A 115,343-nucleotide genomic window follows, 5' to 3' on the forward strand; every position below is an offset into this window, starting at 1 on the left:
GGACATCGCCAGGCTTTAAATATCGTTACCCGTACTACGTGTAACAACATCCTCAGTGTACTAATCTGACGATGACAATTTGTGGAGAGATGGCTGAGTGGTTGAAAGCACCGGTCTTGAAAACCGGCATACGTTAATAGCGTATCTAGGGTTCAAATCCCTATCTCTCCGCCACTATCTAAAACCCCAGTCGAAAGACTGGGGTTTTCTCGTTTTGGCTTCCGCTTAATCACATCTCACAAGCTTGAGTGTACTTGTTCGCTAGGACTCGGACTTCAAAAGCCCGCTGAATGATCAGCGGGCTTTTTACATATGGAGCAATCATAGAAGCGTACGTTCGCTAGTAATGGGTCAACCCGTAATACTGTTGGTATATAGCTTCGGTTTCACCACTGTCTTGCATTTCGTGCAGTGTTTGTTCAAGTTGCCGAGCTTTTGACTCACCCAAACTGATCGTTGTCGGAAAGTTTGTTGGGCTCAGCGGCTTTGATGAGTCAAAGCTGTCATTTTCTTGCTCAGTAATATATGGAGAGTTTTTGGAAAAGCCTAAATAGGTCGGCTTTACGCCTCCACAGCAATTGAGGTGGGTTTTAATCCCCTTCGGTTTATTTTGCTTAAGGTAGTAGTCAAGCGAGGCTCGGTTATAAATATAAAAGTCGCCACGTTTTTTCATTAGCAACTGCACCGCTCTATCTATGGTCATATCGGCTTCAGTATATCGATGAACATTCTCCACATTGCGGACAAAGTCGGGTGAACCCAAAGATTGTAAGACGGTGGCTCCGGATAGCTGCGTCAGTTTTTCTACCTCTGGATAGCCAGCTAGTGAAATACCTATCTCACCGCCTGGTAGACCGTTATCAATAAAGTAGGTGTATTTTGCTCGGGTTGGGTTGAAGCTAAAGCCAAGATAAAAATCGATTTGTCCTTTCTCTAATTGTTTGAGAATGCGTTTTTTGGGGCCTCTAACGATATTTAACTGACAACCAATCTTTCGGGCAGCCGTTGTATAGAGCTGTAGATACAAACCGGAATTATCGGGCGCGGCGGCGATAAGAGGCGGTCTTTCATTGGTTCTATAGCCCATAGTTAGTGTGCACGAAAAGCTCGGAAATGAGCTGAGAGCCGCCACTAACGATGATGAGTAAATGAAGAGTTTGTTATGCATGCGCGCCTCCCATTCTTTAAATCTTAGTCGAGTGGGTATAAAAAAGCCGACCATTTAGGTCGGCTAAAGGTTAATTCATACTAGTGATTAAGCGCGTTTCGCTGCAAGTTCTTTTAGCGCTTGCTTCTCTTGCTCAGAGATAAATGCGAGCTCAAGGCCATTAATTTGCGCTTGACGAATTTGATCTTGAGATAAACCTGCTTGAGGCGCTGCGACTTCGTATTCGTAAGGCAGTTCAATACCTTCTACAGCTGGGTCGTCCGTATTTAGACACGCTAATACGCCGTGATCTAAGAACTGTTTAAGTGGGTGGTTAGCCAGAGACTCCACTGTACTGGTTTGGAAGTTTGAGGTTAGGCACGATTCAATACCAATACGATGTTGTGCTAAGTAATCCATCAGTTTTGGATCGTGAATCGCTTTTACGCCGTGACCAATACGTGTCGCACCAAGTTGTTGGATTGCTTGCCACATGCTTTCTGCACCCGCTGCTTCACCCGCGTGTACTGTGACGTTCAAGCCAGCATCTTTCACTTGCGCGAAGTGTTTTACAAAACGGTCTCCAGGTTGGCCCAGTTCATCACCTGCAAGGTCAACTGCTACGATGTGGTCTTTTTGCGTAAGGATGGCATCCAGTTCCTGCTGACATGCGTCTGTACCGAACGTACGGCTCATAATACCAATCAGGTTAGCCTTGATGCCAAAATCACGAACACCCGCCTGCACGCCATCAACAACTGCTTCTACAACGCCTTCGACAGGTAGCTTGTGTTTCATTGCCATGTAGTATGGAGAAAAACGCAACTCTGCATAGTCAATTTGAGCGTTGAGTGCATCTTCAACGTTTTCATACGCGACGCGGCGACAAGCGTCTAGATCACCAAGAACCGCTACGCCCCAATCTAGCTTAGATAGAAAGGCAACAAGAGAAGGCTCCGCTTCAACAATCTGAACATGTGGAGTGAGAGACTCAACATCATAAGCAGGCAGTGCAACGCCAAATTTCTGGCCAAGATCTAAGATGGTTTGCGTACGGATGTTACCGTCAAGGTGACGGTGCAAATCAGTAAGAGGTAGGTTCTTAGTTATCATTATGGGTATTCCGATCAGATGAATTGAGCTAAGTATAAGAATCAATAACAGGACTGTCAGTACGCAAAGGATAGAAAATCAACGATTAACGTTGGTTTTTATTTCATGTTAACTAAATTTGTTGGCCAGTCGTGGTACGGAACAGGGCGACTATAAAGGAAGCCTTGACCGAGGGGACAAGCGAGCTGAGAAAGCAATTGGGCTTGCTCTTCGGTTTCAATTCCTTCAGCAACAATTTCGACTCGCATGCTTTTGGTCATGTTGATCACCGCAGCCACAATGGAAGTATCCAAGTTGCCTTTATTGAGGCTGTTGACGAACGTGCGGTCAATCTTGAGGCAATCAAATGGCAGTTTGTGTAGATAGGCGAGTGAGCTATAACCTGTACCAAAGTCATCGATAGCGATTTTTACGCCGAGCTGGCGAATCGTCTGCATATTTTGCAGGGTAATCGGGTCGTTATCGACAATGCGTGACTCTGTGATCTCTAAGGTTAGATTGCGAGCGGGCAGTCCTGACTGTTGCAAGATGTCTTGTAAAGTCACTATGAAACTCGGTTGTGAGAGCTGTTTCACTGATAGGTTGACGTGCATGTGGAAGTTTTCATCCCACTTCCCCTCGCGCATCCCTTTGATTGTGTCATTGCACGCTTGGTTAAGTATCTGTTCACCAATTTGCCCAATAAGGCCGCTTTCTTCGGCAATCGAGATGAACTCCAGCGGAGGTATCATTCCCGATATCGGCGATAACCAGCGGGCCAAGGCTTCTGCACCGACGACTCTGCCGCTGTTGAGGTCAACGATTGGTTGATAGAAAGGCACAAACTCATTGTGTTCAATGGCATCTTTAATTTTCGCCACCATCAAAGTGCGATTGCGAGAAATGTCTGCCATTTCAGGGCTATAACGGCTAATTTGTGTCGAATCTTGTTTGGCATTACTCAGCGCAATGCTGCCATTGCGGAGCCATAATGTCATATTGTGCTCAGGACAACAGTCGACAATACCGACAGATATATTGACGATGACATTATCTTTTTCCATTACAAATGGAGACGCAAATACCTGCAGGATACGGTTGGCCGTTGCGGTATTTTGTTCAACCGTTTGTGGATTGGGGAGATAAACCGCGAACTCATCACCGCCAATACGAGCCAAATAAGCCTCGTCAGGAAATAGCGAACGTAGTCGTTGGGCGATGATAATGAGCAGTTGGTCCCCTTTGTGGTGACCGAGACTATCATTGATATACCTAAATTTGTTGATCCCAATAAGCAGCATGCTGCCGTTCAGTTCAGTCAGGTTATCGCAGGTCTCTATCAACCCTTCTCGGCTGTAGAGTTTAGTCAGTGAATCATGCAGCAGTTGGTTACGCAGCGCTCGGAAAGAGGCTTTGAGGTTGTTGGCCATTTCGTTAAACGCAGACACCAGCATCGTGGTCTCATAGATATGGCCCGGCTTAGGCATTGCGCTATCCCAGTCCCCTTTAGCTAAATGCTTAGAGGCTTCCACAGTTGAGGTGATGGGTTTGACGATTCGGTTCAGGGCAAAAAAGCCGAGAATGATACCGATCGCGCTAATGATAATACCGATCAACCAGCTGTTTCTTTGGTTTGCTGGCAGTTCGCCGAGCAAATCAGCTTCGGATATCGCGACACCGATCCGCCAGTTAAGCCCATATTGGTCTGTGTACGGAGTTAAATGATTGAAGTAACGTTCGCCATCTAAGTCGATAGAGAAACGCTGAGTCCCTTGTTGATTGAAAATACGCTGTTGGCTTGCGTGTATCGCGCTGGTCTGAACTACTGGGTTGGCGCTTTCACTCGCCAGTAAGCGATCTCCTTTAGGACTGAGCGGGGTTCCCCAAGAAACGACGCTCCCGCCTGTAGAGTGCGCAACCAAACGCTCTTGGTCGTCGATGAGGTAAATCATTGCACTCGATTGGGATTGGATCTCTTTGAGGAAAGCGTTGAAGGTATCGATTTTCACATCGGTGACCATCACCCCCTGAAACTCTTGTTGCTGAAACACAGGCGTCAACGCGGAAAGGGTGATCTCTTGTCGCTCGTCCGCGTTGGCGTAAATCGAAGACCATATTGGTGCTCGCGACTGTGCCACTGGCACATACCATGGTCGTTTTCGCGGGTCGTAGTTACTAATAATCGAGCGAACGTCTTTGCTGATTTGGGAACCACGGAAGATGATCAGTTCACCTTTGGTTCGGTCATCTTTGACCATCAAAGTCAGCTCTTTGTTGGCTTCCTTTCGCAAACCAATATATTCACCATTAATACCACCAAAGCCGATCACGTCAAGCTGCGGAATGGTAGTGTATAAGTCGCTAAAACTGGCAAAAAGATATTGCTCTATCGGTTGGGTATCACCGGGGGTGTAGAAGTGGTTAAATCCCACATTGTGGCTGAGTGACAAGCTAGCTTGAAAAGGCTTCTGTAGATATTGATTTAGTTCTAGGGTGACATTTTCCGTGATCGAGCCGAGTTGTTTGTTGCTGATATCGACGACCATCGCTTCATAGCTCTGTTTTTGAAACGCGATAATGACACCCATCGTAATGATAAAAATCATCACGAAGGGGATTATGACTGCGGTTCTGAGCGTGATCTGTTTAGTCGATAACATACATTCGCTTCTACTCGTCGATTGTTGTCAGTAGTGTTTCACTTATTGACACCACTATCACTCGCATCCTTTTCCAGAGTCAATCCGCGAAAGGCATAGTTGAGATCATATCCCCAATCTAACGGAACCTAGCCGGCTAATAGAGTTCTTTCAATTTACGCGTTAGCGTGTTTCGTCCCCAGCCTAGAACTTTCGCAGCATCTTGTTTATGACCGTTGGTGTGTTCCAGAGCGGCTTCTAAAAGTATACGTTCAAATTCAGGAAGTGCGTAAGAAAGTAATTCGGTATCTCCTTGAGACAACGAGTTTTTCGCCCAGCTCGCCAGTTGTTTCTGCCAAGTGCTACCTTCAGAAAATCCGTGCTTCGCTTTCTCTTCTAACAGCTCTGGTGGCAGGTCGCTCGGCAGTATTTCGCTACCGCTGGCCATGACAGTAAGCCAACGGCAGATGTTTTCTAGTTGGCGTACGTTACCCGGCCAATCTAACCGATTAAGGATTTCTACTGTCGATGAGTGGAGAGTTTTCACATCGACGCCCAACTCTTCTGATGCCAAGGCGAGAAAATGCAGCGTCAGCTTTTCTATATCTTGCTTGCGTTCGCGCAGCGCAGGAATGTGGATACGGATGACATTAAGACGGTGGAATAAATCTTCACGAAAGTCGCCTTTATGTACCAGTTTCTCTAAGTTTTGGTGCGTTGCTGCCACAATACGTACGTCAACTTTGATCGGCGAATGACCACCGACACGATAAAATTGACCGTCGGCCAGCACCCGTAAGAGACGGGTTTGGATGTCGAGTGGCATATCACCGATCTCATCCAAAAACAGTGTGCCACCGTTGGCCTGTTCAAAACGCCCTTGTCTAACACTATTGGCGCCAGTGAACGCGCCTTTTTCGTGGCCAAACAGTTCAGACTCAATCAAATCTTTGGGAATCGCCGCCATGTTGAGGGCAATAAACGGCTTGCTGGCTCTTGGACTGTGGCGGTGCAATGCGTGGGCAACCAACTCTTTACCTGTACCGGATTCACCGTTGATCAGCACCGAAATGGACGAGCGGGACAATCGGCCGATAGCGCGAAACACTTCTTGCATGGCTGGCGCTTCACCGATGATTTCAGGTGCATTGTACTCACCCTGCCCAGAAATCGACTGTTCGCGCTTTTGTTCGTGGCTGTGGGTGATGGCGCGCTCAACCAGCGTTAAGGTCTCGTCTACGTCAAATGGCTTGGGTAGATATTCAAACGCCCCTTTTTGATAGGCGTTAACCGCCGCATCGAGATCCGAGTGAGCAGTCATAATGATGACTGGGAGATCAGGAGAGCGCTCATGCACTTGTTTCAGTAGTTCAATGCCATCGATGCCTGGCATACGAATATCGGACACCAACACATCTGGACTCTCGCGTTCCAGAGCCAGTAGTACGCTTTCGGCATCGGCGAACGTTTCACATTTTATGTTTGCCGAAGAGAGGGTTTTCTCGATCACCCAGCGAATGGAGCTGTCGTCGTCTACCACCCATACGTATCCTTTGCTCATAACGTTGTCCTCACAGCAATGCGTTTAATTTTTATTGAATTGGCAGGTAAATAGTGAAAATGGTTCGGCCAGACCAACTTTCAACGTCGATTTTGCCCTGATGCTGGTCGATAAGGTTTTGGGCAATAGACAGCCCAAGCCCGGTTCCGCCTTCGCGGCCACTGACCATAGGGTAAAACAAGGTATCTTGTAGGTCGGCTGGAATGCCTGGGCCGTTATCAATGATCTCGACTCTCGCCGCGAGTTTGCAGCGTTGACCATGGATATTGGCTTGATGCACCGTTCTGGTGCGTATGATTATTTTGCCATTTTCTTGTGCTTGTAATATTTGCCCTGCGTTGCTGACGATATTCAGCAGCGCTTGTTCGATTTGGTCTGCATCCATCAGAAAGTCTGGCAAGCTTGGGTCGTAGTCGCGTTCGATGATCACCGATTGGCTCACTTCTAACTCAACTAATTGACGTACTTTTTCCAGAATCAGATGCAGGTTTTCGTATTTTTTCTTGCCCGGTTTTTGCGGCCCTAGCAGGCGGTCAACCAACGAGCGCAGTCGGTCTGCCTGTTCGATGATGATTTGTGTGTATTCGGTTAAGGATTGGTCTGGCAGCATCCGCTCTAACAGTTGCGCCGCGCCACGTAAACCGCCAAGCGGGTTTTTGATTTCGTGGGCTAGGCCGCGAACCAACAGTTTGGCTGCTTGCTGCTGGGCATGTTGATTGAGTTCTTGAGATAAGCGGCGCTGTTGACCAATTTTTCGCATCTCAACTAACAGCATCAGCTCTTTGTTCCATGAGATAGGGCTGACTGTCACCTCTAACATCAACGGTTTACCATCGACGACAAAGGTGACGTCGCTGTCGGTAATGCTTTGACCACTTTGCAGCGGTTGAGAGAGCAGGGCGAGATCCAAAGACGCGTGTTGGATCAGGTTCGACAGTGGTTGATTGACGATGCGTTTTGAACTTTGCGAGAACACTTGCTCTGCAGCGGGATTGGCATAGCGGACCTGCAGCGATTCGTTCATGATAAGAATCGCTGTGACCTGATGGTTTAAAATAATGTTATTGAGCTCGCTACTCACAAGTTACCCCTCATCCTTGACCTTAAAATGTGCAATGCACCATTTTGGTGCGGGGACAATTTTAAGTATGGCGCAATCTCGCGGGTAGCAGAAGAAAAAACTCCTTTAAATCTCGGCTTTTTACTGAGATGTGGCTTTTTTCTGTATTGCTCGCTGAAGATGCACCGTTATAGGACTGGATGATGCAATAAGCTTGCCGTCTTTAATTGCTTGAACTACAAAGGAATGGCTTCCTCGGTCAATGTTCTTGAGCTCCCAAAGAGGCTGGTTTGTTGGTGCACCGTAGCGTTTATTGTCCATCACCAACTGCAGTGTTTCTCCGATAGCCAGTTTTCGGTTAACTTCGGCTTGGATGGTAATCATGCCTGCGTTGCTGCGTAAGGCTTGGTCATGTTGAGGGGAAATAATATCTACGACCAATGGCCCAACTGATTCAGGTTTGGCTTCGGCGCTATTATTCTTATCAGCATCGACCGCTTGTGGTGCGTCAAATTTAGGTGGCGGGGCTGGTCGCTCGTGATCCGGCAGTTGAATCGCTTTCACTTTGCCACTCGACGGGTTGTCACTAAAGTGCACCACACCGTTGTCATCCACCCACGAATAGACAGTTTGAGCGATAGCGACAGGCGCTTGGAGCACGAATAGAAAAACAAGTTGTTGATGCCATTTCATGAGAATCTCCTAGTATTAGAGAGTTGAACAATACTAGCTCCATGAAATGCAACGAGAAACACGAAAAAGGCCCGCCTGCGAGGCGAGCCTTATTATTATGTAACGTGGTTAAACTTTGTACACTCGGTATGGTTATACAGAGTAGTAAAGTTCAAACTCAAGTGGGTGAGTCGCCATGTTGATGCGCTCAACGTCTTTTGACTTAAGTGCGATGTAAGAATCGATAAAGTCATCAGAGAATACGCCGCCAGCTGTTAGGAACTCACGATCTTCGTTTAGTGCATTCAGAGCTACTTCTAGAGACTCAGCCACTTTTGGAATCTCAGCTGCTTCTTCAGCAGGAAGGTCGTAAAGGTCTTTATCCATCGCTTCGCCTGGGTGGATCTTGTTCTTAATACCGTCAAGACCAGCCATTAGTAGAGAAGCAAACGCTAGGTATGGGTTCGCTGCTGGATCTGGGAAGCGAGCTTCGATACGGCGTGCTTTCGGGCTTGGTACCACTGGGATACGGATTGAAGCAGAACGGTTACGTGCTGAGTAAGCTAGCATAACTGGCGCTTCGAAGCCTGGTACAAGACGCTTGTACGAGTTTGTTGATGGGTTAGCAAACGCGTTGATTGCGCGAGCGTGCTTGATGATACCGCCGATGTAGTAAAGAGCAGTTTCAGATAAGCCGCCGTACTTGTCACCTGCGAATAGGTTTACACCGTCTTTCGCTAGAGATTGGTGAACGTGCATACCAGAACCGTTGTCACCAACAAGTGGCTTAGGCATGAATGTCGCTGTCTTACCAAATGCGTGAGCAACGTTATGTACAACGTACTTGTAGATTTGGATTTCGTCAGCTTTCGTTGTTAGCGTGTTGAAACGAGTTGCGATTTCGTTCTGACCAGCAGTTGCCACTTCGTGGTGGTGCGCTTCAACCACTAGGCCCATTTCTTCCATGATTAGACACATTGCAGAACGGATGTCTTGAGAAGAGTCAACTGGAGCTACTGGGAAGTAACCACCTTTAACGCCAGGACGGTGACCTTTGTTACCACCTTCGATTTCGCTGCCTGTGTTCCACGCTGCTTCTACGTCGTCGATCTTAAAGAAAGAACCCGACATGTCGTTTGAGTACTTAACGTCGTCAAATAGGAAGAACTCTGGCTCTGGACCAACAAGAACAGTGTCTGCGATACCAGTTGCGCGCATGTAGTCTTCAGCGCGTTTAGCGATAGAGCGTGGGTCACGGTCGTAACCTTGCATAGTTGCAGGTTCTAGGATGTCACAACGCACGTTTAGCGTTGCATCTTCAGTGAATGGGTCAAGAACTGCAGAGGCAGCGTCTGGCATCATTACCATGTCTGACTCGTTGATACCTTTCCAGCCAGCAACTGAAGAACCATCGAACATCTTACCTTCTTCGAAGAAGTCTGCGTCGATCTGGTGAGCAGGGATAGAGATGTGTTGCTCTTTACCTTTGGTATCAGTAAAGCGTAGGTCAACAAACTTAACTTCGTTTTCTTGGATCAGCGATAGAACGTTTTCTACTGACATGTTGGATAACCTCCAGTGTTATTAAAGCGGTGATGGCGTGATTCTTAATCTAATCTTAAGTACCAGCATTGATTAATTTCTTTTCAATCGTGTTAATCGATGCTGAAAATACTAAAGCCAAAACCGTGCCAAAAAAATTAATCCATTAATTTCAAAGAATTAGTGGCTTGGGCATTAATCTGGTGCAAACATTTGCACCAAAATGATCTACGTTTGCACTTATTTGGTGCATTATTAAGTGGGCGCACCAAATTAAGACAAGATCGAACATCATTCAGCCTAGTTTTCGTAAGATTGTCAATTGAGTTTTAAACAGATGAAATGGCTTATTGCGCTGTATCAAGTTGTCCTGAGTGTAAAATCAACGGAACAGATCACATATTTCTAGGTTTTTCGCCAAAATCTGGTACATTATGGCCGTTTTTTTAATCAAAAAAGTCCCTTCATATAGAAGGAGCTTCTTATATCGAGTGAATCAAATCCATGGCTACTCCACAGATTGATAAATTAAGAAATATCGCGATCATCGCGCACGTTGACCACGGTAAAACTACACTGGTTGATAAACTGCTACAACAATCAGGTACTCTAGAGTCTCGCGGCGAAGCTGAAGAGCGAGTCATGGACTCAAACGACATCGAAAAAGAACGTGGTATTACCATTCTTGCTAAGAACACTGCGATCAACTGGAACGATTACCGCATCAACATCGTAGATACTCCGGGACACGCGGACTTCGGTGGTGAAGTAGAACGTATCATGTCGATGGTAGACTCTGTACTACTTATCGTTGACGCGGTTGATGGCCCAATGCCACAAACACGTTTCGTAACGCAAAAAGCATTTGCACACGGTCTTAAGCCAATCGTTGTAATCAACAAGATTGACCGCCCTGGCGCGCGTCCTGATTGGGTTATGGACCAAGTGTTCGACCTATTCGACAACCTAGGCGCAACAGATGACCAGCTAGACTTTAAAGTGGTTTACGCATCAGCACTTAACGGTTGGGCTTCTCTAGAAGAAGGCGAAACTGGCGAGAACATGGAACCACTATTCCAAACTATCGTTGACGTTGTTGACGCACCAAATGTTGACCTTGATGGTCCACTACAAATGCAAGTTTCTCAGCTAGATTACAGCTCTTACGTGGGTGTTATCGGTGTAGCTCGTGTAACTCGTGGTAGCGTTAAAGCAAACCAACAGGTAACCATTATTGGTGCTGACGGTAAAACTCGCAACGGTAAAGTGGGTACAGTCATGGGCTACCTTGGCCTAGAGCGTCACGAAGTTGAGCAAGCGAACGCAGGTGATATCATCGCAATCACTGGTCTTGGTGAGCTAAAAATCTCTGACACTATCTGTGCACAAAACGCAGTAGAAGCGCTTCCACCACTGTCTGTTGATGAACCAACAGTAACGATGACGTTCCAAGTAAACACGTCTCCATTCGCGGGTAAAGAAGGTAAGTTCGTAACGTCACGTAACATCCTTGAGCGTCTAGAGAAGGAACTGGTACACAACGTTGCGCTACGCGTTGAGCAAACAGACGACCCAGACAAATTCCGCGTATCAGGCCGTGGTGAACTTCACCTATCTATCCTGATCGAAAACATGCGTCGTGAAGGCTTCGAACTAGCAGTATCTCGTCCAGAAGTAATCATCAAAGAAGAAGATGGTCAGCTAATGGAACCGTTCGAAACAGTAACTATCGACGTAATGGAAGAGCACCAAGGCGGCATCATGGAGAACATCGGCCTACGTAAAGGTGAGCTGAAAGACATGTCTCCAGACGGTAAAGGCCGTGTACGTATGGACTTCGAAATGCCATCTCGTGGTCTGATCGGTTTCCAAACGGAATTCATGACACTGACTTCTGGTTCTGGTCTTCTTTACCATACGTTCGATCGCTACGCGCCACACAAAGGCGGTAACATCGGTCAACGTGTGAATGGTGTACTAATCGCGAACGCGATGGGTAAAGCGCTAACTAACGCGCTGTTCAACCTGCAAGAACGTGGTCGTCTATTTATCGGTCACGGTGTTGAAGTTTACGAAGGTATGGTTATCGGTATTCATAGCCGTGACAACGACCTAACGGTAAACGCACTGAAAGGTAAGCAGCTAACTAACGTTCGTGCATCTGGTACAGATGACGCACAGGTTCTTACTCCGCCAATCAAGATGACTCTTGAGCAAGCACTAGAATTCATCGATGATGATGAGCTAGTAGAAGTAACACCTGAAAGCATCCGTATTCGTAAGAAGTTCCTAACGGAAAGCGATCGTAAACGCGCGTCTCGTTCAGCGAAGTAATTTTTTCGCGATAGCGAAATAGAATAAAAAAGCCCCGAGTTACGCTCGGGGCTTTTGTGTTTTTACAAAGGAAAGATATGCAGCCAATCATTATTACCGGCGGTCCGGGAGCGGGGAAAACGACGTTACTTAATGCACTGGGTGAGCAGGGGTATGCGACGTTTGCAGAAGGCTCTCGAACCTTGATTGAACAGCAAAGCCGACTCAAGGATGGGGTATTGCCGTGGACTGATTTACCGCGATTTGCCCAGCTGTGTCTTGATCTCATGGCAGAGCAAAAACGTCGAGCACTTGATCACCAAGTGGCGTTTATGGACCGCGCAATCCCTGACATCGTCGCTTATCTGCGAGTGGGTGGCTGCGAAGTGCCACAAGCGTTTATTTCTGGCAGTGCTGGCTACCATCGACAAGTGTTTGCCTGTGCGCCTGAAGCATCGATCTATGTTCAAGATGAAGTTCGCCCACATAGCTTTGAGGAAGCGCAGCACATTCATCAATTGCTGGTGGAGAGTTACACTGAGCTAGGTTATCAAGTAGTGGATGTGCCGTGGGGAAGTGTTACCGAGCGGGTGGCATTTATCCGCGAGCACTGGCTAGCGAAGCAATGCTGAGTGACTAAACCTCCTCGAATGAGGAGGTCAGCCAAAGTTGATTATTTTTGATTCAGTTTTTGTAGGAACTTGTCTGATTCGGCGATTGCCGCGTTCATTTGCTTAATCGCGTACTGAATATCTTGTTCTAAGTTTGAAAATTCGCCTTGGAGCGCACCAACCGCACTCGCGTTTAGGTTATGCTTTAAATACAAAGTGTTGTCACGAAGCGTATTGAGTACTGGCGTCATTTTCTGTTCAGCGCGTTTCATCGCTTTGAGCATGGTGTTGTATGAAGTACGGGTCTCACGCAGTTTCTGTTCGCTCGCACGACGTAATGAGCGGTTGGTGTAGAGATCGAGTTCGTCTTGCCACTCGTCGAACAGTGCTTCAGACACATCCTCAATGGCGGCGATACGCTCGCGCACTTCTTCTGCAGCACTTTCACTGTCTTGGTATTTGTCGTTGATCTTGTTGTAGACGCTTTCCAGTTCTCCACCGTCGAATTGAGTTAGGGCTGAAAGTGCTTCGAGCGCGCTGCTAAACTCTTGTTGAGCCTCTTGTTGTGACTCTTTGGCTTCTTCAACGCGGTCTACCATGATGTCTCGTTTGTGGTAGCCTACTTGTTCCATTGCAGAATAATAGGCGGATTGACAACCTGTTAGGGTAAAAATGGATAATACCAAAGCCAGTAAGTACGGCATGAATGAGTCCTTTTCTTTAGAATTATGGTGCTAGGATGACCGAGTCGTTTGGGAGTTACAAGTTGAAATTTGAGCAAATGGGTAAGCAAGGACTTGCCTTTGGACAATATCTTTTGACTAGGATGGCGCATGACCGTGTGAACGTGAACGCCGGCTACTTGGCCTACATCAGTTTGCTCTCACTCGTACCTATGATGACGGTGTTGCTGTCGGTGTTATCTTCCTTCCCAGTGTTTAGTAATGTTGGCGATGTCATTCAGGACTTCCTGATCACCCATTTTGTTCCCGCCGCAGGTGATGCGGTGAAGAGTGCCTTATTCGATTTTATCGCCAATACCGGCAAGATGACTGCGGTGGGCGGTGCATTTTTGTTTGTTGCTGCACTGATGCTGATTTCCAACATCGATAAAAACCTGAACTATATTTGGCGAGTAAAGAAAAAGCGCCGCGCGGTGTTTTCGTTTTCGATGTATTGGATGGTGCTGACTCTCGGCCCGATATTGGTCGGAGCAAGTATCGTCGCGACCTCTTACATCACGTCGTTAAAAATCCTCGAAAGCAACACCATTTCGAGTGCGTTTGAGTTCTTCCTACGATGGCTACCATTCTTACTCTCATTTTCGGCGTTTGTCGGTTTGTATTTGTTGGTGCCAAACAAGAAAGTCTATTTTTCCCATGCGGTGGTTGGTGCGATTATCGCCGCGCTGCTGTTCGAAGCGAGCAAGAAAGGCTTTGCCCTATATATCACCGAGTTTCCTTCTTATCAGTTAATTTACGGCGCTTTGGCGGCGATTCCGATTCTGTTTGTTTGGGTCTATTTGTGTTGGTTGATTGTGTTGATCGGTGCGGAAGTGACCGCCGCGCTGGGCGAGAAAGAGCACTGGCGCGCAACCGAAGAAGAAGTGGTAAAATGCTCACCACAAACATCCCAAATAGAGAAAGGAAGTCAAAGTGATAGCACTGATCCAGAGAGTAAGTGAGGCAGCAGTACGCGTAGATGGTGAAGTGGTAGGAGAGATCGACAAAGGCCTACTTGTTCTACTGGGTGTGGAAAAGGACGATGATGAAGCCAAGTCAAAACGCTTGGTTGAACGTGTTACGACTTACCGTGTTTTCGAAGATGACGAAGGTAAGATGAACCTAAATGTGCAACAAGTCGGTGGTAAAGTTTTGGTGGTGTCGCAGTTCACATTGCCTGCCGATACTAAGAAAGGGACTCGCGCGGGTTTTTCACGCGGCGCGCACCCAAGTGAGGCCGAGCGCCTATATGAACACTTTGCTGACTTGTGCCAAACTGTATTGCCAACCGAACGCGGCCGTTTTGCCGCCGATATGAAAGTCTCTTTGGTTAATGATGGACCAGTGACGTTTTGGTTGCAGGTTTAGCACCGTTATCACAGTAATAATTTGGACATATTAGTATCAACGAGCGACAGTAAGCTCTGAGATGAAATACTGCTGCTAAATGGATATTTGGTGGCAGTGATAAAAAGGAATTTTATGTTTAAGCTGATCACTCCAAAAACGGATAACCAACTTAACAAGTATTATCACTTTCGCTGGCAGATGCTGCGCGAGCCTTGGCGCATGCCGCTGGGCTCGGAACGTGACGAATATGACCCGATGAGCTTCCATCGCATGATTGTCGACGGGCGTGGACGTCCAATGGCGATCGGCCGCTTGTATATCACGCCGGACAATGAAGGCCAAATTCGCTACATGGCGGTAAAAGGCTCTCGCCGTAATAAAGGGATGGGTTCTTTAGTGCTGGTGGCGCTCGAGTCGTTAGCGCGTCAGGAAGGCGTTAAGCGATTAGTATGTAACGCGCGCGAAGATGCAATCTCGTTCTATGAAAAGAATGGCTTTGAGCGCCGTGGTGAGCTGACCGACGAACGTGGTCCGGTGCGCCACCAACAAATGGTCAAGCCGCTAGACCCGATGGCTAATGTCTTGCGTAAGCCAGAATGGTGCGCCGAACTGCAAGAGCGCTGGGAAAATCAAATCCCAATCAGCGACAAGATGGGTATCAAAATCAACCAATATACTGGCTACCAGTTTGAGTGTTGCGCTCAGCTGAACCCTAACCTCAATCCTCACAATACGCTATTTGCAGGTTCGGCGTTCACGCTGGCAACGTTAACTGGCTGGGGTATGACTTGGCTGCTGCTCAAAGAGCGTAACTTGCAAGGCGATATTGTTTTGGCTGATAGTCAGATTCGCTACCGCCATCCTGTGATGCAAAACCCAGTCGCGGCGACTTCTTTAGATGGGATCAGTGGTGACTTAGACCGTTTAGCGTCGGGGCGTAAAGCTCGAATTGTTATTCACGTCACCATCTACAGTGGCGATGCTGCCGCAGTGGAGTTCGTCGGCACTTATATGTTGATCCCTGATTACAAATCTAAGTTAGACGGTGAGTTGACCGTGTGATCGTGGCTTGCAGGTGGGGAGACATTTGGCTCGGGGCAAACGTGGCTAATGACATTGGTTAAGTCGAAAATCTCTGACCACAACTGTTGGCACTCTTGGTTGATATTCAGAATCAAGGTGCCAAATTGCGGTTTGGTTAAATCAAGCTGGCCAACCAGCGCGCCCTTCTCTGCCTGAGACTGGATACGAATTCGGCCTCGATCAGCGTTGACTTCAATCACTTCCAGAGGCCATGGCTGCGTAAAGCTTACCTCCCCATCGGCACTTTTAGCATCGATCATGCCTTGACGGATTTGCGCTTTGACCTGGCCTGACGCGCTGTGCGCCAGCATAGAGTAATCGCCAGATAGGCCTGAAAGGTCGAGCTCTATTTCCGCCAGTCCGCTTAATGAGAATGGTAAACGCGATTGAATCCATGCTTGTTCCAGTGGAATGCCGTCACCATGCAGGGAAAACGCCCACGGTGCGCTGAGTGTGGTCTGGTCCCATTTGCCATTGGCTTCGATATAGCCTGAAGGAAGGGGAAGAAACGCGCGCTCTAAACGGACATCGCCTTGCTGTGACGAAGCGCGAATCATCGCCTGAGTCGTCAATAGCTGGTCCAAGCTGGCATTGTTGGCAGTCACCTCTAAGTGGCCGTTAAAGAAACCCGCTTTACCGCCTTTTATCAGCGAAAGCTGCTCACCTTCGATATTCACACCGGATAACTGCCAATAGGGTTTACGCTCAATTTGGATGATTTGGCCGTTGTTTACATCCAGCTCATCAATCGACAAGGTGTTCAACGACTGCGCCGCCTGATGCAGCGAGCTTACCAACTCAGAGGTGTTCTCTAGCCATTTAATCCCAGACATACGCAGCTGTTTGAGCTGAACATCAGACGGTGAGATCCGCCCCTCCAACTGAATACGGCCTTCTTTAAAGTCTGCATCGAATTCGTCAAACGTGATTCCCTTGTCGCTAACCGCCAGTTTGGCTGTTGGAGCAATGAGCTGTAAATCCTGATAAGTCACGCTGTCGGCGTTAAATGACAAATAGCCTTGCTGCTGTTGCCAGAGCGAGCGTTCAAGGGAGAGGTTTTCCAGCGACGCATCAAGCTGTTCAAAGCGCCAACCAGCGTAGTCAAAACTGCTGCTGAGAATATCTAAGCTGTTGATGTGAGTAATAGGCAAGCTGAGTGAGTCTAAGGTGGTTAGCAGTTGTTCTGCCGGTGTTGCGCTGGTCAGTTGCAGTTGGTTGACGGTGACATTGACCAACGACCAGCCGCTTTGATATTGCTCTGCCTGACCAGAAACGTTCGCCCCGCGCCAATTGAAAGACATGCCGTAAAGGGTGCTGTCAGCGGCTTGGTATTTAGCGTCAATCAACAAGTCGTCTAGCGCTTCACCACGGGTGTAGAGCTGTTTTGCCGAAAGTTGAATGTCACCATACGGGAGAGTTTGTTCGTCATCTTGCCAAACGGGCTGTTTGACTTGAAGGCTGACGCCGCGCGCAGACCACTCGTGGCTTGAGACGTCGACGTAATCGAGTGCTAGATGGTTCAGATAGAAAGGTTTGAGCAGCGTTAAGTCAAAGTGCTGCAGGTCGATATTGGCCCCTTCGATCAGCATGGAGTCAAACGCAACTTTGCCGCTATTGATTAAATACGGATTCAGCCACAGCGTGAGTTTGGGGATTCTTACGTTACGTCGCTCGGATTGGATTTCGACGTCATCGAGCTCCAACTGGAGCGGTGGAGTATAGCGAACCTTCTGGGTGACGAGGTGATACGGCGTTAGGTGTTTGAAAAGTAGGTTGATGGTGTCTGTCGCGTAGCGGGTTTGTAGCAAGGCAAACAGAGAGAGCGCACTTAAGCTAAGCAAGGCAACAACCATGATCGTACTCAGCAGCAATATTCTCTTCAAAACTAAGACCTTCCTGAATTCCCGTTCGCTTGCGATGTTCTAACTACCAGATACAGAGTCAGTTTGCTTAGCTTGAAACATTTTGCACACAGAGGCAACAAAAAGCCCCTCAAAAGAGGGGCTTAGATAGCTATTTGAAGCCGATGTCACTAATCAAGCTGAGGACCAGCCGCAACGAGTGATTTACCTTCTTCGTTGTCGGTGTACTTATCAAAGTTGTTGATAAAGCGAGTTGCTAGGTCTTTTGCTTTGCTTTCCCATTGTAGTGGGTCAACGTAAGTGTCACGTGGGTCAAGGATAGTTGGGTCTACATCGTGCAGTGCAGTCGGAACTTCTAGGTTGAAGATAGGGATATGTTTGGTTTCCGCTTCTTCAATTGAACCGTCTAGGATTGCGTCGATGATGCCGCGCGTATCTTGGATAGAGATACGTTTGCCGCTGCCGTTCCAGCCTGTGTTGACTAGGTAAGCTTGCGCGCCTGCTGCTTCCATACGTTTAACCAGTACTTCTGCGTACTTGGTTGGGTGTAGCGTTAGGAACGCTGCGCCAAAACATGCAGAGAAGGTTGGCGTTGGCTCGGTAATGCCACGCTCAGTACCCGCTAGTTTTGCAGTAAAACCAGATAGGAAGTGGTACTTCGTTTGTTCTGGAGTTAGTTTCGATACTGGCGGTAGAACACCGAATGCGTCCGCTGACAAGAAGATCACTTTGTTCGCGTGACCGCCTTTCGATACTGGCTTAACGATGTTTTCGATGTGCTCAATTGGGTAAGACACGCGAGTGTTTTCTGTTTTTGAACCATCGTCAAAATCGATTGTGCCGTCTGAAAGTACCGTTACGTTTTCTAGCAGCGCATCACGACGGATTGCGTTGTAGATGTCTGGTTCTGCTTCTTTCGATAGCTTGATGGTTTTCGCGTAACAACCACCTTCGAAGTTGAATACGCCGTCGTCATCCCAGCCGTGCTCGTCATCACCGATAAGTGCACGTTTTGGATCGGTAGATAGCGTGGTTTTACCTGTACCAGATAGGCCGAAGAAGATCGCAACGTCGCCGTCTTTGCCCATGTTGGCACTACAGTGCATTGACGCGATACCTTTTAGCGGCAAGAAGTAGTTCATCATCGCGAACATACCTTTCTTCATTTCACCGCCGTACCAAGTACCACCGATAAGCTGAGTGCGCTCAGTCAGGTTAAACACCGTGAAGTTTTCAGAGTTAAGACCGTGCTCTTTCCACTTCTTGTTGGTGCATTTCGCGCCGTTCATTACGACGAAATCTGGTTCGAATGTTTCAAGTTCCGCTTCTGTTGGGCGGATGAACATGTTTTTCACGAAGTGTGCTTGCCATGCAACCTCAGTAATGACACGGATGCTTAGGCGAGTATCAGGGTTAGCACCACAGTAACCATCGATAACAAACACACGTTTGCCCGAAAGCTGCTCTGTTACCTGCTCTTTCAGGTCGTTCCAAATCTCTTGTGAGATCGGTTTGTTGTCGTTTTTCACCGCGTCTGATGTCCACCACATGTGTTCTTCAGTGGTGGCATCTTTCACGATGTACTTATCTTTTGGTGAGCGGCCAGTAAAAATACCGGTATCCACAGCGACTGCGCCAAGGTTTGTGACGACGCCTTTTTCGTAACCTTCTAGCTCAGGGCGCGTTTCTTCCTCAAACAACACTTCGTAACTTGGGTTACGAATAACCTCTTTTACGTTGTGTAGCCCGTGTTTAGTAAGGTCAATTGTTGCCGCTTTTGTATGTTCCATAACGGTCATTGGGTGCTCCTTATCGGAAATATTTTGTAGGGATTTTGTAAGTATCTTTTTATTTTTGTCTGCTCACCATGCTAGCAATGGGTCTAAGTTAAAACAGGGATATAGCTCAAAAAATACCCGTGCTTATTATGGGGCTTTAAGCGACGCATCACATATTGGCTCGATTAGTGTATCGTGCACGCAAAGCTTTGCGCTAGAGCAAAACGGTTATTAATTGATTAAAATTAACCAGTTGTTTTATTACAGGAGAGGCTAGGTATAGCAAGGGTTGGATCACAAAAAAGCCAGCATTGTGCTGGCTTTTTGACGGGTAAATTACGTGCTTGATAAACTATGTGAATTAATGCAGCGTTTTATTGCTTGGAGTTGCCTGTTCAAACAGCTCAGCCACGTCAGATTCGTCGAACGAATAATTCGTGCCGCAGTAATCACAATGTAAAGAAATTGAGCCAGACTCGCTCAACATGTCATTTACTTCCGCTCGATCAAGGGTCACGATCGCCGCGCCGCTACGCTCACGAGAGCAACCACAATGGAACTCAACTTGCTGAGGTTCGAACAAGCGTACCTTGTCTTGGTTGTACAGACGGTACAACAGCTCGTTCGCTTCTAGGGTGAACAGCTCTTCATCTTTCACTGTGCTGGTTAGCTGCTCAAGGTGCTCGAAATCTTCCGCCGTGCCGGTGCCATCTGGCATAACCTGAATAAGCATACCTGCTGCGTGCGCTTTGCCTTCGTGTTCGCCAGTACGAATCCAAAGGCGAGTTTTTAACTGCTCAGATTTTTCGAAGTAGCCTTCCAGAATCTCAACTAGGCTATCGCCTTCAAGACCGACGATACCTTGGTAACGTTCGCCCTGTTTAGGCTCGATAGTGATCACTAGGTAACCTTTACCCATCATGTCATGAATGTTTGCGTCGTCAGCGATATCGCCTTCCCAACGCGCCACACCACGTACTTGCTGGTTATTGTCACCGTTAATTACGACCAGTGATACCGGACCGTCACCTTGCAGCTGCAGGGTGATTGAACCTTCAAACTTCAGCGTTGCAGTTAGCAGTGTCGTCGAGACAAGTAGCTCACCTAGCAGGTTTTTTAGGGCTGCTGGGTATTCCTTGCTAGTGATAATACGTTGGTATGCTTCATCCAATTGCACCAACTCGCCACGTACTGATAGGTCTTCAAAAAGGTAGCGGTTTAATACATTGTTTGCCATGGAGTTTATTCCTAGTACGTCTGGTACTTATTGATGTTTAAATTTGATGATGTCGCGACGCTGCTTTTTATCTGGACGACGATCAGGGCTAGGGTTGTGAGCGTGGAGTTTACGTCGTGTGGCGTTTTCCTCGCGCTTAGCAATGCTTTCAGTCGTCTCTTTATAGAGCGTCTGAGCTTCAGGTGCACCACGACGTTGATCAGAAATCTTTTCGATAACAATGGTTTTCTCTTCATTGCCTTGGCGAAGAGTGATAACTGCACCGAGCTCGACCGCCTTACTCGGCTTACTACGCTGGCCATTATAGTGGACTTTGCCACCATCGACCATATTTCGCGCAATTGAGCGTGTTTTATAGAAACGTGCAGCCCATAACCACTTATCGAGTCTGACCGCTTCTGTTTGGGAACTCATAGTGGAAAATGACCTCTAATGAATCTAGCTAGATTAATGCTGTTGTAAAAATGGTGACAGGATGTCCATTTTTCAAGCGAGATTATCAAATTTATCATTTGCCTAGTGGTTCTGACACTGTTAAGTGTTTAGCTTGATTGATATTTTGCTACAATGCTCTGCTACACTTTTTATTAATATTTACCATATTATTGGGCGCAAACGAGAAGGAAACTCAGTGAAGCAGCAAAGCGTAAGCGCACTGTATAAATTGGGCGAATCGGTAAAGGAAATTCGAGTTCAGCAGCGAGTCAGTTCTGTTGTGGCTGTGGTGTTGCTGGTTTTAAGTGCTTGGATTTTAGGCCAGTTGGTTTGGCAGCCTTTTATGACCGAATCAATCAATCCTTGGCAGCCAACGGTATCGGCAAAAAATTCCTCTCAATCCAGTTCATCCTTTGACCTTGCTGAAGTGCAAAACGGTCATCTTTTTGGTCAGTATCAAGAGCAGCGCGTAGTGGTTGAAAAACCGAAAGTGGAAGACGCGCCAAAAAGTCGCCTTAACGTTGTTCTTGTTGGGGTCGTGACAAGTACCAATGCAAATAAAAGTCTAGCGGTGATCGCCAATCGCGGTCAGCAAGCGACGTACGGCATCGGTGAAGTGATTGAAGGAACCCGAGCGAAATTGTATCAGGTGCAAACCGACCGCGTGATTATTGATAATGCTGGGCGTAACGAGACCGTGATGCTGGAAGGGTTGAAATACACCCAACCTCAAGCGCTTCCAGAGTCTAAGCCTCTCGCTCGTGAAGCTCAGGTATCAACAGATAAACTCGACCAAATTCGTGACGAGATTCGCCAAGACTCGAAGCAAGTGTTCCAGTACGTGCGTATGTCTCAAGTGAAGAACGATGGTGAAGTCGCAGGCTATCGTCTCACTCCGGGTAAAGACCCGATCTTATTTGAGTCAGTTGGCCTACAGCCAGGTGACATAGCGACACAGATTAATGGATTAGATTTAAAAGACTCAGCGACGATGGGCGTTATTTTCCAATCCTTGTCCGAAATGACTGAGTTAACTCTAACGGTTGAGCGCGATGGCCAGCCGTACGAGATATATATTGAATTATAGATAGCCGCGTTAATCGCTATCTTAATGAGGAGTAAAGTGTGAATCATTGGCTCAAAAAAAGCGTATGGCTTTTGGCAGGAAGCTTATTAACTTCGCCTAGCTTAGTCACGGCTAATGAATTTAGTGCAAGCTTTAAAGGCACTGATATTCAAGAGTTTATCAACATTGTTGGCCGCAACTTAGAAAAGACCATCATTGTTGACCCGTCCGTTCGTGGCAAAGTCGATGTTCGTAGTTACGACATGCTTACCGAAGAGCAGTACTACAGTTTCTTTTTGAACGTTCTTGAGGTCTACGGTTATGCGGTTGTCGAAATGGGCAACGGCGTGATTAAAGTCGTGAAGTCAAAAGACGCGAAAACATCGGCTATTCCGGTTGTCGGTGACGGCAAAGTGCAAGGTGACGCAGTGGTCACGCGCGTTGTGGCGGTCAAAAACGTATCGGTACGTGAACTCTCTCCTCTCCTACGTCAACTGAATGATAACGCTGGTGCGGGTAACGTTGTGCACTATGACCCGGCGAATATCATCTTGATCACTGGCCGTGCGGCGGTGGTAAACCGCTTAGCGGACATCATTAAGCGAGTTGACCAAGCCGGCGACAAATCGATTGAAGTAGTAGACCTCGCGAATGCTTCCGCGGCAGAAATGGTGCGAATTGTTGAAGCGCTGAGCAAAACCGACGCCAAAACCACCCCTGAATTTCTTCAGCCTAAGCTGGTGGCAGACGAGCGTACCAACGCAATTTTGATTTCTGGTGACCCTCAAGTGCGTCAGCGTCTGCGCAAGTTGATTAAACAGCTTGACGTTGAAATGGCGTCAAAAGGCAACAACCGCGTGGTGTATCTCAAGTACGCAAAGGCGGAAGACTTAGTCGATGTGCTGAAAGGGGTGTCGGATAACCTGCAAGCAGAGAAAACGCAAGGCGGGAATGTTGCGACGGCCAAGCGTGGTGAAGTGATGATCGCGGCGCATCCAGAAACCAACGCGCTCGTATTGACGGCGCCGCCAGATATCATGATCGCACTGCAAGACGTGATCGGTCAGTTGGATATTCGCCGAGCGCAGGTACTGATTGAAGCACTGATCGTCGAAATGGCCGAGGGTGACGGTATCAACCTTGGCGTACAGTGGGGCTCGTTGGAAACGGGGGCGGTGATCCAGTACAGCAACACCGGAGCACCAATCGGTCAGGTAATGGTGGGTCTGGAAGAAGCCGACGATCAAACCAGCACTGAATACTACACTGATAACAACGGCAACCGCGTACCTTACTCTGTGACTGAATCGGGTGACTACTCGACGCTGGCTTCCGCTCTTTCGGGTGTTAACGGTGCAGCATTGAGCCTTGTGATGGGTGACTGGACCGCATTACTTAGCGCGGTCGCAACTGACTCCAACTCAAACATTCTTTCTTCTCCGAGCATCACAGTGATGGATAACGGCGAAGCATCATTTATTGTTGGTGAGGAAGTGCCGGTTATTACGGGTTCTACCGCAGGTTCTAATAACGACAACCCATTCCAAACCGTTGACCGTAAAGAAGTCGGTATCAAACTGAAAGTGGTACCGCAGATCAACGAAGGTAACTCGGTCCAACTGGATATTGAGCAAGAAGTGTCAAACGTACTGGGTGCGAACGGCGCGGTTGACGTACGTTTCGCTAAGCGTCAGCTCAATACCTCGGTCATGGTCGAAGACGGTCAGATGATTGTGTTAGGCGGTCTGATTGATGAGCGTGCGCTGGAAAGTGAATCGAAAGTACCGCTATTGGGTGATATTCCGGTGCTTGGTCACCTATTTAAATCGACCAGCACTCAGGTTGAAAAGAAAAACCTGATGGTATTTATCAAGCCAACCATCATTCGCGATGGCGTGACCGCAGATGGTATCACACAGCGTAAATACAACTTCATCCGTGCTGAGCAGCTATATAAAGCCGATCAGGGCCTGAAGTTAATGGATAATGAACATATCCCGGTACTACCGCGCTTTGGCGATGATATCCGTCACCCAGCAGAAATTCAGGCATTCCTAGACCAAATGGACGAGCAGTAATGGCAATCGATGTAGCAACTTCATTTCGTCGCCTGCCGTTTGGCTTCGCTAACCGCTTTAATTTGGTATTAGAGCAAGCGGAAGACGGTTTGGTGTTGTCCTATGTCGCGCCATTGGCAGTACCCGCATTACTCGAAGTGCAGCGGATTGTTGGCAGCGGTTTTGCGGTTAACGAAATCGACAAAGACACCTTTGAAAAAAAACTGACCGAAGCGTATCAGCGCGACTCATCAGAGGCGCGCCAGTTGATGGAAGACTTGGGTGCAGACAGTGATGACTTTTTCTCACTGGCAGAAGACTTACCGCAAAACGAAGACTTACTTGAATCAGACGACGACGCGCCAATCATCAAGCTAATTAATGCAATGCTTGGCGAAGCGATCAAAGAAGGCGCGTCTGATATCCATATCGAGACGTTCGAAAAGTCATTGATGATTCGTTTCCGCATCGACGGTGTGCTGCGAGACGTGTTATCACCAAGTCGTAAGCTAGCCCCGTTGCTGGTCTCGCGCGTGAAAGTTATGGCGAGGCTGGATATTGCAGAAAAACGCGTCCCTCAAGATGGGCGTATTTCGTTGCGTATTGGTGGCCGCGCGGTCGATGTGCGTGTATCGACCATGCCGTCTTCACACGGTGAGCGTGTAGTAATGCGTCTGTTGGATAAGAACGCGACGCGCCTAGATTTACACAGTTTGGGGATGACCCAAGCCAACCATGACAGTTTCCGTTCGATGATCAGTCGCCCTCACGGGATTATCCTCGTGACCGGTCCGACGGGCTCGGGTAAATCGACCACGCTGTACGCGGGTCTGCAAGAGCTTAATAGCAACGAGCGCAATATTCTTACCGTCGAAGACCCGATTGAATTTGATATCGATGGTATCGGCCAGACCCAAGTGAACCCAAAAGTAGACATGACGTTTGCGCGCGGTCTGAGGGCGATTCTTCGTCAAGACCCGGATGTGGTGATGGTCGGTGAGATCCGTGACTTGGAAACTGCACAGATCGCGGTTCAAGCCTCGTTGACGGGTCACTTAGTCATGTCGACCTTACACACCAATACCGCTATCGGCGCGGTGACGCGTCTGCGTGATATGGGCATTGAGCCTTTCCTAATTTCTTCATCTTTACTCGGCGTGTTGGCGCAGCGTTTGGTGCGCACATTATGCCGCGATTGTAAGCAGCCTTACGAAGCCGATAAAGAAACCAAGAAACTGTTCAACGTTTCGCAGGATGAGCGACTGACTTTATACCGAGCGCACGGGTGTGAAAAGTGTAACCAAAAAGGTTACCGAGGCCGTACTGGTATCCACGAGCTACTGATCGTTGATGAGCAGGTGCAAGAGCTGGTCCATAGCGAAGCCGGTGAGCAAGCGATCGAGAGAGCAATTCGACAGAACACACCGAGTATTCGTGATGACGGTTTGTCGAAGGTGCTCACTGGCGTGACTTCTCTTGAAGAAGTCTTGCGAGTAACCAAGGAAAGCTAATGGCGGCGTTTGAATTCAAAGCGTTAAACGCAAAAGGTCGAACCCAGAAAGGCGTTATCGAAGGAGATAATGCTCGTCAGGTGCGCTTGCGCCTAAAAGAGCAAGGCTTGGTGCCGGTTGAAGTAACCGAAACACGGCAGAAATCCAACAGCCAGTCCTCGAATACTAACAAAGGCTTTAAACGTGGGATCAGTACGCCAGATTTGGCGCTGATTACCCGTCAATTAGCCACGCTAGTTCAGTCGGGGATGCCGCTGGAAGAGTGCTTAAGAGCCGTGTCTGAACAGTCAGATAAGCCCCGCATTCGTAGCATGATGTTGGCAGTTCGCTCCAAAGTGGTCGAAGGTTACACCCTTGCGGACAGTTTGGCGGATTACTCGCACATCTTCGATGACTTGTTCCGTTCGATGGTGTCGGCGGGGGAAAAATCCGGCCATTTAGACTCAGTGCTAGAGCGTTTAGCCGACTACGCAGAGAATCGGCAAAAATTACGCTCTAAGTTACAACAGGCGATGATCTACCCTGTGGTGCTGGTGGTGTTTGCGGTCGGTATTGTCGCCTTTCTACTTGCTGCTGTGGTGCCAAAGATTGTCGGCCAGTTTGTCCAAATGGGGCAGGAACTTCCGCAGTCAACGCAGTTCTTATTATCGTCCAGTGAGTTTATCCAGAACTGGGGGATCCAATTGCTTTTGGCGATCATCGCTTTGATTTACGGTATCAAGACGCTGCTTAAATCACCGGATATCCGCTTGAAATGGGACCGTAAAGTGGTGTCGATGCCGCTGATTGGTAAGATTTCCCGCGGGCTGAACACCTCACGATTTGCGCGCACATTATCGATTTGTACCTCGAGTGCGATCCCGATTTTAGACGGCATGAAAGTGGCGGTCGACGTAATGTCGAACCATTTTGTTAAGCAGCAGGTGATGACGGCGCGAGAAAATGTACGCGAAGGGGCGAGTCTGAGAAAAGCTTTGGATCAGACCAAACTGTTCCCACCGATGATGCTGCATATGATTGCCAGTGGTGAGCAGAGTGGTGAGTTAGAAAGTATGCTCACCCGCGCGGCAGATAATCAGGATGCGAACTTTGAGTCGACGATCAACATCGCCTTGGGTATTTTTACTCCGGCTCTGATCGCGTTGATGGCGGGTTTGGTGCTGTTCATCGTAATGGCGACCCTGATGCCAATTTTAGAAATGAATAATTTAATGAGTGGCTAAGGCGGTTAGCCTGAAACGCTCATCGTTAGTTTGTGGTTTGGAGAGAATAATGAAAATTAAAATGAAGAAACAATCTGGTTTTACCCTGTTAGAAGTCATGGTTGTGGTTGTTATCTTGGGGATTTTGGCGAGCTTTGTTGTACCTAACTTGCTGGGTAACAAAGAAAAAGCGGACCAACAAAAAGCGATTACTGACATCGTTGCTTTGGAAAATGCGTTGGATATGTACAAGCTGGACAACAGCGTGTACCCAACTACAGACCAAGGTCTGGATGCTTTGGTAACTAAGCCATCGAGTCCAGAACCACGCAATTACCGTGAAGGCGGCTACATTAAGCGTCTGCCAAACGACCCATGGGGTAACGACTACCAATACCTAAGCCCTGGCGATAAAGGGTCGATTGATATCTTTACCCTAGGTGCGGATGGTCAAGAGGGTGGCGAAGGTGCCAACGCTGATATCGGTAACTGGAATATTCAAGATTTCCAATAATCCATTTCTCGGACGTAGGGGCGGCTTTGGTCGCCTCATACATATGACGCCTAAGCAAAAGGGTTTTACCCTACTCGAGATCCTGTTGGTATTGGTGCTGTTGTCGGTTGCCTCCGTGGCGGTGATCGCCACCCTACCACAGAAAACGTCTGATGAAGCCAAGCAACAAGCGGTGGCGTTATACCATCGTCTGCAGCTTTTGAACGAAGAAGCGATTTTGAGCGGTAAAGACTACGGTGCTCGTTTTGACCAAAAGCGTGCCAGCTATCAGTTGTTGGCGTTAGGTGAAGAGGGATGGCAAGCGTTAGACGATGAACAATTACCAGAGCAGGTCACGTTACCCGACGGTTTGGCGCTCACGATGCAATTGGGGGGTAACGTTTGGAAAGACGAAGACCGCTTGTTTAATCCCGGTAGTTTGTTTGATGACGAGATGTTTGCCGAGTTAGAAGCCGAGAATAAAGTGCTGCCACCACAGGTATTTATTATGTCGAGTGGTGAAATTACCCCATTCTCTATTGCCATTTATCCGCAGAACTTGAGTGCGGACGAAGACGCGTGGCGTGTAGTGGCAAAAGAAAATGGCGACATCATTCTTCTCGCCCCAGGAGAGAGTGATGAGCAAGCGTAGGTCAGGTTTTACGTTATTAGAAGTACTGGTGGCGTTGGCGATTTTTGCCACGGCGGCGATCGCGGTGATTCGCTCGGTCAGCCAGCATATCAATACGCTGAGTTATCTCGAGGAAAAGACCTTCGCTTCGATGGTTGCTGACAACCAAATGGCCAAGGTCATGCTTTCTGAACGTAAGCCAACTAAAGTGAAGGGCAAAGAAGAACTGGCAGGACGTGAATGGTATTGGTCGGTAGAACCGGTCGATACCGCTGGTAACTTGCTGCAAGGTTTTGATGTCAAAGTCGCGGCGGAAGAAAAAGGCGCTTCGATCGTTACGGTAAGAAGTTATGTGGCGAAATAGAACCAGCCAGAAAGGCTTTACTCTGATCGAAGTCTTGGTGGCGATTGCTATCTTCGCCAGTCTCAGTGTCGGCGCGTATCAGGTACTCAACCAGGTACAGCGCAGTAACGAGCTTTCTTTAGAACGCAGTGAGCGACTAAAAAGTTTGCAGCGCGCACTGGTGTTTTTGAACAACGACTTTCGTCAAATGGTGCTGCGACAAACGCGTACCAATGGTGAAGAACCGTCGACGCAGTTGTTGCAATGGCAAGACTACCTGCTGGATTCAGACGCTAAAGGCGTGATGTTTGCTCGGGCTGGTTGGCACAATCCGGAGCAGCAATTTCCGCGTGGTGAAGTGACCAAAGTGGGTTATCGCCTCAAAGACCAACGCCTTGAACGACTGTGGTGGCGTTATCCGGACACACCAGCGGGGCAAGCACCGATCGTGATGCCACTGCTTAATGACGTCAAAGAGATCTCGATGCGTTTTTTTGATGGTAAAGAGTGGAAAGCTCAATGGGAAGCCCCCAATCAGCTGCCTAGCGCGGTATCGGTCGAGTTGGAGTTGGCCGATTATGGAAAAATTGAGCGCATTTACCTGATTTCTGGCGGCGCGTTAAAGATCAGCGAGGTGGGCGATGACGAGGGCTAAACCTCAACGCGGTGTGGCGTTAATCGTCGTATTGCTGCTTCTGGCGGTGATGGTCAGTCTTGCGGCCAGCATGGCAGACCGATTGTTCGGCCAGTTTAAGCGTGCATCGAATCAGCTTAACTATCAGCAAGCGTATTGGTACAGCATCGGTGTGGAAGCGTTGGCGAAAGTGGCAATTGAACAGAGCTACGAAGACTCAGACACTATTAATCTTTCGCAGCCTTGGGCGTTGGAAGAACAAACCTACCCATTGGATTATGGAACGCTGAAAGGTCAGATTCGAGATAAACAGGCGTGTTTTAACCTCAATGCTCTAGTGGCGGAAACCCCAAGCGCGGGTTCAGACCGATTGCCGTTTCTGGTCGAAACGCTGCAAAACCTGATGGAAGAGTTGGAGATCGACAACCATCAAGCAGAGGAAGCGTCGCAGTCGCTGTGGGAATACGTTGATATCAACAACTCGGTAGATTCAGTGTCAGGGGTGGAAGACAGCTATTACGAATCGATGTCACCGGCATATCTCGCGGCAAATACGTTGTTGGCCGATAGCTCGGAGCTTAGGGCGGTCAATCAGGTCTCCGGAGAAGTGATGACCAAGATCGCGCCGTATGTTTGCGCTTTGCCGACGACAGAGTTTCGCGTCAACGTGAACACGCTCCAGCCAGAGCAGGCGGAGTTGCTCAGCGCGCTGCTGCAACCGCACCTGAGTGCGCAGCAAGCCAAAGATATTTTGCAAAACCGTCCTTATGACGGGTGGGGTAATGTCGATGATTTCTTACGGGAAGGGGCGCTGGCCAATCTTGAACCTGACGTGCTACAGCCAATAAAAAGCTATTTGGCGGTAGACAGCTTATATTTTGAATTAGACGCAGAGATATTGGTGGACCAATCAAGGGTCCGCATCCGTAGTTTAATATTTAGTAATAATCGCAAGAACGCAACGGTAGTCAGCCGTCGCTTTGGAGGTATCGGTGAACGAGTTTCTGATCGTTCGACTGAGCAATGATACAAGCTCGGCCATTCAGTGGATTGTCTGGTCAGAACAGCAAAAGGAAGTGATTGCTTGTGGCGAACTGGCTGATTGGGATGCTGTGCCAGAGTTAGCCGCTTACGCCGAAAATCGCCGAACGTTAGTTTTGCTTTCTGCGTCTAGCTTAGTGTTGACTGAGGTAGAGATTCCAGCCGGCGCAAGCCGCCAATTTGAAGGCATGCTGCCATTTTTGCTGGAAGACGACTTAGCTCAAGATGTTGAACAACTGCATTTCTCTGTGCTGCACAAGGCATCGGGGCGCGCTCAAGTATGCGCCGCGGATAGTCACTGGGTGGAGACAGTACTGCAGACATTACACGCTGTCGGTTGTCAGGTGCAAAAAGTCCTACCGGATGTGTTGGCGTTACCCGAGCATTCAGGGATCAGCGCGGTTGAACTCGACGGGCAATGGTTGCTGAAAAAGAACGCTTACAGCGGTATCTCAATACCGAGTGAATGGCTGGCGATGATCGCCCAATCCGAGTGGGTCAAAGAGGGTGAAGAGTACTTACCTCTCAATGCTTATACTGCACTTCCTGAACTGGAGTTGGCCGAGGGTCAACAGTGGCAAAATGTTGAGCCGCAGCTTGTGATGCAAATGCTCGCCGAGCAGGCGGTCAGCAGTAAAATCAACCTGCTAACCGGCAGCTTTAAGCCTAAATCGTCGATTCTGCGTTACTGGAAAGTGTGGCAAAAAGCGGCGATCGCGGCGGTGGTGTTACTTGCGGTGATGATGATAGATAACGTACTGAAAATTAATCAGTATGAATCCCAAGCTCAAGCGTATCGCGCCGAGAGTGAGCGAATTTTCCGTCAGACTCTGTTTGGCAAGAATAAGATTCCTACCGTGAGCTACCTAAAACGCGAAATGGAGCGTGAAGCGGAGCGATTGTCGGGCAATGGTGGCGATGAGTCGCTACTGAAATGGATGGAAGGTTTACCGGCATTACTAAAGCAAGTTCCGACCCTTAATCTGACCAGCTTCAAGTTTGATGGCCCGCGTGGCGAAGTGAGGTTACAGGCACAAAGCTCTGATTTCCAAACGTTTGAAAAAGCGCGCGAAATACTGGCGTCTAAGTTCGTCGTCGAGCAAGGTCAGTTAAACCGTTCAGGGCAGCTAGTCAATGGCTCCTTTGTGTTGAAGCCATTGTGAGGTAGAGAAGATGAATTCATTAATGATGTCGCTGCAAAACTGGTGGAGTCAGATTAGCGCTCGCGAGCAACGTTTGGTCGTAGTGTGCGCGGTGTTGCTTGTGCTTGGTACGCTTTATTGGGGTGTCATTCAGCCGGTCTCACAGCGTGCTGAAAACGCGCAATTACGCATCCAAAGCGAGAAACAACTGCTCAGTTGGGTTCAGGACAAAGCCGACGAGATTGCCTCTTTACGTGGTCAGAACGGTCAGGTGATTTCAAACACACCGATGAATCAGGCCATCTCGTCAACCGCTGGACGCTTTGGCGTCGAGCTGATTCGCGTTCAACCGCGTGACGAGCAACTGCAAGTCTGGATCACGCCACTGCCTTTTAACCGTTTGGTTGAGTGGATGAGCTTTCTGCAGGACACGCATGGCATTTCTGTAACGTTTCTGGATATCGATAAAGGTGACCAAAGCGGTGTGGTAGAAGTTAAGCGATTGCAATTCACTAAGGGGTAATTGGGTGAAGAAAATCATTGTATTGAGTTTTGGTTTGCTGGTGGTATTCGTGGTTAGCGCCATTGCTCATCTTCCCGCGCAATTAGTGGTGAATAACGCGCCGCTACCCGCCCAACTGACATTGACGGGAGTGCAGGGTACGGTTTGGCAAGGCAGTGCTACCAATGTTCGTTGGCAGTCGATGAACTTAGGTCAGCTTCATTGGTCGTTAGCGCCAGCCAAACTGCTCACGGGCGCGGCCGAAGCCCAAGTTCGCTTTGGTCAAGGTAGCGATATGCAGCTAACCGGACGTGGCACGGTTGGATACCAATTTTCGGGGACGCCGTATTTAGAAAATGTCGTCGCGTCGATGCCAGTGGAAGAGATTATCCAGCGCGCACCAAACATGCCGATTCCTTTGGCGCTTGATGGTCGTGTGGAGTTGATGGTCAAACAGCTCAATTATGCAGCGCCTTTCTGCTCGAGTGCAGAGGGCAGCGTGGTGTGGAATACCGATAAAGTCGGCACACCGCTAGCGGATTTGACCGTCGGTCCTGTGATTGCAGACTTTACCTGTACCGACAGTACGATTAATTTGAACGCGTCGCAGCAGAGTGCTCAGGTGGAAAGTGCAGCAGAAGTGACTCTACAACCGAACTTTAGCTACCAGAGCAAAGGTTGGTTTAAGCCGAGTGGAGAGTTCCCGGCGTCATTGACTGAGCAACTACGTTGGTTGCCTGATCCCGATTCTTCTGGCCGTTACTCGTTTAACTACAACGGCCGACTGTAAAATCAAAGCGGGGTTATCTGCTGATAACCCCGTTTTGCTATTTCATCGCTGGGAAGCTGATTTGCACCCTCAACCCGCCACCGCTACGGTTGTTGACCACCACCGAGCCACTGTGCTGGCTGATGATACGTTTTACGATTGTCAGGCCTAACCCTGTCCCTTCACTGCCTCGCGCGGTGTCTCCACGGGTAAATGGCGCAAATAGCTTACCGATCTGGCTTTGTTCGATGCCCGGGCCATTATCTTCCACGCACACCCACACCAGTTTACTGTCGGCGGTAATCCCGGTGCTGACTTTGACCCAACCATTGCCGTAACGCAGCGCGTTAACCACCAAGTTGCTCACCGCCCGCTTAATCGAGATTGGGCTACCGAGCGTCATTTTCATCGGCTGGTGGAGTTCGGTTTCGATTTTAACCTCGTAGCCACCTTCAGACAGCGCAACGTCATTGGCGATCTCGTTGAGGTCGACTTCGACAAACGACTGTTTGTTGACCGGCTTGAGGTAGTCCATAAACTGGCTGATGATCTCGTTGCACTCTTCGGTATCGCTGATGATTCCCTCGGCCAGATAGCTGTCTTCAGGTGACATCATTTCCGTTGCGAGGCGAATTCGAGTCAGCGGGGTACGTAAATCATGGCTGATCCCGGCCATCAGCAGCGCGCGGTCTTCTTCCAGCGCTTGAATCCCTTTTGACATTTGGTTGAACGCGCGTGTCACAGAGCGAATCTCAGATGCCCCTTGTTCTGGTAACGGTGGTGGAATTTCTCCTCGGCCAACGCCCTTAGCGGCCTTTTCAAGCGCGATCAGCGGACGATTCTGTAAGCGGATGAACAGCCAACCGCCGGCGATGATCAGCAGCGCCATGATCAAACTGTTGCGAAACAGCGGCGCAAAGTCTTCTTCTTGCAATTCTGAAAGTGGAATGCGCAGTAGCGAGCCTGGCATGGCGTCGATCTTCATCCATAAAATGTAACTCTCAGAACCAAGCATCATCCGCACGTGCGTTGTGGAGCCTAACTCGTTGCTCATCTCCTCACTCATCAAGTCAATCGGTACCGCGTGATAAAACTCTTCCGCGATTTCGCTGTCTTCGCTGTGAATCGTCACGCCAAGCTGCTCAAGAACGCGGCGACGCAACGGACCATCCATATCCAGACCGTCTTCTAGGTTTGCCGAGTCGCTGAGCATCAGGTTGATCTCGTGGCCGAGAATCTTATTGAACTGCTGCAAACTTGGCATCACGGCGTAGTTGAACACCGCGTAATACGAGTAGACCTGACTGGCAATCAGTAGCGTGAGAAAAATGAAGATGGATTGAGTAAATGAGCTGCGAATGCGCATATCAGCAACCTTGATAACGGTAAAAACAAAAAGTGCGAGACCATGTCTCGCACCCTAGCATAATTCTGATTAGGCTTCTTTGCCGTCTGGGACGAAAACATAACCTAAGCCCCACACGGTTTGGATGTAGCGTGGCTTGCTTGGGTCAACCTCCAGCATCCGACGTAGGCGAGAGATTTGAACGTCAATCGAGCGCTCCATTGCCGAGTATTCGCGGCCACGCGCCATGTTCATCAACTTATCACGTGACATCGGTTCGCGAGCGTTGGTCACCAGTGCTTTGAGCACCGCGAACTCGCCAGAGGTCAGTGGCATCGGCTCGTCACCACGGAACATTTCGCGTGTGCCTAAGTTCAAACGGAACTCACCAAACTCCACCACCTGCTCTTCGCTGCTTGGTGCGCCAGGCAGTTCGGTGGTTTGACGGCGTAGTACCGCTTTAATGCGAGCCAGCAGTTCACGCGGGTTGAACGGTTTTGGTAAGTAGTCGTCAGCGCCAACTTCAAGGCCAACAATGCGGTCAATCTCGTCGCCTTTAGCGGTCAGCATCAGGATCGGCAATGTGTTGTTAGCGTTACGTAGACGACGGCAAATCGACAGGCCGTCTTCTCCTGGTAACATCAGGTCCAACACCATTAGGTGGAAGTTTTCGCGGGTCAGTAGGCGGTCCATTTGTTCGCTGTTGGCCACACTGCGTACCTGGAATCCTTGTTCAGACAAGTAACGCTCCAGCAACGCACGTAAACGCGCATCGTCATCAACGACTAAGATCTTGTGATTTTCTTGCATGTAATGATTCCACCTAATAACTATAATGGCGCTTTTGCGCTGGGCTTAGTGCCCTTTTTGACCAGTAGAAATGTAACACTGTTCTGACCAAAGTGGCGTAAAGAATTGTTAACGTTTATTTCCTTTTTAGCTAATGTATACGGTAGTTTCAATCCAGTAACGTCAGAAATATGAAAACAAACCTAATCACGCGTGAAGGCTTTGATCGGCTTAAAAAAGAGCTCGATTTTTTGTGGAAAGAAGAACGTCCAGAAGTGACCAAAAAGGTCACGTGGGCAGCCAGTCTTGGTGACCGCTCGGAAAACGCCGATTACCAGTACAACAAAAAGCGTCTGCGGGAGATCGACCGTCGTGTCCGCTACCTGCGTAAACGCCTCGAACAAGTCAAAGTGGTGGACTATTCGCCTCAACAAGAAGGCAAAGTGTTCTTCGGTGCGTGGGTCGAAATCGAAAACGAAGCGGGCGAGGTTAAATCGTTCCGTATAGTTGGCCCAGATGAAATCTACGGTGATGCGAAAGGCTATATTTCGATCGATTCACCAATGGCGCGGGCGCTGTTGCAAAAAGAAGTGGACGACGAGTTTAGCGTTAAGACGCCTGAAGGCTATAAAGAGTGGTTCGTTAACCGCATCGAATATAAGTAGCTTTATATCGCGGCCGTTTGCCCCCACATACTGATTAATACATTGATGCTTTCATGGCGTCATACATAAAACATACAAAGAGATTCAACGGATGAGCCAAGCTATCTGTCAAATGATTGCTCAAGAACTCAATGTTCGCGCTGAGCAAGTCACCGCTGTTGTTAACCTGATTGATGATGGGAACACAGTGCCATTTATTGCCCGCTACCGTAAAGAAGTGACGGGTGGTCTGGACGATACCCAACTGCGTAATCTAGACAGCCGTCTTTCGTACTTACGTGAACTTGACGAGCGCCGTCAAACCATCCTTAAGTCTATTGGCGAGCAAGGCAAGTTAACCACAGAGCTAGAAGCAGAAATCAACCAGGCGGACAGCAAAACACGTTTAGAAGACTTATACCTGCCTTACAAACCGAAGCGTCGTACCAAAGGCCAGATCGCGATTGAGGCAGGGTTAGAGCCGCTGGCAGATAAGTTGTGGAATGAACCACAAACAGAACCAGAGAGCGAAGCCGAGCGTTATGTTGACGTAGATAAAGGCGTTGCCGATACCAAAGCGGCGTTAGATGGTGCGCGTGCCATCATCATGGAGCGAATTGCTGAAGACGCCAACTTACTGGAAAAGATCCGTCATCACCTTAACCGCAACGCCGAGCTGGTTTCTCGTGTCGTGGAAGGTAAAGAGCAAGAAGGCGAGAAGTTTAAAGATTACTTCGAGCACAACGAGCCGCTGAGCAAAGTACCGTCGCACCGAGCATTGGCGATGCTGCGTGGTCGCAACGAAGGCTTCCTGACTCTGGCTATGAACGCAGACCCAGCGCAAGAAGAGGGCGTACGTCAATCGTACTGCGAAACCATCATCGCGGATCACTACGGTATCTCACTCAGCAACGCGCCAGCCGACACTTGGCGTAAACAAGTCATCAGTTGGGCGTGGCGCATCAAGGTATCGATGCACATGGAAACCGAACTGATGGGCGCGATGAAAGAGCGCGCGGAAATCGAAGCGATTGAAGTGTTTGCCACCAACCTGAAAGACCTGTTGATGGCGGCGCCTGCTGGGCCTCGCGCGACGTTAGGTCTGGACCCAGGTCTACGCACGGGTTCGAAGATCGCAGTTGTAGACTCGACTGGTAAAGTGCTGGCGACGGAAACCATTTACCCGCATCCACCACAAAACCAATACGACAAGGCTGCGCAAGTAGTCGCAAGTCTTGTGACCAAGCACAAGGTTGACCTTATCGCGATCGGTAACGGTACCGCTTCGCGCGAAACCGACAGTTTTGTTGCCGACTTAATTAAGCGCAACAACCTGAAAGTGCAGAAGATCATGGTCAGCGAAGCGGGTGCGTCGGTGTATTCGGCGTCCGAATTGGCGGCGAAGGAATTTCCAAATCTCGACGTATCGCTACGCGGTGCGGTTTCAATCGCCCGCCGCTTGCAAGACCCGCTTGCGGAGCTGGTAAAAATCGACCCGAAATCGATCGGTGTTGGCCAATACCAGCACGATGTCAGCCAATCTATGCTGGCGAAGCGCCTCGACGCAGTCGTAGAAGACTGTGTAAACGCGGTGGGTGTCGATGTGAACACCGCCTCGCCGGCGCTGCTGACCCGAGTTGCTGGCCTATCGAGCACCATCGCACAGAACATAGTCGATTACCGTGATGAAAATGGTCGCTTCGAAGCGCGTACAACGCTGAAAAAAGTCGCGCGTCTCGGGCCAAAAGCGTTCGAACAGTGTGCGGGCTTCTTACGTATTATGGATGGCAAAAACCCGCTTGATGCATCATCGGTTCACCCAGAAGCGTACCCAGTGGTGAAAGCGATAGCCGAGAAAAATCATAAGGACGTGAAGTCTTTGATTGGCGATACGGATTTCTTACGCGGTCTACGCGCGGTGGATTACACCGATGACAGCTTTGGTTTGCCTACGGTGAGCGACATCATTAAAGAACTCGACAAACCGGGTCGTGACCCGCGCCCAGAGTTCAAGACCGCTACCTTTGCCGATGGGGTGAATAAAGTCTCTGACTTGGAGCCGGGTATGGTGCTTGAAGGCGTGGTTTCCAACGTGGCTAACTTTGGTGCGTTTGTGGATATCGGCGTACACCAAGACGGCCTAGTGCATATCTCTGCGCTGACGGACCGCTTTGTTTCTGACCCACGCGAAGTGGTGAAAGCGGGCGATATCGTTAAAGTCAAAGTAATGGAAGTGGATGTGCAGCGTAAGCGAATCGCGTTGTCGATGCGTTTAACCGATGAGCCAGGACAAGATAACCGCCCACAACGCAGCTCTGCACCGCGTGGCCAGCAACGTCAGCCGAATCAAGCGGGTCGTCGACGCGAAGAGTCCTCGAACAGTGCGATGGGTGGGGCGTTCGCCGCTGCGTTTGCTAAAGCCAAGCGTTAACTATCACCGAGCTAAAAATACAAATCCCCGTGTTTTCTGAGAATCCACGGGGATTTTTTTCGGTATTTCCTAATTCTATATCGTCGAACATTAGGTACTACAACACCGCAATGACATCGGACGGCGTGTTCGGCGACACCGCATGGCCGTAGTGAAACTTAATCACGGTTCTGCGCTTTGCCATTTTGCCTTCCGTTATCGCCGCATCGATTATACGTTTGGGTAACCGAAAGCGCATCGCATAGCCTTTGCCCTGGTGTTGACTATAGCTTTCTAGGGCAAGCAGCTGGAAAATCCTCGCAAGAGTATCGTCTGGGTTCTCCTGGTAAGCAGCACTCACTTCATCGTGTTCACCGGTTTCATAGCTTGGATGCTCTGACGGATCCCAAGATGATTGTTTGCGCCTTTTATCGTCTGCTTTGACTTTTCGCTCAGCATTACTCTTGGCCAATGCCATGGTTGGAGTGACTGGCTCGCGGACTTTATTGTCGCGCGCGGCCTGCTCCGTCTGAACATTCACCGATGGGGCGATTAGCGGCACACTTACGTTCGTAGGTGATACGAGCATCGCTTAACCTCCTCGCTCCCAACCAGACGCTCTTCACGAATGTTTCTCTTCGCGTAAAGTTATCTAGTTCGTCTATATATCGACCAGCTTGGTGGAATATTTAGCGTCAATGGTGATTTTTTATGATGATATTTTCATAAAGCGAGTGATTTGCTGGCAGAACTCTTCAAACTCGGTCATAAACGGCGCGTGAGACGAGGCACTAAAGACGTAACTTTGGCTATCTGGCATTAGCTGGTCGACATCGGTCGCGACTTTGGCGGGAACGAGGCCGTCTAAGCGACCATAAAGGCGTAGTGTCGGTAGCGTCAGCGCGCTCAGCGTATCGCGATAGTCGATATCGGCTAACAATTGCAGCCCTGCGAGCAAGGATTTCGGGTTAGGCGTTGGCCGTGACAACACCGCTTTCTTGAGTGATTTCACGTCTTGACGTGCTGAAGGGCTACCCATGGCTTGCAGCGCCATGAATTGCTCGATGGTGCGCTGGAAGTCCTCGACCAGTTGTTCGGTGAAGGCGCTGAGTACATTGGGCTGAATGCCACGCCAAGGCCGTTCTGCGGCAAACTTAGGTGAACTCGCTACAGTGATCAGCTTTTCCACTCGTTCAGGGTGGTGCAGTGCAATGTGAGTGGCGAGTAGACCGCCCAAAGACCAACCAAGCCAAATCGCGTTTTGCGGCGCGTGATCGAGCACCAGCTCTGCCATATGTTCAATCGATTCGAAGTGAGAGTGGTGACTGTGGCCAAATCCGGGTAGGTCGACGACGTGCACGCGGAAGTCTTGGCTTAATGCATCAACCGTTTGTTGCCACACCGCGCCATTCATGCCCCAACCGTGCAACAAGACAAGGTCTTGTCCTTGACCGGTCGATTGCCAATAGAGTGGTGATTTTGAACTCTCACTTTGTGCCACTTTTTTCATCCTTTTGTTGCCAGTAACCGATGCACAATGCGGTATTGATATCGTGCGAGGTGGACATGTTAGCGCATTGGTTGAAGAAATACACAACGGACCTGTTACCCGCTCACTGCGAAGTGTGTCAGTTGGATATTGCGGCTGAGGCCGAACTGAGTTGGTTGTGTGAGCACTGCCAGCGCTATGTGGCTGAAAGTCCTCGCTGTTGCCGCTGTGGGCTCCCGACACCCACGTATGTTGAGGTGTGCGGTCGTTGTTTGGTGCAACCACCTAAGTGGCAGCACGTCTATTGCGTTGGTGGTTATCAGGCGCCGTTGTCGAGCTATGTTCATCGACTCAAATTCGAGCGTCAGTTTTGGCAGGCAGCCAAGTTAGCAGAGTTACTTGCACCAAGAATCTCTCAGCCAGCGGAGTTGATTACCTCGGTGCCGCTGCATTGGCGACGGCACTGGCATCGCGGTTTTAATCAAAGTGAGATGATCGCGCTTAATGTTGCTAAGCGGTTAGACCTTCCGTACCAGAAACTCTTTCAACGCATTCGAGCGACATCCCCACAACAAGGAAAAAATAAACGGCAAAGAGAGCAAAATTTGCGCGGCGCATTTAAATTAATTCAACCCGTTAACGTTAGCCACGTCGCGATTGTTGATGATGTGCTTACGACAGGGAGTACCGTGCGGCATTTATGCAAATTACTGCTTGATGCGGGGGTGAAAAGCGTTGATATTTACTGCATCTGCCGGACTCCTGAACCCTCAGAAAAAGACTAGAAAGTGAGTTTTCATCCGCAAGGGCTAGATCTTGCAAAAATCAGGAGTAGAATGGTGACTAAATAGCCTACAAATTTACTCAGGTATTCGTCGTGTCAAATCCTATTACTATTACAGAAAATGCTCAGAAGCATTTTGCTAACCTTTTGAGCCAACAGCCAGAAGGGACTAACATTCGTGTATTCGTAGTGAACCCAGGAACTCAAAACGCTGAGTGTGGTGTGTCTTACTGCCCACCTGAAGCGGTAGAAGGTACTGACACTGAGTTTGCGTTTGAAGGTTTCTCTGCTTACGTTGATGAGCTTAGCCTACCTTTCCTTGAAGACGCAGAGATCGACTTTGTGACGGACAAAATGGGTTCGCAGCTAACGTTAAAAGCACCAAACGCAAAAATGCGTAAAGTCGCTGACGATGCGCCGCTGATCGAGCGCGTTGAATACGTGATTCAAACTCAAGTCAACCCTCAGCTTGCGGGCCACGGTGGCCACGTAAACTTAGTTGAGATTACCGAAGAAGGTATCGCAATTGTGGCATTCGGCGGCGGCTGTAACGGCTGTTCAATGGTTGATGTGACGCTGAAAGAAGGTATCGAGAAGCAACTGCTTCAAGAGTTTGATGGCGAACTAACTGCGGTACGTGACGCAACAGAGCACGACCGTGGCGAACACTCATACTACTAACTCAGTGGGTGTTGAGTGAGTAACGTTTGAGAATCATAAAGGGTTGGCAGAAATGTCAGCCCTTTTTTGATTTCCAACCCTTGTTTTTTCTCATATATTAAGAAGATTCAACCTTGACTAAGGAGTAAGCGCGTGGCGAAAAGAACGCCGCCTGAAATATTGGCAAAAGAAACAGTGGCTCGTTCTCGATTATTTGCAATTGAAGCTCTCGACTTACGCTTTAGTAATGGTGAAGAGCGTACCTACGAACGTATGAAGCCGAGCGGTCGTAATGCGGTGATGATGGTACCGATTACCGAGCAAGGCGATATTCTGCTGGTTCGTGAGTATTCAGCGGGTACGGAACGTTACGAACTCGGTTTCCCGAAAGGGCTAATCGACCCAGGTGAGGAACCAAGACAAGCGGCGGATCGTGAACTCAAAGAAGAGATCGGCTTTGGCTCGCGTAAACTCACACCGTTGAAAGAAGTGGTGCTAGCGCCGTCTTATTTCTCCAGCAAAATGACCCTGTTTATCGCAGAGGATCTATACTCAGAACAGTTGGAAGGCGATGAACCTGAACCATTGGAAGTGGTCCGCTGGCCGTTAGCGCAAGCAGTGGAGCTACTCAACCATCTCGATTTTTGTGAAGCACGGAGTATCACCGCGCTATTACTCGCCCTACGCACATTAGAAGCATAACAAGAATAGGGGCGTAAAGGATTTATTATGCCGATGACACAAGACCTTTCCCATCATCTTAATGCAGTGATTGAGATTGCCCGATCTGCGGGGCAATTGATTCTCGATATTTACGAGAAAAAAGAGTACCAAGAGTTCACCAAAAGTGACGAAACCCCAGTCACCAGTGCGGATATTGCCGCGCATAAATTCATTGTGGAGCAGCTATCAGAACTGACACCGGACATTCCGGTATTGTCTGAAGAAGCCGCTGATATCAGCTTGGAAAAACGCTCGCAATGGGATCGCTACTGGTTGGTGGATCCGCTGGATGGCACACAAGAATTTATCGCCCGTAGTGGTGACTTTGCTACCATCATCGCGCTGATTGAAAACAACAAGCCGATCATGGGCGTGGTTTATGGCCCAGTTTCAGGCGTGACCTATTATGCGTATGCGGGGAAAGGGGCGTGGAAGATCCCGGATATGCACGAGAGCGTGCGTATCCATAGCCACAAGCACGACGGTCGTACTTCGCCAATTGCGATTGCGATCAGTCGTCGTCAAGACATCAATCGTATCACCAGTCGCATGAGCAGCGCGTGGAACTACGACTTGGTTCCATTGGGTTCTGCGGCGTTAAAAGCGTGCTTGGTTGCAGAAGGCGCGGTCGATTGTTATCTACGTTTAGGACCAACTGGTGAGTGGGATACCGCCGCGACGCAGTGCATTGTCGAAGAAGCGGGCGGGCGTATTTTAAGTACCCAGTTAGAGCCGTTGTCGTACAACGAACGCGACACCTTAGAGAATCCGAACTTTATCGTCCTTGGTGATGAAAGTCTGCCATGGGATGAGATTCTAAAAGTGAAAGACTAGGACTAGCCTAGCTCAGCTCAAGTTAATGGCTTACGTCATAAAGACAAAAAGGGTTGATACTGTTGTGGTATCAGCCCTTTGTTGTTTTAGGCTTTGGCGTAGACGTCTCGGTCGCCGAGCCAACGGTCAATGATCGCGACCGCGTTGTCTGGGTAGTTGTCATGAATGTAACGCGCGATGCGTTGAACTTCTGGGATTAAGCGTTGATCTCGGACTAAGTCGGCGATCTTAAAGTCAGCCATACCGGTTTGTTTGGTGCCGAGTAATTCACCTGGTCCTCGTATCTCCAAGTCACGCTGGGCGATGACAAAGCCGTCATTGCTTTCGCGCAGGACTGCTAAACGTTTTTGTGCGGTTTTTGACAACGGAGCGTGGTAGAGCAATACACAATGGCTGGCGACGCTGCCTCGACCAACGCGGCCTCGCAACTGGTGGAGCTGAGCCAGACCAAGGCGTTCGGGGTTTTCGATGATCATCAAGCTGGAGTTCGGCACGTCAACGCCGACTTCAATCACCGTGGTTGCGACCAACAAATGCAGCTTGTTGTCTTTGAAGTCCTGCATCACCGCTTGCTTCTCAGCCGGTTTCATTCGTCCGTGTACTAGACCGATTTTGACATCCGGCAGCTTGCGTTGCAGCTCTTCAGCCGTATCGGCCGCCGCTTGCGCTTCCAGCACTTCAGATTCATCAATCAGGGTACACACCCAATACGCTTGCTTGCCTTCGGTTAAACAGGCGTGACGCACGCGCTCGATAATGTCGTCGCGTTTGGTATCAGGGATGGCGACAGTTTGAATCGGTGTTCTGCCCGGTGGTAGCTCATCGATCACCGAGGTTTCTAAGTCTGCATAGGCCGTCATGGCCAGCGTTCTTGGGATGGGCGTGGCGGTCATAATCAACTGGTGGGGAAACGCGCCTTGCTTCTCGCCTTTTTCACGCAGTTCCAAACGCTGGTGGACGCCAAAACGGTGTTGCTCGTCAATAATCACTAAGGCAAGGTGGTTGAACTTGACGTGTTCTTGGAACAGAGCGTGAGTACCAACTACCATTTGCGCGTCGCCACTGGCTATACGTTCCAGTTCTGATTCTTTGGTTTTGCCTTTCAGCTTGCCGGCTAACCAACCAACTTTAATCCCCATGGGTTCAAACCAGTTGGCAAAGTTGATTGCGTGTTGCTCGGCCAGCAGTTCCGTTGGCGCCATCAATGTGACCTGATAGCCGTGCTCTAACGCGCGCAGTGCCGCCATCGCCGCGACAAGGGTCTTACCTGAGCCCACGTCTCCTTGCACTAAACGCATCATTGGGTGTGGCTGAAGCAAGTCTTGTTCGATCTCTTGCACCACACGGTTTTGCGCGTTGGTCGGAGAGAAGGGCAGTTGTGCCAGCAGTTGTTGTTTAAGCTGATTGCTCTCTGGTAACGGCAGTGCTACGTCTTTTTGTCCTTTGCTGCGCACCGATAACATCGATAAGTTCTGCGCCAACAACTCTTCCATGATCAGGCGCACTTGTGCCGGATGTTGGCCTTCATCAAACTCTTCCAGATTGATGTTGGGTGGCGGACGATGAATGGTATGCAACGCTTGGGCGAGAGTAATCTGATGGTTGTAGAGACCCGATGGCAGTAGCTCTTGTACCGCCGCTTTATCAAGTAGTGCTAACGCTTGGTCGGTGAGGTTGCGCAGTGTGGCTTGGCGCAGTCCTTCGGTGGTTGGGTAGACTGGCGTCAGGGTCTCTTCGACGTCCGCTTTTTGGTTCGGCGCGTAGAACTTGTAATCCGGATGGACGATTTCGAGGCCAAAGCTGCCCCGTTTGATTTCACCGTAAGCGTGAACGGTTTTGCCTTCGGCAAAGTTGTTCTTCATTGCCGCGGTGAAGTTAAAAAAGCGCAGTGTAATCGTGCCGTTGCCGTCGCTGATTTTCACCGCCAGCATTTTGCGTTTACCAAACAGGGTATCAACGCTCATTACCTTGCCTTGTACCGCTGCCCATAAGCCAGCATGCAGTTTTACGATCGGGTAAATCCGGGTACGGTCTTCGTAACGAAGCGGGAGGTGGAATAATAGGTCTTGAACAGAGTTGAGGCCAACTTTTGCGAGTTTCTCAGCGACTTTGGCGCCGACGCCAGAGAGAGAAGTAAGTGGTATCGCTGATAAAAGCTGGGACATAACAAAACTCGTAAATCATTCAATGAACTAGAGATAGTTAACCACCCAGCTGTGTATTTGTACAGGAAAAATAGTCTCTCTGCAGACGCAGGGCTACTTTTTCTGCATCTCTTTCCACCATGCTTCATCAGCGACGATTTGTCCTTCGTCGTCGAGTGGTGGATAAGGCAGACCTTTACGCTTCGCGACTTTCGCCAGCACCGGATGACCACGTTCAAACAAGGTGCGATGGATAGTCTCTTCTGGCAGGGCACTGTGCTGTTTATCGTACATGCCCGCTGCGTCGCGTTGACGTTGCGCTTCGTACAGAATCACCGCGCTTGCTACCGAGACATTCAGCGACTGCACCATGCCGATCATCGGGATGATGATGTCTTGGTCTGCCAACTGCTTCGCTTGCTCTGATGCGCCGATTTTTTCACTGCCGAGAATGATCGCAGTCGGTTTGGTGTAATCGATCTCGCGAAAATCAACCGCGGTATCAGATAAGTTGGTCACCAGTACCTGCATTCCTTGGTTCTTTAGCTCTTGAATGGCTTCGGCGATCGAGTCGTGAGTTTCCACTTCGACCCAGTTGCGAGCGCCAGCAGACGTGTGTCCGAGAGTGCGCATTTCGTTTGGCCAAACCGCGTGGACTTTATGCAGGCCCGTAGCATCGGCGGTACGAATTACTGCAGAGACGTTATTGGGCTTGTGGACTTCTTCCAGACACAGAGTGAGGTCGGTTTGACGAGTCTTCAGGACTTGTTGGATTCGTTGGTAGCGTTCTAGATTCATAATACAAAAATAAAAGCCCTTGAAACGGGTGATTTCAAGGGCATTCAGTTAATTCTAAGCGTTAGTTTTTGCGTCGGCGGACTTTGAGTGTCTGCGGCATCGCTTTAATCTTACGCATAATTCCAGCCAGATGAACACGGTCTTTGGTGGTCAACAATACGGTCACTGTGTACAGTCGGCCATCACGCTCTTCGGTCGACAGACCATGAATATTCGAGCCAGTCTTGGAAATCACGTTGGTCAGTTCTGCTAATGCGCCTTGTCGGTTTTGTACATCGACACGCAATTCCGCAATGAACTCTTGGTCGTAGTCTTCTGACCATTCGACCGCCATGTATTTATCTGGTTCTTTCTGGTAGCCACGTACGTTTGGACACGTTTCGCGGTGTACAACCAGTCCACGACCTGGAGAGACGTGGGCGATAATGTGGTCGTCTGGAATCGGGTGACAACAGTTGGCAAAAGTCAGTAGTAGACCTTCTGCGCCGCGGATCGGCAGTTTCTTCTTCGGCTTACCGTCTGCGTTTGTCACTTCTGTCAGCTCGTCAGCATCACCAAGCAAGCGGCGTGCGATCACGATACTCATCAGTTCGCCAAGACCGATTGCAGCGAGCAAATCTTCCAGAGTCGCGACTTTGAGTTCAGCCAAGACATGGTTGATGTTCTCTTCACTGATGTCGGTGATCGAGAGCTCACCCAGCGCGTGGTTGAGTAGGCGTCGACCTAGCGTCACTGATTCTTCACGGCGCATGGTTTTCAGCACTTGACGAATCTTAGTGCGCGCTCGCGATGTCACAACGTAGTTCAGCCATGCTGCATTTGGTCTTGCGCCCGGGGCACTGATGATTTCGATCGTTTGACCGTTTTTCAGTGCTTTGCTCAGTGGATATGGGTTTCGGTCAACGCGAGCACCAACACAGGTATTGCCCACATCGGTATGTACCGCGTAAGCGAAATCGACCGCAGTTGCACCCACAGGGAGCTCAACGATACGACCTTTTGGCGTGAAGACGTAAATCTCGTCTGGGAACAGGTCTGATTTTACGTTTTCGATAAATTCGAACGAGTTACCCGCACTTTGTTGCAACTCGAGTAGGCTCTGCATCCAACGCTGTGCTTTGACTTGCGCTGTGGTGCCCGTACGTTCGCCGTTGCCTTTGTAAGACCAGTGCGCCGCGACACCTTTGTCCGCCATTTGGTCCATGTCTTCGGTACGAATTTGCACTTCAACAGGCACACCGTGAGGGCCAACCATAGAAGTGTGCAAAGACTGATAGCCGTTGGCTTTCGGTACCGCGATGTAATCTTTCATCCGACCTGGGCGTGGCTTGTACAGGCTATGTACTTGGCCTAATACGCGATAACAAGTGTCGGCATCTTCAACCACAACACGAAACGCGTAGATATCCATAATGGTGTGGAAACGCTGCTCTTTGGTTTTCATCTTGTTGTAGATCGAGAACAGGTTCTTCTCGCGCCCGACGACGCGAGCTTTCAGACCGACCTCTTCTAGGCGGCCTTCAATCTCAGTATGGATGCGTTGAATCATCTCTTTACGGTTACCGCGCGCGGCCTTAACCACTTCTTTTAGTACGCGATAACGGTTTGGATACAGCGCTTCAAAACCCAGCTCTTCTAACTCGGTTTTAATGTTGTGTATACCTAAACGGTGGGCAAGGGGAGAGTAGATTTCTAACGTTTCACGGGCAATGCGACGTTTCTTGTCTGGGCGAAGCGCGCCCAACGTGCGCATGTTGTGCGTGCGGTCAGCCAGTTTGATCAGGATTACGCGAATGTCTTGCACCATGGCAAGCACCATCTTGCGAAAGTTCTCAGCCTGAGCTTCCTTGCGATCTCGGAACTTCAGTTTGTCCAGCTTGGACACACCATCTACCAGTTCTGCTACCGTAGTACCAAATTGAGTTTCTAACTCTTCTTTGGTCACTTCGGTATCTTCAATCACATCGTGAAGAAGTGCTGCTTGCAGAGTCTCAATATCGAGGCGCATTTCGGCCAAGATGCGAGAAACCGCAACCGGGTGGATGATATAAGGTTCCCCGCTTGAACGGGTCTGCCCTTCATGGGCATCTTTCGCTACCACATAAGATTGACGCAGAGCCTCAATTTGAGGCTCTGTTAGGTATTCTTGGGCAACGTCTTTGAGGCTATCGAATAGATACAAACTTTAGGCCCGGAAGATAGTTGTTGTGAAGAGAGTCAGATTAACGACTGTGAGCAATGCTGCTTACTGCTGCTAATTCTGCTGCTTCTTGCTCTTGTTGCTCTTGACGCTCACGTGCATCAAGGATCTCTTTCGTGATAAGACCTTCTTCGATTTCGCGTAGAGCGATAACCGTTTGCTTATCGTTCTCTTCTGGCACTAGTGAATCTTTACCGCCAGTTTGCATTTGACGAGCGCGGCGAGCCGCAATTAGAACTAGGTCGAAACGGTTGCCAACTTTTTCAACAGCGTCTTGAACAGTTACGCGTGCCATGAGGACTCCAAATAGTTAACTAAAATTTTGTATGACGAGAAATTATACAGCGTGAGTATTCCCAGTGTCTAGGACTTACTCAGCCAACAACGCATCAAGCATGCCTTTATATTTAGCAGCTTGCTTGTCTTGCTTCAATCTTTCTGCGCGAATGATGGCTTTAAAATCCATTAACGCATTGTCGAAATCATCATTGATGATCACGTAGTCGTATTCGTTGTAGTGAGAAATCTCAGACTTCGCTTCAGCCATGCGTTTAGCGATAACCGCTTCGCTATCTTGACCACGAGTGTTCAAGCGGCGTTCTAATTCACCGTTTGAAGGAGGCAAGATAAAGAGGCTTTTTGCTTGCGGCATTTGCTGACGAATTTGACGCGCGCCTTGCCAGTCAATATCTAGAAACACGTCGATGCCTTTATCAAGGTTCTCTTCGATCCAGATGCGTGAAGTACCGTAGTAGTTACCGAACACTTCAGCGTACTCAAGGAATGCGCCTTGCTCGATCAGATCTTCGAACTGCTCTTTCTGTACAAAGTGGTAATGAACACCGTCTTGTTCACCCGGACGCATGCCACGAGTGGTATGCGATACAGACACTTTCATTGCGTAAGTTGGGTTTGTTTCCAGCATCGCTGAAATCAAGCTCGATTTTCCTGCGCCACTTGGTGCAGATACGATATAAAGAGTGCCTTTGCCCATAGGTACAATTCCACGTTTGATTTGGTATCGCCGAAAAGAAGTTATCGACATGTTTAAAGATAGCACTGACCGTGGTGGATCACCGAATCGGTGAAATTTAGGCCAGAAAAATGGACGCGAAGAGTAGCACAATCGCAGCGTTTTTAACAACCAGTTCTCGGCCAAGTGTGATGCCAGCGCGCGTTGTGATGCGGTTTTTGTGTGCTGATAAAATCACGCCCGCTACGCAAACGGTTGCAAATTTACTCTATCTGGCTAGAAATCCATTGAGTTTTTATTCCAAATCCTTACAATCCGCGCAAACGATTAAATGCTGTATATCTCTAGTGATTTGGACTAGAAGTTTCTACCGCCGAGCCTATCTTGGTGACTACAGTTTTTTGGTGAAGCCTAGCTCTATTGTCGCACCCACAGCATTTGCTCAACGTTGCAATTTTCCCCACTTTAATAGGTTTCACTGTGAGTTTCGACACCACCCTGAAAGCCCAGAATAACCCTGGCATCTTAGAGTCTGTTTTTAAAATTTCGGCGCGTAAAACCACAATCGGTACTGAGCTGTACGCGGGTTTTATCACCTTTTTGGCCATGAGCTACATCCTTGCGGTTAACCCGGCTATTTTAGGTGGCATTCCGGGGATGGATAAAGGCGCGGTGTTTACCGCTACTGCGCTGGCTGCCGCTGCCGCAACATTGATAATGGGTATTTGGGGCAACTACCCTGTGATGCTCGCGCCGGGTATGAGTATGAACGGCTTCTTTAAAGGCATGCTGCTAAGTGGCTCGGTTGCGTTGGTTTGGCATGAGGCGCTGTTTGGCATCTTCCTATCGGGCGTGCTTTATCTGATCTTGTCGATGACCAATATCCGTAAAGCGATGATTGAGTCCATCCCCGAAGATCTCAAGCTTGCGATTACAGTGTCTCTTGGTTTGTTTATCGCCTTTTTGGGGCTGAAGAACGCCGGTATCATCGTATCGAACCCAATTATTCTGGTGAGCATGGGTAATATCTCTGACCCTAAAGTCATCATCGCGTACATCAGTATTTTTATCGCTTTGGGTTGCATGGTTCGCGACATCAAACTGGCGACGTTCATTTCTTTTGTTTCCGCTATTGTACTCACGGTACTCGCGGATGCGTTTCTAGGTACAAATAACGCGCCGATTCCAGAGCAGATTATTTCGACTCCGCCGAGTTTGGCGGGCAGCTTTGGCGCGGTGTTTAACTTTTCCGGCTTAACCGCGGATAAGCTGTTTGATTTACTGTTTATCGTGATTATCTTTCTGATTGTCGACTTTTTTGATGGTTTGAGCACCATTGTCGGTGTTGGTCGCGACGCTGGCATCATCGACAAAGACGGCAAAGTGCCGAATGCTCGCTCTGCGTTGGTTGCTGACGCAGGTGGTACGGTGATTGGTTCTGTACTTGGTACTACATCGATTACAGCCTTTTCAGAGTCCGGTATCGCGTCGTCACAGGGCGCAAAAACGGGTTTGGCTGCAGTCGTGGTGGCGGGCTTGTTCCTCGTTTCGCTATTCTTGTATCCATTGTTCTCGATCTTCTCTGCAGCCATGGTTGCGCCAGCAATGGTCGTGGTTGGTATCTATATGATCGGCCGTCTGGGTGAAATCCAATGGCAGCAGAAAGAGTCACGTATTGCGGCTTTCTTTACCATTATGTTTACCGTGCTGAGCTTCTCGCCGGCAAACGGTATGGCGATGGGCTTTATCAGTTACGCGTTTGCGATGGTTGTGGCGGGCAAAGGTAAAGAAGTGCATCCGGTGATTTTTGTGCTGTGTGCGCTATTCCTCAGTTACCTGATACTGCTTTAAAACGCTGACGCGTTATTGTTAGCAATATCTAGATTTCTGCTTAATAACATGGCTTCGCATTCGCGGAGCCATTTTTTCTTCCGCTTAGCGTGATAGTATTGCGCCAACATCGACACTGACAGTGGAATAAGGAAATGCCGTCTCAGTTACCGCCTTCGTTTAGCCGCCCTTTTCTCAAGATTTACCATATATTGGAAGCCATGCTGCTGGTCGCGATTACGCTTGCGACTGTGTTTGCGATGGTGGAAGAGTTTATTCATATGTTTGTGCAAAAGCGGGTATTGCTGACCGATATTCTGTTGATGTTCATCTATTTAGAAGTGCTGGCGATGGTGCAGCAGTTTGTCGTCAACGGTAAGATCCCGGTGCGATACCCGATTTATATCGCGATGATGGCGATTGCCCGTTATATCACGCTCGGCATGAAAGAGTTGGATGCGGTGCCCGTGGTTTGGTTGTCGCTGGCGGCGTTTATTCTTGCGGCGGCGACGTTATTAATTCGAGCCGGGCATCATTATTGGCCGTATGTCGACAGAAAAACGCAAGAGAAAGACGAATAAACGAAGCCCTGCGATTGCAGGGCTTTTTTGTGGTTGCTCGGCGTTATTCTGCCTCAACAATAGACTCATCATTCGGCGTCGTTTTGAGGGTACGAAGTGCTTGGGCAATGCGTTTGGCTAACTCATGGTTGGCGCCCGACAACGAGAGTGCAGTCCGAGTGTCTTCAACCAACCGCTGCATATGGCTTTGAATGATGTGAGACTCTTCGAGTTGCTTACGGACTTTTTGGATCACATGCTCGACAGCGCTTTGACTTTGGTTTGCCATCGAAATCAGCTTTTCCGTGCTGTTGACCGTCTCGTCGGCGATCTCCGAGCTGTAATTGATCACATCAGAGACTTCTTTTTGCTTTTCAATAATCAATGAAGAGGTCGCCATGATGGTCTTCATCTCATTATTGATGCTTTCCGCCGAGTGCGTTGCGGTATTGGCTAACAACCTGACTTCATCGGCTACGACGGCAAATCCGCGGCCATGCTCTCCCGCACGCGCGGCTTCAATCGCGGCGTTGAGCGCCAACAAGTTGGTTTGCGCCGCAATGCCTTTAATTGATTCGACTAACTGACCAATGTTTTGGTTGTTCTGCTCTAGCGAAGTAAGTAATTGGGTAAACTCGAACAACTGCTTTTTGGAATCATTAATTTGCTCTAGCAAACCGTAGAGTTTTTCAATCGATTGAGAAGCGGTGCTGACGGTTTCTGTCGTCGCGGTAAACGAGTCATGAGACAAACTTTCAATGTCGTTCGACTGTTGAATAAACTCTTCGATTCGCTGTGAGCTTTGGGTGATCGCATCCATCCGGTTGGACGACGCTTTTTGGACGTTACCCGCATTTGACTCGATTTGCTCTGCGTGGCTTAGCGGGTTATCCATCACCAATTGTTGATACTGGGCTTCGATCGCTTCTAACTCCGCCAGTCGTTCTGGTGTGATAGAAACACGAGGTTCTTTTGGTGGCGATTTGAATAATCTGATCATAACGATGGCTGTTGGGTTTTCTGGGCATTGAGCGTCGCAAGTACACTCGCCTGGGTGGAAACACAGAAAGGAACAAGGTAGGTCAAAAGAATTTTACCAATACGTGCGGGCTCTACTTCTCCCATTAATAGGGCGTCACCGTGATTAATCGCCATCAATATAGTGCCGACAACCAACGCGACTTTAACCGAGCGTTTTAGAATGGAAGGAGTTCTAGCCGTAGTTATTATGTCTTTCAGCGTGATTGGATCTTGCATACTCGAGTGATTCCTTTTTATCTGATGAAAACAACAGAGAAAAAATAGCGCCCATATGAGCGCTATCTGCATTAGGTATGTGGTCAAAGATATTGACGGCAGCGTTCAACACTCAACCAAGCGATACCTAAGAAGACTAAATCTTTGAAGATGAAAAACTCCGTAATAGGAACACCGTCCACCACCTTCCACACACCGGACAACGTCAGAAGGAAGCTCAGGGTGGTTAAAAAGATTACAGTTGCGGCTAAACCACTCCAGTAACCAATACGCGGTTTCCAAATACCAATCACCATGCCGATTGCAACAATGATTTCGACAATGCCAATCAGGTTAGAAACACCTTGCACGGATAGAATGGCAAATAACCAGTTCATCAACGGATGACTCTCCACTAATGGACGAATCGCTTCTGCTTCGGTGGGAGTAAACTTAAATACGCCAATCCAAAGCAGGGTTAACACTGCGCCACTTAATGCAATCAAGTAACCTTTTTCATGCTTCATCGTTTTCTCTCTCTAACGCCTATACCGTTAAACTAACAACTGGGAAATCGATTTCTGTTTCCGCTACATGGTTGGCGTAGTTGGTAAACGTGTTGGCAACCACTTGTGCAAGGACTTCAATCACCAGCTCGTCATCGACACCATGTTGACGGGCAGAATCCAGTTGCTCGTTTCTCAGCTCGCCACGCTGTTCAACAAGCTGCTTGGCTAACGTAATGATGGCTTGATCCAGTGCGTTGTAAGCTTTGCCTTGGCGCACTGCGAGGACTTGCTCTTGTTCAATGCCAACGCTACCAGCGATCAGCGTATGTGCAGAAAGGCAGTACTGGCACTGGTTTGCCTGACCAACCGTTAGAGCAATCAGCTCGCGTTGTTTAGCGGTTAAGTGACCATTGCCTAGCGCCTCATTAAACGCGAGGAAAGCGTTTAATACGGTAGGTGAGTGCGCGACCGTCGCGTAAAGATTGGGTACCATGCCTAACTTCTGATGAATAGCCGTTAACGTTGCAGCTGCTTCACCTTGAGGTTGAGATACAGGAAGAATACGACTCATAATTTTATCCTTAACAGAGTTGAGTGAATGGACGCTGTTATCTTCCTATATCTGATGATACGATTTATCACCATCAGTCCAGATAAATAAACCAAGAGTCTCAATATGGATGCGTTATCCGCGTTACTTTCCCATGCTGCGCCTAAAGCAGATTTGTTTTTTTCCGGTAATTTGTGCGGCAGTTCATGCAGCGAAGAGCATCCCGGAGAAGGGCAACTGCATTTGGTTCGCAGTGGAGAACTCGCGCTTTATGAAGAAGGTGTGCTTCGCTACACGATCAGTGAGCCGACGTTGGTTGTGTTCCCAAAAGGAAAGAAGCATCGACTGCAATCGTTGACTTTAGAAGGATGTGATCTGGTTTGCGCTGGTTTGAGCTTTAAAGACTCGCCGCTGTATCGAGCACTGCCAAACGCGATAGTGGTGCCTTTGAGTGACTTGCCGTCGTTAAGCCCTGTCATCACGTTACTGTTTGAAGAAGCTTTCACAGAGCGTTATGCACAAACCACCGTGATTGCCACGCTACTTGATTTGATTCTTTTACTCCTGATCCGCCACTTGGTCGATACCAAGGCTTGCCAAGCCAGTGTGTTGGCGGCGTTATCTGAGCCTAAGTTAGCCAAAGCAATCGAAGCGATTCATTCTCAGCCAGACCAAGCGTGGACGATTGAAACGTTGGCACAGCATTGTGGGATGTCGCGAGCCCGTTTTGCCGCGCTGTTTCACCAAGTGATCGGTCAGCCACCACTGAGTTATCTCACTGAGTCTCGTTTGTTGCTCGCCCAGCAATTATTGCTGGCGGGACATCCGATTAAGTCCGTTTGCTTAGATGTGGGCTATGGTAGCAGCGTAGCGTTTTCGCGTGCTTTTCAACGCCAGTTTGGTGTAACACCAAGTAAGTGGTTACAAGAGGAAGAGACTAAAGAGTAAAAAGCCCCGCGACTGCAGGGCTTGGAAATAGTTACTCGATGTTTTGGATCTGTTCTCGCATCTGTTCAATCAGTACTTTGAGCTCGACACCGGAAGCGGTGATGTCGGTGCTGATTGATTTGGACGCTAGCGTATTAGACTCTCGGTTGAACTCTTGCATCATGAAGTCTAAACGACGGCCAACTGCGCCACCTTTCTTAAGGATATTGGTGGTTTCTTTGACATGAGAATCTAGGCGGTCGAGTTCTTCGGCTACGTCAGATTTTTGTGCCAAAAGAATCAGCTCTTGCTCAACGCGAGAAGGGTCTAGTTCAACTTTTGCTTCTTCAAACTTAGTGAACAGACGTTCGCGTTGCCACTCTAGGATTTCTGGCATACGTGCGCGAACTTTGGTCACTTCGTCTGAAATCGCGCTTAGGCGTTGGTCGATCAGTGCTTTCATGTTCTCGCCTTCACGGCCACGCGCTTCGATAAACTCATCGATCGCAGCGTCAAACGCGCTAAGCAAGTCTTTGTTTACTGCATCCATGTCTTGCTCTGGCGTTTCCATCACACCTGGCCATTGCATTACTTGGAATGGGTTGATGCGACTACGCTCACCAGTCATGTGCATGACTTGCTCGGCAGCTTTAACAACTTGTTCGGCGAGGGTTTCGTTAATAGTCAACTCACCTTTCGCAGCTGGGTTGGCTTCAAAACGCAGGGCGCATTCCACTTTACCGCGTGCCAATTTCTTGCGAAAACGTTCGCGAAGGATAGGCTCTAAACCGCGGAACTGCTCAGGCAAGCGGAAGTAAGTTTCTAAATAACGTTGGTTAACCGAACGGATTTCCCAAACGGCACTGCCCCAATCGCCTTTCGCTTCTTTTCGGGCGTAGGCGGTCATACTATAAATCATCGAATTTTCCTGTTTTATCATCTTTGAAAATAACGCCAAGCCATAGTAGCACAAACCGAGCATGACCACTTAATGTACATAGCTTTGTTTTGTAAACTTCGCTATAATCTTGCCCCAACCAAATTTGTCTCCCCCTATCATCAGATAGCTAACTAAGGTAGAGCCAATGCGTCCAAACGATCGCAAGGCGGATCAAGTTCGCCCAATAAAAATTACTCGTAACTATACTGCTTATGCTGAAGGCTCTGTGTTAGTCGAGTTCGGCAATACCAAAGTCCTGTGTAATGCGACTGTTGAAGAAAATGTACCCCGTTGGTTGAAAGGCCAAGGTAAAGGCTGGGTAACGGCAGAATACGGCATGTTGCCACGTTCAACGCATTCACGCATGCGCCGTGAAGCGGCAAATGGCAAGCAAGGCGGTCGTACGATGGAAATCCAACGTCTAATCGCGCGTAGTCTGCGTGCGGTAGTCGATTTGGAAGTGATGGGCGAAATCATGGTGACTGTAGACTGTGATGTCATCCAAGCTGATGGCGGTACACGTACGGCGTCGATTTCAGGCGCGAGTGTCGCAATGGCGGACGCATTCCAACACCTTATCGACAACGGCAAGCTAAAGAAAAACCCAATGAAAGGTCACGTTGCTGCAGTCTCTGTTGGTCTGCTAGGTCAAGATGTCTTGTGTGACCTAGAATACGTTGAAGATTCTGCCGCTGACACAGATATGAATGTGGTGATGACCGAAGATGGTCGCATGATTGAAGTGCAAGGCACCGCAGAAGGCGAACCGTTCAGCCATGAAGAGCTGCTGTCGCTGCTTGAGTCGGCGAAGAAAGGCATTACCGAGATCGTCGCAGCGCAGAAGGCGGCGTTAGAAAATTAATGATTAAGATGGCTTCCCTGATACGGAAGCTATTTTTTTGCCTGTACGACTTGTCGTTAGCTAGGCGTTGAAAGAAAAACTGTAACTTAGAGAGAATGTAATGAAAGCATACCAGCGTGAATTTATTGAGTTTGCACTAGAGAAACAAGTCCTGAAATTTGGCGAGTTCACTTTAAAGTCAGGCCGTAAGAGCCCTTATTTCTTTAACGCTGGTCTTTTCAATACAGGTCGTGATTTGGCTCGCTTAGGTCGTTTCTACGCAGCGGCGTTGGCGGATTCTGGTATCGATTTTGATGTGCTATTTGGCCCTGCATACAAAGGGATTCCAATTGCAACGACGACTGCGGTCGCGCTGGCTGACCACCACGATGTGGATACGCCGTACTGCTTTAACCGTAAAGAAGCAAAAGACCACGGTGAAGGTGGTAACTTGGTGGGGAGTCCTTTGGAAGGGCGTATTATGCTGGTGGATGATGTTATCACCGCGGGCACGGCGATTCGTGAGTCAATGGAAATCATCCAAGCAAACGGTGCAGATCTAGCGGGTGTGCTGGTGGCAATTGACCGTCAAGAGAAAGGCAAGGGTGAACTGTCTGCAATTCAGGAAGTGGAACGTGACTTTGGTTGTGCGGTGATTTCTATCGTTAGCTTGGGCGACTTAATTACTTACCTAGAAGAAAAAGGTAACGTGACCGAGCACCTAGCCGCAGTAAAAGCGTACCGCGCTGAATACGGCATCTAGTCGTTCGAAATCAAATAGTAAAAAGGGTCTCCATTGGAGACCCTTTTTAGTTTGTATCGGTTGGCGCGGTTACTTATAGCGAATGCCTTTCTCGACATTTTCGTCCTGCATGGTTTTGTAGCGTTTATGCAGCCACATCCATTGTTCAGGAGCGCGAAGAATCAGTTCTTCGACGTATTTATTCATATAAGCCGCGGCGGCCACTTCATCTTTCTGCGGGTAGTCTGCCTCAATGCATTTATCCGCCATGATTTCGTATTTACCGTCGCTGTTTCTAAAGCCGGAGCCCGGGATGATCGCACACTTAGAGGTGTACGCGAGAATGCTGGTTCCGGTGGTGGTACACGCATCCTCAATCGCAAAAAACGGAACAAAAACCGATTTGTTGCGCCCGTAATCATGGTCGGGTAAATAGAACAAACGTTCACCGTCTCGCAGTACACGAATCATTTGCTTCACGTCTTTACGGTCAATCAGTTTGTTACCGTTGTGTGTGCGTCCCCAGTACTGGATAAAGTTATACGCCGGGTTGTTGTGCGGGCGAAAAACGCCGTATCCGCCAATCCCAAGAACGCCAAAAGCACGCGCGGTGATCTCTAAGTTGAGCGCGTGTACGCAGCACAGTAAAACCCCTTGGCCTTGCTTGGATTTTTCGCGCATTGCGTGAGTATCTTTATCAACGATCAGTGTCTTAAATCGCCACGTTGGCCAAAACCAGGTAATACCGGTCTCAATCAGTGCCATACCTGTGTTTTTGAAGTTCTCTTCAACTAGGTGTTGGATCTCTTGCTGCGGCTTATCAGGGAACGATAATTCAATATTTCGCGTCGCAACGTGAACCCGTTTTGCTCCGTAGCGCATACCAATTTGACCGAGCTTGCGACCGAGTGACAGCAAAATGCGATAAGGAAGAATATTGACCACTAATGCCAGCAAGCCAAAGCCTAACCAGACGCCCCAGTTTTTTGGATGCAATAAGGATAGTGAAAACTCTGGCGGTGTAAGTTTGTCTTTACTCATGATAGTTACTTAATTTGTGCACTTAGCAGCGCCCAATACTCTTCAAAGTTGGCCGTTGGTTGATATTTGAAATCTGAACGGACAAAACGGTTCAGACTACCTTCAACTTGCCCGAGGAGTTGCGCGGCTAAAATTTTCTCATCAACAGGGAAGGACTTTCCTTCTCTCAGTTTACGTTCACGCAGAATCTGTCGTAGAGAAGTTTCAATACGCTCAAATAGTTGATTGATTCGCTCTCGCAACCTTTCATTTTCAAACATAAGTGCATGACCAGAAAGAATGCGGCTTAGGCCTGGGTTGCGCTCGGCAAACGCCAGAATGAGCTGCAAAACCAAACGAATGCGCGTTAGCGTGTCTTTCTCTTCATCGAGGATACGGTTAATGCGAGACATTAATGACTCTTCGATGAACTCGATCAACCCTTCGAACATGCGAGCTTTGCTTGGGAAATGGCGATATAACGCGGCTTCAGAGACACCGACCTGCTTAGCGAGTTTTGCGGTAGTAATGCGTGATGCCCCTTCATTGGACTCCAGCATTTCTGCCAATGCTTGCAAAATTTCATCTCGGCGGTTGGTTTTTCTTGTTCCGGCCATGAACGTTTTCCTTTTTACCATTCTGAATAAAAGGCTAGAAAGCCGAATGATCGGCGTGCCTAGCCAGACAACCTGAATAAATACGGTGTAAGCGTGTTATGAAGTTTTAAGCTTCTAATTTTTCTGCAATCGTTGCCATGATTTGAGTGGCAATTTGTTGTTTTGAAGCAAGAGTAAGTGATTGCTTACCATCTTTCCAGTATATGGTGATTGCGTTGTCGTTACTATTAAACCCTTGGCCTTCTAGCGAGACATCGTTAGCACAAATCAAATCCAGATTCTTTTTCGCCAGCTTGTTACGGGCGTAGTGCTCAACGTCTTGTGTCTCTGCGGCGAAGCCAACTGTAAACGGCCTCGAGGTTTGCAATGCCGCAACAGAAGCGATGATGTCTGGGTTTTTGACCATAGTAATCGTCATCTGGTCGCTATCATCGGTTTTCTTGATTTTTTGCTCGGCGACCGTTTGCGGACGGTAATCGGCCACGGCAGCACAACCGATAAACACATCATGCTGTGGAGCGTGTTGCATCGCGACGTCATGCATTTGCTGCGCGCTGGCGACATCAACGCGTTTTACCCCGATTGGTGTCGCTAACGAGACCGGACCGGCAATCAAGGTGACGTCCGCTCCAAGTTGCTGAGCCGCCTGTGCTAGCGCAAAGCCCATTTTCCCTGAACTATGATTTGAGATATAACGCACCGGATCGAGCGCTTCACGTGTAGGACCTGCCGTAATTGCAATGGATTTACCTTTTAGCGGCTTGTCTGCGAAGAACTGCTCACAGTGCTCGACAAGCTGCATGGGTTCTAACATTCGACCCGGACCGACATCGCCACACGCTTGTTCGCCTGCCGCAGGACCCCAAATCGCCATACCACGACGCACAAGGGTCGCGATGTTTTCTTGGGTAGCGACATTGCGATACATCTGCTGGTTCATCGCAGGTGAGACCGCAACAGGAGCATCGGTGGCCAAAACAAGTGTGGTTAACAGGTCATTGCCCATTCCCGCCGCCATGCGCGCGATTAAATCTGCGGTTGCCGGTGCTAGTAAGACGAGATCAGCCCATTTTGCCAGTTCGATATGCCCCATTGATGCTTCGGCTGCTGGATCCAACAAGCTGTCCGAAACGGGCTTGCCTGAGACCGCTTGCATTGTCAGAGGGGTAATGAACTCTTTTGCTGCTTTGGTCATGACCACCTGAACTTCAGCGCCTCGTTCGATGAGTCGACGAGTCAGCTCAGCACATTTATAGGCGGCAATGCCGCCGCTGATACCGAGGAGGATTTTTTTTCCTGCGAGTGTTTGCATGTCGCTGTCCATACTAATTTGTCAAAACTGCGCCAATATTATCACAACTGCAAACGGGAGTGGTTTCGCGTCGTGTCGGCTCTGTGAATCGAAAAGTTTTTATACAATCGAGTAATTAGTCAATTGATAAAACCCTAGCCTGACTCACAGACATTTTATCGTACAGCTGCATGATACACGCGTAGTCTATTCATAATAATTAGGTGACAGGATGAAAAGCCGTACCAAACTTTTATTACTTACTTTATTGCCCTTAGTTGCAATCACAGCAATGGTGACCAGTGTTTATTACTGGAGTGGTCTTAGAGCGCTAGAGAATGAGTTACACAACTATCGTAGTGAGTTGCTCGAAACCAAGAAAAGTGAACTAAAAGCATTTTTGATGATGGGGGTTACTGCGGTTAAACCTCTTTACGATGCAGATGTAAACGGAGAAAACCAAGAGCAAGCGAAAACGATTCTGAAAGCGATGCGCTTTGAAGATGACGGTTATTTCTTTGCTTATAACTCGCAAGGAGTGAACACTCTGCACGCGATCAAGCCGCAGCTAGAAGGGAAAAACCTTTACGGTTTGAAAGATGAAAATGGCGTGGCGGTGATCGCAGGCCTTATCGACGCGTCGAAAAGTGGCGATGGATTCCTAAATTTTTCTTGGCATAAGCCAACCATTGATGCGCAAGCGCCTAAACTGGGCTACGCCGAATACCTGTCGAAATGGGATTGGGTCTTGGGTACCGGTATCTACATTGATGATGTCGATATCCAAGTTGCGCAATATCAGGCGGAGCGCTTAGCTAAGTTGCAAGAACAAACCTTGTTTGCCACTGGCTTGTCGTTGGTCGGTCTGATTCTTACTGGCGTTGTGGTGAGTGCGCTGGTTTCGCGTGCGACACTGCCTTTGCAGCATATTGTTGCTTCATTGGAAGATGTTGCCGCAGGTGGCGGTGATTTGACCGCACGGCTAAAAGTAGAGACCAAAGATGAGGTTGGCGATGTTGCTCGCGCCTTTAACCAGTTTATGGACAAACTCCATCCATTGATTGCAGAGATCCGCCAGTCGGCTGAAGTGGTGCAGAGTGCTGCCTACGATCTAGACGATCAAAGCTCGTCTGCCAACGAGAAGATGCAAAATCACTGTCTGGAAACCGATAAAGTCGTGACCGCTGTAACCGAAATGAGTGCGACCGCACGTGAAGTGGCAAACAACACCAATTCGACCGCACAAGCGATTGAGTCGGCTAACCGTCAGATTGATGAAGCGCAGTTGGAAGTGGGCCAAGCGATCGAAGGTATCGCGCAGCTGGTCGCGGAAGTGAACCTGACTTCGGAAGCGATTCAAGAGTTGAGCGATCACACGGATCAAATCACCAAAGTATTGGATGTGATTGGCGATATCGCTGAGCAAACTAACTTATTGGCACTCAATGCGGCGATTGAAGCGGCGCGTGCGGGCGAGCAAGGACGCGGTTTTGCGGTGGTTGCCGATGAGGTGCGCACGCTGGCAAGCCGTACACAAAATAGCACGCTTGAGATCAGCGATATGCTCAAACAGCTTCAGTCAGGGGTCGCTCGCGCGGTAACCACGATGAATGCTAGCCAGGCGCGCGGAGAGAAAACCGTTAACGAGTCGGAGCATGTCAAACACTCGCTATCAGGGATTCAACACGCGGTGAGCTCAATCCATGACATGGGAATTCAAACCGCTTCTGCGGCTGAGCAACAAAGCGCGGTAGCGGAAGACATCAACCAGAATTTGGTCGCGATACAGCAAATCGTCAATGAATTGAGTGACAACTTCAACAGCACGCAAACCATCACCGCTAGCTTGTCAGCATCAGGGCAAGATATGGGTAAGCTGGTTGGTAACTTTAAGCTCTAAGTAACTTATGAGTTGCAGCTAAGCTTGATCTCAACCGATAAAAAACGAAGGCCAGTTGCGGCCTTCGTTTTTATTTGGCTTGAATAAGCTTCCATCCACCCCATTTGGACGCTCTAGATGAGCCTGAAGCGCTTGCCCGCAGAATCCATGCCTAGAGAAAAGCTATTAAGTCATGGCCCTCAATCGCTCACTGACGCGGAATTACTGGCTATTTTTTTACGTACCGGCACGCAGGGCATGAATGTGCTCGAGCTAGCGAGTCATTTGTTGCAGGAGTTTGGCTCTTTGCGTGCGCTGTTCTCGGCGCCAGAGGAGAAATTTTGTGCTTATAAGGGGCTAGGGCAAGCGAAGTACGTTCAGTTGCGTGCGGTGCTGGAAATGACGCAGCGTTATCTTGCGGAAACGTTAAAACGAGGTGAGGCGCTGACGAGTCCACAGCAGACTAAACTGTATTTGTCTGGGTTGTTGCGTGACAAACAACGCGAAGAGTTTTTTGTGTTGTTTCTTGATAATCAGCATCGGGTAATTTGCGGCGAACCATTGTTCCAAGGTACCATCGATGCCGCTTCGGTCTATCCGAGAGAAGTGGTGAAGCGTGCATTAGAGCACAATTCAGCGGCACTCATTCTGGCCCATAACCACCCATCTGGCGTGGCAGAACCGAGCCAATCAGATCGCCGGATCACCCGTAGAATAAGCGATGCGCTCGCATTAGTAGACATACGAGTGCTCGACCATTTTGTGGTTGGTGACGGCGAGGTTATTTCTTTCGCAGAAAGGGGATGGATTTAAATCACATTATTTGTTGTGAGTTGCTGGTTTTCTGCTACAATCGCCCGACATTTTTTGAACTAAAATTCAGCTCTGCTTAAAAAAAGATCACGAAAACCTTGAAAAAGGATCTGTTCGGGTCTTGAGCAATGCTAGTCAAGTTAGTATAATGCGCGACCTTTGATAGCCTTGTATGGGTTTCCATAACGGCGCTAGACCTCTAACTTCTTGTTTAGAAATAGAGAGGTTCGGCCACCAAGGTTGATATCGAGCTGAAACGATTTTGGAGAAGACATTCATGTCACGAGTATGCCAAGTAACTGGTAAGCGTCCAGTAACGGGTAACAACCGTTCACACGCACGAAATGCTACTAAGCGTCGTTTTCTGCCGAACCTACAAACTCATCGTTTCTGGGTAGAGAGCGAAAAACGTTTTGTTAAACTACGCCTAACTGCAAAAGGTATGCGCATTATTGATAAGAAAGGCATCGATGCTGTTCTTGTTGATATTCGTGCACGTGGCGAAAACGTTTAAGAGGAATATAGGCAATGGCAAAGAAAGGCGTTCGTGAGAAAATCCGTCTAGTATCTTCTGCAGGTACTGGCCACTTCTACACAACTGACAAGAACAAGCGTAACATGCCAGGCAAATTTGAGATCAAAAAGTTTGATCCAGTAGTTCGCCAGCACGTTATGTACAAAGAAGCTAAGATCAAGTAATTGATCCTTCTTTGAGCTTCCTTCGGGAAGAGTGAAATTGGAAACCCAGCTATAGCAATATAGTTGGGTTTTTTATTGCTCGTTATTCAGAGATTCTTCTCTGATAGCCGATTGGCGCAATTTCTGCTACGTTTCAGTGACGACTTTTATCGATTAGGAATCATTGGCCATGCGAGTCTCTGTGGCGCGACGCCGTCGCTGGAATAACATCCTCATTCTCGGCATCATTGCTTTTATTGCAATACTCAACCTGCCAACCATCATTAAGACCTACTTAATTGATCCGCCTGCAGAGCAAAGCACCGTACCGCTGTTGTTTAACCCGAATACGCAAGTCGAGGCGATTCATTTTTCCGACTGGTCGCTGCAAAAAGTGGATGGACAATGGCAATCCACTCAGGCCATCGAGATTCCTGCCCAAGAATTAGTCTCTCGCTGGAGCGCATTAGTGGGTACCGAAGTCGATCAAGCAACCTTTGACGGCCTAAAAGACAAACTGAATGCTCCACAGACGATAGAAGTCTGGTATACCGAGCTTGAAGAGCCCCAACGGATCACTTACTACCAACTTCCTCAGTTTTGGTTACTAAAAAACTGGCAAGAACAATGGATTGCGGTTTCGGTCGAGCCAAATTTCTTACTGCCTTTGAGCCAGTAGGGCGCGAGTGATTTGGAGGTAAGCGGATGTGCACATTACAATATGCGCGCGTTTATCATCCATTTGCAGAAAACATAACAGAGAGTAGGTCAGAGCAATGCCGGAGTTACCAGAAGTCGAAGTCAGCCGCATGGGGATATCACCTCACTTGGTGGGAGAGAAAATCGCTAAGTTGACGTTTCGTACCCCCAAATTACGCTGGGATATTCCCGCTGAGTTAAAGCAAATGGAAGGCCAGGTGATCCGCTCGGTTTCCCGTCGAGCGAAATATCTGATGATCGAAACCGATCTCGGCAGTGCGATCGTGCATCTTGGTATGTCAGGCTCATTACGCGTTCTGGATGCAGAAGTTGCCCCAAGCAAACACGATCATGTGGATCTAAAACTCGAGAATGGCAAAGTACTGCGCTACAACGATCCGCGTCGCTTTGGTGCTTGGTTATGGACGGAAAATGGCGAGCATGCTGCACTCAGTCACATGGGGCCTGAGCCGTTAACCGATGCCTTTAACGCTGATTATATGCTAGAAAAAGCGGCGAACAAACGTGTTACGGTGAAGCAATTCATTATGGATAACAAGGTTGTTGTGGGCGTTGGAAACATCTACGCCAGTGAATCACTCTTTAGTGCTAAGCTTCATCCATCTAAAGCAGCAGGCCAACTCACGCAAGAACAATGGCAAAAACTGGTGCAAGAGATAAAACAGGTGCTGGCCACGGCGATCAAGCAAGGTGGAACAACCTTAAAAGACTTTTCTCAAGCTGACGGCAAACCGGGTTATTTTGCCCAAGAACTTCAAGTTTATGGTCGTGCTGGAGATGCATGTTTAAGTTGTGGAAATGAGATCGATGAATTGAAAATCGGTCAGCGAAATACGTTCTTCTGTCCTCACTGTCAGCATAAGTAGCGCATTCAGTGCTGCTTTATGCGATATGCTCCCATATTCAATTAGGTTCTTGAGCTTTCTCTCTATTCTCAAGCCTATCTCATAAATTAGATGATCGCCTCTTTGCGAATCAGTGCGCCTGTTATAACGTATGCGGCTTACTGTGCAAAGAGGTAGCGTTTTCCGTTGGATTGCGACCAATATTTCCCCGTTCCAGCGCCCTGCCTTCGTTTGCTTATTTAGTTACCGTATTTCACTTTTCATCAGGTCATTATGAGTTCTTTTCAGTACAACTATCGTTTACTCATCAGAATTGTCTTACTCATTAATCTGTTAGGGATTATATTTCTCACTCTTTCGCGCGGGATCTTTTTCTCTTTGGTCGCCGAGCCTGAGATGCTGGTGGGAATCAGCCAAGATGTCGTTCGAGCATTCGTCGTGGGCGCTAGGTTTGACGCTAAGATAGTCCTGATCGGGTTTGCACCACTACTATTGATGGGCCTGTTGATGGCAGCGAAGCAAGGCACTTTCCAAGCTTGGCTTCGTTTGACGCCTTGGTACAGCGCGGTAATTTTCTTCCTACTCTGCGCGTTGTCGATCGCCAACTATTACTACTACGACACGTACGGCAATTATATCGATGTCTTTGTGTTCGGCTTGTTTGATGATGATACCAAAGCCGTATTGGATAACGCGTGGGAAGACTATCCGATTGTCCGTTCGTTTTTAGTTTCTGTTGCGATGGCAGGGAGCGCGTGGTTTGCTGTCCGAGCCTTGCTTAAAAGAGGTCGACGCTGGAGCTGGCCGTCCAGACATTGGGCGATGACAACCGCCTCAATTCTATTGACGATTGTTGCTTACGTCATCGTTGCGCGCGGTTCGGTGGGTAGTTTGCCGCTGAAGCGCTATCACGCCAACGTGTCGCAGTATAAACCGCTGAATGTTATTACGCCGAATGCCTTTATGGCATTAAGTTGGGCGAAGAGTGACTACAAAAAGCAGGCGACGTTTGAGCCAATCAGTGAGCAAGCGCTTACTGAGCAGATGGTGAAAGTGCTCGGCCAGCCGACGCCGGAATATCACACGCAAGAGAATCCATACTTAGAGAAAAACCCACCACACGTAGTAATGGCGTTAATGGAAGGGATGGGCAATAACATCCTTATCGAAGATGACTCAGAGAAGAATGACTTATTGGGTAGCTTGCGTGATGCATTTAACGAGGACTTTGTCTTCAAGCGTTTCTTAGCCGGCACCACAGCGACGATTGATAGTATCGTGATGATGTTGTTCCACAGCGACGTTCCGACCATTAGCCACAGCGCGGCACAAAAAGTGGCGTTGCCGAGCTCGGCGGTACTGCCTTACAAGCGAGCGGGCTACGATGTTGTCTTTGTTTACGGTGGTAATAGCATGTGGCGCAATCTGGCCAATTACTTACCTATCCAAGGCTTTGACACGGTTTATGATGAGAATAGCATCATTCGAGCGTTCCCTGAAGCTAAGGCCTACGCGGATACATGGGGAGTGCCAGACGGTTACACCTTTAAATTCGTGAAAAAGCTACTCGATGAAGCCACTAAGCCGACCATGGTGTATATCATGACCGTGACGAACCACTCTCCTTATCGTGCGCCTAAGTATTACGAGCCAAAAGCCGTGCAGGTGAGCGAACGGCTTAAGAGCTTGGTCAGCAGTATTGCAGGGCAAGAACAAAATCTGCTGGAAGCTTATCAGTACGCCAATGACGCTTTAGGGCAGTTTATCAAAAGTGTGAAGGGTTCAAACTTAGCGAGCAAGACGATCATTGCTGCCTCGGGAGACCATCGCGTACGTTCCATTTCTACTAAGCGACGCGAAGAATTTGCCGCGAGCTATGGCGTGCCTTTTTATCTCTACGTGCCTAAGACAATCCTTGAGCATACGCGCTACCAGTATGATCCCCAAAGGGTGGGCTCTCATCGAGATATCTTCCCAACGCTGTACCACTTTAGCTTATCTAAACAAAGCTATATCAGTTTGGGTGGTGAGAACATGCTTTCAAATGAAGGAGTAAGCAACCGTGGTTACAACTCCCGCCGTTGTATCAACCAGTGGGGAGCGTACGACAATAAGAGCCCTGAAATGCTGTACCCATGGGGGGAAGGGTTTATGACACAAGTCGAGGCGAGTCAGAATCCTGATGTAGAATGGAGTAAAGATTACAAGAAATTACAGAACTATTATCTGCGCTCACAAGTCGCAACCCAGATGTAGTGAAAAGAATGGTAGGCGGGCTAGCTCCGCCTACATGTTATCGACGTTATTTCTTTTTCAGCGCTTCTGCGACTGAAGGTGGCACGAACTCTTCCACATTGCCGCCATGAATAGCGACCTCTCGGACGATAGTCGAGGACAGAAAAGCGTACTCATCCGATGGTGTTAAGAAGATACTCTCTAAACTCGGTAGCAACTTTTTGTACATACTGGTTAAACCGAATTCGTATTCAAAGTCGACTGTGGTACGTAATCCGCGGATAAGAATGTTGGCTTTAACTTCTTTGGCAAAATCCACCATCAACCCGCTAAAACCTTGCACTGACACGTTATCTAAATGGCTGGTGACTTGTTCTACCAGCTCGACGCGTTCTTCTAGTGAGAACATCGTGTTTTTACTCGGGCTCGCTGCTACTGCGATCACTACCTCTCCAAACATCGAAGCTGCACGTTCAATAATATCGAGATGGCCGTTGGTGATCGGATCAAACGTACCGGGATAAATCACTTTATTTAACGCCATTATTTAAGACCTTATGGTAGATATCTTGGTAAAGGGTAGCAGTATGACGAATATCAAACGAGCGCATTTTTTCCGCGCCGCCAGTGATTAACTGCTCTCTCAAATCGGTATTTTGTGCTAATACATCGATGTGACTTGCCAGTGTTTGAGCATCACCGGGTTCAATCAGCAGACCGGATTGATTGTGTTCAATAATGTCAGGAATTCCTCCCGCATTGGAACCAATGGCGGGTAAGCCTGCGTGAATCGCCTCCAAGATCACTGAGCCCAAACCTTCTGAGTAAGAGGGATGTATCAGCAAGTCTGCGGCTTGAAACCATTCTCCCATACTCGATTGTTTGCCCTCAAAGCTTACATTACTTAAGCCTTGAGCTTGATGTTCTAAGTTTGCTCGCTCACGTCCATCACCAAGAATTGCAATATGGATATTTGGGTTACGCTGGGAAAGGATTTCTGCCGCTTGAATGGTCACATCATGGCCTTTATGCTCCAGCAAGTTGGCCGCTTGAATGACCAAAAACTTACCGTTAAAGCGCTGCTTGATGGCCTCAACCGCCGTATCGTTGTGTGGATAGGTAACCGGAGAGCTGGGAATGATCGAATTCAGATGTTTTGGATGGCGCAGTTGAATTTGTTTCACTATCTCTCGACTCAAACCTACAAGCGCACTGGCGTTATTGTAGGCCAGCTTTGACAACCACTTGTCTTTGAGCGGGTTATCAATTCGACGCGTCACAATGTAGGGCACATTAAATAGCTTTGATTGGATTAGAGCCCAGTAAATTGCACGGCCTTCGTGTACGTGGATCACCTGGCAGTCAGCGGTAATACTACGTTGGTGTGAGCGTAAAAAGTGCGTCGCAGCAACCAGTGTACAGTCTAGTTTTTCGATTTCAGCATAAAAAGGGCTGGCTGGATTTGCTACGACAGTCAGTTGATAGTTCAACATTAACTGTTGTTTAATCAATTGCAGCGTTTGACGTTCACCACCGCTGAATCCAGAAGCTAAGTTGACATGGCAAATTCTCATTACTTCTTATTATCCTGTTGTTTCACGTAGTCTCGAATCCACAAATCAGCGTAGCGAGTGAACGTGGTATTGGCACTAAGAATCGCAAGTAAGAGACCGTGTCGACCATCGAGGAAGCCGCGTTTGATGATGTACATTTTGAAAAAGCGGAAGAAGCCGTGCAGTATTGCCCCTGTTAAGCCACTGCGCTTTTTACCTTCTCTTTGATCAGCCCAAGACTTCATATAAAGCTGGGTTTTTCCCGTATATTGGCTCAAAGAATCAAACGTATAGTGCAGTAAGTCACCCGATAAGTGAGCTTTAGTCATACCTTTGGGAATCTCGACGCTTTCGTGAACTAAGGAATCGTTGTACTGAGTTTCTTCACGTCGATAGAGTCGAGTAATGGTGTCTGGGTACCAGCCCGAGTGACGGATAAATTTGCCTAGCGCGTGTGTCAGCCTATCCAATGTGTAACAGGTTTGCTTAGGGTTATCCGCGAGTACTTTCTTAATTGATGATTTTAGTTCGGGTGTAACGCGTTCATCTGCATCAAGCGGTAAAACCCAATCGGAAGTCATGTATGACTGTGCGACTTGACGCTGCTTACCAAAGCCTTGCCAGTCAGTATGGGTATAAAATTTATCGGTGTACTGACGTGCAATGGTTTCAGTATTGTCGGTGCTACCTGAATCAACAATGACGATTTCATCCACCCAGTCTTTTACCGTTTCTAGGCACTCTGCTAGGTGTTTAGATTCGTTTTTGACGATCATCAAAACGCCGATCGTGGCTTTACTCATGATGCATTACCTTCTAGTAACGGTTTAAGTTTGTCTATTACCATGTTCGTTGTGATACTGCTCATCACATGCTTACCTTTGACACGGGTGCTCCAAGGAAGTTGCTCTGCTGGTTTACCTTGTTGCTCTTCAACAAACTGTTCATATACGCTCGCAACAGAATTTAAATCGTTGTACGGACCGGTGCGTTTTGGATTGCTATGGCCATACAATCCAATCACAGGTGTACCTTGAGTGGTAGCGATATGCGCAGGACCAGAATCGGGAGCGATGACGATTTTGGCTTCGGCTAAGATTGCTGCGAGTTGTTTTAGCGATGTTTGTCCGATTAGGTTGAGGATCGGGTGCTGCGCTAAGTGAATAATTGCTTCACCGAGATTTCGCTCTCTTTCGGCGGGAGAGCCGCACAGCACGACCTGATAACCTTGCTCAAAAAGCCAGTCGGAAATTTGGGCGTATCTGTCAGTCAGCCAATTACGTTCATCTTTACTTGCCGCAGGACTGATGACAACCGTAGGGCGGTTGTTTAGCTGTTGTTTGGCAAACGCGATGTCACTGCCTGCAAGAGGTAATTGCCATTGTGGCGCCGTTTTAGGCACGCCCAAGTATTCGATAAATGACATAAAACTATCGAGTACGTGTTGCGAACTGGTATCTGAAATCTTTTTATTGGTGAACAGCCACTGACCTTCTTTCGCACGTTGGAAATTAAAGCCGACTTTGTAAGTGGCTTTAATGCCCATAGTCAGCAAGCTGGCGCGGAGTGCAAGTTGCATGTGGACGAGCGCATCAAATTTACGCCTTTTCAATTGAGCCCAAATCTTTTGCATCCCCTTGAGGCCTTCTTTTTTGTCGAAGACAATTAGCTCGACGCCTTCTAGTCCATCCAACAGTTGTGCTTCTACCTTGCCGATAATCCAAGTCACTTTGGTGCTTGGCCAGTGCTTCTGCAGTGCTTGGACCGCCGCAACAGCATGGCAAGTATCGCCAATCGCAGAAAGACGTAGAAAACAGACCGATTCTGGTGCAGAAGAGAACAGTGGCATAGAAGGTGCTCAAGAGATAAAAGTGGTTAGAATTATGCAGACAACGCTAAGAAATGTAAAATAGCCGCCATCACTATCAGTCGAAAGGTAACCTATGGTTCAGCAAAATAGTGGCAAGCCTGGTGCAACAGGATTGACACGCGTTATTAACGCAACCGGATATTCCATGAAAGGGCTCAAAGCGGCCTTCCAACACGAAGCTGCCGTTCGTCAAGAGTTGGCTCTGTTACTCGTTGCAATCGTTGCTGTCACTTGGTTACCACTGCCTGTAATCGAAAGCATTTTGATGCTAGGTGTGGTGGTGTTAGTGTTAATCGTAGAGCTACTCAACTCAGCGATCGAAGCGGTTGTGGATAGGATTGGTCCTGAGAGACACGATCTTAGTGGGCGCGCGAAAGACATCGGCTCTGCTGCTGTGTTTGTTGCACTAAGTTTTGCTGCGTTCACGTGGTTGTATATCCTCTACCACCAGTTTATCGCGTAGCCAAACTTATCTTTAGACATTCAGGAGTGAAGATGGTTAGGCAATTGACTAAAGACAATCTTCGTATTTGGTACGACGCGGAGCTACTAAGCGAGCCTGCTGAGCACGCTTTTGATATCGATTTCTGGCAACAGAATGGTGCCGTGATTGGAAGCGCGCAAGGTAGGGGAACTACTTGGTTTATTCAGACTCAAACCATTCAAGCTGCGTTGAGACATTATCGACGTGGTGGGCTATTCGGTAAAATCGTTTCAGACCAATACTGGTTCACTGGCTGGGAAAAGACCCGTAGTTACGCTGAGTTTACGCTTTTGCAGACTTTGGCTAAGGCGGGCGTTCACGTCCCTAGACCAATTGCTGCGCGAGTAGAGCGATGTGGGTTGGCCTATCGAACCGATTTACTTAGCGAAAAGATAGCAGATGCGAAAGATCTCGTCAGTCTGCTGGAAGCGGAATCACTAACGAAAGAGCAGTATTATGCGGTCGGTCGTGAGATCGCAAAGATGCATCAAGCTCAAGTGAACCATACCGATTTGAACATCCATAATCTGCTGCTAGATACCAGCGGACAAGTTTGGATTATCGATTTTGATAAGTGTTACCAACAAGCTGGCTCAGACTGGCAGCAACATAATTTAGATAGATTGCTACGCTCGTTTCGTAAGGAACTGAATAAGCGCTCTATCCACTGGCAAGAAGATGAATTCCAACACCTGCTTGCTGGATATAACCAATAATAATTAAGCCATAATTACACTGTTACTTGCAGTGAAGTCTTGCTACCTCTTAGGAATTGAAATGCCTTTTAAACAAAAACTACATGCGCATGGCTGGTTTATTCTGGTCAACGCACTCATCGCGATCGCGATAGCTAGCCGATATTTTGCATTTTTGCCGGAATTTCCGTCTGACTTATTGGGTGTCACGTTCATCCTAGCTGGAACACTCGGGCAGATGACACTTCTTGCTGTTGTGATCGGTGGATTAAGTATCCCTGCGTTGCTACTGCCTAAAGGCGCGAGGAATGTCGCTCAAGCTCTTATAGCTTCCATCGGCTTGGCAGTCCTATTTATTGATACGATTGTTTACGCTCAATACCGTTTTCATATCAATGCGGTGGTGATGGAGTTGGTGCTGTCGGGTCAGGTAGTGAGCTTCCCTCTTGTTACTTGGTTGACAGTAATCGGGGCCGTGGTGGCTTTGCTGGCTGGACAGTGGTGGTTGATTCGCTGGTTGGAAGCCGGCGCTCCTATTCGCACTTTGAAGTTAGGGCGTAAATTCGCGTTACTGACTTTTGCCGCGTTACTGGTGACGAATGTCATTCATATCTGGGCTGCAGCCCACGCCTATCAGCCTGTGACTATGGTGAAGCGATATTTACCGCTGTTCTACCCAGCAACAGCCAATGGGTTTATGGAAAAACAGGGCTGGTTGGATAAAGAAGCCATCGCACAACAAAAGGCGATGAGTATTAAGCCGAAAAGCGACCTAAATTACCCACTTAACCCGCTGGAGTTCAAAGAGGTTAATCAGCCGACTAATATTATGCTGATAACAGTGGACTCTTGGCGTGCAGATACCTTAAATGCCGACAATACACCTTATATGTGGCAGTACGCGCAAGAGGGCGTCATCTTCCAAGACCACATCGCAACGGGTAATGCAACGCGCACGGGCATCTTTGGCCTGTTTTACGGTATGCCTGGTACTTATTGGCATGGCTTTCTAGCCAACCATCGTTCCCCAGTGTTTGTTGATAGATTGCAGCAGTTGGATTACCAGTTAGGACTATTCTCTGCCGCGAAACTGACCAGTCCAGAGTTTGATCAGACTGTGTTCGCGAACGTACCAAATATTCGCGTCACTTCTGAAGGTAACTCACCATCGGCTCGTGATAAGCGCCTCACCGATGATTGGGCGGAATGGTATGACAACCGTGATAAAAAACTGCCAACGTTCTCGTTCTTGTTCTACGATGCTCCGCATGGTTATGATTTCCCGGATGATTTTGCGCACAAATACGAACCGATGATTCCTCGTGTGGATTATTTGGAGCTGGATAACAATAGCGACCAAGAGAAGTTTTTTAATCGCTACAAAACGTCGGTGCGTTATGTTGATACTCAAGTAAAACGTGTTTTGGATAAGTTGAAAGAAGCAGGTGATCTTGAGAACACTGTAGTGATCATTACTGGCGACCATAGCCAAGAAATGAACGACAACAAACAAAACTTCTGGGGTCACAACGGTAACTTTACTCGTGCTCAGACCCAAGTCCCTTTTGTGATGTTAGGTGCTGGTATCGACAAGCAGGCACTTACTCAAAACGCTTCTTACACCACTTCACACGAAGATGTCGTCCCGACATTAATGAAGAACTATCTGGGTGTTAGCAGTGAGATTCCAGATTATTCTACAGGTGTTGATTTGTTTGGCGATAAGGTAGAGCGTGATTGGATGATGACGTCAAGCTATAGTGCATACGGCATCATGTATGACGATACGATTATTGAAGTAAACGGAGCTGGTCAATCTGAGATCTACGATAGTACTTATCGCCCTAAGAAAGACGCCACAATGAATTACCAATACGTCCAAGAAGCGCTAGGGAAGATCAGTCGATTTAGGAAGTAATTGGAATAAAAGCCCCTCTAACCTTGTTAGAGGGGCTTTTATTTAACTTGCGTGATTAAGGATTTTAGCGGCTATTTCGCTAGTTATTAGTAAGCCTGGATGGTCATCATCAAAGTAGAGTGGCACTTTATCTCTTACGGCGTAGCACTGATTCTCATCACAGAAAAAGTCTCTTATTTCAATGGGGTGCAATCCCGGCTTAAAAGTTGATTTAGACATAAATGAATAAAACAACTGATTTCGCTTTTCGTAGTACGACCCTGAGACAGACGGAATGTTCGTCAAGTCTTTCTTCTGTAAGTACGCTTGGTCAACAAGTGTTTTTATACTGACTCCCATTTCTGGAACTGGCATGAGTAAGTACACTTCTTTTCCTTGCTCGAGAAGAGTATCAACTGTTAGTTTTAGTGATTGTAGCACCAGTTCTCTTCTATCATCTGAGTAGTCATTGGGTAGTTCTGGGTAAGAATCTTCATTTCTACCAAACAAATGATCAGAGTATCGGTATGCAATGACGACTTTTTGTATCTGATTCGAGGATGCCACAAAATCCACAACATCGTTTGTCCAGCGCGCACAGTGGCTAAAGTTTTCTGCTTGCTTGTACGATGGAGGGCAATTGGTCATCGTAAATTGGGTTAAGTCTTTATCTATCTTGTTTAACTGGTTAGCTAATGAGAACGCTAGTTCTGAAGCGTGGCTGTCACCAATAACAGCCCATTCAGGTTCCATAGAAGAAAAAGTACAGGCATCACCTGGTTGTTGTCCGGTATATCTACTGATATGACATTTAGTGCGGTAAGGGCTCATTTGAGTGCTTTTGTCTAATTTTTCATATAGGGCTACAAGTTCAGGATCTAAAGTACTCCTTGCTGGAAAGCCTTCTTGTTCAGCGATGAACTTGGTTGTACCGACCAAAATTAGAATTACCCACAAAGGCTTACATTTAATAAACAGGCGTTTAGCGGAGTGTATGTTCTTAGTGAATTGGATTTGTTCTACGGTATGGTAACTGAGTCCACCTATCAATACGCTCAGGGCAATTCCAACAAACAACCATAATGGTGAGTGTAGGTTCAGTTTGTAGAAAAGCACGACGACAGGCCAGTGCCATAAGTAGATAGAATATGAATATAAACCTATCTTTTGAACAATATAAGAGTCGTTCACTCGACTGTTCTGGTTTGCCCATAGAACAATGAGTGTGCCGAGTGTAGGGAACAACGTTATCAAACTTGGCCATAAGTAATCCTTGTTTATAACAAATGCAGCACCCAAAACTAACAGCCAACCTACATATGCAGAGCAGTGCTTTTTCGGTTTATAGATAACCGCCCATGATCCGATAAGCATTTCCCAAGCGCGAGCCGACAACATAAAATAGCCGCTTGTATCACCAATAAATGACAGGTATCCGCAGTAACATAAACTGGTTAGTAGTAGTGTATTGATTGTGAATGCAAGACGAGATCTTGAAAACAGTTTTAGTACGATTCCAATAAAGAGTGGGTAAAGTAAATAAAACTGCCATTCAATAGAAAGTGACCATGTATGTAACAACCACTTTTCTCTAGAGGTCGCTGCAAAGTATCCGGCTTCATCCAAATAGACTTGGTTTGATAAGAACGTCAAACTGTATCTAGCATGCTTTGCTAGAGTCTCGTACTCTTCTCCAGCGAAATAGAACCACCCTACGGTTAACAATGCAATACAAAGACATGCGAGTGCAGGGACTATACGGTTTAGTCGTGCTACATAAAAAGTGATTAAAGATGAAAGAGTTATCTCATTCTTGTCGAGGATTATCTTGGTCATCAAAAAACCAGAGATGACGAAGAATACATCGACGCCAATATAACCCCCTGGAACCCAAGAGGAATTAAAATGGTAAATGACTACTAAGAGTACGGCTAATGCTCTTAGTGCATTGATATCTTTTCTAAACTGCATGTTTTGAACTTGAAACTACTTAGATGGGCTTTTTGTTTCAGTTACATTTCTAAGGTATATTGGACCCTATCTAGGAGTAGACTACTGCTCATGAGTTATTGGTAAGGCGTACATTATAAATGAAAATTGCACTTGTTCACATGAGGCATGCGGAAACTGGTGGGACAGAGTTGTTTCTCAATCAATTATCTCGCTATTTAGCTGAGAAAGGGGAAGATGTCACCATCATTTGCCGAACTCATGTTGCGCCTACTCAACCTAATATTAAATTTGTAAAACTAGATGGTTTTAGTTTGGGTAAAGCGCACCGTATCTGGAAGTTTGCCAAGGATGTGGAGAAGCATCTGAGTAAGCACCAATACGATTTTGTCTATGGTTTAGGTAAGACATGGTCTCACGACATGCTGAGAATCGGAGGAGGGACGCATATCCACTTTGTCGATTCGATGAAAAAAGGCAAACTAACGTTTAAAGACAAAGTTGCTATTGCGATTGAGCGTAAAGCAATGGCGCAAGGCGCTTATAAACATGTTGTCGCCAACTCATATAAGAGTGCTACTGAAATACAAGAAGCTTACGGTGTGCCTGATGATAAAATTTCGGTAATACACAACTTTGTTGACACGCGTCGATTCTCGCGAGAAAAGCACAAAAACGTTGCTGCTGAGTTAGTGCAAAGCCTTGGCATTGATACGGCAAAACCTATCTTTTTGTTTTTGGGTTCAGGCTATAAACGAAAAGGACTCAAAGAAGCGCTGACTGCATTTTCTATGCTGGACTTTCCAGCAACTCTTCTCATTGTTGGGCGAGAAAATCATGAAGAAGAATATAAAGAGTATGCTCGCTCCTTAGGCATCAGTGATAGCTGTTATTTCTTAGGCACTCAAACCAAACCCGAACATTATTTTTCTATGGCAGATTGCTACATACTGCCGACACACTATGAACCTTTTGGTTTTACCGCAATTGAAGCACTATCATGTGGTATTCCTGTGATTACGACAGAAAATTGTGGGGCGAAAGAAGTACTAAAAGAACATGTCGCAACAGTTGTTGGCTCTGATGTTAAACCTAGCGAGCTTGCTTCGGCCATGACGTATTGGGCTGCAAGAGTGGGTGAGGTCGAGTTAAGAAAACAATGTCGTGACCTTGCGTTAGACCTGGATGTCAACGCTGTAATGGAAAAAAACTACCAGAAAATTCTTTCGGTTTATAATTTAAAAAGTGGCGTGAATGCAAGTAAGTGATTTTAGTCAATGGGAAATTATTGGCCAAGGTACGGAAAGGGTGTGCTATAAACATCCAGATAATCCGAGTCGTTGTATTAAAATAAGTAAAAAGAGCCAAGCTAAGCAAACTAAACGAGAAATTAAGTACCTGAATTACCTCAAGGCTAAGGGAGTGAGTTTTTCTCATATTCCTGAGTTTTATAATGTTATTGAAACACAAGATAGCATTGGGATGGAGGTAGAGCTTGTTTCAAATTTTGACGGTTCAAGAGCACTTAACATTAGGCATTATGTAGAAGAGAATCATACCTCAGAGGATATTACACAACTAAAATTAGCTTTGAAAGAGCTCAAAGATAACTTAATTGAGAATAATATTATTCCGTGTGATCTTCTGATGAGTAATTTGTTAGTGACGAGACTAAACCATGGAATAAAGGTTGTTCTTATAGACGGTTTTGGAACCGCTGATGCTATCCCGTTGGCAAATTACGTGAAATTCGTTGGAAATAGAAAAATTGAAAGGAAGTGGAGTAAGTTTATAGACAAATTCCTTACTCCTTGTATAGAACGAGTGACGTCTAAGTAAGTAATTAATTACTCTTCCTGACCTTTAGTGAATACAAGCCAGCAAGAATGATGGTATGTACATATAGTCCAAGAAACTTATGGTTATATGATTCAAACATGCTAATAATGAACCAGAAAATAAGAAAGCTATACAATAAATAGCGTTCTTCTTTTCCATGGTGATTTACAACGTTGACTGTTATCTCTCGATAAAAAACAGCTAAGAATATTAGTCCTACAATACCAAAGGCTACCCACACTTCAAGGTAATAATTGTGTAAATGACCAAAGCCTTGAAGTTTTTCAGTTTGAAACTTTTCAGCGGTTCTTGTTACATAAGAAATTGCGTTGAAGTCCGAACCTAAAATAGGCCTTTCTGCAATCCATTTACTTGCTTCTAGCCATGAGTTCACACGTATACCTACGCTGGTCATAGGTATGTTGTCTAAATCGCCTTGGATCAAAGTTGAAATGACAGTTGACTCATTGAGTACTCGTTGTCTTACAGATTCTAACTGGAAAACACTGAATAGGACAAATGCAAGTAACGTGTATGCTATTGTAAGTTTTCTTATGTGTTTTGTACCTACCACAACGATAGGTACTAGACTCAAGAGAACTATCACGGCGAGCCATACCTGTCGGCTTTGACTTGCGTATAATGAAAACAGTGCGAAAGCAATAACAGAGCTACCTAAAGCGTATAGTGAAAGTTTTACTCCCTTTCTTTCACCTGGCAGTTTTGCGAGTACGTATACGGTTAATATACATACTACAACAGATAACATTGAGGTAAACTGAGCATTATGCATACCATAGTCAATTCTGTGTCCTGAAAGTGCTAGAGACAAGCTATTGTTTGTATAAATATCATAGAAAGCAGTACTAACGAAGCTCAAGATAAAACTCGAGAAAAGAGTTATTCTTCTCAAATTGCTTCCGTCAATCCAAATAGCTATAAGAACGAAAAGAAACAATGATGAAAGTGGTTTTAAATCAGGGGAGCTTTTCGCAAATTCAGGTACATAAACTAATGCATGAGCCCAACTGATTACTTGTAATAGTATTGATGTTAAAGCTAACCAAAAAATACTCTTGTTATAACTTGAAAAGTTGTAAAACAGAGCTGGTAATGAGCCAAATATAATTATATTTTTGAATAAATCACTGATCTCTAATCGAGGCAATGCTGATATTGTATAAAGTATGCATACAATAAATATTGCTAGACTGTATTTTTTTGAAGTAAATAGACATTTTGTTTGTTGTTTTAAATTGCGTAGCATTATTAGGAAAACTCAATATTAAAGTGCTCAATAACTTTCTTTGCTTGGATATCGTTTTGACTGTTATTAACGTTTTGTTTGTTGAGTCCAATATCTTGATTGGACTCTAAATGTAAAAATCGAGATACAAACTTTCTATCATCAGAAAGCTTCCACCTACCTATTCCGTGCTTTAGTGCGACAAGGTTAAACCATATGTCATCAGCATTAGGGCAGAGGTTTAAAAACTCTTTTGGTTCTAATGCCTCTTTAGGGAAAACGCCTGCTGGGAATAGTGTACCAGCGCCAGTTGTAAGAAATGTCTTGCTTCCATTGTTCAGGTAAGAGCATTCTTTAGGCCAACTTTTGTATGGTAGTAAGGACTTATCATTAACTAACATTTCATGAGCCCTAGTACCAATAATGCATTGAGGATAATCTAACTTCTCTTTGACGAGCATCTCGATCATGTCGTACGGGTATAGCAAATCATCATCAACAGTGATGATGTCTGCATTGGGCGCGAGCTGTAATGTCGGGACAAGCTTTTTGTAGGATCGGTAGTTAGGACAGAATCGTACTTCCAATCCTCGGTCTTGCTGAAGTTTAAGTATTCCTGGAATAGTTGATTGAGAAAACTCATCCTCATCTAGCCAAAGAATGATTCTATTTGCTTTAACGGTTTGTTCAGATAAGGATTCAATAACAAGGTGGACATCATGGATACGTTTTGAATAGGTCGTTAGACTAACGATCAGTTCGTGTTCACGTTGTACATTATTGTTAACTAAAGAAGAAGTGTTATGAAGTGCTAGATTTTGGAGATACTGCGACCTAGTTGTGGTTGCAATAGTTTGCTCCACTTTACGCATTTGACGAAAGCTTTCATTTTTTTTTCTCAGTGCTTTTCTGATGCTTTTAATCATAGTTCTTGAAAACCTGGTTGATGGTTTTAGCGATTGGTCCCGGAGATCGAGCTAGCAAAGGTACTTCGGTCTTCTTTGTCTTTAGTAGTGTCGCTACCGCATTGCATAGATCTGAAGGTGAATGTATAACCGTTATCGCTTTTTGTTCATGCAGATCATCGACAATTTCTTGAAAGTTATAATAACTGTTTCCTGTAATAGTTGGGACATTTAATGCTAAAGGTTCGAGAACATTGTGACCTCCGACCTTATCGCCTAATAAACTTCCTCCCATAAAGCATACATCGGCCGCACCAATCAGTGTTAGCATCTCACCCATAGTATCGCCTAGATAGACTTGCGATTCATACAACTCAGAGCAACAAGGGTTGTTTGTACGTCTTTTGGTTAGAAATCCTTCGCTCTGACACAGTGTATATACTTGTTCGAATCTTTCAGGGTGTCTTGGCACCAGTATTAACAGTGCGTTTGGTTGCGATTTAAGTAACGTTTTATGAGCAGATAAGACAATCTCATCTTCTCCTTTATGTGTGCTTGCCGCTATCCATATAGGTCTTTGGGAACCCAGTTTCTCACGAAGCTCTTTAGCATTGTCTTTGTCCATATCAGATATACTGATATCAAATTTAATCGAGCCAGTAACGAATAATTTATCTTCGGGTACTCCTAGCTGCGCAAACCTACCTGCGTCTTTTTCACTTTGACATAAAATCTGAGTGATGTTGCTAGAGATATGACGGAATAGTGGAAGAACTTTCGCGTAATTTCTACAAGACTTTTCTGATAGACGGGCATTAATGATCTTTATTGGCACACTGGCTTTGTTTACACAGTGAAGCGTATTGGGCCAAAGCTCCGTTTCAATAATGAGTAACTGAGTTGGTCTAACTGTTGCGATAAATCGTTTGATTGCGAAGCCAAAATCTAGCGGCATATATCTGTGTTCGACAAGATCACCCAGCTTCGCAATTTGTTCGGCCCCTGTCGATGTGGTCGTTGTAACTACAATGGGGAGATCTGGAAACTGCTGCTTGATCGATTTAATTAGTAGTGTCGCTGCGATACTTTCACCTACAGAGACGGCGTGTATCCAAATAGGTGGTTTACTATTGTTTAGTTTCGGAGTAATACCAAAATGTTCTTTCCAACGGGAACCAAAAGAAGGTTTATTCGCTCGTGGCTTATACAAACCATAGAGGAAAAATGGCGCTAATAGTATCAATATAAATGTGTAGGCGATTCTAGTAATCACGACAGTTACTTCAATTTATCAACGACGTTATCAGGCGATAAGTCTTTTAGACATTTCAAATGTCCGAGTGGGCATTCTCGTTTAAAGCACGGACGACATTCAATATCTGTATTCACTATGTCTACTTTTTCAGCCAAAGGCGGCGTGTATTCTGGTGATGTTGAACCATAGACGCCGACTACATGACAGCCGACTGCAGCCGCTACATGCATTAAACCTGAGTCATTGCTCACCACGCTGTTACATGCCGATAGCAAGTCAACTGCCTCGATTAGAGACGTTTTACCTGCTAGGTTGTGGCAAAGTGCTTTCTGTGATTCTGATAGTAGATTCTGAATTGTATTCGTCGTTTCTTCATCTTTAGCCGAACCAAACAACCAAACTTGATGACCACGCTCAATCATCTCAGACGCGACTGCAGCATAGTGTTCAGTTGGCCATTGTTTAGCTGGTCCGAATTCAGCACCAGGACAGAGACCTAAAACTGGTGTTGTTCGATTTAGTCCAAACTTAGTGAGTGTTGAGCATCGAGTGTTTTCATCAATAGTTAGACGAGGCTTTGGCAACGTAGATAATCCGCCAAGCGAGGCTGAATTCTGCATTTCACTTTTAGGGTGTGCAAGTGCTACGTAACGTTCGACCATATATTGAAAGTCATTCTTGTTTGGTCGCAAGTCGTTTAGTAAACCGTATCGCATTTCCCCTTTCCAACCAGTTCTGACCGGAACTTGGGCAAAAAATGGGATAAGAGCTGACTTGGCAGAGTTTGGTAATACAAATGCATGGGTATATTCTCCTTTGCGGAGTTCTTTACCAAACTGCCTGCGCCCAAGGAAGTTAAACTCGCCGTGCCCAAATGGTATTTCTATAGCTTGGTTAACTTCCGGCATCCGCTCTAGAATAGGTTTACACCAAGCCGGAGCTATGACATCAATGATAGCGTCAGCGTCTTGTTGCTTTAGAGTTGTGTAAAGTGACTGTGACATCACCATATCACCGACCCAAGATGGGCCTACTATCAGTATTTTTTTCACATTGCTTCTCTTAATTCATTTTATGCGTTATTGCGAAGCTTTCTGTATGGGTTGCTCCCATCTTCTTGTGTACGCAGAAGTCTTAGTATCCACATATATTGTTGAGGTTGTGCTCCAACAAAATGCTCAATGGCCTCATTCATTGCCCTAGCATCTGCAATCTCAGTCTCTTGTAACTCGAGTGGTGGCATGAACTCAATGGTGTAGTGACCATTATCAGGGTCAATTGACGCAAATGTTGGAATGACCTTTGCCTTTGATAATTTGGCTAACTTGGTTAGTCCTGGCAGCGTAGCCTTGGTTGTGGCAAAAAAGTCGACAAACTCACTTAGCTCTGCACCATGGTCTTGGTCTGGTAGGTAATAGCCTAGGTAACCGTCTTTAATGGACTTGATAAAAGGTTTGATACCACCAGAACGCTCATAGACTCGCCCTCCATACTGAACTCGTTGGCGATGCATCAGCCAGTCTGTCACAGGGTTTTTCTGCTTTTTCGCCATTGCAGATACAGGTAGCCCTTGAGATGCTAGAAGTACTGCTGGAATGTCTATCGCCCATGAATGAGGTACGAGAAGAATGACATTTTCGCCTTTGTCTTTAGATTGCTTTAAATAATGCTCATTTTTGAAGTGGCATTGTCGTTGCAACCACTGAGGTGAGCGCAATGAGAGCAACCCGAATCGAAGCATAAACACACCAGCAGTATAGAGAGTTTTATATACCAACTCCTCGCGCTGTTGTTCATTCAGTTTGGGAAAGCATAGAGACAGGTTGACTCTGATATTGTGAGTAGCACCACGTTTCTTTTTCGCTAGTTTGCGTGCGACCTGATGAGACAACCACTTGTGAAAACCTAGCGGTAGCAGTGATAGAGGAACAGAGAGTAAAACCCCAATCCAGGTTCCCCAGTATTTTGGTGCAAGAAAACCCCACTCGAAAGTAGGGTTATAAGCTTTGGGATCAAAATCGTTTCGTTTATCTGTCATAAAGCGCAACGGTGTGTGTCACACCTTATCGATTAATTATCTTCATGTATTCTGCCACGCCTTCGGCAACAGATTTAAATTTGTGATCACACCCAGCCGCTCGCAGCTTAGTTAGGTCCGCTTGGGTGAACTCTTGGTATGCCCCTTTGAGGTGTTCTGGGAACGGAATTGTCTCAACAGAGCCTTTACCATGATAGTTAATCACAGCGGTAGCGACTTCATTGAATGACTCTGCATTGCCTGTACCAAGGTTAAAAATACCTGAGACACCATTTTGCAGAAACCATAAGTTGACTGCAGCGACATCACCCACATAAACGAAATCGCGTTTGAAGTGCTCGCTGCCTTCAAAAAGTTTTGGATTCTCACCCGCGTTCATTTGGTTGTTAAGGTGGAATGCGACTGAAGCCATTGAACCTTTGTGCTGTTCACGAGGGCCGTAAACGTTAAAGTATCGAAAGCCCGTGACTTGAGATAAGGTTTCACCGTGTTTCTCAGCGTCTTCCCATACTCGGCGCACATAGTTGTCAAACTGCTGTTTTGAGTAACCATAAACGTTCAATGCGCCTTCATATTGTTTTTCTTCAATGAAGGTATCAGTTTCACCGTAAGTGGCCGCTGAGGAGGCGTAAAGGAATGGAATTTCTCGGTCTAAACAGTAGTGAAGTAGTTCTTTTGAATACTCATAGTTATTGAGCATCATGTACTTGCCATCCCACTCAGTGGTAGCAGAACAAGCACCTTCATGAAAAATGGCGTCAATCGGACCTAAGTTTTCACCAGACATGATTTGCACAAGGAAATCATCACGATCCATGTAATCAGCGATATCGAGATCAACTAAGTTCTGAAATTTCTTACCATTTTTAAGGTTATCGACGACTAAGATATCGTTAATACCCTGCTCATTGAGTGCTTTGATGATGTTGCTGCCAATCATGCCAGCACCGCCGGTTACGATGATCATATGTGCCTCTGTATGCAATGTATAGTGATTAACAGATTGTATCAGCAAGAAAAGTTGGATGCGATATGATACTAATGTTATTTAACAGAGTAGCTTAACTGCGATAGGAGCGTGGGGTATCTCTATCAATTCTCATGAGCATGAATTATAATTGAAAATGTGTATGTAAGTGGTTATTTTAAAAGGTTTTTGTTTTTATGCTGAATGAAAGGTTGAGGTTTTAATGGTATGTTTTTTGATCTGGCAGTGTATAAAAATAAAAGTTGAATGTAATGTGCATTTTTAATTGGCTAGGGTAATGAATTCTACAATAAAATATTCGATAGGGAATATGTTTCCGCAACTTTGTGGTTTTCTTCTGCTACCAGTATATGGGAAGTATCTCTCTTTAGATGAGTATGGTCAAATAGCAACTGTAGAAATGGGTGTTTTTTTTCTATCTATTGTAATTTTATTTAGTTTAGATAGATCTATTCAGGCCTATTACTTTGAATCTGATTCAGAAGAGGGAAGAAAAACTCTCTTAGATACTCTAATAAAGTCAGTTGCAATTATTGGTGGAGGGCTGGGTCTTTTAATTATATTTATAATGATGATGTATTTTGAATATGATGATGCGATTAAATTTGTCTACATAGTCCTCTATTCATATTTTAGTTCATTGTTAAACGTTTTATTATCATCGTATCAAATTCGTTCTCAGGTAAATGCATATGTTGGTATAGTAATCTCAAGAACAATTATTATGCTATTTTTTATTTTTTATTTTTTGATATATATGAAATCTGGAATAAATGGCTATTTTTATTCTATGTTAATGTCTGTTGTTATTTCTTTTCCATTGTCGGTTTTTTTTGTTTTAAAAAATAGAACTAGATTTGATAAAGAAGTATTTGTAAAGTGTATAAAGTACTCAATTGTTTTTTTACCTATGATATTAGTGACATGGATTGTAAACTTTTTAGATCGTGCATTCATAGCTCATTATTTAGGCAGTGAAAGCGTAGGTATTTACTCAATGGCATATAGAATATCATCTGCATTTACTATGCTTACAAGTGCTGCTTCTTTAGTCTTTATTCCTTATTTTTATAAAGTTATTAACTCTAAAAATGAACATGATATTCATGAATTAAAAAACAATATGGAAATGATTGTTCACACATTGCTTTTTGTGTTTTTATTTATGGGGCTATTTATAGGAGATATGATTGATGTATTCTTTAGTAATGAATATTTAAAAATTGAAATAATATCAATTTTATTACTAAACTCTTTTCTTGTTTCTTCTATTATGTCGTTGACGACAGTGTTATTTCTCTTGAAAGATAAAAGAACTAAAGATAATTTAATAGCGTGTTTATATAGTGCCTTTGCAAGTGTGATCCTTAACCTTATTCTAATACCTGTTATTGGGCTTTGGGGAGCTGTATTATCTAATCTATTTTCTAAATTAGTACTGTTAGTAATACAGTATTTTAAAAGCAAGAATGGATTTTATATTTTACTCCCTTGGCGGAGTTTTATAATAAGGTTTTTATTGTATAATGCAATTGTATTTTTCTTCTATGAATATATTGACTTGTCAATGTATGTTGAGGTTTTTGTAAAGTTAGTTTTGGTTATTTTGTTAGGTGTGAATACGTTTTTTATTATTGGCTTTAAAAGAATAGGTGTGTTTTTTTATGGAAAATGACTTTAAGAGAGTTATTAGTTTTGATATCGATGGTATTCTTGTAGATTATCCAAAATGTTGGCTAAAGTATATTGAAATGCAAAGAGGTTCCTTATTTTTATCTACAGTTGAAGCAAAAGAGGAATTAGGAATAAATGAGTACGAGATACTAAAATTTCAATATAGGATGAGTGATTATAAATACAGTCTAGATATAAATGTTGTAATGTTAGAACTCAATAATTGGTTGTATGAAAATAATTTTGAAGTGATTGTGTCTACGTCTAGGCCCATTGAATCAATAGATTATCCTAATATGAAAAAAAATATCGAAAAATGGCTGGATAGTAAAGGTTTCTACTTTAGTAGAATAATACATAAATCTCAGAGTATTAAAAATCTTGATAGTGTATACTCTAATGTTTTGTTCCATATAGATGATGAAGTTAAGTTTGCAAAGTACTTTTCAAAGAACTCTATCAATTCGCTACTTCTATCGGAAGAAAATGTTTCTCATGAAGGTGTAATCGTATTTAGTTCGTTAAGTGAAATGTCAGAATACATAAAAGGTAATGTTTAAATAATGATAATTCTAAGTATTATTATTCCTGCAAATAGTCGAAGCGAAACTCTAGTTCGTGCTGTATCATCTATTTTTAAGCAATGTGTAAATAATGTTGAAGTTATTATTACTTTGAGAGATGGAGATATTGATACACTTCATGTGTTAGATGAGATTAAAAGTAAGTTTGGCGATAAAGTAAAATTATTAATTATAAATAAACCAATGAATAGTACCGATGACTGGAATGATGGCCTTTCTATTGCTAGCGGTAAATATTTAATGTTATTAGAAGGTGATGATTACTTGCCACCTAATTGTCTTGATGAATTTAGAAATGCAATTGATATATATGAAAATCTTTCTCTATATGTTATGGCAACAGATAGCTTTACTTTCAAATTAGATGGCTATATTTATAGCTCTACTTTTCTAAAGAGATTAAGAACATTAAAAGAAGTACCACCTCCATCTCAAACTATATTTATAAATGCTAATGGTTTTTACAAATCGTCGTTGTATGAGTATGCTCCAGAAATAGACTTTTATTATGAATTAATCTCTAAAACTAAACTTCCTATTTTTGTTAATAATGATGTTAAAGTGTATCGAGAGCCGTCTTTAGATAGATACAAAGGTCTAAAATGGAAGCATTTTAAAGATCATTATCAGTTTGTTAGTTCTCATGTGCACGATTATAGCTTTTCACAATTGATAAAAGTGCTATTTAGTTTAAAATTTAGGTGTGTTACAAAAATCATTGTTACATTAAAAAATAGCTTGAATACGGACAAGGAACTTATATTTAATACGTTTTCTTTTTTTAAAGACTTTAGTATTTTCTTAAAATGGTTCAAAAGATGAAAAAATGCAAATTATGTAAAGGTGATCTTTCTATTGAGTATGGAAATTGTAAGGATATTAACTTTTCAATTTCAAATGAGAAGTTTGATTGGTATAAATGCAAAAGATGTGGTTCATTTTCCATAGATGATCCAAATTTAAGCGTAAGTGAGTATTATAAAGATTATAAGCCTCATAAAATAGATGTTTCAAATTTACCTAATTCTCTTAGTATATTTATAGAAAAAATTTTAGCTGTATATTCAGAAGATGATAAGTTTGACATTATTGACGTTGGTTGTGGGTCTGGTGTACTTCTTTATCAACTAAAAAAGAAGTTTCCAAATGCAAGGCTGTACGGTACAGATGTAACTATATCTCCAGCGATAAATAATTTATCAGATTACCAAGATATTAATTTTTTTGAATCGGAAATTAAAGATTTATCAATAGAAAAAACATTTGATGTTGTGGTTTCTTCTCAGCTTTTGGAACATTTAGATGATCCTGAAACTATGGTTGAATTTTTAGAATGTCACACTAATAGTAAATCATTAATAATATTTGATATACCAAATGTAGAGTCTGTTAGTTTTAAGCTCTTTGGAAGGAATTGGATTCATTTAGACACGCCTAGGCATAGGGTTTTATATACTAGAACTGGTTTGAACTACTTATTTAGAGAGTTTAAATTGACTAACGTTGTTTATACTGGTAGTAACTTAAGTTTGTGGTCTTCATTTTGCAATAGTATAAGTGTTAATCTACATAATAATTCTCTTTTTTTTAAAGTTATTAGAAAGGTAGTTATAAAGCTTTTAGATTTATTTGTTGTTCCGGATGATAAGATTAATTTTACATTGAGCCGTAACAAGTAGAACTTGAAGGCATTGAAAAGTTATACCGTTCTGAATAGTCGATGTATTATATGTTGTGATGTGTTGTGATTTTTAATATACAAGAGGGTTAATATGAACTCGGTTATTTCCTTGATTGGGCGTGATGAAGAGATTTTCTTTAATGATGTGAATAAATATGAAGCAGAACTTAGGGAGGTTATTTCTTCCTCATGCTTTTTAGTTCTAGGAGGTGCAGGTTCAATAGGTCAAGCTGTGACCAAAGAAATTTTTAAGCGCAATCCTAAAAAGTTGCACGTGGTCGATATTAGTGAAAACAACATGGTTGAGTTGGTTCGAGATATCCGCAGCTCGTTTGGTTACATCGATGGCGATTTCCAGACATTCGCTTTGGACATTGGTTCTCTGGAGTACGATGCGTTCATTAAAGCTGATGGTAAGTTTGACTACGTTTTGAACTTATCAGCACTCAAACATGTTAGGAGTGAAAAAGACCCTTATACATTAATGCGAATGATTGATGTAAATGTGTTTAATACAGATAAAACCATTCAGCAGTCTATTGATTCTGGTGCTAAAAAATACTTCTGCGTTTCTACAGATAAAGCTGCAAACCCAGTCAACATGATGGGGGCATCAAAGCGTATTATGGAGATGTTCTTGATGCGTAAAAGTGAGCAAATAGTGATCTCGACAGCGCGCTTTGCTAATGTCGCGTTTTCTGATGGCTCACTGCTTCATGGATTTAATCAACGTATTCAAAAACGGCAGCCTATCGTTGCACCATGTGATATTAAACGTTACTTTGTTACACCTCAAGAATCGGGTGAGCTATGTTTAATGTCTTGTATCTTTGGAGAAAATCGCGACATATTCTTCCCAAAACTGAGTGAAGCTTTGCACCTTATTTCGTTTGCAGATATTGCAGTGAAATACCTAGAACAGCTTGGTTATGAACCTCACTTATGTGAAACAGAAGACGAAGCCCGCCAACTTGCGCACACGCTTCCAGATCAAGGTAAGTGGCCATGTTTGTTTACAGCCAGTGATACGACGGGTGAAAAAGACTTCGAAGAGTTTTTTACAGACAAAGAAGAGTTGGATATGTCTCGATTTGAAAATCTAGGCATTATTAAAAATGACCCTCTTTATGAACAAGAGCTTCTTACTTTGTTTGAAAACCAAATTTCTGAGATGAAACACGCGCGAGCTTGGACTAAAGAACAAATTGTCAAATTGTTCTTTACCATGATCCCTGATTTTGGACACAAAGAAACGGGTAAATACCTCGATAGCAAGATGTAAGTGGAGCATTCAATGAAAGCGACATCTATTGTTGAGTTTGTGAGAGATACTTACAAAACTGACGACTTTATTCCCTTGCACGCACCAACGTTTGAAGGCAATGAAAAAGCGTATGTAATGGAAACGATCGAAAGTACATTTGTTTCTAGCGTTGGGAAGTTTGTTGATGACTTTGAGCGAAAAATCGAGGCTTATACTGGTACTGCAAAAGCGGTAGCGACAGTTAACGGCACGGCTGCATTACATGCAGCATTGTACATGGCTGATGTTCAAAAAGGCGATTTTGTCATAACGCAAGCTCTGACTTTTGTTGCTACTTGTAATGCCCTTTATCATATGGGTGCTGATCCTATATTTTTGGATGTGTCTCCAATGAATTTAGGGCTTTGTCCTAAGGCTGTGGATGCCTTCTTAGAAGAGAGTGCTGAAGTCACAGATGCTGGTTGTCTCCATAAACAAACAGGCAGAAGAATCAAAGCGGTTGTACCAATGCATACATTTGGTCACCCTGTAGAACTTGATGAACTGGTTGCCGTTTGCTTAAAATGGAACATTGCGTTAGTTGAAGACGCAGCAGAGAGTCTAGGTTCATTTTACAAGGGTAAGCACACTGGTACTGTGGGTGATTTCGGTGCCGTTAGTTTCAATGGTAATAAAATTATTACCACTGGTGGTGGTGGTATGGTTTTATGTAAAACTCAAGAGTTAGGGATGCATACTAAGCATGTTACAACGACAGCTAAAGTTGCTCATCCTTATGAGTTCTTTCATGATGAGCCTGGCTTCAACTACCGTATGCCTAACCTAAATGCGGCTTTAGGGTGCGCTCAGATGGAAGTCATCGAACAGTATCTGAAGCAAAAGAGACGACTTGCAGAGCGCTACGCTGATTTCTTTAACGGTACAGACTTCAAGTTTGTCACTGAGCCAGAATATGCACAGTCTAACTACTGGTTAAATGCGGTCATTTGCCCTGATAAAGAAAGTCGAGAAGAGATTCTTGTAGGTACAAATAGTTCAGGTGTTATGACCCGGCCGATTTGGCAACTTATGCATAGGTTGCCTATGTTTGAGAATACAATACGTGGTGATCTTAGTTACTCTGAATTTATTGAAGCGCACTTAATTAATCTTCCAAGTACACCCGTCGAGATAAAGTAACATGAAGAAAGTAGCGGTGTTTACAGGCACACGTGCTGAGTATGGTCTTCTGTACTGGCTATTAAAAGATATACAAGACGATCTAAGCTTAAAATTACAGTTATTGGTATCTGGTATGCATTTGTCGCCAGAGTTTGGGGAAACTTATAAACAGATAGAAGAAGACGGTTTTAAAATTGATGAGAAAATAGAGATTCTTCTTTCTTCAAACTCTGCTGTAGGAACTGCAAAAAGCATAGGGTTGGGAGTTCTTGGCTTTACAGATGCGCTCTCTCGTTTAGAGCCTGATGCTCTAGTTATATTAGGGGACCGTTTTGAAGCGTTGGCTGCTGCTCAAACTGCAATGTTCTTAAAGATTCCTGTAATTCACCTGCATGGTGGAGAGATTACTGAAGGGGCATATGATGATGCGATTCGTCACGCTATTACCAAGTTTAGCTACCTTCACGGCACATCTACAGAAGAGTATAGAAATAGAGTTATTCAGCTGGGAGAGTCTCCGGAGAGAGTTATAAACATAGGAGCTATAGGGTTGGACCATCTAATGAGAGGCTCTTTTATGAGCGTCGATGAATTAGGTGATTCTCTAGATTTTAAACTCTTGCAACCATACTTTGTTGTAACTTATCACCCAGTAACGCTAGGCGATGAAGAGCCAGAGCAGAGCTTTCAAGCGTTACTAGATTCGTTAGACGAGTATCCTGACCACCAAGTAATATTGACATACCCTAACGCAGATGATGGTGGTCGCCGCATAATTCCTATGCTTGAATCTTATGCTGTTTCACAACCGAAAAGAGTACTAGCAATACCATCCTTAGGGCAGGTACGTTATCTTAGTGCCATAAAAAATGCTGCTGCTGTTGTAGGTAATTCATCTAGTGGCATTATAGAGGTACCGTCTTTTGATATTCCAACAGTTAATATTGGTGTGAGGCAGAAAGGTCGTTTAGCTGCTAGAAGTGTAATAAATGCAGAACCTAATGTTTCTAGCATCTCTTCAGCGCTTAAAAAGGCTGTTACTAGACAATACAAATTAGATAATGAAGTGATTGTGAACCCATATGGTCAAGGTTGTGCTAGTAAACAAGTTATCAAAATGATCAAAGATATGAAATTTAACCCTTGTAAAAAATTTTTCGATACTAAGTAGGTCTTATGACGGTAATAATTGCTGAGGCTGGAGTTAATCACAATGGTAGTCGTGATCTCGCCTTTAAACTGATAGATGCAGCTAAGGATGCTGGTGCTGATATTGTTAAGTTTCAAACATTTAAAGCGAAAAATTTAGCGTCAAAAATTGCACATCAAGCAAAATATCAAGTAGAAAATACTAGGAATCAGGAATCGCAACTCGCTATGCTGACAAGGCTAGAGTTGCCTTACGAATTGCATCATGAGTTGATAGATTATTGTAGTGAAGTTGGTATCGAGTTTCTCTCTACTGCGTTTGATTCAGAAAGCTTAGAGTTTCTAGTAAATGATTTAGGGCTGAAAACACTCAAGCTGCCTTCTGGAGAGATCACCAATGCACCTTTAATATTGGAGCATGCAAGAACGGGGTGTGACATAATTTTATCGACGGGCATGGCTACATTAGCAGAGGTAGAGGATGCTTTAGGTGTCATAGCGTTTGGTCTTACTCAAGATAAAGGCACTAAACCGTCTATTGCGGCATTCAAAGAAGCTTACGCTTCAATCGAAGGGCAAAGTGCCTTGCAAGACAAAGTTACCATCCTCCACTGTACAACAGAGTATCCTGCACCAATGGCAGAAATAAACCTGCGTGCGATGGACACACTAAGAGTATCTTTTGGTTTGCGTTCTGGTTATTCAGACCACAGTGAAGGGATCACAATTCCTATTGCGGCAGTAGCACGAGGAGCAGTTCTAATTGAGAAGCACTTTACTTTGGATAAAACGATGGAAGGTCCAGATCATAAAGCATCGTTGGAGCCAGATGAGCTCAAATCGATGGTAGATGCAATTAGAAATGTAGAGCTGGCTTTAGGTACGGGCGTAAAGGTTCCTACTACATCTGAAATTAAGAATAAGTCAGTGGCGAGGAAAAGTCTTGTTGCGCAGAGTAACATCGCCATTGGAGATTGTTTTACAACAGACAACCTGACTGTAAAGAGGCCAGGAACCGGAATTAGTCCGTTTTATTACTGGGATATCCTGGGAAGTACCTCTCAAAAAACGTATGAACAGGACGACGAAGTATAATGAAGATTGGTTATTTTGCTGATGGTCCATGGTCTCATAGAGCGATTGAATTGATAGCTGACACTGACGGCTTAGAGATTGTTTTTATTGTACCTAGGTATGATACACAAGATCCGATCTTAAAAGACTGGGCAGATAAGCTAGGTGTTCCTTATATTCCCGTAGAGAACGTAAACACGAGTAAATTCCTTTCGGTAATGGATGAATATGAGCCTGATCTTCTCGTGTCAATGTCGTTCAATCAGATATTGAGGAAAAGCATTATCGAATATGCCCCTTTAGGTTTTATCAATTGCCATGCGGGGGCTTTACCATTTTATAGAGGACGAAACCCACTCAATTGGGTTCTGATTAATGGTGAGTCTTCGTTTGGTATCACAGTCCACTATGTGGATGAAGGTATTGATACTGGTGATATCGTCGAGCAGAGACTATATCCGATTACGCGGAAGGATAATTATGGAACACTTCTAAACAAAGCGATCAATGAATGCGCAAATGTTTTATATTCTGCGATATTAAAAATCTCTAAAGATGAGGTTGTTCGAATTGTTCAAAACGATATTCATCCTGTAGGAACATACTTTGGTATTAGAACCTTTGGTGATGAGATTATTGACTTCAATTGGAGTGCTGAGCGTATATATAATTTTGTTAGAGCAATTAGTTACCCTGGCCCTCGCGCGCGATTCTTTCTGAATAACGAAGAGTATGCAATTGAGTCTGCAGAGTTGATCCCAGAAGCACCAAACTATATTGCAACTGTAGGTGAAGTTGTTGGTAGAAATCAGAAAGGAGTTGTAGTTAAAGTAGGTGATAGCACAATACTTCTAACTTTAGTTGGACGTGAAAAAAGTGGTGCTACTGAAAAACTAGAAGTTCCCAAATTTAGAATCGGTTCTAGGCTAACAAATAGAGGGAAGGAATGAGTCATTGCTGGCAAAAGATCTTAGTTTGCTCCTCTGAAACTATTCGCTCGGTACTAGAAATTATAGATCAGCAAGCTCTTAAACTAGCACTTGTTGTTGATGATAAAAATAAGTTGCTGGGTACAGTGAGCGATGGTGATATTCGCAGAGCCATCTTAAGTGACGCTTCATTAGAAGATAAAGTCGCTACTGTGATGAACACCACCCCCACTACTGCTGATGTTAGCATGACTCGGGATAATATATTATCTCTAATGGAGAAAAAAGAACTTCATGCTATCCCCGTGCTCAATAACCATGTGGTTGTGGGATTAGAAACTCTACATGGTCTGTTACATAAGCCTCAATACGAAAATCCTATTTTTCTCATGGCAGGAGGGTTTGGCACTCGTCTAAAGCCTCTTACTGACAACTGCCCTAAACCACTATTAAAGGTCGGTGAGCGACCAATCTTAGAAACTGTGATTCTAAGCTTCATTCGCTCAGGCTTCAGTAACTTTTATATATCCACTCATTATTTGCCTGAAATGATTAAAGAAACTATTGGTAATGGTTCTAGATGGGGAGTGAAAATACAATACATTCATGAAGATAGGCCATTGGGTACGGGCGGTGCACTAGGATTGCTTCCAGAGGACCTTCCTGATTTACCGGTGATTGTGATGAATGGAGACGTATTGACAAAGATCAACTTCGAAGAAGTGCTAGCCTTCCATAATAGCAAGCAATCCAATGCTACTATGTGTGTGCGCGAATTTGAATATCAAGTGCCTTTTGGGGTGGTTGAGGCGAATGAATTTAAGATCACTGATATTGTTGAGAAGCCAACGTATCGTTTTCATGTCAATGCAGGCATTTATGTGATTAATAAATCGTTGATATCGCGGATTAAAAAAGATGAGTATCTGGATATGCCAACCTTATTTGAATCACATATTGGCAACGATGCTCATGTCTTCCCTTTCCATGAATACTGGTTGGATATTGGGCGTATGGATGACTTTAAACGTGCTCAGGTTGATATTTTGACATTAGGTCTATAATAAGAATGAAAATACTAGCCATTGTTCCTGCGCGAGGTGGAAGTAAACGCCTGCCAGGAAAAAATATCAGATCTTTACATGGTAAACCGTTGATCCAACGAGCCATCGAATCAGCGTCTGGAGTTAAAGACATAAGCCGTTTGATTGTATCAACTGACTGTCTCGAGATCGCGGATATAGCTGCGAAATATGGTGCTGAAGTACCATTCATACGCCCCAAAGAGCTAGCTAGCGATACAAGTTCTAGTGTTGATGTCATTAAACACGCGCTTCAATTTTATGAAGCACGAGGTGAATGTTTTGATTATGTTCTGGTGTTACAACCGACTTCTCCAATTCGTAATGCTAAACATACACAAAAGGCAATCGAACTACTGAATGATAAGCAAGCGGATGCCATTGTTTCTGTTTGCGAGTGTGATCATTCTCCGTTATGGTCGAATACTTTGCCTGATGATATGTCAATGGATAGCTTTATTCGTCCTGAGTTGAAGAACGTACGAAGCCAGGACCTCCCAACTTATTTCCGCTTAAACGGTGCAATTTATATTACGAAAGTCTCACGCTTCTTTGAAGAGAACGCTTTATTATTGTCATCCAATCTTTACGCTTATGTCATGGATGGAGAGAGTTCGGTTGATATTGACCATGAGCTGGATTTTTTATTGGCGGAAACGATTTTGAAGTATAAGGAAAGTTATGAATAATGTGTTGATTGTAGGAGCGGGTCAATTAGGTAGTAGACACCTTCAAGCATTAGCTCAGCTAGATAAAAAATTTGCTATATATGTAATTGATCCTTCGATAAAATCTTTAGAAATAGCACAACAACGCTACTCAGATGTTTCCAGAGAACATTCCCCAACAGTAGAATATATTCCGGATATTAAGTTAATTGAAGGTCTAAATATCGAAGTTTGTGTTGTTGCAACCAATGCTGCTATTCGCTTTGAACTTGTCAAGAAATTAACTCAGTTAGTTGATATTAAATACCTTATTTTAGAAAAAGTACTATTTCAGTCTATCTCACAACTTGATCAAGCTAAAGAACTGCTGAAACAATCGAAGATCAAAACTTGGGTGAATTGCCCAAGAAGACAATTTCCAGCATATCAGGACTTGGCAAAAAAATATCAATATGCGCAATCAATTTCTTTGCATGTAATAGGGAAGAACTGGGGATTAGCATGTAACGCCATCCATTTTATTGACCTCTTACACTACTTGACTAACTTTTCACAATATAGTTTAAACTATCAGAAAGATGTGAAGATTATCGATAGTAAGCGCGCTGGATATAAAGAGATTGTTGGGGGACTTGATGCTCACTCTGACGATCAGAAACATCATTTGTTTCTAACTTGTGAGCATACCGAATGCGGGCAGGTAATGCTAGATATTTCAGTGGAGATAGATGGTGAGCATATTGAACTTTTGGAACGTGAGGGAATCGCTCGTTGGCTCGATAAAGAAGGTGATGTGATAAAAGATGCTCCGCTTAAAGTGCTCTTCCAAAGTCAGTTGACACATAAGGTAGTTCTGGATCTTATTGAGCGAGGAGAGTGTGAGCTAACCCCAATTAGTATATCAGCTATGCTTCACCGAGAGTTTTTGGAAAAAACATCTCTGTTATTTACATCTGAAGGTAGTGATTCTATAGAACAAGTAGTTCCAATTACATAAGGTTTTTACATGATATTGATGGTTGGTGCCGGAAGTATGGCACAAGAATATACAAAGGTTTTAAAAGCATTAGATACCAAGTTCACAGTAGTTGGGCGTAGCGAAGCTTCGGCACAAAAGTTTAAAGATGCGTCCGGAGTTGAGCCTTTTGTAGGAGGCTTGGATCGTTTTTGTATAGACAAAGGCCTTGAACCATATAAGTCGGCGATTATTGCAACGGGTGTTGAGCAATTGGCCTCAATTGCAACCAAGCTGATTTCGAATGGTATTAAACACATATTGGTCGAGAAGCCAGCAGGCTTGCATTATGAAGAGATTGAAGCTCTTTCTAATTACGCAGAGCAGCAACAAGCTCAAGTGTATGTGGCATATAACAGACGATTTTATTCTTCTTTATTAGCCGCTAAAAGTATCATCGCTCAAGATGGTGGCGTCCAAAGCTTTAATTTTGAAATTACGGAATGGGGGCATGTGATATCAGACCTAAAAAAGGGGCCTGGAGTAAAAGAAAACTGGTTTTTGGCAAATACAACTCATGTGACAGATATGGCATTTTTTCTAGGAGGTTTTCCTGAAAAAATAAGCTGTTTCTCTAATGGTGGTGCACCGTGGCATCCTCGATCATATAACTTCTCAGGAGCTGGAGTTTCTGATACAGGAGCTTTGTTCTCTTATCATGGAAATTGGGGAGCACCTGGTCGATGGAGTGTTGAGATTTTGACATCAGTGCATCGCTTGATATTTAGGCCAATGGAAAAACTCCAAATACAAAAGCTGGGAAGTATTACTATTGAGCCATTTGAAGTAGATGATGTTCTTGATGAAAAGTTTAAACCTGGTTTATACCTTCAGGTAGAATGTTTTTTGAACAATGAGTCTGATTCTTTATGTTCAATACATGAACATAAAGATAATGCGAAAGTTTACGCTTTAATGGCTGGTTATATCAAAAAGATATAGTGATTAATGAAATAAATTGATTTTCATATCAGTTTATTTAAAAGTATATTAATTGTATTTTATCTGTGATACGTATCTATCCGATTCTGACTGTTTAATTATTTAAGAGTAAATAAATGGAAATTGCACATCTATGTATTACTTATAATCATCTACTTTATGCATTAAGTAGTGCAATAATCAAGAATAAAGCTAGGCATACTATTTATATGCCAACAGATTATCAGTTTGTTCCTGAATCGACAAGGATTAACTTAGTAAACACTTTTCCAGAAGTAAAATTTGTTTTTGAAGAAGAATCCTTTTTCTTGGAAGAGTTTATGACAATGCCCAGTTTCTTCCCGAGTATCGTAAAAAGAAACCTATCAATTCAAAAATATCGATTCATAAGACCATTTTCTTGGAAAGGTTCGCTGTTATCTAAACCTTTCTCTTTGTTGTATATTTACCATTCTGGACCTTTTTTAGCGAAAGTATTAGCGGGAAATAGTAAAAAAACTATTCTAAGAGGAGATGGCTTTGCCAATTATAAAGAGAGAAAAATAGGGGTTTTAAAAGGGAGCATAAGGTTTGCATTTGGTCTCCCTTTTTCAAAACAGGTATGGGGTGAGGAACCATGGGTTGATGAAATTGAAGTAGTCGATCCTTCACTTCTTCCTAACAATGTTGTTAAAAATAAATCTTCTAAATTAGATATAGGTTCTATTGTAAAGGTATGCAATGAAGATCACTTTAAGCGTGCGATAATCGATTGTTTTTCGTTGAATATACTACCTAATAGTGATTTTGAGTCTTCGGTATTGTTTCTTACTCAACCATTGGACACTGCTAAGCTATGTTCCACTGAGGATATGCACAGAATTAATAATCTAGTCATAGACTTTTTTGTACAAAGAGGCCTTACAGTATATATTAAGCAGCATCCCAGAGAAGATTATAAGACGTACAAAAATACTTTGGAATTATCTAGGTCAGCCCCCATAGAGATATATAGTCTTCTAGGGGTGAAATTTGCCTATGCAGTATCTTTGCATAGTGCAGGAATACAAGATGAATTTATCATAGCAAAGATACAAAAAAACCTTGTCCCTCTTTGTGACTTCCATGCTGAGTCATTCCACTTATGGAAAGGCTTTGTGGATAAGAACTTAAATGAAATCTTTAGAACAAGTAACTAATGACATTACTTACTTTTAACAGTTTGATTCTCTCTTTTATATTTGTCTTGTTATGTTCTTTCTTTGTTTTATTTAAATTTGAGGTGTTTAATAAGATATATATTTTTATTGCCACTGCTTTTTGCTACAGTATTGCTATTCGTGATAGGGGATGGGATGTTCAACTCTATAAAAATATATATTCTTCAGTTAATGGCTTATCTTTTCTTTCAGAAGAATTAACGTGGCTTGAACCCAGTTTTATTTTTATTATAGCTACACTTCGAACGATAAATGCGCCTTTTTTTGTGTTTAGTTTGGCCTGGGCTATTATTACATTTTGGTTTCTATCTAAGGTCATATGTAAGCTAGATAGATATGTTCTTATTATAATATCTTTGTTTTTTTTTCTATACTTTTATCGAGGCCCTTATGGACAAGTAAGGCAGGGCTTGTCGTTGGTTATGTTCCTTTACTCTATTTCATTTTTATCTAATAAAGAGTACTTGAAATATACATTCATAAATTCGCTAGCTCTAACTGTCCATAGTACTGCCATTATGAGTTTTCCTTTTCTTTTCTTTTATTTGATATTTGAGAAATCAAATAGACAGTTTTTAAACATTTTTGTTGCGTGTGCTGTCATAATCAGCTTTATTGATATCTCCAGCTTGTTTAGTACGTTATTGAATTATATAGATTTAGGGAGAGTAGGATATAAATTTAATTACTATCTCTCTAGTTCTAGACTGAAAGGTCTCAGTGTCAATATAGAAACTGTAAGGATGTTATTCGTTATTTCGGTTGTTTCTTTTATTTATCCTAGGATGGATGAGCTTGATAAATATCTCAGAAACCTTATTTTAGCTTATTATTTTGGTGTTATTTTGTATTTTATTTTGTCTTTTGACCTAAGAATAGCATCGAGAAGTGCTCGAGCGTTTTTGATGACTGAGATTATCATCCTACCTTTTGCGCTAGATTTTATTTATAATAGAACCAATAAATTTTTCTACAGGTTAACGCTACTAATAATATGCTTAGGATACTTGGCTCTTGAGTTATACATGATGGGAAGCGGAGAAATTATCTATGGGTGAAATGCCTAATATTCAAATACTTATGGCAACAATGTTCAAAAGTAAACTAGATGACATTAATTGGTCTTCAAAAGGTGTGGTAAGTGATGTGATCCTGATAAATCAAGGTGATTTCGAGGGTGTTGAGCAATCAGAGCAAGTAAAAATGGTGTCCACGCAAGAACGGGGTAGCTCTAAAAGTAGAAACTTGGCGTTAAAACATGCTGATGGTGATATTTGCATTATTGCCGATGACGACGTCAGTTACTTAAGTGGCTACGAAGAAATTATCAGAAAAGCCTATGAAGATTATCCTGACGCTGACATCATTACATTTCAGATTCAAACGACAGAAGGTAACCCTTTTAAAGGAAACTACATCACTGAAGCTCGTAAACATACAGCTTTATCCGTACTTAAATGTGCCTCAATTGAGATTACTTTCAAAAATCAATCCATTCGGGAGGCGGGTCTCAATTTGGATTTGGAGTTTGGCTTGGGTAGTAAGTATCGAGTTCATGATGAGATTATTTTCCTTAAAGATGCGTTAGATGCAGGGCTTAGATGTTACTACGTTCCAGTACCTATTGTTGTTCATCCTCCAGAAAGTTCTGGTACTGATTATAATCAGGATTTACTTTATTCAAAAGGTGCTGCTTTTTATAGGCTTTTTGGAATAAAAGGTCTTGCATTCGACCTGATTTTTTCTATAAAAAAACACAACGAATACAAAGGGAAATTCAGCTTTATTGAATGTTTAAGATTAATGGTAAAAGGCACATTAGAATATAGAGAGGAACATATTAATGGATAAGGTAAAATATCTTATTATCGGCGGAGGTGTTTCTGGTTTAGCTTTTGCTAATTTTGTCGAAAGTGAAGACTACCTTATTCTTGAAAAAGAAAATGAATTAGGTGGATACTGTCGAACGATTTACCAAGATGGTTTTGTTTGGGATTTTGCAGGACATTTTTTTCACTTTGCGACTGATACGTTAAAAAGATTTTTCCAAGAGCGTATAGATACTAAAGAGCTTGTAGAGCGTGAAAAAGTGACTAAAATCTACTTTGATGATAACTATGTAGATTTTCCATTTCAATCAAATATCCATCAACTTCCAAAAGACAAGTTCATTGAATGTTTATACGATCTTTACTTTAGGGAAGATAAAACTGAATATAATTCTTTTCTTGATATGCTTTACTCAAAATTTGGTAAAGCCATCACTGAATATTTCCTTAAGCCTTACAATGAAAAACTATATGCTTGTGATCTAGATAGTCTTGACGTTGACGCTATGGGACGATTTTTCCCCTATGCCAACCTAGACCAAGTTGTATCATCATTTAAGAAACAATCTGTTTCTAGCTATAATGCCACATTCCTGTATCCAAAAAATGGCGCTAAGGTTTTTGTAGATGCTTTGTCTAAAAGTATACCTGAACGTAACGTTGCACTGAACGAGCAACTACTTTCTATTGACTTAGACAAAAAAACTGCTATTACCAATCTTCGAGAAATCAAGTATGAATATTTGATTAACTCTATGCCACTTAAGGCATTAATGAAGTCTGTGAATCGAAACGATTTAAATATGCTTGCAGAAAACTTGACATATAATAAGGTCCTTGTTTTCAACTTGGGGTTTGACAAAAAGTCATCACTGAAAGATGTTCATTGGTTGTATTTCCCTCAGAAAGAAATCAACTTCTATCGTGTAGGATTTTACGACAATATACTAAAAACTGATCGCTTAAGTATGTACGTTGAAATAGGTTATAACCCGTTTGAAGAAGTAAATATCGATGAGCAACTGTCTAAGACATTGGAGTGCCTAAAGTCTACTGGAATTATTACTGATCACAAGCTTGTGTCAAGTTGCTCCATAATCATGGATCCGGCCTACGTACACGTTAGTGAAAGATCAAACCAGATTAAACGCAATGCATTATTAGTTCTTGCCGAGCACCAAGTGTATTCAATTGGCCGTTATGGCGATTGGAAGTATTGTTCGATTGAAGACTCAATGACAGACGCTATTGAACTAGCTAAGGAAATCAGTTGACTTATATTTCAGGGGTAGTTTCGATTGTAATGCCTGCTCACAATAGTGAGAGGTACATTAGTGAAAGTATTGAGTCTATCATTAGTCAAACCTACCCAAACTGGGAACTAATTATTATTGATGACGCTTCTACTGATAATACTGCTAGTGTGGTAAAGGAGATAGAGGATAATCGTATAACTCTTGTCTCCAACAAAATTAATCTTGGGGTTGCATTAAGTAGAAACAAAGCTATTGAGCTTTCACGCGGGCAGTATTTGGCCTTTTTAGACAGCGATGATATTTGGATGCCAACAAAGCTTGAACAACAAATCGAAACCATAAAAACTAATGAAAATGCTGTTTGTTGTCATACTGCATATACACGCTTTTATGATAAATCAAAAAAATCAAATCTTGTAAGGGCACGCAGAGTTGTTACTTTTGAAACTTTGCTAAAATCTAACTTTATAGGTAACCTTACTGGGCTGATTGATAGAAGTAAGGTAGAACAGGTAATTCAAAAACCGGTTAAACATGAAGATTATCTTATGTGGTTAGAGATATTAAGCTCTAAACCAGATTGTATTTCGATAGGAATAGATCAAAACCTAGCGAAGTATCGTGTTCATTCTAACTCACTGAGCGCAAATAAGTTGAGATCTGCCATGTGGCATTGGAATGTACTCAACAACATCCCAAGTGTTAGCCGAATAAAAGCCATATATTTTTTTTCTAACTATCTATTCTACTCGTTGGTGAAGAGAAATTCGATGAAATAAGCATAAATCTACTCTCTGGATTTATGTTTATTTTGCTCCAAATCCAGTCATCATTGTTTTGAGTGTTTTCAGCACGATATTCATATCCAGCCAGAAAGAAAGGTGTTTGATATAGTAAAGATCGTGCGCGAGCTTTTCTCTGGTTGAATCCGTATCATCGGCATAACCTTGTACTGTTTGTGCCCAGCCGGTGATTCCGGGCTTAACCATATGGCGATAACCGTAGAATGGAATCTCTTGTTCAAACTGTTTTACGAAGCTTTCTTGTTCTGGTCTTGGGCCAATTAATGACATCTCACCTTTTAGCACATTAAAAAACTGAGGAAGTTCGTCTATTCGCACTTTTCGAATTACTCGTCCTACCTTCGTTACTCGAGCTTGTTCTTCTGTAGCAAACTTGTCTTCTGCTCCGGCTTGTTTCACCGTCATGCTGCGGAACTTGTATATTTTAAATACTTTGCCACCTTGTCCTACTCGTTCTTGAATAAACATTACAGGTCCTGGACTTTCCAGCTTTATTAGAATTGAAGTCACAAACATTATCGGTAGAGTAATGGGAAAGCTCAAAATGATAAGTACAGATTCCCAGACACGTTTGATGTTGTGATAAATAGGACTAGGAACAAGAGTACCAATCGCGTTTTCGGAAAGATGGCACGTTTGTACTTTTCCTTCGATCATTTCGCGAATGCTTTCAGAATGGAAAACTGGAATGTTGTTGATACTGCAATCTGCAACAAACTTTTCCTGCTCGGGAGTGAGTTTGTTATGCAGATCGACAACTAAACCATCTGCTACAGCCGCCATTGCTAACGGTTCGTTTAACGGAGATAGATTGATACGCTTGTTTTGAGAGTCGATAGAATTGACGTCAAAGTTATTGATTGCGCTGAGCTGGAGTTTTTCTGGGCCTTTAATGAATATTGCTGAGAAGTACATCCAGACTAGATGAGAACTAAAGGCATACAACAAAACTTCTCGAGAATAGTCGATTCTAAGTAGCAGTATCAATGCCATTGCGATGGCGTATACCGAAGTTAATACAGGTAAAATATAGTATTTTCGATCGACTAATAGGTAGTTAGTGATTTTGGGAATAGTGATCGATGTTGCTATATAGGCGCAACTTACAAGCCAAAAGCTATTGACGACACTTAGAGGTAAGTTGTCTCTAAAACCTGTGATCGCATGTAAAAGAATCAGAGTTCCAAGTACACCTATACCATGGCATACAATCGAGTTTTGTAAGAGTTTGCGCACGTTTACTTACCTATTATCATTTTAGGACGGGTATGCTACCACAATTGCTATGGCTTTAAAGGTTGTCTGTATTATTGCGTGATTGCATAAACACACCTTCTTTCGCCTTCCACGATGTGTTCTGTCCGCGAGACCAAATAATCGTCACCGATCAGTCTTTGGAATACATTGAGTTCAGACTGGCACAACGAGCGGCATCGTGTTGCGGCTTTACAAATAGGGCAGTGGTTTTCAATAAACAGAAAGCCAGATGGTGTTTGTTGTAGCTCTGCCATATAGCCTTCAGCACTTCGTAGTTCGACCAGTTTTTGGAGTTTAGAATGAAGTGTCAGGCAATCTTGCATCGCCGTGCGATATGATTGATAAACACTGTTTTCGCGCTCTAGGGCAACTTTTTCCAATCCTTCCTGGCCAAAAAGATGTTCGACGGCATCAATCACTTGAATAGTTAGGTCTCGATGACGATCTGAAAACTGATCGTGTCCTTTTGGCGTTAACGACCAGTGACGATTCGGGCGACCAACCTTAGCTTTGATATCTTCAAACTGTAGCAAGCCGTCTTCTTCTAAAGCTTGCAAGTGTTGGCGCGCGCCCATCGAAGTCATCCCAAACTCTTCAGATAGTTGTTTGGCTGTTACCGCTCCGTTACGTTTGATTGATTCTAATATTCGGTCAGTCGTTTTCATCACTACACTCCATATACCTGAAATATTATGGAGGAATGGCTTAATAAAGCAAAGGTTTGATTAAGTCAGGGTGAGTGATTAGCTCTCTGTTCCGCGTAGAGAAATTTCACCACCGATGAAAGACTCCACGCCATTTTCTGTTTCTAGTAATACTGCGCCTTGCTCATTAATTCCTTTGGCAATACCGGTAATTTCTCTTGGACCCATGATGAGTTTGATCGGACGGCCTAAAAAGTTATCTAATCGGTTCCAACGTTCGACAAAGCCTGACATACCGTAGATCTCATAGTCGTTTAAGGCATTATTGAGTGTATTAATCATTGTAATCGCGAGCTGATTGCGGTCGATATGTTCTTTATCTGCCACTTCGGCAAGGCTTGCCCAAGGTTGGGTGATTCCTTCTGTCTGCTCAGACATCATTAAGTTCATGCCCATACCGATAACAAGATTTGCGGCGCCGCCAGCTTGACCTGACATTTCGACTAATATCCCTGCCAGCTTTCGGTCTTGGTAGTAGAGATCATTTGGCCACTTTAGCTTTACGCCGTTGAGTCCAAGTTTTTCTAAAGCTTCAACAATAGCGACACCAACCACCAGACTAAGACCCATAGCCGCGGCCATTCCCGCATCTAGGCGCCAAAACATCGACATATATAAGTTTGAGCCGAATGGTGATACCCATTCTCTGCCGCGTCGCCCTCTGCCTTTTGCTTGATACTCAGCAATACACACCGAGCCTGATTCTAGCTCGTTGACCCGATCCAATAAGTATTGGTTGGTTGAGTCAATGATCGGAATAAGTTCAACGGGAGCGTTTAGGCTCGCTTTTAATATCGATTCGTCTAGTAACTGCAATGGTTGAGAGAGTTGATAGCCTTTGCCCTGCACGCGAAAGATATCGATTCCCCAATCTTGTATGCCTTTGATATGTTTGCTGATTGCCGCTCGTGAAACGCCGAGTTGTTCGCCTAACTCTTCGCCTGAGATAAAATCCCCTGTTGAAAGGGTTTTTAGGATTGCGAGTTTGATCGTGTGCTCTTTCATTGGCGTTGCTCCAAAATCTCACTCAGGTTGGTCTCTGCTAATGCTCCGATAAAGCGAACTTCATGTTCTAGCTCGATACCATACATCTCTTTTACTTGCGCACGAACAACTGCCGCTAGTTCAACGATATCATTGGCAGTTGCATTGTCTCTGTTTACCAATACTAGGGCTTGATTCGGATGCACTTGCGCCCCGTTAACCGCTGTACCTTTTAAGCCACATTGGTCAATTAACCAGCCGGCTGCGACTTTAACACCGCTGTCGGTTGGGTATGCGACAAGATCTGGGTATTTAGATTTGAGTGCAGTGTAGTGATGTTCTCCAATCACTGGGTTTTTGAAGAAACTCCCCGCATTACCAGTCACTGCTGGGTCTGGCAGTTTATCCATGCGTACTTGGCAAACTCGCTCAAAGATCTCTTGCGCAGACACAGTTTGAGCATCGAACGATTTGAGCGGACCGTACTCAATGTTGGGCTCCCAGTTCTTGCTAAGTTTTAACCCAATTGCCACCACAATGGCCTTTTGGTACAGCTCGTGTTTGAAAATTGAATCGCGATAACCGAACTGACACTCTTGGTTAGTAAGACGTTTAATTTCAAACGTTTCTAAGCAAAGAACGTCCACGTACTCACATACATCTTTCAATTCGATGCCGTAAGCGCCGATGTTTTGAATGGGGGCACTTCCCGCACAACCGGGAATCAGCGCTAAATTTTCCAAGCCGGCGTAACCTTGCTCGACACTCCACTCAACTAATGACGGCCAGTCTTCTCCCGCTTTAATATGTAAGTGCCAATGTCGCTCCGACTCCAACACTTGCTTTCCTTGTAAGCGATTGACTATGACCACGCCTTGATACGGTTGGGTAAACAACATATTGCTACCTTTACCAAGCATGAGCTTAGGTAAATCTTGCCATTGAGGATTTTGATACACAGAGATCATCTCTTGCACCGAAGATATTTCAACAAGGTATGCGCAAGTCTGTGAAATGGAGAAAGTGTGGTAAGCCGATAGGTCGGCATCGGTCAAAATTTGCATCACGGTCATTGGGTCATCTAAACTGCGGACATTCTACATTAAATTAGTCTATTACGATAATGAGCAACCTTAGCTTCGGCATCTTAGACCCGATTAAACTTCCTCTTGTCAGCAGACTGTACAAAGCGCATTACTCATCAGGAAAAGCGAAGAAAGATGAACTTACGGTCGTTGCTTACCATGAGGGTAAGTTAATTGCGGTAGTACGCTTTCGCTCGGTAGAGCAGTTTCGTTTGTTAACAGGTATGTTGGTTGTACCTGAGCACAGGGAGCAGGGCATCGGACATAAATTGATAGAGTATTGCCAACATTCTGTTCTGCAACATGGTGATTTTTGTTTTGCCTATGAACATCTGGAAGCTTTTTATGCGGCGCATGATTTTAAGGCTGTTGAGCCTCATCAGTTACCTAATTCGCTAAAAATGTCTTTTGAACGCTATGTTAACAGTGGAAAGAGACTCGTTGCGATGCAATATCAGGCATAATTCGCTTCGCTTTGATGACTATCAACGAACTCTCAATCTTGCGTACTCTTTCACCATGCTGTGAGCTAGAGGCAATTCTTGACGTCATAAGGCGAAAACTCAGAGCTCATTTCTAGGCAAATTCGACCATATTTTGTTAATATCGCTCTCCACTTTAAGTAAAGGTACTGCATCCAACATGATGACCAATAGGAACATATTCGAACAACTGCCTACTCTGGCTCAAGATCCAGCTCAGTTTGAAACGCTGTACGCTGCACGCGATTTCAGAGCTCGCTTAATTGAGGCGATTCAAACGGCAAGTAAACGAATTTACCTTGTTGCCCTTTATCTTGAAGATGATGAGGCGGGGCGTGAAATCCTCACCGAACTTTACGAAGCGAAGCAACGCAACCCTGGCTTAGAGATTAACGTCTGTGTCGACTGGCATCGTGCGCAGCGTGGTTTAATCGGCGCAGCGCCTGGTGAAACTAACGCTTCGATGTACAAAGCGTTTGCTGACAAGTACCAACACAAAATTCCCGTATATGGTGTGCCGGTACGTGGTCGAGAAGTGTTTGGTGTGCTGCATTTAAAAGGTTTCGTGATTGATGACCAAGTCATCTATAGTGGCGCGAGCCTAAACAATATTTATCTGAATTATAAAGAGCGCTATCGTTTCGACCGCTACCATATCCTGACCAACAAAGCATTGGCTGACAGTATGGTTGATTTGGTGCAAAACGAAATGATCGCGCATCCTGCTGTGAACGATTTAGCTTGTCCGAAGAAGCCGGAAACCAAGGAAATCAAACTGCAGATTCGTCAGTTACGAGCGTCATTGGCCAAAGCTGCGTACCAATTTGAATCACAAGAAGTATCTCCTGAGCAGGTCGCAATCACACCTATCGTCGGTGTGGGTAAAAAGCGCAACAAGCTCAATCAAGGTATCAACCAGTTACTTGCGCTAGCGAAAGATGAAATCTTTATCTGTACGCCTTACTTCAATTTCCCACGCAGCGTGGCAAAAGAAGTGAAGAAAGCCATCAGGCGAGGTGTAAAAGTCACCATTGTTGTTGGTGATAAAACGGCTAACGATTTCTATATTTCGCCAGAAGAAGAGTTCAAGACTATCGGTGGTTTGCCGTACCTTTATGAACGTAACTTACGTTTGTTCGCTAAAGTTAATGAGGCAAACATCGCTAGCCGTAAATTGTCGATCCACCTTTGGAAACACGAAGAAAACAGTTTCCACTTAAAAGGCATTTGGGTCGACAAACGCTACATGCTTCTAACAGGGAACAACCTAAACCCGAGAGCATGGAAATTAGACTTAGAAAACGCAATCTTAATTCAGGACCATTACCATCACTTGACGCCTCAGTTCGATAAAGAGGTGAAAAACATCCTGAAGCATACGCAATTGATTTGTACCTACAAACAACTAGAGAAGTTTGAAAACTATCCAGAGCCGGTGCAAAGACTGATGCGTAAGATTACGCGTGTGAAAGCGGACAGGGTGTTGAGGCAGATTTTGTAGGTATATTAAATAGTAGAAGCTTTTCGACGCTAAGTTAGGTATCTATAGTGCCCCGCTTTTTTGTGTTTGGCTAGTTGTATTAGCAAAGGAAGAATAGTGACTAAGAATACTTCACCTCCCTCTCAAAAAAACGTCTCACGTGATGAGATAAGCTTTCGTGAACTGATTGATATTATATGGCGCAGCAGAGCGGTGGTTATTTTATCAACAGTAGTATTTTCACTGGGTTCAATGTTTTATGCTTTGTTTCAACCCAATATTTATCAGTCCACGTCGTCATTTTTGTTAGAAAACAACTTCTATAGTATCGCGGGTATAAGTGAACCTTATTTCACACCAGAATATTTTGAGAGTAGGGCACTCTGGGATGGCATAAGTTTATTCTCGACTATTAGTGAATCAGAGCTAGGTACTGTCGTACTATCGTATAAAGAGTCAAAGAGCAAGCTAGATAGTGTTAAGAGTGGTGTAATTACTATTTCAACGTTATCTACTGACCCGCAACTAGCATTCGATAACGTTGTTAAGGTGGGGAATGTGTTAAATGAAGTGATGAAACTGAGAGAGTTGGACAAAGTGACTTTGTCTCTTGATAAGTTAAGTAGAAAAACTGATTCTTCATATACTCATAAAACGAAAGAATACCTAGATGAAATATTGGCTCAACAATTATTTAAAAAGGCTATTCTGGAAAGCCCTGAGTCTAGCCTTCTGCAAGTTGCGACTTTGCCTGCCAAACCTGATTCTCATATTAAACCCAAACGTATATTGATCACGATTATGGGGGCCATTTTGGGTGCTATGATTGGTATTGTGTTGGTGTTGTTTAGATTTGCTTATAAGAATTAGCAATATACAAACTGAGTGTATTGAGTTGTTTGATTTTTATGGTCTCTAGGGAAATTGTATTACTATTGAGACTGAGGTTTTTTTAGTCAATGACAGGCGCCAAGTTAGCTACCCTATAACTAATAGTTGATTGATTTGTTATTAGTGAGGCGGTATGCAGTCAGTTCCTATCACTCAAACTCTTCCTTCATTTGATGACTTGGTTGAGCTTGCAAAGAATGATCCTGAAGCGTTTGATTCTCTTAAGCATAATTTATGTGAAGAAATGATCTTGTCTGCGTCTCAAGAGATGCAAGGCCGCTTGTGGGCGCAACAAAGTCATATTGATTTAGTCATTAGTCATTGTAAAAATCCAAATCACGTCAACGTTGAGTTGATGCGTGAACTCGCTGTTCAGATCAACAAGTTTCAAGAAGCTTTGGATGGTAGCGCAGATGAATCAAAAGCTAACAACGCGGATATTATTCCTATTGAACAATGGCGTTAGGTTCAAACTCTGCTGATCATTTGTATAGAAACTCTCCTTTAACCCGTTTCATTAAGTAGCATCGCACCTCGTTGCTACTCACTCCCTCTGCGAACTCCAACTTAGATCACAAAAAACTTTCTCTCTCCCCTTGGGTTTACCAATTCCATCCCTCATATAGTTACCACAAGGCCTTGAAGCCCGGTTTCGGGGTAATTATCAAATAACATGTAAATTTTCAGGAGAGACGACCGATGAACATTCGTCCATTACACGACCGAGTTATCGTAGAACGCCAAGAAGTTGAGTCAAAATCAGCTGGTGGCATCGTTCTGACTGGTTCAGCTGCAGAGAAATCAACTCGCGGCGTAGTTCTAGCTGTTGGTAAGGGCCGCATTCTTGAAAACGGCACGGTACTACCGCTAGACGTAAAAGTGGGTGATACAGTTATCTTCGCTGAAGGTTATGGCACTAAAACTGAAAAAATCGACGGTAAAGAAGTGCTAGTTATGTCTGAAAACGACATCATGGCAATCGTTGAGTAATAGCAATCATTGAGTAATTTTTTGCTCAGATTCAACTGCTAATCAAAAACAAAGAATTTAGAAAAGGAAACTAAAGATGGCTGCTAAAGACGTTAAATTTGGTAATGACGCACGAGTTAAAATGCTAGAAGGTGTAAACGTTCTAGCTGACGCAGTTAAGGTAACACTTGGCCCTAAAGGCCGTAACGTTGTTCTAGACAAATCATTCGGTGCACCAACAATCACTAAAGATGGTGTTTCTGTAGCGCGTGAAATTGAGCTTGAAGACAAGTTCCAAAACATGGGCGCGCAAATGGTGAAAGAAGTTGCGTCTCAAGCGAACGACGCAGCAGGTGACGGTACAACAACGGCAACTGTACTTGCACAAGCGATCGTAAACGAAGGTCTGAAAGCAGTAGCAGCGGGCATGAACCCGATGGATCTTAAACGTGGTATCGATAAAGCCGTTATCGCAGCAGTAGAACAGTTAAAAGAACTATCAGTCCCTTGTGCAGATACCAAAGCGATCGCTCAAGTAGGTACGATTTCAGCAAACTCGGATACAAGTGTAGGTAACATCATTGCTGAAGCGATGGACAAAGTGGGTCGCGACGGTGTTATTACTGTTGAAGAAGGTCAGGCTCTACAAGATGAACTAGACGTAGTAGAAGGTATGCAGTTCGACCGCGGTTACCTGTCTCCTTACTTCATCAATAACCAAGAAGCAGGCAGCGTTGACCTAGAAAACCCATTCATCCTTCTAGTAGACAAGAAGATCTCCAACATCCGTGAGCTTCTACCAACCCTAGAAGCGGTAGCTAAAGCTTCTCGTCCACTGCTAATCATTGCAGAAGACGTTGAAGGTGAAGCGCTAGCAACACTGGTTGTGAACAACATGCGCGGTATCGTAAAAGTTGCTGCGGTCAAAGCACCTGGTTTTGGTGACCGTCGTAAAGCTATGCTACAAGACATCGCTATCCTAACTGGCGGTACAGTGATCTCTGAAGAAGTAGGTCTAGAGCTTGAAAAAGTGACACTAGAAGATCTAGGTCAAGCGAAGCGCGTTGCGATCACGAAAGAGAACACAACCATCATCGATGGTATCGGTGAAGAAGCGATGATTCAGGGCCGTGTTGCTCAAATTCGTCAGCAAATCGAAGAAGCAACTTCTGACTACGACAAAGAGAAACTACAAGAGCGCGTAGCTAAGCTAGCTGGCGGTGTTGCAGTCATTAAAGTCGGCGCAGCAACTGAAGTTGAAATGAAAGAGAAGAAAGACCGCGTAGAAGATGCACTGCACGCAACACGTGCTGCTGTTGAAGAAGGCGTGGTTGCGGGTGGTGGTGTTGCACTAATCCGCGCGGCATCTAAGATTGCTGACCTTGAAGGCGACAATGAAGATCAAAACGTTGGTATCCGCGTTGCGCTACGTGCAATGGAAGCGCCAATCCGTCAAATCACGAAGAACGCCGGTGACGAAGAGTCAGTAGTAGCGAACAACGTGAAAGCGGGTGAAGGTTCTTACGGTTACAACGCAGCTACGGGCGAATACGGCGATATGCTAGAGATGGGTATCCTAGACCCAACAAAAGTAACTCGCTCTGCACTACAGTTCGCAGCGTCTGTTGCTGGTCTGATGATTACAACTGAAGCGATGGTTACTGACCTACCACAGAAAGAAGGCGCAGGTATGCCTGACATGGGTGGTATGGGCGGTATGGGTGGCATGGGCGGTATGATGTAATCATCCCAAGCACCTATAATGCTTTAAAAAGCGGAGACTTCGGTCTCCGCTTTTTTTGTTATGTTTCGTCAGTGGGGCGAAATGTGGTATTTTACGCCCTTAATCCCGATATTTTTTGATGTTATAAGAATATCGGCTACAGCTTTATTGGTACTATCCGGTTTGGCTGAGTTTAGACTAATCATTCTCGATAGAGTTGCTGGTGAGTTTCGTTGATTTGCGATGGTTGCTATCGCGCTCCCTCTCTATGAGTAAGTAATGAGGTAAGTAGTGAAGATTGCTGTTGCAGGTACGGGTTACGTTGGTTTATCCAACGCAATGCTATTGGCGCAAAACCATACGGTTGTGGCGCTGGACGTTGTAGAGAAGAAAGTCGAACTTCTCAACCAAAAAATCTCTCCTATCGTTGATGCAGAGATCGAAGATTTTCTCGCCAACAAACAAATTGATTTTGTTGCGACAACGGACAAGCAGTTAGCTTACAAAGGTGCACGTTTCGTTATTATCGCCACACCGACCGACTACGATCCTGTGACGAACTACTTCAACACATCATCGGTCGAATCTGTAATTAAAGATGTGATGGCGATTAACCCACAAGCGGTAATGATCATCAAATCGACGGTCCCAGTTGGGTATACCGAGCGTATTAAGCAAGAACTGAATTGCGACAATATCATCTTCTCACCAGAGTTCTTACGAGAAGGTAAAGCGCTTTTCGACAACCTAAACCCATCGCGAATCATCGTTGGTGAGCAAAGTGAGCGCGCGCAAGAGTTTGCTGATCTGCTGGTTGAAGGTGCGGTGAAACAAGATATCGCGGTACTTCTGACCAACTCTACTGAAGCCGAAGCAGTAAAACTGTTCTCTAATACTTACCTTGCAATGCGTGTCGCGTACTTCAACGAGCTAGATTCCTACGCAGAAGCGCATGGACTGGATGCACGCCAGATTATCGAAGGCGTTGGTTTAGACCCGCGTATTGGAAATCACTACAACAACCCGTCGTTTGGTTACGGTGGTTACTGCTTACCAAAAGATACCAAACAGTTGCTTGCTAACTACCAAGACGTTCCAAACAACATTATTGGTGCGATTGTAGACGCCAACCGCACTCGTAAAGACTTTGTCGCAGAGTCTATCCTTAAGCGCGAGCCTAAAGTCGTTGGTATTTACCGTCTGATCATGAAGGCTGGTTCGGATAACTTCCGTGCGTCTTCCATTCAGGGCATCATGAAACGCCTTAAAGCGAAAGGTGTGACGGTTATTGTTTATGAACCAGTGCTGGAAGAGGATCAATTCTTCAACTCGGAAGTGGTTCGCGATCTTGAAGCGTTCAAAGCTCAATCGGATGTGATCGTTTCTAACCGTATGGCGCAAGAGCTGGCCGATGTTGCGGACAAAGTCTACACCCGTGACTTGTTTGGTTCTGACTAAGCGATCTTGATGAAAAGCTGGCTCGGAAACTGTCGGAGTCAGCTTTTTAAATGCTGGTGGACGTAATCACGAATATACGGCAACACTTCAGCTTCAAACCACGGATTCTTTTTCAGCCAGAGCGTATTTCTTGGTGATGGGTGGGGCAGAGGTAAGTAGTGAGGCGTCCAGCGTTGCCACTGTCTGACCGTTTCCGTCAGCGTTGCTGGTTTCTGTTGTAGGTAGTAGTTTTGCGCATACTGACCAATTAACAACGTCATCCCGACATTCGGCAATTGTGACAAGACCTTTTGATGCCACTGAGGTGCGCATTCTTTTCTTGGTGGTAAATCGCCACTCTTTCCTTTCCCTGGATAGCAGAGCCCCATCGGCATGATTGCGATTTCTTCTCGATTATAAAATTGCTCATTATCGAGTTCTAGCCAGTCTCTTAGCCTGTCTCCGCTTGGATCGTTCCATGGAATCGACGTGTTATGCACTTTGACACCCGGAGCTTGGCCGATGATTAGCAACTTAGATGACTCACTGGCCTGAATTACGGGGTTGGCGCCGAGCGGTAAGTGTGGTTCGCAGAGCTTACAGGCTCGGATTTGTTGTAATGTATCGTCTAGCTTTATTGAAATCATAGTAAATTGCTCTTTGACGAGTTGGTGATCAGTAACCTTTTTCAATGTCGACTCTGTTGACTAGGCTAAATCCATCTCGCCAGCGTTGGTAGTTGTCTTTAAAGATATCAACCACTTGTTGTGGAAAGCTCAGTGCTGCGATATGCGGAGTGATGGTAATCGCAGGGTTGTGCCAAAATGGATGGGCGTCGTCGAGCGGTTCTACAGCAAAGACATCTAAAAATGCGTGTTCAATATGGCCTTGAACGATAGCGGACAGCAGGTCATTCTCCTCAATAACATCCCCGCGCCCAACATTAAACAACAACGCTTGCTGACAATGACTGAACGATTGTTGGTTAAGCAGCGCTTTTGTTTCAGCAGTACTTGGTAGGGTGTTGACGATGATATCTGCTTGCTCAAGTGCAGTGTCGAGTTCCTGAATATGATAGGTGCTATCAAAGGCGGCGTTTTTGACTGGGATACCACTACGGTTGACACCGGAAACATTCAATCCCATCGCTTTTGCTGCATTGGCGAGATAGCAGCCAATTGAGCCAGTACCTAAAATCAGCATGCGTTTTTCAGTTAGTGATTGATACGGTTTAGGACTCCAGCGCTTTTCTGCTTGCAGGGTTTGATAGTCCTTAAAGTGCCGATAATGCTGGATTGTGTAGCCTAATACATACTCGGCGATCAGTTGGCCAAATATCCCTTTGACGTTGGTCAATTCAATCTCACGTTCTTGCAACGCAGGGATCAGCGCGTCCACGCCAGCGTAAACAGACTGAATCCATTCCAATTTAGGAAACTCAGACAGAGTGTTCGAGGCCTTAGGTGGTGCAGCAAGCAGAATGGTCGCCTCTTCCTTTTCGTTAGTGATTTCTAGCTCTGGCCACTGGCTTTGCTCAATCAGACTTTGGTAGGTGGAGTTATCATCCGTCAATAGGTACAGTTTGTGAGTGAAATTGTTCATCGCCTTTGCTTTTTTCCCTGCTGGTTATCAAGTAAACTCTCGCTGTTAATTTCTGCAACCGATGAGTCGCTATGCTACAGAATCCTCTTCAGCTTCGTTTAGAGAAGTTAGAACCCTGGAAACAGATTACCTTTATGGCGTGTCTATGTGAACGTATGTATCCAAACTATGCCATGTTTTGTCAAAGTACTGAGTTTGCGCAAGAGCGCATTTACAGGGATATCCTTGATAGTGTTTGGGAACTTCTCACGGTAAAAAACGCGAAGGTGAACTTTGAGCGTCAGCTTGAAAAGCTGGAAGAGATCATCCCAAGTTCGGAAGATTTTGACTTTTACGGCGTCTATCCCGCGATTGATGCGTGTATTGGCCTTTCAACGTTGTTGCATGGCTTGCTGGATCGCGACGATTTGTTTGAAAGCATGCAAAAGGTCAGTCAGCAGTCGGTGGTAACGGTAGCGCAACTAGAAGAAGCGCAAAGCGGTGAAGAGATTACCAATGACAATCAGAAAGATAACGAAGCGGTGTGCGCTGAGTGGGATGTGCAGTGGGCGATATTCCGTCCACTTAAAGATGCGCAGGAACGTGATATCGATTTGATTAAAGACCTGCGTGAAGAACTGCGTGATGAAGGCATCAGCAATATCGGTGTGAGCGTTAACTAGTACCAATCGTAGTAAATAACTGCTCATCCTAGCTTGTTAAAGCACTCGATAACTGCGTTAAAATTTTTGATTGTAGAATAACTACTTATCGAAAAATTTTGCCTTATTCTCAAGTGTTTTTCCTACGCTATATCTGATCATTTACTTACTGTGATTGGTATAATCGCTGACTAGTGTTGCTTAAAGCGAACAAACGATAAGGCTGGCCATTTGGCCAGCCTTATTAGTATCTATTTAACTGAAACGTTGTCGGTTTCTTCTTCGTCACGATTTTCGATTACGCTGTGGGTTTTCTTCCACTTTTCCCAGCGTTCGAAGGCGAGTTGTTGCATGTCGGTGGCTCGGTCTGCCTCATCGACAATTTCTTCCCCCACCAAATGCTCAAATATATCTTCCAGTGTCAGGATACCTTGTACCGTCCCGTATTCATCGACGACCATCGCAAGTTGTAGGCGTTTGGCCATCATCTGCTCAAAAGCCTTTGGCAATGCGATGGTATTAAGCAGAACGTGTACC

General features: G+C 45.2%; 113 protein-coding genes, 1 tRNA gene and 1 riboswitch (1 of these 115 running past the window's edge). Of the genes, 67 read left to right on the forward strand and 47 right to left on the reverse strand.

All coding sequences use genetic code 11. From position 1 onward, the window contains the following. Positions 1-83: 83 nt before the first annotated feature. Positions 84-174 (forward strand) — tRNA-Ser (locus tag AKJ31_RS15085). Between the two features lie 166 nt (positions 175-340). On the opposite strand, the gene AKJ31_RS15090 is transcribed toward AKJ31_RS15085, so the two are convergent. From AKJ31_RS15090 to glnA, 7 genes are all read right to left on the reverse strand, one after another. After that, positions 341-1,168 (reverse strand): substrate-binding periplasmic protein, encoded by an 828-nt coding sequence (locus tag AKJ31_RS15090; RefSeq protein ID WP_053409937.1) that lies wholly within the window; start codon positions 1,166-1,168, stop codon positions 341-343. An 87-nt stretch (positions 1,169-1,255) separates the two neighbouring features. Further along, on the reverse strand, positions 1,256-2,260 hold the full coding sequence (gene add, locus AKJ31_RS15095) for an adenosine deaminase (protein ID WP_053409938.1): 1,005 nt from the start codon (positions 2,258-2,260) through the stop codon (positions 1,256-1,258). 98 nt (positions 2,261-2,358) lie between these two features. Next, positions 2,359-4,899 carry a phosphodiesterase GepA gene (gene gepA, locus AKJ31_RS15100; RefSeq protein WP_053409939.1) on the reverse strand — a complete coding sequence of 847 codons (2,541 nt, stop codon included), beginning with the start codon at positions 4,897-4,899 and terminating at the stop codon, positions 2,359-2,361. A 136-nt stretch (positions 4,900-5,035) separates the two neighbouring features. Next, a complete protein-coding gene (glnG, locus tag AKJ31_RS15105; RefSeq protein ID WP_053409940.1) occupies positions 5,036-6,439 on the reverse strand; it encodes a nitrogen regulation protein NR(I) in 1,404 nt (467 codons plus the stop codon). Positions 6,440-6,470: 31 nt separating this feature from the next. Then, a complete protein-coding gene (gene glnL, locus AKJ31_RS15110; RefSeq protein ID WP_053409941.1) occupies positions 6,471-7,520 on the reverse strand; it encodes a nitrogen regulation protein NR(II) in 1,050 nt (349 codons plus the stop codon). A gap of 120 nt (positions 7,521-7,640) precedes the next feature. Next, positions 7,641-8,192: a DUF4124 domain-containing protein gene (locus tag AKJ31_RS15115; RefSeq protein WP_053409942.1), complete on the reverse strand. Its 552-nt coding sequence runs from the start codon at positions 8,190-8,192 to the stop codon at positions 7,641-7,643. Between the two features lie 132 nt (positions 8,193-8,324). Then, positions 8,325-9,734 (reverse strand): glutamate--ammonia ligase, encoded by a 1,410-nt coding sequence (gene glnA / locus AKJ31_RS15120; RefSeq protein WP_053409943.1) that lies wholly within the window; start codon positions 9,732-9,734, stop codon positions 8,325-8,327. Between the two features lie 483 nt (positions 9,735-10,217). Here glnA and typA point away from each other — a divergent pair, with 483 nt between their 5' ends. Together typA and AKJ31_RS15130 are read left to right on the forward strand one after the other, a co-directional pair. Continuing rightward, positions 10,218-12,047: a translational GTPase TypA gene (gene typA, locus AKJ31_RS15125; protein ID WP_053409944.1), complete on the forward strand. Its 1,830-nt coding sequence runs from the start codon at positions 10,218-10,220 to the stop codon at positions 12,045-12,047. Positions 12,048-12,124: 77 nt separating this feature from the next. Next, entirely contained in the window at positions 12,125-12,658 is a 534-nt protein-coding gene (locus AKJ31_RS15130; RefSeq protein ID WP_053409945.1) for an AAA family ATPase, read from the forward strand. Between the two features lie 41 nt (positions 12,659-12,699). On the opposite strand, the gene AKJ31_RS15135 is transcribed toward AKJ31_RS15130, so the two are convergent. Then, positions 12,700-13,341, reverse strand: coding sequence for a DUF2959 domain-containing protein (locus AKJ31_RS15135; protein WP_053409946.1), 642 nt, complete (start codon positions 13,339-13,341; stop codon positions 12,700-12,702). Positions 13,342-13,376: 35 nt separating this feature from the next. On the opposite strand from AKJ31_RS15135, the gene AKJ31_RS15140 reads away from it, so the two are divergent. The 3 genes from AKJ31_RS15140 to AKJ31_RS15150 all read left to right on the forward strand — a co-directional run bounded on the left by AKJ31_RS15140 (position 13,377) and on the right by AKJ31_RS15150 (position 15,771). Continuing rightward, a complete protein-coding gene (locus AKJ31_RS15140) occupies positions 13,377-14,321 on the forward strand; it encodes a virulence factor BrkB family protein (RefSeq protein WP_211263063.1) in 945 nt (314 codons plus the stop codon). Continuing rightward, on the forward strand, positions 14,293-14,727 hold the full coding sequence (gene dtd / locus AKJ31_RS15145; protein ID WP_053409947.1) for a D-aminoacyl-tRNA deacylase: 435 nt from the start codon (positions 14,293-14,295) through the stop codon (positions 14,725-14,727). Before AKJ31_RS15140 ends, dtd begins: the two co-directional genes overlap by 29 nt. Before the next feature lie 114 nt (positions 14,728-14,841). Further along, entirely contained in the window at positions 14,842-15,771 is a 930-nt protein-coding gene (locus AKJ31_RS15150; protein ID WP_053409948.1) for a bifunctional GNAT family N-acetyltransferase/hotdog fold thioesterase, read from the forward strand. Here AKJ31_RS15150 and AKJ31_RS15155 read toward each other — a convergent pair. The 4 genes from AKJ31_RS15155 to hslR all read right to left on the reverse strand — a co-directional run bounded on the left by AKJ31_RS15155 (position 15,735) and on the right by hslR (position 21,083). After that, a complete protein-coding gene (locus AKJ31_RS15155; RefSeq protein WP_053409949.1) occupies positions 15,735-17,675 on the reverse strand; it encodes an AsmA family protein in 1,941 nt (646 codons plus the stop codon). The genes AKJ31_RS15150 and AKJ31_RS15155 overlap by 37 nt on opposite strands. A gap of 149 nt (positions 17,676-17,824) precedes the next feature. Then, entirely contained in the window at positions 17,825-19,453 is a 1,629-nt protein-coding gene (gene pckA, locus AKJ31_RS15160; protein ID WP_053409950.1) for a phosphoenolpyruvate carboxykinase (ATP), read from the reverse strand. Between the two features lie 340 nt (positions 19,454-19,793). Continuing rightward, entirely contained in the window at positions 19,794-20,669 is an 876-nt protein-coding gene (hslO, locus tag AKJ31_RS15165; RefSeq protein WP_053409951.1) for an Hsp33 family molecular chaperone HslO, read from the reverse strand. A 27-nt stretch (positions 20,670-20,696) separates the two neighbouring features. Next, a complete protein-coding gene (gene hslR, locus AKJ31_RS15170; RefSeq protein WP_053409952.1) occupies positions 20,697-21,083 on the reverse strand; it encodes a ribosome-associated heat shock protein Hsp15 in 387 nt (128 codons plus the stop codon). A 217-nt stretch (positions 21,084-21,300) separates the two neighbouring features. Between hslR and gspC the strand changes: the two genes are divergently transcribed. The 12 genes from gspC to AKJ31_RS15230 are packed head-to-tail and all read left to right on the forward strand — an operon-like array spanning position 21,301 to position 32,516. Beyond that, a complete protein-coding gene (gene gspC, locus AKJ31_RS15175) occupies positions 21,301-22,191 on the forward strand; it encodes a type II secretion system protein GspC (protein ID WP_053409953.1) in 891 nt (296 codons plus the stop codon). A gap of 38 nt (positions 22,192-22,229) precedes the next feature. Continuing rightward, the gene (gene gspD, locus AKJ31_RS15180) at positions 22,230-24,248 is read left to right on the forward strand and encodes a type II secretion system secretin GspD (protein ID WP_053409954.1); all 2,019 of its coding nucleotides are present in this window, start codon (positions 22,230-22,232) and stop codon (positions 24,246-24,248) included. Next, positions 24,248-25,738, forward strand: a complete 1,491-nt coding sequence (gspE, locus tag AKJ31_RS15185) for a type II secretion system ATPase GspE (RefSeq protein ID WP_053409955.1) — start codon at positions 24,248-24,250, stop codon at positions 25,736-25,738. Before gspD ends, gspE begins: the two co-directional genes overlap by 1 nt. Further along, on the forward strand, positions 25,738-26,961 hold the full coding sequence (gspF, locus tag AKJ31_RS15190) for a type II secretion system inner membrane protein GspF (protein ID WP_053409956.1): 1,224 nt from the start codon (positions 25,738-25,740) through the stop codon (positions 26,959-26,961). The genes gspE and gspF overlap by 1 nt, the downstream gene beginning before the upstream one ends. Positions 26,962-27,010: 49 nt before the next feature. Next, positions 27,011-27,454 carry a type II secretion system major pseudopilin GspG gene (gene gspG / locus AKJ31_RS15195; protein WP_053409957.1) on the forward strand — a complete coding sequence of 148 codons (444 nt, stop codon included), beginning with the start codon at positions 27,011-27,013 and terminating at the stop codon, positions 27,452-27,454. Between the two features lie 43 nt (positions 27,455-27,497). Beyond that, positions 27,498-28,085: a type II secretion system minor pseudopilin GspH gene (gene gspH, locus AKJ31_RS15200; protein ID WP_053409958.1), complete on the forward strand. Its 588-nt coding sequence runs from the start codon at positions 27,498-27,500 to the stop codon at positions 28,083-28,085. After that, positions 28,072-28,428, forward strand: a complete 357-nt coding sequence (gspI, locus tag AKJ31_RS15205; RefSeq protein ID WP_053409959.1) for a type II secretion system minor pseudopilin GspI — start codon at positions 28,072-28,074, stop codon at positions 28,426-28,428. The genes gspH and gspI overlap by 14 nt, the downstream gene beginning before the upstream one ends. Next, on the forward strand, positions 28,415-29,062 hold the full coding sequence (gspJ, locus tag AKJ31_RS15210; RefSeq protein ID WP_053409960.1) for a type II secretion system minor pseudopilin GspJ: 648 nt from the start codon (positions 28,415-28,417) through the stop codon (positions 29,060-29,062). The genes gspI and gspJ overlap by 14 nt, the downstream gene beginning before the upstream one ends. Then, complete coding sequence (gene gspK, locus AKJ31_RS15215; protein WP_053409961.1) at positions 29,049-30,068, forward strand: type II secretion system minor pseudopilin GspK; 1,020 nt, start codon at positions 29,049-29,051, stop codon at positions 30,066-30,068. Before gspJ ends, gspK begins: the two co-directional genes overlap by 14 nt. Beyond that, positions 30,034-31,245 (forward strand): type II secretion system protein GspL, encoded by a 1,212-nt coding sequence (gspL, locus tag AKJ31_RS15220; protein WP_053409962.1) that lies wholly within the window; start codon positions 30,034-30,036, stop codon positions 31,243-31,245. Before gspK ends, gspL begins: the two co-directional genes overlap by 35 nt. Before the next feature lie 10 nt (positions 31,246-31,255). Continuing rightward, a complete protein-coding gene (locus AKJ31_RS15225; protein WP_053409963.1) occupies positions 31,256-31,747 on the forward strand; it encodes a type II secretion system protein M in 492 nt (163 codons plus the stop codon). A 4-nt stretch (positions 31,748-31,751) separates the two neighbouring features. Further along, complete coding sequence (locus AKJ31_RS15230; protein WP_053409964.1) at positions 31,752-32,516, forward strand: type II secretion system protein N; 765 nt, start codon at positions 31,752-31,754, stop codon at positions 32,514-32,516. A 37-nt stretch (positions 32,517-32,553) separates the two neighbouring features. On the opposite strand, the gene envZ is transcribed toward AKJ31_RS15230, so the two are convergent. Beyond that, complete coding sequence (envZ, locus tag AKJ31_RS15235) at positions 32,554-33,861, reverse strand: two-component system sensor histidine kinase EnvZ (RefSeq protein ID WP_053409965.1); 1,308 nt, start codon at positions 33,859-33,861, stop codon at positions 32,554-32,556. A 69-nt stretch (positions 33,862-33,930) separates the two neighbouring features. Continuing rightward, entirely contained in the window at positions 33,931-34,650 is a 720-nt protein-coding gene (gene ompR, locus AKJ31_RS15240; protein ID WP_053409966.1) for an osmolarity response regulator transcription factor OmpR, read from the reverse strand. A gap of 170 nt (positions 34,651-34,820) precedes the next feature. Between ompR and greB the strand changes: the two genes are divergently transcribed. Both greB and AKJ31_RS15250 read left to right on the forward strand, forming a co-directional pair. Next, positions 34,821-35,294 (forward strand): transcription elongation factor GreB, encoded by a 474-nt coding sequence (gene greB / locus AKJ31_RS15245; protein ID WP_053409967.1) that lies wholly within the window; start codon positions 34,821-34,823, stop codon positions 35,292-35,294. 91 nt (positions 35,295-35,385) lie between these two features. After that, on the forward strand, positions 35,386-37,704 hold the full coding sequence (locus AKJ31_RS15250) for a Tex family protein (RefSeq protein WP_053409968.1): 2,319 nt from the start codon (positions 35,386-35,388) through the stop codon (positions 37,702-37,704). Between the two features lie 97 nt (positions 37,705-37,801). Here the strand turns inward: AKJ31_RS15250 and AKJ31_RS15255 are convergent, their stop codons facing one another. Both AKJ31_RS15255 and bioH read right to left on the reverse strand, forming a co-directional pair. Further along, the gene (locus tag AKJ31_RS15255; RefSeq protein ID WP_053409969.1) at positions 37,802-38,272 is read right to left on the reverse strand and encodes a hypothetical protein; all 471 of its coding nucleotides are present in this window, start codon (positions 38,270-38,272) and stop codon (positions 37,802-37,804) included. Between the two features lie 120 nt (positions 38,273-38,392). Then, positions 38,393-39,193, reverse strand: coding sequence for a pimeloyl-ACP methyl ester esterase BioH (gene bioH, locus AKJ31_RS15260; protein WP_053409970.1), 801 nt, complete (start codon positions 39,191-39,193; stop codon positions 38,393-38,395). 56 nt (positions 39,194-39,249) lie between these two features. On the opposite strand from bioH, the gene AKJ31_RS15265 reads away from it, so the two are divergent. The 4 genes from AKJ31_RS15265 (at position 39,250) to cysQ (ending at position 42,173) form a co-directional block, all read left to right on the forward strand. Further along, complete coding sequence (locus AKJ31_RS15265) at positions 39,250-39,957, forward strand: amidophosphoribosyltransferase (RefSeq protein WP_053409971.1); 708 nt, start codon at positions 39,250-39,252, stop codon at positions 39,955-39,957. A 92-nt stretch (positions 39,958-40,049) separates the two neighbouring features. Next, on the forward strand, positions 40,050-40,637 hold the full coding sequence (nfuA, locus tag AKJ31_RS15270; RefSeq protein ID WP_053409972.1) for a Fe-S biogenesis protein NfuA: 588 nt from the start codon (positions 40,050-40,052) through the stop codon (positions 40,635-40,637). A gap of 132 nt (positions 40,638-40,769) precedes the next feature. Next, positions 40,770-41,318 carry an ADP compounds hydrolase NudE gene (gene nudE, locus AKJ31_RS15275; protein WP_053409973.1) on the forward strand — a complete coding sequence of 183 codons (549 nt, stop codon included), beginning with the start codon at positions 40,770-40,772 and terminating at the stop codon, positions 41,316-41,318. A 27-nt stretch (positions 41,319-41,345) separates the two neighbouring features. Next, the gene (gene cysQ / locus AKJ31_RS15280; protein ID WP_053409974.1) at positions 41,346-42,173 is read left to right on the forward strand and encodes a 3'(2'),5'-bisphosphate nucleotidase CysQ; all 828 of its coding nucleotides are present in this window, start codon (positions 41,346-41,348) and stop codon (positions 42,171-42,173) included. 86 nt (positions 42,174-42,259) lie between these two features. Here cysQ and recG read toward each other — a convergent pair whose 3' ends face one another. The 5 genes from recG to gmk form a co-directional block, all read right to left on the reverse strand. Beyond that, on the reverse strand, positions 42,260-44,338 hold the full coding sequence (recG, locus tag AKJ31_RS15285; RefSeq protein WP_053409975.1) for an ATP-dependent DNA helicase RecG: 2,079 nt from the start codon (positions 44,336-44,338) through the stop codon (positions 42,260-42,262). Positions 44,339-44,431: 93 nt separating this feature from the next. After that, positions 44,432-45,115 carry a tRNA (guanosine(18)-2'-O)-methyltransferase TrmH gene (trmH, locus tag AKJ31_RS15290; RefSeq protein WP_053409976.1) on the reverse strand — a complete coding sequence of 228 codons (684 nt, stop codon included), beginning with the start codon at positions 45,113-45,115 and terminating at the stop codon, positions 44,432-44,434. 61 nt (positions 45,116-45,176) lie between these two features. Further along, positions 45,177-47,297: a bifunctional GTP diphosphokinase/guanosine-3',5'-bis pyrophosphate 3'-pyrophosphohydrolase gene (gene spoT / locus AKJ31_RS15295; RefSeq protein WP_053409977.1), complete on the reverse strand. Its 2,121-nt coding sequence runs from the start codon at positions 47,295-47,297 to the stop codon at positions 45,177-45,179. 40 nt (positions 47,298-47,337) lie between these two features. Then, the gene (gene rpoZ / locus AKJ31_RS15300; RefSeq protein WP_004410883.1) at positions 47,338-47,610 is read right to left on the reverse strand and encodes a DNA-directed RNA polymerase subunit omega; all 273 of its coding nucleotides are present in this window, start codon (positions 47,608-47,610) and stop codon (positions 47,338-47,340) included. Positions 47,611-47,685: 75 nt separating this feature from the next. Then, positions 47,686-48,309: a guanylate kinase gene (gene gmk / locus AKJ31_RS15305; protein WP_053409978.1), complete on the reverse strand. Its 624-nt coding sequence runs from the start codon at positions 48,307-48,309 to the stop codon at positions 47,686-47,688. 293 nt (positions 48,310-48,602) lie between these two features. Then, positions 48,603-48,702: riboswitch (purine riboswitch) on the forward strand. A gap of 66 nt (positions 48,703-48,768) precedes the next feature. Between gmk and AKJ31_RS15310 the strand changes: the two genes are divergently transcribed. Both AKJ31_RS15310 and AKJ31_RS15315 read left to right on the forward strand, forming a co-directional pair. After that, a complete protein-coding gene (locus AKJ31_RS15310) occupies positions 48,769-50,139 on the forward strand; it encodes an NCS2 family permease (RefSeq protein WP_053409979.1) in 1,371 nt (456 codons plus the stop codon). Between the two features lie 134 nt (positions 50,140-50,273). Then, a complete protein-coding gene (locus tag AKJ31_RS15315; RefSeq protein ID WP_053409980.1) occupies positions 50,274-50,699 on the forward strand; it encodes a phosphate-starvation-inducible protein PsiE in 426 nt (141 codons plus the stop codon). A 43-nt stretch (positions 50,700-50,742) separates the two neighbouring features. Here AKJ31_RS15315 and AKJ31_RS15320 read toward each other — a convergent pair whose 3' ends face one another. The 4 genes from AKJ31_RS15320 to AKJ31_RS15335 all read right to left on the reverse strand — a co-directional run bounded on the left by AKJ31_RS15320 (position 50,743) and on the right by AKJ31_RS15335 (position 52,994). Beyond that, positions 50,743-51,678: a methyl-accepting chemotaxis protein gene (locus tag AKJ31_RS15320; RefSeq protein WP_053409981.1), complete on the reverse strand. Its 936-nt coding sequence runs from the start codon at positions 51,676-51,678 to the stop codon at positions 50,743-50,745. Continuing rightward, positions 51,675-51,935, reverse strand: a complete 261-nt coding sequence (nrtS, locus tag AKJ31_RS15325) for a nitrate/nitrite transporter NrtS (RefSeq protein WP_053409982.1) — start codon at positions 51,933-51,935, stop codon at positions 51,675-51,677. The genes AKJ31_RS15320 and nrtS overlap by 4 nt, the downstream gene beginning before the upstream one ends. Positions 51,936-52,018: 83 nt before the next feature. Next, on the reverse strand, positions 52,019-52,441 hold the full coding sequence (locus AKJ31_RS15330; protein WP_053409983.1) for a DUF417 family protein: 423 nt from the start codon (positions 52,439-52,441) through the stop codon (positions 52,019-52,021). Positions 52,442-52,460: 19 nt separating this feature from the next. Continuing rightward, entirely contained in the window at positions 52,461-52,994 is a 534-nt protein-coding gene (locus AKJ31_RS15335) for a carboxymuconolactone decarboxylase family protein (protein WP_053409984.1), read from the reverse strand. Positions 52,995-53,099: 105 nt separating this feature from the next. Here AKJ31_RS15335 and AKJ31_RS15340 point away from each other — a divergent pair, with 105 nt between their 5' ends. Further along, entirely contained in the window at positions 53,100-53,921 is an 822-nt protein-coding gene (locus AKJ31_RS15340) for an AraC family transcriptional regulator (RefSeq protein WP_053409985.1), read from the forward strand. Between the two features lie 31 nt (positions 53,922-53,952). On the opposite strand, the gene AKJ31_RS15345 is transcribed toward AKJ31_RS15340, so the two are convergent. Next, entirely contained in the window at positions 53,953-54,819 is an 867-nt protein-coding gene (locus AKJ31_RS15345) for a YicC/YloC family endoribonuclease (protein WP_053409986.1), read from the reverse strand. A 166-nt stretch (positions 54,820-54,985) separates the two neighbouring features. On the opposite strand from AKJ31_RS15345, the gene rph reads away from it, so the two are divergent. Next, a complete protein-coding gene (gene rph / locus AKJ31_RS15350) occupies positions 54,986-55,702 on the forward strand; it encodes a ribonuclease PH (protein WP_053409987.1) in 717 nt (238 codons plus the stop codon). 100 nt (positions 55,703-55,802) lie between these two features. Further along, positions 55,803-56,444: an orotate phosphoribosyltransferase gene (gene pyrE, locus AKJ31_RS15355; RefSeq protein ID WP_053409988.1), complete on the forward strand. Its 642-nt coding sequence runs from the start codon at positions 55,803-55,805 to the stop codon at positions 56,442-56,444. A gap of 69 nt (positions 56,445-56,513) precedes the next feature. Here pyrE and AKJ31_RS15360 read toward each other — a convergent pair whose 3' ends face one another. The 3 genes from AKJ31_RS15360 to coaBC all read right to left on the reverse strand — a co-directional run bounded on the left by AKJ31_RS15360 (position 56,514) and on the right by coaBC (position 59,372). Beyond that, on the reverse strand, positions 56,514-57,464 hold the full coding sequence (locus AKJ31_RS15360) for a Kdo(2)-lipid IV(A) acyltransferase (RefSeq protein WP_053409989.1): 951 nt from the start codon (positions 57,462-57,464) through the stop codon (positions 56,514-56,516). Between the two features lie 5 nt (positions 57,465-57,469). Beyond that, the gene (slmA, locus tag AKJ31_RS15365) at positions 57,470-58,060 is read right to left on the reverse strand and encodes a nucleoid occlusion factor SlmA (RefSeq protein ID WP_053409990.1); all 591 of its coding nucleotides are present in this window, start codon (positions 58,058-58,060) and stop codon (positions 57,470-57,472) included. Between the two features lie 106 nt (positions 58,061-58,166). Then, the gene (coaBC, locus tag AKJ31_RS15370; RefSeq protein WP_053409991.1) at positions 58,167-59,372 is read right to left on the reverse strand and encodes a bifunctional phosphopantothenoylcysteine decarboxylase/phosphopantothenate--cysteine ligase CoaBC; all 1,206 of its coding nucleotides are present in this window, start codon (positions 59,370-59,372) and stop codon (positions 58,167-58,169) included. Between the two features lie 211 nt (positions 59,373-59,583). On the opposite strand from coaBC, the gene AKJ31_RS15375 reads away from it, so the two are divergent. The 7 genes from AKJ31_RS15375 to AKJ31_RS15405 all read left to right on the forward strand — a co-directional run bounded on the left by AKJ31_RS15375 (position 59,584) and on the right by AKJ31_RS15405 (position 66,542). Continuing rightward, positions 59,584-61,251, forward strand: a complete 1,668-nt coding sequence (locus AKJ31_RS15375) for a methyl-accepting chemotaxis protein (protein WP_053409992.1) — start codon at positions 59,584-59,586, stop codon at positions 61,249-61,251. A 117-nt stretch (positions 61,252-61,368) separates the two neighbouring features. Continuing rightward, positions 61,369-62,043, forward strand: coding sequence for a RadC family protein (gene radC / locus AKJ31_RS15380; RefSeq protein WP_053409993.1), 675 nt, complete (start codon positions 61,369-61,371; stop codon positions 62,041-62,043). Positions 62,044-62,320: 277 nt separating this feature from the next. After that, positions 62,321-62,557 (forward strand): 50S ribosomal protein L28, encoded by a 237-nt coding sequence (rpmB, locus tag AKJ31_RS15385; protein WP_004728407.1) that lies wholly within the window; start codon positions 62,321-62,323, stop codon positions 62,555-62,557. A 14-nt stretch (positions 62,558-62,571) separates the two neighbouring features. Then, the gene (gene rpmG / locus AKJ31_RS15390; RefSeq protein ID WP_004410866.1) at positions 62,572-62,742 is read left to right on the forward strand and encodes a 50S ribosomal protein L33; all 171 of its coding nucleotides are present in this window, start codon (positions 62,572-62,574) and stop codon (positions 62,740-62,742) included. Between the two features lie 169 nt (positions 62,743-62,911). Next, entirely contained in the window at positions 62,912-63,400 is a 489-nt protein-coding gene (locus tag AKJ31_RS15395) for a hypothetical protein (protein WP_053409994.1), read from the forward strand. 97 nt (positions 63,401-63,497) lie between these two features. Then, a complete protein-coding gene (gene mutM, locus AKJ31_RS15400; RefSeq protein WP_053409995.1) occupies positions 63,498-64,307 on the forward strand; it encodes a bifunctional DNA-formamidopyrimidine glycosylase/DNA-(apurinic or apyrimidinic site) lyase in 810 nt (269 codons plus the stop codon). A 252-nt stretch (positions 64,308-64,559) separates the two neighbouring features. Further along, complete coding sequence (locus AKJ31_RS15405) at positions 64,560-66,542, forward strand: LTA synthase family protein (protein ID WP_053409996.1); 1,983 nt, start codon at positions 64,560-64,562, stop codon at positions 66,540-66,542. Between the two features lie 46 nt (positions 66,543-66,588). Here the strand turns inward: AKJ31_RS15405 and coaD are convergent, their stop codons facing one another. Genes coaD through AKJ31_RS15425 form a run of 4 tightly spaced genes read right to left on the reverse strand, consistent with a single transcriptional unit; the run spans position 66,589 to position 69,923 of the window. Further along, a complete protein-coding gene (gene coaD, locus AKJ31_RS15410) occupies positions 66,589-67,065 on the reverse strand; it encodes a pantetheine-phosphate adenylyltransferase (protein ID WP_053409997.1) in 477 nt (158 codons plus the stop codon). Continuing rightward, the gene (locus AKJ31_RS15415) at positions 67,052-68,095 is read right to left on the reverse strand and encodes a glycosyltransferase family 4 protein (protein WP_053409998.1); all 1,044 of its coding nucleotides are present in this window, start codon (positions 68,093-68,095) and stop codon (positions 67,052-67,054) included. The genes coaD and AKJ31_RS15415 overlap by 14 nt, the downstream gene beginning before the upstream one ends. Then, positions 68,095-68,877, reverse strand: a complete 783-nt coding sequence (locus tag AKJ31_RS15420; RefSeq protein WP_053409999.1) for a glycosyltransferase family 2 protein — start codon at positions 68,875-68,877, stop codon at positions 68,095-68,097. The genes AKJ31_RS15415 and AKJ31_RS15420 overlap by 1 nt, the downstream gene beginning before the upstream one ends. Beyond that, positions 68,874-69,923 carry a glycosyltransferase family 9 protein gene (locus AKJ31_RS15425; RefSeq protein ID WP_053410000.1) on the reverse strand — a complete coding sequence of 350 codons (1,050 nt, stop codon included), beginning with the start codon at positions 69,921-69,923 and terminating at the stop codon, positions 68,874-68,876. The genes AKJ31_RS15420 and AKJ31_RS15425 overlap by 4 nt, the downstream gene beginning before the upstream one ends. A gap of 94 nt (positions 69,924-70,017) precedes the next feature. Here AKJ31_RS15425 and AKJ31_RS15430 point away from each other — a divergent pair, with 94 nt between their 5' ends. From AKJ31_RS15430 to AKJ31_RS15440, 3 genes are all read left to right on the forward strand, one after another. Then, complete coding sequence (locus AKJ31_RS15430) at positions 70,018-70,407, forward strand: diacylglycerol kinase (protein WP_053410001.1); 390 nt, start codon at positions 70,018-70,020, stop codon at positions 70,405-70,407. Positions 70,408-70,439: 32 nt separating this feature from the next. Then, positions 70,440-71,144, forward strand: a complete 705-nt coding sequence (locus AKJ31_RS15435) for a 3-deoxy-D-manno-octulosonic acid kinase (protein WP_053410002.1) — start codon at positions 70,440-70,442, stop codon at positions 71,142-71,144. 61 nt (positions 71,145-71,205) lie between these two features. Next, positions 71,206-73,041, forward strand: coding sequence for a DUF3413 domain-containing protein (locus AKJ31_RS15440; RefSeq protein ID WP_053410003.1), 1,836 nt, complete (start codon positions 71,206-71,208; stop codon positions 73,039-73,041). A gap of 42 nt (positions 73,042-73,083) precedes the next feature. On the opposite strand, the gene AKJ31_RS15445 is transcribed toward AKJ31_RS15440, so the two are convergent. Beyond that, positions 73,084-74,991: an acyltransferase family protein gene (locus tag AKJ31_RS15445; protein ID WP_053410004.1), complete on the reverse strand. Its 1,908-nt coding sequence runs from the start codon at positions 74,989-74,991 to the stop codon at positions 73,084-73,086. 119 nt (positions 74,992-75,110) lie between these two features. Between AKJ31_RS15445 and AKJ31_RS15450 the strand changes: the two genes are divergently transcribed. Further along, positions 75,111-76,238: a glycosyltransferase family 4 protein gene (locus AKJ31_RS15450; RefSeq protein ID WP_053410005.1), complete on the forward strand. Its 1,128-nt coding sequence runs from the start codon at positions 75,111-75,113 to the stop codon at positions 76,236-76,238. Beyond that, a complete protein-coding gene (locus AKJ31_RS15455; protein ID WP_053410006.1) occupies positions 76,225-76,809 on the forward strand; it encodes a YrbL family protein in 585 nt (194 codons plus the stop codon). Before AKJ31_RS15450 ends, AKJ31_RS15455 begins: the two co-directional genes overlap by 14 nt. A 4-nt stretch (positions 76,810-76,813) precedes the next feature. On the opposite strand, the gene AKJ31_RS15460 is transcribed toward AKJ31_RS15455, so the two are convergent. Genes AKJ31_RS15460 through rfaD form a run of 6 tightly spaced genes read right to left on the reverse strand, consistent with a single transcriptional unit; the run spans position 76,814 to position 83,220 of the window. Next, a complete protein-coding gene (locus tag AKJ31_RS15460) occupies positions 76,814-78,076 on the reverse strand; it encodes an O-antigen ligase family protein (protein WP_053410007.1) in 1,263 nt (420 codons plus the stop codon). A gap of 2 nt (positions 78,077-78,078) precedes the next feature. Next, entirely contained in the window at positions 78,079-78,981 is a 903-nt protein-coding gene (locus AKJ31_RS15465) for a hypothetical protein (protein ID WP_053410008.1), read from the reverse strand. Further along, positions 78,974-80,233: a lipid IV(A) 3-deoxy-D-manno-octulosonic acid transferase gene (gene waaA / locus AKJ31_RS15470; RefSeq protein WP_053410009.1), complete on the reverse strand. Its 1,260-nt coding sequence runs from the start codon at positions 80,231-80,233 to the stop codon at positions 78,974-78,976. The genes AKJ31_RS15465 and waaA overlap by 8 nt, the downstream gene beginning before the upstream one ends. Before the next feature lie 5 nt (positions 80,234-80,238). Continuing rightward, positions 80,239-81,267: a lipopolysaccharide heptosyltransferase II gene (gene waaF / locus AKJ31_RS15475; RefSeq protein ID WP_072161367.1), complete on the reverse strand. Its 1,029-nt coding sequence runs from the start codon at positions 81,265-81,267 to the stop codon at positions 80,239-80,241. A gap of 20 nt (positions 81,268-81,287) precedes the next feature. Further along, a complete protein-coding gene (lpxM, locus tag AKJ31_RS15480; RefSeq protein ID WP_053410010.1) occupies positions 81,288-82,253 on the reverse strand; it encodes a lauroyl-Kdo(2)-lipid IV(A) myristoyltransferase in 966 nt (321 codons plus the stop codon). Positions 82,254-82,278: 25 nt separating this feature from the next. Then, entirely contained in the window at positions 82,279-83,220 is a 942-nt protein-coding gene (gene rfaD, locus AKJ31_RS15485) for an ADP-glyceromanno-heptose 6-epimerase (RefSeq protein WP_053410011.1), read from the reverse strand. Positions 83,221-83,518: 298 nt separating this feature from the next. Here rfaD and AKJ31_RS15490 point away from each other — a divergent pair, with 298 nt between their 5' ends. The 18 genes from AKJ31_RS15490 to AKJ31_RS15575 all read left to right on the forward strand — a co-directional run bounded on the left by AKJ31_RS15490 (position 83,519) and on the right by AKJ31_RS15575 (position 101,527). Continuing rightward, positions 83,519-84,916, forward strand: coding sequence for an oligosaccharide flippase family protein (locus AKJ31_RS15490; RefSeq protein WP_072161370.1), 1,398 nt, complete (start codon positions 83,519-83,521; stop codon positions 84,914-84,916). Then, a complete protein-coding gene (locus tag AKJ31_RS15495; protein WP_053410013.1) occupies positions 84,906-85,475 on the forward strand; it encodes a hypothetical protein in 570 nt (189 codons plus the stop codon). Before AKJ31_RS15490 ends, AKJ31_RS15495 begins: the two co-directional genes overlap by 11 nt. Positions 85,476-85,478: 3 nt before the next feature. Next, positions 85,479-86,321 (forward strand): glycosyltransferase family 2 protein, encoded by an 843-nt coding sequence (locus AKJ31_RS15500; RefSeq protein ID WP_053410014.1) that lies wholly within the window; start codon positions 85,479-85,481, stop codon positions 86,319-86,321. Next, positions 86,318-87,178 (forward strand): methyltransferase domain-containing protein, encoded by an 861-nt coding sequence (locus AKJ31_RS15505; protein ID WP_053410015.1) that lies wholly within the window; start codon positions 86,318-86,320, stop codon positions 87,176-87,178. Before AKJ31_RS15500 ends, AKJ31_RS15505 begins: the two co-directional genes overlap by 4 nt. Positions 87,179-87,271: 93 nt before the next feature. Then, positions 87,272-88,462 (forward strand): UDP-N-acetylglucosamine 4,6-dehydratase, encoded by a 1,191-nt coding sequence (locus tag AKJ31_RS15510; RefSeq protein ID WP_053410016.1) that lies wholly within the window; start codon positions 87,272-87,274, stop codon positions 88,460-88,462. Between the two features lie 12 nt (positions 88,463-88,474). Then, positions 88,475-89,623, forward strand: a complete 1,149-nt coding sequence (locus AKJ31_RS15515) for a LegC family aminotransferase (RefSeq protein WP_053410017.1) — start codon at positions 88,475-88,477, stop codon at positions 89,621-89,623. Between the two features lies 1 nt (position 89,624). Next, on the forward strand, positions 89,625-90,776 hold the full coding sequence (neuC, locus tag AKJ31_RS15520; RefSeq protein WP_053410018.1) for a UDP-N-acetylglucosamine 2-epimerase: 1,152 nt from the start codon (positions 89,625-89,627) through the stop codon (positions 90,774-90,776). Positions 90,777-90,781: 5 nt separating this feature from the next. Next, on the forward strand, positions 90,782-91,849 hold the full coding sequence (gene neuB / locus AKJ31_RS15525; protein WP_053410019.1) for an N-acetylneuraminate synthase: 1,068 nt from the start codon (positions 90,782-90,784) through the stop codon (positions 91,847-91,849). Continuing rightward, positions 91,849-92,778, forward strand: coding sequence for a methionyl-tRNA formyltransferase (locus tag AKJ31_RS15530; RefSeq protein WP_053410020.1), 930 nt, complete (start codon positions 91,849-91,851; stop codon positions 92,776-92,778). The genes neuB and AKJ31_RS15530 overlap by 1 nt, the downstream gene beginning before the upstream one ends. Continuing rightward, positions 92,775-93,821 carry a nucleotidyltransferase family protein gene (locus AKJ31_RS15535; protein ID WP_053410021.1) on the forward strand — a complete coding sequence of 349 codons (1,047 nt, stop codon included), beginning with the start codon at positions 92,775-92,777 and terminating at the stop codon, positions 93,819-93,821. Before AKJ31_RS15530 ends, AKJ31_RS15535 begins: the two co-directional genes overlap by 4 nt. 5 nt (positions 93,822-93,826) lie before the next feature. Next, positions 93,827-94,528 (forward strand): acylneuraminate cytidylyltransferase family protein, encoded by a 702-nt coding sequence (locus AKJ31_RS15540; protein WP_053410022.1) that lies wholly within the window; start codon positions 93,827-93,829, stop codon positions 94,526-94,528. Continuing rightward, positions 94,521-95,504, forward strand: a complete 984-nt coding sequence (locus tag AKJ31_RS15545) for a Gfo/Idh/MocA family oxidoreductase (protein WP_053410023.1) — start codon at positions 94,521-94,523, stop codon at positions 95,502-95,504. The genes AKJ31_RS15540 and AKJ31_RS15545 overlap by 8 nt, the downstream gene beginning before the upstream one ends. Positions 95,505-95,513: 9 nt before the next feature. Beyond that, positions 95,514-96,464, forward strand: a complete 951-nt coding sequence (locus AKJ31_RS15550; protein WP_053410024.1) for a Gfo/Idh/MocA family protein — start codon at positions 95,514-95,516, stop codon at positions 96,462-96,464. A gap of 116 nt (positions 96,465-96,580) precedes the next feature. Continuing rightward, entirely contained in the window at positions 96,581-97,642 is a 1,062-nt protein-coding gene (locus tag AKJ31_RS15555; protein WP_053410025.1) for a polysialyltransferase family glycosyltransferase, read from the forward strand. After that, positions 97,642-98,721: an EpsG family protein gene (locus AKJ31_RS15560; protein WP_053410026.1), complete on the forward strand. Its 1,080-nt coding sequence runs from the start codon at positions 97,642-97,644 to the stop codon at positions 98,719-98,721. Before AKJ31_RS15555 ends, AKJ31_RS15560 begins: the two co-directional genes overlap by 1 nt. After that, complete coding sequence (locus tag AKJ31_RS15565) at positions 98,714-99,514, forward strand: glycosyltransferase family A protein (protein WP_053410027.1); 801 nt, start codon at positions 98,714-98,716, stop codon at positions 99,512-99,514. The genes AKJ31_RS15560 and AKJ31_RS15565 overlap by 8 nt, the downstream gene beginning before the upstream one ends. Beyond that, positions 99,507-100,766: a protoporphyrinogen/coproporphyrinogen oxidase gene (locus AKJ31_RS15570; protein WP_053410028.1), complete on the forward strand. Its 1,260-nt coding sequence runs from the start codon at positions 99,507-99,509 to the stop codon at positions 100,764-100,766. Before AKJ31_RS15565 ends, AKJ31_RS15570 begins: the two co-directional genes overlap by 8 nt. After that, positions 100,763-101,527: a glycosyltransferase family 2 protein gene (locus AKJ31_RS15575; protein ID WP_053410029.1), complete on the forward strand. Its 765-nt coding sequence runs from the start codon at positions 100,763-100,765 to the stop codon at positions 101,525-101,527. The genes AKJ31_RS15570 and AKJ31_RS15575 overlap by 4 nt, the downstream gene beginning before the upstream one ends. 27 nt (positions 101,528-101,554) lie before the next feature. On the opposite strand, the gene AKJ31_RS15580 is transcribed toward AKJ31_RS15575, so the two are convergent. The 4 genes from AKJ31_RS15580 to murB all read right to left on the reverse strand — a co-directional run bounded on the left by AKJ31_RS15580 (position 101,555) and on the right by murB (position 105,560). Continuing rightward, the gene (locus AKJ31_RS15580) at positions 101,555-102,787 is read right to left on the reverse strand and encodes an exopolysaccharide biosynthesis polyprenyl glycosylphosphotransferase (protein ID WP_053410030.1); all 1,233 of its coding nucleotides are present in this window, start codon (positions 102,785-102,787) and stop codon (positions 101,555-101,557) included. Between the two features lie 71 nt (positions 102,788-102,858). Further along, the gene (locus AKJ31_RS15585; protein WP_053410031.1) at positions 102,859-103,473 is read right to left on the reverse strand and encodes a helix-turn-helix transcriptional regulator; all 615 of its coding nucleotides are present in this window, start codon (positions 103,471-103,473) and stop codon (positions 102,859-102,861) included. 78 nt (positions 103,474-103,551) lie between these two features. Continuing rightward, the gene (gene birA, locus AKJ31_RS15590; protein ID WP_053410032.1) at positions 103,552-104,517 is read right to left on the reverse strand and encodes a bifunctional biotin--[acetyl-CoA-carboxylase] ligase/biotin operon repressor BirA; all 966 of its coding nucleotides are present in this window, start codon (positions 104,515-104,517) and stop codon (positions 103,552-103,554) included. After that, positions 104,514-105,560 carry a UDP-N-acetylmuramate dehydrogenase gene (gene murB, locus AKJ31_RS15595; protein ID WP_211263064.1) on the reverse strand — a complete coding sequence of 349 codons (1,047 nt, stop codon included), beginning with the start codon at positions 105,558-105,560 and terminating at the stop codon, positions 104,514-104,516. The genes birA and murB overlap by 4 nt, the downstream gene beginning before the upstream one ends. A 59-nt stretch (positions 105,561-105,619) precedes the next feature. Here murB and AKJ31_RS15600 point away from each other — a divergent pair, with 59 nt between their 5' ends. The 7 genes from AKJ31_RS15600 to AKJ31_RS15630 all read left to right on the forward strand — a co-directional run bounded on the left by AKJ31_RS15600 (position 105,620) and on the right by AKJ31_RS15630 (position 112,584). Then, positions 105,620-106,045: a GNAT family N-acetyltransferase gene (locus tag AKJ31_RS15600; protein ID WP_053410034.1), complete on the forward strand. Its 426-nt coding sequence runs from the start codon at positions 105,620-105,622 to the stop codon at positions 106,043-106,045. A gap of 178 nt (positions 106,046-106,223) precedes the next feature. After that, complete coding sequence (gene pssA / locus AKJ31_RS15605; protein WP_053410035.1) at positions 106,224-107,564, forward strand: CDP-diacylglycerol--serine O-phosphatidyltransferase; 1,341 nt, start codon at positions 106,224-106,226, stop codon at positions 107,562-107,564. A 96-nt stretch (positions 107,565-107,660) separates the two neighbouring features. Further along, the gene (locus tag AKJ31_RS15610; RefSeq protein ID WP_053410036.1) at positions 107,661-108,413 is read left to right on the forward strand and encodes a Wzz/FepE/Etk N-terminal domain-containing protein; all 753 of its coding nucleotides are present in this window, start codon (positions 107,661-107,663) and stop codon (positions 108,411-108,413) included. A 154-nt stretch (positions 108,414-108,567) separates the two neighbouring features. Then, on the forward strand, positions 108,568-108,900 hold the full coding sequence (locus AKJ31_RS15615; protein ID WP_053410037.1) for a DUF3135 domain-containing protein: 333 nt from the start codon (positions 108,568-108,570) through the stop codon (positions 108,898-108,900). A gap of 233 nt (positions 108,901-109,133) precedes the next feature. Next, positions 109,134-109,424, forward strand: coding sequence for a co-chaperone GroES (locus AKJ31_RS15620; protein ID WP_004410737.1), 291 nt, complete (start codon positions 109,134-109,136; stop codon positions 109,422-109,424). Positions 109,425-109,500: 76 nt separating this feature from the next. Continuing rightward, positions 109,501-111,147, forward strand: coding sequence for a chaperonin GroEL (gene groL / locus AKJ31_RS15625; protein WP_053410038.1), 1,647 nt, complete (start codon positions 109,501-109,503; stop codon positions 111,145-111,147). Positions 111,148-111,417: 270 nt separating this feature from the next. Continuing rightward, positions 111,418-112,584 carry a nucleotide sugar dehydrogenase gene (locus tag AKJ31_RS15630; protein ID WP_053410039.1) on the forward strand — a complete coding sequence of 389 codons (1,167 nt, stop codon included), beginning with the start codon at positions 111,418-111,420 and terminating at the stop codon, positions 112,582-112,584. Positions 112,585-112,622: 38 nt separating this feature from the next. Here AKJ31_RS15630 and AKJ31_RS15635 read toward each other — a convergent pair whose 3' ends face one another. Both AKJ31_RS15635 and AKJ31_RS15640 read right to left on the reverse strand, forming a co-directional pair. Beyond that, the gene (locus AKJ31_RS15635; RefSeq protein ID WP_053410129.1) at positions 112,623-113,210 is read right to left on the reverse strand and encodes a uracil-DNA glycosylase family protein; all 588 of its coding nucleotides are present in this window, start codon (positions 113,208-113,210) and stop codon (positions 112,623-112,625) included. 28 nt (positions 113,211-113,238) lie between these two features. Further along, on the reverse strand, positions 113,239-114,165 hold the full coding sequence (locus AKJ31_RS15640; protein ID WP_053410040.1) for a D-2-hydroxyacid dehydrogenase: 927 nt from the start codon (positions 114,163-114,165) through the stop codon (positions 113,239-113,241). Between the two features lie 71 nt (positions 114,166-114,236). On the opposite strand from AKJ31_RS15640, the gene AKJ31_RS15645 reads away from it, so the two are divergent. Beyond that, positions 114,237-114,827, forward strand: a complete 591-nt coding sequence (locus AKJ31_RS15645) for a YjaG family protein (protein WP_053410041.1) — start codon at positions 114,237-114,239, stop codon at positions 114,825-114,827. 230 nt (positions 114,828-115,057) lie between these two features. Here AKJ31_RS15645 and AKJ31_RS15650 read toward each other — a convergent pair whose 3' ends face one another. Beyond that, on the reverse strand, positions 115,058-115,343 hold the 3' end of the coding sequence (locus tag AKJ31_RS15650) for a CNNM domain-containing protein (protein WP_053410042.1). The gene runs 794 nt beyond the window's last position; 286 of the gene's 1,080 nt are visible here — the last part of the coding sequence; the start codon falls outside the window, past its right edge; its stop codon occupies positions 115,058-115,060.

The organism is Vibrio hepatarius, assembly GCF_001274785.1.
Classification (GTDB): domain Bacteria; phylum Pseudomonadota; class Gammaproteobacteria; order Enterobacterales; family Vibrionaceae; genus Vibrio; species Vibrio hepatarius.

What these genes read in the sequence shown, in the direction of transcription:
- AKJ31_RS15090 (WP_053409937.1), bottom strand. Translation starts at nt 1,168, where the DNA reads ATGCATAACAAACTCTTCATTTACTCATCATCGTTAGTGGCGGCTCTC.
- add (WP_053409938.1), bottom strand. Translation starts at nt 2,260, where the DNA reads ATGATAACTAAGAACCTACCTCTTACTGATTTGCACCGTCACCTTGAC.
- gepA (WP_053409939.1), bottom strand. Translation starts at nt 4,899, where the DNA reads ATGTTATCGACTAAACAGATCACGCTCAGAACCGCAGTCATAATCCCC.
- glnG (WP_053409940.1), bottom strand. Translation starts at nt 6,439, where the DNA reads ATGAGCAAAGGATACGTATGGGTGGTAGACGACGACAGCTCCATTCGC.
- AKJ31_RS15115 (WP_053409942.1), bottom strand. Translation starts at nt 8,192, where the DNA reads ATGAAATGGCATCAACAACTTGTTTTTCTATTCGTGCTCCAAGCGCCT.
- glnA (WP_053409943.1), bottom strand. Translation starts at nt 9,734, where the DNA reads ATGTCAGTAGAAAACGTTCTATCGCTGATCCAAGAAAACGAAGTTAAG.
- typA (WP_053409944.1), top strand. Translation starts at nt 10,218, where the DNA reads ATGGCTACTCCACAGATTGATAAATTAAGAAATATCGCGATCATCGCG.
- AKJ31_RS15130 (WP_053409945.1), top strand. Translation starts at nt 12,125, where the DNA reads ATGCAGCCAATCATTATTACCGGCGGTCCGGGAGCGGGGAAAACGACG.
- AKJ31_RS15135 (WP_053409946.1), bottom strand. Translation starts at nt 13,341, where the DNA reads ATGCCGTACTTACTGGCTTTGGTATTATCCATTTTTACCCTAACAGGT.
- AKJ31_RS15140 (WP_211263063.1), top strand. Translation starts at nt 13,377, where the DNA reads ATGACCGAGTCGTTTGGGAGTTACAAGTTGAAATTTGAGCAAATGGGT.
- AKJ31_RS15150 (WP_053409948.1), top strand. Translation starts at nt 14,842, where the DNA reads ATGTTTAAGCTGATCACTCCAAAAACGGATAACCAACTTAACAAGTAT.
- pckA (WP_053409950.1), bottom strand. Translation starts at nt 19,453, where the DNA reads ATGACCGTTATGGAACATACAAAAGCGGCAACAATTGACCTTACTAAA.
- hslO (WP_053409951.1), bottom strand. Translation starts at nt 20,669, where the DNA reads ATGGCAAACAATGTATTAAACCGCTACCTTTTTGAAGACCTATCAGTA.
- hslR (WP_053409952.1), bottom strand. Translation starts at nt 21,083, where the DNA reads ATGAGTTCCCAAACAGAAGCGGTCAGACTCGATAAGTGGTTATGGGCT.
- gspE (WP_053409955.1), top strand. Translation starts at nt 24,248, where the DNA reads ATGGCAATCGATGTAGCAACTTCATTTCGTCGCCTGCCGTTTGGCTTC.
- gspF (WP_053409956.1), top strand. Translation starts at nt 25,738, where the DNA reads ATGGCGGCGTTTGAATTCAAAGCGTTAAACGCAAAAGGTCGAACCCAG.
- gspG (WP_053409957.1), top strand. Translation starts at nt 27,011, where the DNA reads ATGAAAATTAAAATGAAGAAACAATCTGGTTTTACCCTGTTAGAAGTC.
- gspH (WP_053409958.1), top strand. Translation starts at nt 27,498, where the DNA reads ATGACGCCTAAGCAAAAGGGTTTTACCCTACTCGAGATCCTGTTGGTA.
- gspI (WP_053409959.1), top strand. Translation starts at nt 28,072, where the DNA reads ATGAGCAAGCGTAGGTCAGGTTTTACGTTATTAGAAGTACTGGTGGCG.
- gspJ (WP_053409960.1), top strand. Translation starts at nt 28,415, where the DNA reads ATGTGGCGAAATAGAACCAGCCAGAAAGGCTTTACTCTGATCGAAGTC.
- gspK (WP_053409961.1), top strand. Translation starts at nt 29,049, where the DNA reads ATGACGAGGGCTAAACCTCAACGCGGTGTGGCGTTAATCGTCGTATTG.
- AKJ31_RS15225 (WP_053409963.1), top strand. Translation starts at nt 31,256, where the DNA reads ATGAATTCATTAATGATGTCGCTGCAAAACTGGTGGAGTCAGATTAGC.
- envZ (WP_053409965.1), bottom strand. Translation starts at nt 33,861, where the DNA reads ATGCGCATTCGCAGCTCATTTACTCAATCCATCTTCATTTTTCTCACG.
- ompR (WP_053409966.1), bottom strand. Translation starts at nt 34,650, where the DNA reads ATGCAAGAAAATCACAAGATCTTAGTCGTTGATGACGATGCGCGTTTA.
- greB (WP_053409967.1), top strand. Translation starts at nt 34,821, where the DNA reads ATGAAAACAAACCTAATCACGCGTGAAGGCTTTGATCGGCTTAAAAAA.
- AKJ31_RS15250 (WP_053409968.1), top strand. Translation starts at nt 35,386, where the DNA reads ATGAGCCAAGCTATCTGTCAAATGATTGCTCAAGAACTCAATGTTCGC.
- AKJ31_RS15255 (WP_053409969.1), bottom strand. Translation starts at nt 38,272, where the DNA reads ATGCTCGTATCACCTACGAACGTAAGTGTGCCGCTAATCGCCCCATCG.
- bioH (WP_053409970.1), bottom strand. Translation starts at nt 39,193, where the DNA reads ATGAAAAAAGTGGCACAAAGTGAGAGTTCAAAATCACCACTCTATTGG.
- AKJ31_RS15265 (WP_053409971.1), top strand. Translation starts at nt 39,250, where the DNA reads ATGTTAGCGCATTGGTTGAAGAAATACACAACGGACCTGTTACCCGCT.
- cysQ (WP_053409974.1), top strand. Translation starts at nt 41,346, where the DNA reads ATGCCGATGACACAAGACCTTTCCCATCATCTTAATGCAGTGATTGAG.
- recG (WP_053409975.1), bottom strand. Translation starts at nt 44,338, where the DNA reads ATGTCCCAGCTTTTATCAGCGATACCACTTACTTCTCTCTCTGGCGTC.
- trmH (WP_053409976.1), bottom strand. Translation starts at nt 45,115, where the DNA reads ATGAATCTAGAACGCTACCAACGAATCCAACAAGTCCTGAAGACTCGT.
- rpoZ (WP_004410883.1), bottom strand. Translation starts at nt 47,610, where the DNA reads ATGGCACGCGTAACTGTTCAAGACGCTGTTGAAAAAGTTGGCAACCGT.
- gmk (WP_053409978.1), bottom strand. Translation starts at nt 48,309, where the DNA reads ATGGGCAAAGGCACTCTTTATATCGTATCTGCACCAAGTGGCGCAGGA.
- AKJ31_RS15315 (WP_053409980.1), top strand. Translation starts at nt 50,274, where the DNA reads ATGCCGTCTCAGTTACCGCCTTCGTTTAGCCGCCCTTTTCTCAAGATT.
- AKJ31_RS15320 (WP_053409981.1), bottom strand. Translation starts at nt 51,678, where the DNA reads ATGATCAGATTATTCAAATCGCCACCAAAAGAACCTCGTGTTTCTATC.
- nrtS (WP_053409982.1), bottom strand. Translation starts at nt 51,935, where the DNA reads ATGCAAGATCCAATCACGCTGAAAGACATAATAACTACGGCTAGAACT.
- AKJ31_RS15330 (WP_053409983.1), bottom strand. Translation starts at nt 52,441, where the DNA reads ATGAAGCATGAAAAAGGTTACTTGATTGCATTAAGTGGCGCAGTGTTA.
- AKJ31_RS15335 (WP_053409984.1), bottom strand. Translation starts at nt 52,994, where the DNA reads ATGAGTCGTATTCTTCCTGTATCTCAACCTCAAGGTGAAGCAGCTGCA.
- AKJ31_RS15340 (WP_053409985.1), top strand. Translation starts at nt 53,100, where the DNA reads ATGGATGCGTTATCCGCGTTACTTTCCCATGCTGCGCCTAAAGCAGAT.
- AKJ31_RS15345 (WP_053409986.1), bottom strand. Translation starts at nt 54,819, where the DNA reads ATGATTTATAGTATGACCGCCTACGCCCGAAAAGAAGCGAAAGGCGAT.
- rph (WP_053409987.1), top strand. Translation starts at nt 54,986, where the DNA reads ATGCGTCCAAACGATCGCAAGGCGGATCAAGTTCGCCCAATAAAAATT.
- pyrE (WP_053409988.1), top strand. Translation starts at nt 55,803, where the DNA reads ATGAAAGCATACCAGCGTGAATTTATTGAGTTTGCACTAGAGAAACAA.
- AKJ31_RS15360 (WP_053409989.1), bottom strand. Translation starts at nt 57,464, where the DNA reads ATGAGTAAAGACAAACTTACACCGCCAGAGTTTTCACTATCCTTATTG.
- slmA (WP_053409990.1), bottom strand. Translation starts at nt 58,060, where the DNA reads ATGGCCGGAACAAGAAAAACCAACCGCCGAGATGAAATTTTGCAAGCA.
- coaBC (WP_053409991.1), bottom strand. Translation starts at nt 59,372, where the DNA reads ATGCAAACACTCGCAGGAAAAAAAATCCTCCTCGGTATCAGCGGCGGC.
- AKJ31_RS15375 (WP_053409992.1), top strand. Translation starts at nt 59,584, where the DNA reads ATGAAAAGCCGTACCAAACTTTTATTACTTACTTTATTGCCCTTAGTT.
- radC (WP_053409993.1), top strand. Translation starts at nt 61,369, where the DNA reads ATGAGCCTGAAGCGCTTGCCCGCAGAATCCATGCCTAGAGAAAAGCTA.
- rpmB (WP_004728407.1), top strand. Translation starts at nt 62,321, where the DNA reads ATGTCACGAGTATGCCAAGTAACTGGTAAGCGTCCAGTAACGGGTAAC.
- rpmG (WP_004410866.1), top strand. Translation starts at nt 62,572, where the DNA reads ATGGCAAAGAAAGGCGTTCGTGAGAAAATCCGTCTAGTATCTTCTGCA.
- AKJ31_RS15395 (WP_053409994.1), top strand. Translation starts at nt 62,912, where the DNA reads ATGCGAGTCTCTGTGGCGCGACGCCGTCGCTGGAATAACATCCTCATT.
- mutM (WP_053409995.1), top strand. Translation starts at nt 63,498, where the DNA reads ATGCCGGAGTTACCAGAAGTCGAAGTCAGCCGCATGGGGATATCACCT.
- AKJ31_RS15405 (WP_053409996.1), top strand. Translation starts at nt 64,560, where the DNA reads ATGAGTTCTTTTCAGTACAACTATCGTTTACTCATCAGAATTGTCTTA.
- coaD (WP_053409997.1), bottom strand. Translation starts at nt 67,065, where the DNA reads ATGGCGTTAAATAAAGTGATTTATCCCGGTACGTTTGATCCGATCACC.
- AKJ31_RS15415 (WP_053409998.1), bottom strand. Translation starts at nt 68,095, where the DNA reads ATGAGAATTTGCCATGTCAACTTAGCTTCTGGATTCAGCGGTGGTGAA.
- AKJ31_RS15420 (WP_053409999.1), bottom strand. Translation starts at nt 68,877, where the DNA reads ATGAGTAAAGCCACGATCGGCGTTTTGATGATCGTCAAAAACGAATCT.
- AKJ31_RS15425 (WP_053410000.1), bottom strand. Translation starts at nt 69,923, where the DNA reads ATGCCACTGTTCTCTTCTGCACCAGAATCGGTCTGTTTTCTACGTCTT.
- AKJ31_RS15430 (WP_053410001.1), top strand. Translation starts at nt 70,018, where the DNA reads ATGGTTCAGCAAAATAGTGGCAAGCCTGGTGCAACAGGATTGACACGC.
- AKJ31_RS15435 (WP_053410002.1), top strand. Translation starts at nt 70,440, where the DNA reads ATGGTTAGGCAATTGACTAAAGACAATCTTCGTATTTGGTACGACGCG.
- AKJ31_RS15440 (WP_053410003.1), top strand. Translation starts at nt 71,206, where the DNA reads ATGCCTTTTAAACAAAAACTACATGCGCATGGCTGGTTTATTCTGGTC.
- AKJ31_RS15445 (WP_053410004.1), bottom strand. Translation starts at nt 74,991, where the DNA reads ATGCAGTTTAGAAAAGATATCAATGCACTAAGAGCATTAGCCGTACTC.
- AKJ31_RS15450 (WP_053410005.1), top strand. Translation starts at nt 75,111, where the DNA reads ATGAAAATTGCACTTGTTCACATGAGGCATGCGGAAACTGGTGGGACA.
- AKJ31_RS15455 (WP_053410006.1), top strand. Translation starts at nt 76,225, where the DNA reads ATGCAAGTAAGTGATTTTAGTCAATGGGAAATTATTGGCCAAGGTACG.
- AKJ31_RS15460 (WP_053410007.1), bottom strand. Translation starts at nt 78,076, where the DNA reads ATGCTACGCAATTTAAAACAACAAACAAAATGTCTATTTACTTCAAAA.
- AKJ31_RS15465 (WP_053410008.1), bottom strand. Translation starts at nt 78,981, where the DNA reads ATGATTAAAAGCATCAGAAAAGCACTGAGAAAAAAAAATGAAAGCTTT.
- lpxM (WP_053410010.1), bottom strand. Translation starts at nt 82,253, where the DNA reads ATGACAGATAAACGAAACGATTTTGATCCCAAAGCTTATAACCCTACT.
- rfaD (WP_053410011.1), bottom strand. Translation starts at nt 83,220, where the DNA reads ATGATCATCGTAACCGGCGGTGCTGGCATGATTGGCAGCAACATCATC.
- AKJ31_RS15490 (WP_072161370.1), top strand. Translation starts at nt 83,519, where the DNA reads ATGAATTCTACAATAAAATATTCGATAGGGAATATGTTTCCGCAACTT.
- AKJ31_RS15495 (WP_053410013.1), top strand. Translation starts at nt 84,906, where the DNA reads ATGGAAAATGACTTTAAGAGAGTTATTAGTTTTGATATCGATGGTATT.
- AKJ31_RS15500 (WP_053410014.1), top strand. Translation starts at nt 85,479, where the DNA reads ATGATAATTCTAAGTATTATTATTCCTGCAAATAGTCGAAGCGAAACT.
- AKJ31_RS15505 (WP_053410015.1), top strand. Translation starts at nt 86,318, where the DNA reads ATGAAAAAATGCAAATTATGTAAAGGTGATCTTTCTATTGAGTATGGA.
- AKJ31_RS15510 (WP_053410016.1), top strand. Translation starts at nt 87,272, where the DNA reads ATGAACTCGGTTATTTCCTTGATTGGGCGTGATGAAGAGATTTTCTTT.
- AKJ31_RS15515 (WP_053410017.1), top strand. Translation starts at nt 88,475, where the DNA reads ATGAAAGCGACATCTATTGTTGAGTTTGTGAGAGATACTTACAAAACT.
- neuC (WP_053410018.1), top strand. Translation starts at nt 89,625, where the DNA reads ATGAAGAAAGTAGCGGTGTTTACAGGCACACGTGCTGAGTATGGTCTT.
- neuB (WP_053410019.1), top strand. Translation starts at nt 90,782, where the DNA reads ATGACGGTAATAATTGCTGAGGCTGGAGTTAATCACAATGGTAGTCGT.
- AKJ31_RS15530 (WP_053410020.1), top strand. Translation starts at nt 91,849, where the DNA reads ATGAAGATTGGTTATTTTGCTGATGGTCCATGGTCTCATAGAGCGATT.
- AKJ31_RS15535 (WP_053410021.1), top strand. Translation starts at nt 92,775, where the DNA reads ATGAGTCATTGCTGGCAAAAGATCTTAGTTTGCTCCTCTGAAACTATT.
- AKJ31_RS15540 (WP_053410022.1), top strand. Translation starts at nt 93,827, where the DNA reads ATGAAAATACTAGCCATTGTTCCTGCGCGAGGTGGAAGTAAACGCCTG.
- AKJ31_RS15545 (WP_053410023.1), top strand. Translation starts at nt 94,521, where the DNA reads ATGAATAATGTGTTGATTGTAGGAGCGGGTCAATTAGGTAGTAGACAC.
- AKJ31_RS15550 (WP_053410024.1), top strand. Translation starts at nt 95,514, where the DNA reads ATGATATTGATGGTTGGTGCCGGAAGTATGGCACAAGAATATACAAAG.
- AKJ31_RS15555 (WP_053410025.1), top strand. Translation starts at nt 96,581, where the DNA reads ATGGAAATTGCACATCTATGTATTACTTATAATCATCTACTTTATGCA.
- AKJ31_RS15560 (WP_053410026.1), top strand. Translation starts at nt 97,642, where the DNA reads ATGACATTACTTACTTTTAACAGTTTGATTCTCTCTTTTATATTTGTC.
- AKJ31_RS15565 (WP_053410027.1), top strand. Translation starts at nt 98,714, where the DNA reads ATGGGTGAAATGCCTAATATTCAAATACTTATGGCAACAATGTTCAAA.
- AKJ31_RS15570 (WP_053410028.1), top strand. Translation starts at nt 99,507, where the DNA reads ATGGATAAGGTAAAATATCTTATTATCGGCGGAGGTGTTTCTGGTTTA.
- AKJ31_RS15585 (WP_053410031.1), bottom strand. Translation starts at nt 103,473, where the DNA reads ATGAAAACGACTGACCGAATATTAGAATCAATCAAACGTAACGGAGCG.
- birA (WP_053410032.1), bottom strand. Translation starts at nt 104,517, where the DNA reads ATGAAAGAGCACACGATCAAACTCGCAATCCTAAAAACCCTTTCAACA.
- murB (WP_211263064.1), bottom strand. Translation starts at nt 105,560, where the DNA reads ATGCAAATTTTGACCGATGCCGACCTATCGGCTTACCACACTTTCTCC.
- AKJ31_RS15600 (WP_053410034.1), top strand. Translation starts at nt 105,620, where the DNA reads ATGAGCAACCTTAGCTTCGGCATCTTAGACCCGATTAAACTTCCTCTT.
- pssA (WP_053410035.1), top strand. Translation starts at nt 106,224, where the DNA reads ATGATGACCAATAGGAACATATTCGAACAACTGCCTACTCTGGCTCAA.
- AKJ31_RS15615 (WP_053410037.1), top strand. Translation starts at nt 108,568, where the DNA reads ATGCAGTCAGTTCCTATCACTCAAACTCTTCCTTCATTTGATGACTTG.
- AKJ31_RS15620 (WP_004410737.1), top strand. Translation starts at nt 109,134, where the DNA reads ATGAACATTCGTCCATTACACGACCGAGTTATCGTAGAACGCCAAGAA.
- groL (WP_053410038.1), top strand. Translation starts at nt 109,501, where the DNA reads ATGGCTGCTAAAGACGTTAAATTTGGTAATGACGCACGAGTTAAAATG.
- AKJ31_RS15635 (WP_053410129.1), bottom strand. Translation starts at nt 113,210, where the DNA reads ATGATTTCAATAAAGCTAGACGATACATTACAACAAATCCGAGCCTGT.
- AKJ31_RS15640 (WP_053410040.1), bottom strand. Translation starts at nt 114,165, where the DNA reads ATGAACAATTTCACTCACAAACTGTACCTATTGACGGATGATAACTCC.
- AKJ31_RS15645 (WP_053410041.1), top strand. Translation starts at nt 114,237, where the DNA reads ATGCTACAGAATCCTCTTCAGCTTCGTTTAGAGAAGTTAGAACCCTGG.